Origin of the sequence: Brevibacillus brevis (assembly GCF_001039275.2) — a bacterium.
Classification (GTDB): Bacteria; Bacillota; Bacilli; order Brevibacillales; family Brevibacillaceae; genus Brevibacillus; species Brevibacillus brevis_C.
In genome coordinates, this window is the sequence record NZ_CP030117.1 from 2054591 (window position 1) to 2162500 (window position 107910).

At 47.9% G+C, this 107910-nt stretch carries 107 protein-coding genes and 1 riboswitch (2 of these 108 only partly in view); of the genes, 91 read left to right on the forward strand and 16 right to left on the reverse strand.

Features of this window, described 5'->3' with window-relative positions; genetic code table 11:
* Both AB432_RS10420 and AB432_RS10425 read left to right on the forward strand, forming a co-directional pair.
* Nucleotides 1-97, forward strand: partial view of a virulence factor gene (locus tag AB432_RS10420; protein ID WP_048032224.1) — the end only. Its footprint begins 1034 nt before the window's first position; 97 of the gene's 1131 nt are visible here — the last part of the coding sequence; its start codon lies beyond the left edge, outside the window; the stop codon is at nucleotides 95-97.
* 281 nt (nucleotides 98-378) lie between these two features.
* Nucleotides 379-1674 (forward strand): phytoene desaturase family protein, encoded by a 1296-nt coding sequence (locus AB432_RS10425; protein WP_016742568.1) that lies wholly within the window; start codon nucleotides 379-381, stop codon nucleotides 1672-1674.
* A 107-nt stretch (nucleotides 1675-1781) separates the two neighbouring features.
* On the opposite strand, the gene AB432_RS10430 is transcribed toward AB432_RS10425, so the two are convergent.
* Nucleotides 1782-2594, reverse strand: a complete 813-nt coding sequence (locus AB432_RS10430; RefSeq protein WP_048032225.1) for a serine hydrolase — start codon at nucleotides 2592-2594, stop codon at nucleotides 1782-1784.
* A 111-nt stretch (nucleotides 2595-2705) separates the two neighbouring features.
* Between AB432_RS10430 and AB432_RS10435 the strand changes: the two genes are divergently transcribed.
* The 6 genes from AB432_RS10435 to AB432_RS31040 all read left to right on the forward strand — a co-directional run bounded on the left by AB432_RS10435 (nucleotide 2706) and on the right by AB432_RS31040 (nucleotide 7561).
* Nucleotides 2706-4331 carry a peptide ABC transporter substrate-binding protein gene (locus AB432_RS10435; RefSeq protein ID WP_048035755.1) on the forward strand — a complete coding sequence of 542 codons (1626 nt, stop codon included), beginning with the start codon at nucleotides 2706-2708 and terminating at the stop codon, nucleotides 4329-4331.
* Nucleotides 4332-4358: 27 nt separating this feature from the next.
* Nucleotides 4359-5096, forward strand: a complete 738-nt coding sequence (locus AB432_RS10440; protein WP_048032226.1) for a gamma-glutamyl-gamma-aminobutyrate hydrolase family protein — start codon at nucleotides 4359-4361, stop codon at nucleotides 5094-5096.
* Between the two features lie 191 nt (nucleotides 5097-5287).
* On the forward strand, nucleotides 5288-5776 hold the full coding sequence (locus tag AB432_RS10445) for a hypothetical protein (RefSeq protein WP_048032227.1): 489 nt from the start codon (nucleotides 5288-5290) through the stop codon (nucleotides 5774-5776).
* A gap of 17 nt (nucleotides 5777-5793) precedes the next feature.
* Nucleotides 5794-6234 carry a peroxiredoxin gene (locus AB432_RS10450; RefSeq protein WP_048032228.1) on the forward strand — a complete coding sequence of 147 codons (441 nt, stop codon included), beginning with the start codon at nucleotides 5794-5796 and terminating at the stop codon, nucleotides 6232-6234.
* A gap of 73 nt (nucleotides 6235-6307) precedes the next feature.
* Nucleotides 6308-7360, forward strand: a complete 1053-nt coding sequence (locus tag AB432_RS10455) for a DNA polymerase IV (RefSeq protein WP_048032229.1) — start codon at nucleotides 6308-6310, stop codon at nucleotides 7358-7360.
* Nucleotides 7361-7372: 12 nt separating this feature from the next.
* Nucleotides 7373-7561: a hypothetical protein gene (locus tag AB432_RS31040; protein ID WP_048032230.1), complete on the forward strand. Its 189-nt coding sequence runs from the start codon at nucleotides 7373-7375 to the stop codon at nucleotides 7559-7561.
* 50 nt (nucleotides 7562-7611) lie between these two features.
* Here the strand turns inward: AB432_RS31040 and AB432_RS10465 are convergent, their stop codons facing one another.
* From AB432_RS10465 to AB432_RS10475, 3 genes are all read right to left on the reverse strand, one after another.
* Complete coding sequence (locus AB432_RS10465; RefSeq protein ID WP_048032231.1) at nucleotides 7612-8058, reverse strand: GNAT family N-acetyltransferase; 447 nt, start codon at nucleotides 8056-8058, stop codon at nucleotides 7612-7614.
* The gene (locus AB432_RS10470; protein ID WP_048032232.1) at nucleotides 8055-9272 is read right to left on the reverse strand and encodes an MFS transporter; all 1218 of its coding nucleotides are present in this window, start codon (nucleotides 9270-9272) and stop codon (nucleotides 8055-8057) included. The genes AB432_RS10465 and AB432_RS10470 overlap by 4 nt, the downstream gene beginning before the upstream one ends.
* 106 nt (nucleotides 9273-9378) lie before the next feature.
* Nucleotides 9379-9927 carry a TetR/AcrR family transcriptional regulator gene (locus AB432_RS10475; RefSeq protein ID WP_173628766.1) on the reverse strand — a complete coding sequence of 183 codons (549 nt, stop codon included), beginning with the start codon at nucleotides 9925-9927 and terminating at the stop codon, nucleotides 9379-9381.
* A gap of 214 nt (nucleotides 9928-10141) precedes the next feature.
* Between AB432_RS10475 and AB432_RS10480 the strand changes: the two genes are divergently transcribed.
* The 9 genes from AB432_RS10480 (at nucleotide 10142) to leuS (ending at nucleotide 18090) form a co-directional block, all read left to right on the forward strand.
* On the forward strand, nucleotides 10142-10666 hold the full coding sequence (locus AB432_RS10480) for a YqeG family HAD IIIA-type phosphatase (protein ID WP_012685700.1): 525 nt from the start codon (nucleotides 10142-10144) through the stop codon (nucleotides 10664-10666).
* Entirely contained in the window at nucleotides 10663-11784 is a 1122-nt protein-coding gene (yqeH, locus tag AB432_RS10485) for a ribosome biogenesis GTPase YqeH (protein ID WP_048032234.1), read from the forward strand. Before AB432_RS10480 ends, yqeH begins: the two co-directional genes overlap by 4 nt.
* 74 nt (nucleotides 11785-11858) lie before the next feature.
* Nucleotides 11859-12710, forward strand: coding sequence for a shikimate dehydrogenase (locus tag AB432_RS10490; protein WP_048032235.1), 852 nt, complete (start codon nucleotides 11859-11861; stop codon nucleotides 12708-12710).
* A gap of 29 nt (nucleotides 12711-12739) precedes the next feature.
* Nucleotides 12740-13030 (forward strand): ribosome assembly RNA-binding protein YhbY, encoded by a 291-nt coding sequence (gene yhbY / locus AB432_RS10495; protein ID WP_007727776.1) that lies wholly within the window; start codon nucleotides 12740-12742, stop codon nucleotides 13028-13030.
* A gap of 14 nt (nucleotides 13031-13044) precedes the next feature.
* A complete protein-coding gene (locus AB432_RS10500; protein WP_048032236.1) occupies nucleotides 13045-13638 on the forward strand; it encodes a nicotinate-nucleotide adenylyltransferase in 594 nt (197 codons plus the stop codon).
* On the forward strand, nucleotides 13622-14212 hold the full coding sequence (gene yqeK, locus AB432_RS10505) for a bis(5'-nucleosyl)-tetraphosphatase (symmetrical) YqeK (RefSeq protein WP_048032237.1): 591 nt from the start codon (nucleotides 13622-13624) through the stop codon (nucleotides 14210-14212). Before AB432_RS10500 ends, yqeK begins: the two co-directional genes overlap by 17 nt.
* On the forward strand, nucleotides 14212-14568 hold the full coding sequence (rsfS, locus tag AB432_RS10510; protein ID WP_047072622.1) for a ribosome silencing factor: 357 nt from the start codon (nucleotides 14212-14214) through the stop codon (nucleotides 14566-14568). The genes yqeK and rsfS overlap by 1 nt, the downstream gene beginning before the upstream one ends.
* Nucleotides 14569-14574: 6 nt before the next feature.
* The gene (locus AB432_RS10515; RefSeq protein ID WP_048032238.1) at nucleotides 14575-15324 is read left to right on the forward strand and encodes a class I SAM-dependent DNA methyltransferase; all 750 of its coding nucleotides are present in this window, start codon (nucleotides 14575-14577) and stop codon (nucleotides 15322-15324) included.
* Between the two features lie 348 nt (nucleotides 15325-15672).
* Complete coding sequence (leuS, locus tag AB432_RS10520; protein WP_048032239.1) at nucleotides 15673-18090, forward strand: leucine--tRNA ligase; 2418 nt, start codon at nucleotides 15673-15675, stop codon at nucleotides 18088-18090.
* A 92-nt stretch (nucleotides 18091-18182) separates the two neighbouring features.
* Here the strand turns inward: leuS and comER are convergent, their stop codons facing one another.
* The 3 genes from comER to asnB all read right to left on the reverse strand — a co-directional run bounded on the left by comER (nucleotide 18183) and on the right by asnB (nucleotide 21845).
* Nucleotides 18183-19016, reverse strand: coding sequence for a late competence protein ComER (gene comER / locus AB432_RS10525; protein WP_048032240.1), 834 nt, complete (start codon nucleotides 19014-19016; stop codon nucleotides 18183-18185).
* A gap of 74 nt (nucleotides 19017-19090) precedes the next feature.
* Complete coding sequence (locus AB432_RS31400; RefSeq protein ID WP_048032241.1) at nucleotides 19091-19801, reverse strand: helix-hairpin-helix domain-containing protein; 711 nt, start codon at nucleotides 19799-19801, stop codon at nucleotides 19091-19093.
* Between the two features lie 118 nt (nucleotides 19802-19919).
* Nucleotides 19920-21845, reverse strand: coding sequence for an asparagine synthase (glutamine-hydrolyzing) (gene asnB, locus AB432_RS10535; RefSeq protein WP_048032242.1), 1926 nt, complete (start codon nucleotides 21843-21845; stop codon nucleotides 19920-19922).
* Nucleotides 21846-22049: 204 nt separating this feature from the next.
* On the opposite strand from asnB, the gene AB432_RS10540 reads away from it, so the two are divergent.
* The 4 genes from AB432_RS10540 to holA all read left to right on the forward strand — a co-directional run bounded on the left by AB432_RS10540 (nucleotide 22050) and on the right by holA (nucleotide 27193).
* Nucleotides 22050-24452, forward strand: a complete 2403-nt coding sequence (locus AB432_RS10540) for a DNA internalization-related competence protein ComEC/Rec2 (protein ID WP_048032243.1) — start codon at nucleotides 22050-22052, stop codon at nucleotides 24450-24452.
* Nucleotides 24453-24505: 53 nt separating this feature from the next.
* Complete coding sequence (locus AB432_RS10545; protein ID WP_012685711.1) at nucleotides 24506-25051, forward strand: RNA polymerase sigma factor; 546 nt, start codon at nucleotides 24506-24508, stop codon at nucleotides 25049-25051.
* A complete protein-coding gene (locus AB432_RS10550) occupies nucleotides 25051-25914 on the forward strand; it encodes an anti-sigma factor family protein (RefSeq protein WP_048032244.1) in 864 nt (287 codons plus the stop codon). The genes AB432_RS10545 and AB432_RS10550 overlap by 1 nt, the downstream gene beginning before the upstream one ends.
* A gap of 241 nt (nucleotides 25915-26155) precedes the next feature.
* Nucleotides 26156-27193 (forward strand): DNA polymerase III subunit delta, encoded by a 1038-nt coding sequence (holA, locus tag AB432_RS10555; protein ID WP_048032245.1) that lies wholly within the window; start codon nucleotides 26156-26158, stop codon nucleotides 27191-27193.
* Nucleotides 27194-27256: 63 nt separating this feature from the next.
* On the opposite strand, the gene rpsT is transcribed toward holA, so the two are convergent.
* The gene (gene rpsT / locus AB432_RS10560; RefSeq protein WP_012685714.1) at nucleotides 27257-27532 is read right to left on the reverse strand and encodes a 30S ribosomal protein S20; all 276 of its coding nucleotides are present in this window, start codon (nucleotides 27530-27532) and stop codon (nucleotides 27257-27259) included.
* A 177-nt stretch (nucleotides 27533-27709) separates the two neighbouring features.
* On the opposite strand from rpsT, the gene gpr reads away from it, so the two are divergent.
* From gpr to AB432_RS10600, 8 genes are all read left to right on the forward strand, one after another.
* A complete protein-coding gene (gene gpr / locus AB432_RS10565; RefSeq protein WP_048032246.1) occupies nucleotides 27710-28810 on the forward strand; it encodes a GPR endopeptidase in 1101 nt (366 codons plus the stop codon).
* A 140-nt stretch (nucleotides 28811-28950) separates the two neighbouring features.
* Nucleotides 28951-30129 carry a stage II sporulation protein P gene (spoIIP, locus tag AB432_RS10570; RefSeq protein WP_048032247.1) on the forward strand — a complete coding sequence of 393 codons (1179 nt, stop codon included), beginning with the start codon at nucleotides 28951-28953 and terminating at the stop codon, nucleotides 30127-30129.
* A 5-nt stretch (nucleotides 30130-30134) separates the two neighbouring features.
* Entirely contained in the window at nucleotides 30135-30443 is a 309-nt protein-coding gene (locus AB432_RS10575) for a YqxA family protein (protein WP_007727739.1), read from the forward strand.
* A gap of 313 nt (nucleotides 30444-30756) precedes the next feature.
* A complete protein-coding gene (locus tag AB432_RS10580) occupies nucleotides 30757-31725 on the forward strand; it encodes an ABC transporter ATP-binding protein (RefSeq protein WP_017247685.1) in 969 nt (322 codons plus the stop codon).
* 18 nt (nucleotides 31726-31743) lie between these two features.
* Entirely contained in the window at nucleotides 31744-32715 is a 972-nt protein-coding gene (locus AB432_RS10585; RefSeq protein ID WP_048032248.1) for an ABC transporter ATP-binding protein, read from the forward strand.
* 112 nt (nucleotides 32716-32827) lie between these two features.
* Entirely contained in the window at nucleotides 32828-34483 is a 1656-nt protein-coding gene (locus AB432_RS10590; protein WP_048032249.1) for an ABC transporter substrate-binding protein, read from the forward strand.
* Nucleotides 34484-34576: 93 nt separating this feature from the next.
* Nucleotides 34577-35587, forward strand: coding sequence for an ABC transporter permease (locus AB432_RS10595; protein WP_082195900.1), 1011 nt, complete (start codon nucleotides 34577-34579; stop codon nucleotides 35585-35587).
* Between the two features lie 16 nt (nucleotides 35588-35603).
* A complete protein-coding gene (locus AB432_RS10600) occupies nucleotides 35604-36509 on the forward strand; it encodes an ABC transporter permease (protein ID WP_048032250.1) in 906 nt (301 codons plus the stop codon).
* A 61-nt stretch (nucleotides 36510-36570) separates the two neighbouring features.
* Here the strand turns inward: AB432_RS10600 and AB432_RS10605 are convergent, their stop codons facing one another.
* Complete coding sequence (locus AB432_RS10605) at nucleotides 36571-37341, reverse strand: alpha/beta fold hydrolase (protein ID WP_048035757.1); 771 nt, start codon at nucleotides 37339-37341, stop codon at nucleotides 36571-36573.
* Nucleotides 37342-37465: 124 nt separating this feature from the next.
* Here AB432_RS10605 and AB432_RS10610 point away from each other — a divergent pair, with 124 nt between their 5' ends.
* From AB432_RS10610 to AB432_RS10650, 9 genes are all read left to right on the forward strand, one after another.
* The gene (locus tag AB432_RS10610; protein WP_235617733.1) at nucleotides 37466-38560 is read left to right on the forward strand and encodes a M24 family metallopeptidase; all 1095 of its coding nucleotides are present in this window, start codon (nucleotides 37466-37468) and stop codon (nucleotides 38558-38560) included.
* 13 nt (nucleotides 38561-38573) lie between these two features.
* Nucleotides 38574-38774, forward strand: a riboswitch (cobalamin riboswitch).
* A gap of 169 nt (nucleotides 38775-38943) precedes the next feature.
* Complete coding sequence (locus AB432_RS10615; RefSeq protein WP_048032252.1) at nucleotides 38944-39963, forward strand: ABC transporter substrate-binding protein; 1020 nt, start codon at nucleotides 38944-38946, stop codon at nucleotides 39961-39963.
* Nucleotides 39964-40032: 69 nt separating this feature from the next.
* Nucleotides 40033-41046: a FecCD family ABC transporter permease gene (locus tag AB432_RS10620; RefSeq protein ID WP_048032253.1), complete on the forward strand. Its 1014-nt coding sequence runs from the start codon at nucleotides 40033-40035 to the stop codon at nucleotides 41044-41046.
* The gene (locus AB432_RS10625) at nucleotides 41043-41858 is read left to right on the forward strand and encodes an ABC transporter ATP-binding protein (protein ID WP_048032254.1); all 816 of its coding nucleotides are present in this window, start codon (nucleotides 41043-41045) and stop codon (nucleotides 41856-41858) included. The genes AB432_RS10620 and AB432_RS10625 overlap by 4 nt, the downstream gene beginning before the upstream one ends.
* 227 nt (nucleotides 41859-42085) lie before the next feature.
* Nucleotides 42086-43129: a dipeptidase gene (locus AB432_RS10630; protein WP_048032255.1), complete on the forward strand. Its 1044-nt coding sequence runs from the start codon at nucleotides 42086-42088 to the stop codon at nucleotides 43127-43129.
* 23 nt (nucleotides 43130-43152) lie between these two features.
* Nucleotides 43153-45309, forward strand: coding sequence for a CocE/NonD family hydrolase (locus AB432_RS10635; RefSeq protein WP_048032256.1), 2157 nt, complete (start codon nucleotides 43153-43155; stop codon nucleotides 45307-45309).
* 24 nt (nucleotides 45310-45333) lie between these two features.
* Complete coding sequence (locus tag AB432_RS10640) at nucleotides 45334-46347, forward strand: methyltransferase domain-containing protein (RefSeq protein ID WP_048032257.1); 1014 nt, start codon at nucleotides 45334-45336, stop codon at nucleotides 46345-46347.
* Nucleotides 46348-46459: 112 nt separating this feature from the next.
* Nucleotides 46460-47008, forward strand: a complete 549-nt coding sequence (locus tag AB432_RS10645) for a sigma-70 family RNA polymerase sigma factor (RefSeq protein WP_048032258.1) — start codon at nucleotides 46460-46462, stop codon at nucleotides 47006-47008.
* Nucleotides 46978-47982: a hypothetical protein gene (locus AB432_RS10650; RefSeq protein ID WP_048032259.1), complete on the forward strand. Its 1005-nt coding sequence runs from the start codon at nucleotides 46978-46980 to the stop codon at nucleotides 47980-47982. The genes AB432_RS10645 and AB432_RS10650 overlap by 31 nt, the downstream gene beginning before the upstream one ends.
* Nucleotides 47983-48036: 54 nt before the next feature.
* Here AB432_RS10650 and AB432_RS10655 read toward each other — a convergent pair whose 3' ends face one another.
* Both AB432_RS10655 and AB432_RS10660 read right to left on the reverse strand, forming a co-directional pair.
* Nucleotides 48037-48915 carry a GNAT family N-acetyltransferase gene (locus AB432_RS10655; protein WP_048032260.1) on the reverse strand — a complete coding sequence of 293 codons (879 nt, stop codon included), beginning with the start codon at nucleotides 48913-48915 and terminating at the stop codon, nucleotides 48037-48039.
* Nucleotides 48893-49381 (reverse strand): HIT family protein, encoded by a 489-nt coding sequence (locus AB432_RS10660; RefSeq protein ID WP_082195901.1) that lies wholly within the window; start codon nucleotides 49379-49381, stop codon nucleotides 48893-48895. The genes AB432_RS10655 and AB432_RS10660 overlap by 23 nt, the downstream gene beginning before the upstream one ends.
* A 191-nt stretch (nucleotides 49382-49572) precedes the next feature.
* Here AB432_RS10660 and lepA point away from each other — a divergent pair, with 191 nt between their 5' ends.
* From lepA to AB432_RS10725, 13 genes are all read left to right on the forward strand, one after another.
* A complete protein-coding gene (gene lepA / locus AB432_RS10665) occupies nucleotides 49573-51390 on the forward strand; it encodes a translation elongation factor 4 (protein WP_048032261.1) in 1818 nt (605 codons plus the stop codon).
* Between the two features lie 238 nt (nucleotides 51391-51628).
* Nucleotides 51629-52771 (forward strand): radical SAM family heme chaperone HemW, encoded by a 1143-nt coding sequence (hemW, locus tag AB432_RS10670; protein ID WP_048032262.1) that lies wholly within the window; start codon nucleotides 51629-51631, stop codon nucleotides 52769-52771.
* A gap of 152 nt (nucleotides 52772-52923) precedes the next feature.
* On the forward strand, nucleotides 52924-53949 hold the full coding sequence (gene hrcA / locus AB432_RS10675) for a heat-inducible transcriptional repressor HrcA (protein WP_048032263.1): 1026 nt from the start codon (nucleotides 52924-52926) through the stop codon (nucleotides 53947-53949).
* Nucleotides 53950-54007: 58 nt separating this feature from the next.
* The gene (gene grpE / locus AB432_RS10680; protein ID WP_082195902.1) at nucleotides 54008-54547 is read left to right on the forward strand and encodes a nucleotide exchange factor GrpE; all 540 of its coding nucleotides are present in this window, start codon (nucleotides 54008-54010) and stop codon (nucleotides 54545-54547) included.
* A gap of 51 nt (nucleotides 54548-54598) precedes the next feature.
* Nucleotides 54599-56425, forward strand: coding sequence for a molecular chaperone DnaK (gene dnaK / locus AB432_RS10685; RefSeq protein WP_048032265.1), 1827 nt, complete (start codon nucleotides 54599-54601; stop codon nucleotides 56423-56425).
* A 150-nt stretch (nucleotides 56426-56575) separates the two neighbouring features.
* Nucleotides 56576-57703 (forward strand): molecular chaperone DnaJ, encoded by a 1128-nt coding sequence (dnaJ, locus tag AB432_RS10690; protein ID WP_048032266.1) that lies wholly within the window; start codon nucleotides 56576-56578, stop codon nucleotides 57701-57703.
* Between the two features lie 99 nt (nucleotides 57704-57802).
* Nucleotides 57803-58744, forward strand: a complete 942-nt coding sequence (gene prmA / locus AB432_RS10695; protein ID WP_047072560.1) for a 50S ribosomal protein L11 methyltransferase — start codon at nucleotides 57803-57805, stop codon at nucleotides 58742-58744.
* Between the two features lie 18 nt (nucleotides 58745-58762).
* Nucleotides 58763-59521: a 16S rRNA (uracil(1498)-N(3))-methyltransferase gene (locus AB432_RS10700; protein ID WP_048032267.1), complete on the forward strand. Its 759-nt coding sequence runs from the start codon at nucleotides 58763-58765 to the stop codon at nucleotides 59519-59521.
* Between the two features lie 101 nt (nucleotides 59522-59622).
* The gene (gene mtaB, locus AB432_RS10705; RefSeq protein ID WP_048032268.1) at nucleotides 59623-60981 is read left to right on the forward strand and encodes a tRNA (N(6)-L-threonylcarbamoyladenosine(37)-C(2))-methylthiotransferase MtaB; all 1359 of its coding nucleotides are present in this window, start codon (nucleotides 59623-59625) and stop codon (nucleotides 60979-60981) included.
* Complete coding sequence (locus tag AB432_RS10710; RefSeq protein ID WP_048032269.1) at nucleotides 60978-61406, forward strand: NUDIX hydrolase; 429 nt, start codon at nucleotides 60978-60980, stop codon at nucleotides 61404-61406. Before mtaB ends, AB432_RS10710 begins: the two co-directional genes overlap by 4 nt.
* Nucleotides 61407-61410: 4 nt before the next feature.
* A complete protein-coding gene (gene deoC, locus AB432_RS10715; RefSeq protein WP_048032270.1) occupies nucleotides 61411-62076 on the forward strand; it encodes a deoxyribose-phosphate aldolase in 666 nt (221 codons plus the stop codon).
* A 101-nt stretch (nucleotides 62077-62177) separates the two neighbouring features.
* Complete coding sequence (locus AB432_RS10720) at nucleotides 62178-62573, forward strand: CidA/LrgA family protein (RefSeq protein WP_048032271.1); 396 nt, start codon at nucleotides 62178-62180, stop codon at nucleotides 62571-62573.
* Complete coding sequence (locus AB432_RS10725; protein ID WP_048032272.1) at nucleotides 62566-63231, forward strand: LrgB family protein; 666 nt, start codon at nucleotides 62566-62568, stop codon at nucleotides 63229-63231. The genes AB432_RS10720 and AB432_RS10725 overlap by 8 nt, the downstream gene beginning before the upstream one ends.
* On the opposite strand, the gene AB432_RS10730 is transcribed toward AB432_RS10725, so the two are convergent.
* Complete coding sequence (locus AB432_RS10730; protein WP_048032273.1) at nucleotides 63197-64180, reverse strand: Na/Pi cotransporter family protein; 984 nt, start codon at nucleotides 64178-64180, stop codon at nucleotides 63197-63199. The two genes, AB432_RS10725 and AB432_RS10730, sit on opposite strands and share 35 nt — an antisense overlap.
* An 89-nt stretch (nucleotides 64181-64269) precedes the next feature.
* Between AB432_RS10730 and AB432_RS10735 the strand changes: the two genes are divergently transcribed.
* Nucleotides 64270-65565 carry a class I SAM-dependent rRNA methyltransferase gene (locus tag AB432_RS10735; protein WP_048032274.1) on the forward strand — a complete coding sequence of 432 codons (1296 nt, stop codon included), beginning with the start codon at nucleotides 64270-64272 and terminating at the stop codon, nucleotides 65563-65565.
* Between the two features lie 63 nt (nucleotides 65566-65628).
* Here the strand turns inward: AB432_RS10735 and AB432_RS10740 are convergent, their stop codons facing one another.
* Together AB432_RS10740 and AB432_RS10745 are read right to left on the reverse strand one after the other, a co-directional pair.
* Nucleotides 65629-65817 carry a DUF4177 domain-containing protein gene (locus AB432_RS10740; RefSeq protein ID WP_048032275.1) on the reverse strand — a complete coding sequence of 63 codons (189 nt, stop codon included), beginning with the start codon at nucleotides 65815-65817 and terminating at the stop codon, nucleotides 65629-65631.
* 99 nt (nucleotides 65818-65916) lie between these two features.
* Nucleotides 65917-66408, reverse strand: a complete 492-nt coding sequence (locus tag AB432_RS10745; RefSeq protein ID WP_048032276.1) for a hypothetical protein — start codon at nucleotides 66406-66408, stop codon at nucleotides 65917-65919.
* 234 nt (nucleotides 66409-66642) lie between these two features.
* Here AB432_RS10745 and AB432_RS10750 point away from each other — a divergent pair, with 234 nt between their 5' ends.
* The 9 genes from AB432_RS10750 to AB432_RS10790 all read left to right on the forward strand — a co-directional run bounded on the left by AB432_RS10750 (nucleotide 66643) and on the right by AB432_RS10790 (nucleotide 76926).
* Nucleotides 66643-67770 (forward strand): D-alanine--D-alanine ligase, encoded by a 1128-nt coding sequence (locus AB432_RS10750; RefSeq protein WP_048035760.1) that lies wholly within the window; start codon nucleotides 66643-66645, stop codon nucleotides 67768-67770.
* A gap of 216 nt (nucleotides 67771-67986) precedes the next feature.
* On the forward strand, nucleotides 67987-69792 hold the full coding sequence (locus tag AB432_RS10755; RefSeq protein WP_048032277.1) for an IucA/IucC family protein: 1806 nt from the start codon (nucleotides 67987-67989) through the stop codon (nucleotides 69790-69792).
* 40 nt (nucleotides 69793-69832) lie between these two features.
* The gene (locus AB432_RS10760; RefSeq protein WP_048032278.1) at nucleotides 69833-71701 is read left to right on the forward strand and encodes an IucA/IucC family protein; all 1869 of its coding nucleotides are present in this window, start codon (nucleotides 69833-69835) and stop codon (nucleotides 71699-71701) included.
* 1 nt (nucleotide 71702) lies between these two features.
* Entirely contained in the window at nucleotides 71703-72947 is a 1245-nt protein-coding gene (locus AB432_RS10765) for an AMP-binding protein (protein ID WP_048032279.1), read from the forward strand.
* Nucleotides 72944-73210 carry a petrobactin biosynthesis protein AsbD gene (gene asbD / locus AB432_RS10770; RefSeq protein WP_048032280.1) on the forward strand — a complete coding sequence of 89 codons (267 nt, stop codon included), beginning with the start codon at nucleotides 72944-72946 and terminating at the stop codon, nucleotides 73208-73210. Before AB432_RS10765 ends, asbD begins: the two co-directional genes overlap by 4 nt.
* 32 nt (nucleotides 73211-73242) lie before the next feature.
* Entirely contained in the window at nucleotides 73243-74226 is a 984-nt protein-coding gene (locus tag AB432_RS10775; RefSeq protein ID WP_048032281.1) for a DUF6005 family protein, read from the forward strand.
* A gap of 6 nt (nucleotides 74227-74232) precedes the next feature.
* Complete coding sequence (locus tag AB432_RS10780; protein ID WP_048032282.1) at nucleotides 74233-75069, forward strand: sugar phosphate isomerase/epimerase family protein; 837 nt, start codon at nucleotides 74233-74235, stop codon at nucleotides 75067-75069.
* A 113-nt stretch (nucleotides 75070-75182) separates the two neighbouring features.
* Complete coding sequence (locus AB432_RS10785; RefSeq protein WP_048032283.1) at nucleotides 75183-76313, forward strand: TolB-like translocation protein; 1131 nt, start codon at nucleotides 75183-75185, stop codon at nucleotides 76311-76313.
* A 40-nt stretch (nucleotides 76314-76353) separates the two neighbouring features.
* Nucleotides 76354-76926 carry a histidine phosphatase family protein gene (locus AB432_RS10790; protein WP_048032284.1) on the forward strand — a complete coding sequence of 191 codons (573 nt, stop codon included), beginning with the start codon at nucleotides 76354-76356 and terminating at the stop codon, nucleotides 76924-76926.
* Between the two features lie 50 nt (nucleotides 76927-76976).
* On the opposite strand, the gene AB432_RS10795 is transcribed toward AB432_RS10790, so the two are convergent.
* The gene (locus tag AB432_RS10795) at nucleotides 76977-78359 is read right to left on the reverse strand and encodes a UDP-N-acetylmuramoyl-tripeptide--D-alanyl-D-alanine ligase (RefSeq protein ID WP_048032285.1); all 1383 of its coding nucleotides are present in this window, start codon (nucleotides 78357-78359) and stop codon (nucleotides 76977-76979) included.
* Between the two features lie 153 nt (nucleotides 78360-78512).
* On the opposite strand from AB432_RS10795, the gene AB432_RS10800 reads away from it, so the two are divergent.
* The 25 genes from AB432_RS10800 (at nucleotide 78513) to AB432_RS10915 (ending at nucleotide 99806) form a co-directional block, all read left to right on the forward strand.
* Nucleotides 78513-78836, forward strand: coding sequence for a histidine triad nucleotide-binding protein (locus AB432_RS10800; RefSeq protein ID WP_048032286.1), 324 nt, complete (start codon nucleotides 78513-78515; stop codon nucleotides 78834-78836).
* A 113-nt stretch (nucleotides 78837-78949) separates the two neighbouring features.
* On the forward strand, nucleotides 78950-79123 hold the full coding sequence (gene rpsU, locus AB432_RS10805) for a 30S ribosomal protein S21 (RefSeq protein ID WP_007727630.1): 174 nt from the start codon (nucleotides 78950-78952) through the stop codon (nucleotides 79121-79123).
* 17 nt (nucleotides 79124-79140) lie between these two features.
* The gene (locus tag AB432_RS10810; RefSeq protein WP_007727628.1) at nucleotides 79141-79587 is read left to right on the forward strand and encodes a GatB/YqeY domain-containing protein; all 447 of its coding nucleotides are present in this window, start codon (nucleotides 79141-79143) and stop codon (nucleotides 79585-79587) included.
* Nucleotides 79588-79752: 165 nt separating this feature from the next.
* Entirely contained in the window at nucleotides 79753-81096 is a 1344-nt protein-coding gene (locus tag AB432_RS10815; protein WP_048032287.1) for an NfeD family protein, read from the forward strand.
* Between the two features lie 7 nt (nucleotides 81097-81103).
* A complete protein-coding gene (gene floA, locus AB432_RS10820) occupies nucleotides 81104-82108 on the forward strand; it encodes a flotillin-like protein FloA (RefSeq protein ID WP_048032288.1) in 1005 nt (334 codons plus the stop codon).
* Nucleotides 82109-82119: 11 nt separating this feature from the next.
* Nucleotides 82120-82623 carry a hypothetical protein gene (locus tag AB432_RS10825; protein WP_048032289.1) on the forward strand — a complete coding sequence of 168 codons (504 nt, stop codon included), beginning with the start codon at nucleotides 82120-82122 and terminating at the stop codon, nucleotides 82621-82623.
* Between the two features lie 165 nt (nucleotides 82624-82788).
* Nucleotides 82789-82986, forward strand: a complete 198-nt coding sequence (locus AB432_RS10830) for a hypothetical protein (protein WP_048032290.1) — start codon at nucleotides 82789-82791, stop codon at nucleotides 82984-82986.
* Between the two features lie 205 nt (nucleotides 82987-83191).
* Nucleotides 83192-83488: a sporulation protein YqfC gene (yqfC, locus tag AB432_RS10835; RefSeq protein WP_048032291.1), complete on the forward strand. Its 297-nt coding sequence runs from the start codon at nucleotides 83192-83194 to the stop codon at nucleotides 83486-83488.
* Nucleotides 83489-83516: 28 nt separating this feature from the next.
* Nucleotides 83517-84701, forward strand: coding sequence for a sporulation protein YqfD (gene yqfD, locus AB432_RS10840; RefSeq protein WP_048032292.1), 1185 nt, complete (start codon nucleotides 83517-83519; stop codon nucleotides 84699-84701).
* A 55-nt stretch (nucleotides 84702-84756) separates the two neighbouring features.
* A complete protein-coding gene (locus AB432_RS10845) occupies nucleotides 84757-85728 on the forward strand; it encodes a PhoH family protein (protein WP_048032293.1) in 972 nt (323 codons plus the stop codon).
* Between the two features lie 3 nt (nucleotides 85729-85731).
* Entirely contained in the window at nucleotides 85732-86241 is a 510-nt protein-coding gene (ybeY, locus tag AB432_RS10850) for an rRNA maturation RNase YbeY (protein WP_370444408.1), read from the forward strand.
* A gap of 9 nt (nucleotides 86242-86250) precedes the next feature.
* Nucleotides 86251-86622, forward strand: a complete 372-nt coding sequence (locus tag AB432_RS10855; RefSeq protein ID WP_048032295.1) for a diacylglycerol kinase family protein — start codon at nucleotides 86251-86253, stop codon at nucleotides 86620-86622.
* Between the two features lie 157 nt (nucleotides 86623-86779).
* Nucleotides 86780-87178, forward strand: a complete 399-nt coding sequence (locus AB432_RS10860) for a cytidine deaminase (protein ID WP_048032296.1) — start codon at nucleotides 86780-86782, stop codon at nucleotides 87176-87178.
* Nucleotides 87171-88088 carry a GTPase Era gene (era, locus tag AB432_RS10865; RefSeq protein ID WP_047072508.1) on the forward strand — a complete coding sequence of 306 codons (918 nt, stop codon included), beginning with the start codon at nucleotides 87171-87173 and terminating at the stop codon, nucleotides 88086-88088. The genes AB432_RS10860 and era overlap by 8 nt, the downstream gene beginning before the upstream one ends.
* Before the next feature lie 104 nt (nucleotides 88089-88192).
* On the forward strand, nucleotides 88193-88348 hold the full coding sequence (locus AB432_RS10870; protein ID WP_007727602.1) for a YqzL family protein: 156 nt from the start codon (nucleotides 88193-88195) through the stop codon (nucleotides 88346-88348).
* Nucleotides 88339-89112, forward strand: a complete 774-nt coding sequence (recO, locus tag AB432_RS10875) for a DNA repair protein RecO (protein ID WP_048032297.1) — start codon at nucleotides 88339-88341, stop codon at nucleotides 89110-89112. The genes AB432_RS10870 and recO overlap by 10 nt, the downstream gene beginning before the upstream one ends.
* Before the next feature lie 312 nt (nucleotides 89113-89424).
* Nucleotides 89425-90357 (forward strand): glycine--tRNA ligase subunit alpha, encoded by a 933-nt coding sequence (glyQ, locus tag AB432_RS10880; protein WP_082195904.1) that lies wholly within the window; start codon nucleotides 89425-89427, stop codon nucleotides 90355-90357.
* Nucleotides 90350-92419, forward strand: coding sequence for a glycine--tRNA ligase subunit beta (gene glyS, locus AB432_RS10885; RefSeq protein WP_048032298.1), 2070 nt, complete (start codon nucleotides 90350-90352; stop codon nucleotides 92417-92419). The genes glyQ and glyS overlap by 8 nt, the downstream gene beginning before the upstream one ends.
* Before the next feature lie 122 nt (nucleotides 92420-92541).
* Nucleotides 92542-93186: a transcriptional regulator CcpN gene (locus tag AB432_RS10890; protein ID WP_012685777.1), complete on the forward strand. Its 645-nt coding sequence runs from the start codon at nucleotides 92542-92544 to the stop codon at nucleotides 93184-93186.
* Between the two features lie 11 nt (nucleotides 93187-93197).
* Nucleotides 93198-94034 carry a pyruvate, water dikinase regulatory protein gene (locus AB432_RS10895; RefSeq protein WP_007727584.1) on the forward strand — a complete coding sequence of 279 codons (837 nt, stop codon included), beginning with the start codon at nucleotides 93198-93200 and terminating at the stop codon, nucleotides 94032-94034.
* Nucleotides 94035-94238: 204 nt separating this feature from the next.
* Nucleotides 94239-96113, forward strand: coding sequence for a DNA primase (gene dnaG, locus AB432_RS10900; RefSeq protein WP_048032299.1), 1875 nt, complete (start codon nucleotides 94239-94241; stop codon nucleotides 96111-96113).
* 34 nt (nucleotides 96114-96147) lie between these two features.
* Nucleotides 96148-97278 carry an RNA polymerase sigma factor RpoD gene (gene rpoD, locus AB432_RS10905; RefSeq protein WP_012685780.1) on the forward strand — a complete coding sequence of 377 codons (1131 nt, stop codon included), beginning with the start codon at nucleotides 96148-96150 and terminating at the stop codon, nucleotides 97276-97278.
* Nucleotides 97279-97371: 93 nt separating this feature from the next.
* Nucleotides 97372-98286, forward strand: a complete 915-nt coding sequence (locus tag AB432_RS10910) for a hypothetical protein (protein WP_048032300.1) — start codon at nucleotides 97372-97374, stop codon at nucleotides 98284-98286.
* A 76-nt stretch (nucleotides 98287-98362) separates the two neighbouring features.
* Nucleotides 98363-98527, forward strand: a complete 165-nt coding sequence (locus tag AB432_RS30705; protein ID WP_173628796.1) for a hypothetical protein — start codon at nucleotides 98363-98365, stop codon at nucleotides 98525-98527.
* Nucleotides 98528-98666: 139 nt separating this feature from the next.
* Nucleotides 98667-99806, forward strand: coding sequence for an acyl-CoA dehydrogenase (locus tag AB432_RS10915; protein WP_048032301.1), 1140 nt, complete (start codon nucleotides 98667-98669; stop codon nucleotides 99804-99806).
* Between the two features lie 79 nt (nucleotides 99807-99885).
* Here the strand turns inward: AB432_RS10915 and AB432_RS10920 are convergent, their stop codons facing one another.
* Nucleotides 99886-101172 carry a S8 family peptidase gene (locus AB432_RS10920; RefSeq protein ID WP_048032302.1) on the reverse strand — a complete coding sequence of 429 codons (1287 nt, stop codon included), beginning with the start codon at nucleotides 101170-101172 and terminating at the stop codon, nucleotides 99886-99888.
* Between the two features lie 381 nt (nucleotides 101173-101553).
* Between AB432_RS10920 and AB432_RS10925 the strand changes: the two genes are divergently transcribed.
* The 5 genes from AB432_RS10925 to AB432_RS10945 all read left to right on the forward strand — a co-directional run.
* Nucleotides 101554-102288, forward strand: a complete 735-nt coding sequence (locus AB432_RS10925) for a tRNA (adenine(22)-N(1))-methyltransferase (protein ID WP_048032303.1) — start codon at nucleotides 101554-101556, stop codon at nucleotides 102286-102288.
* Nucleotides 102264-103379, forward strand: coding sequence for a Nif3-like dinuclear metal center hexameric protein (locus AB432_RS10930; RefSeq protein ID WP_048032304.1), 1116 nt, complete (start codon nucleotides 102264-102266; stop codon nucleotides 103377-103379). Before AB432_RS10925 ends, AB432_RS10930 begins: the two co-directional genes overlap by 25 nt.
* A 56-nt stretch (nucleotides 103380-103435) precedes the next feature.
* Nucleotides 103436-105436 (forward strand): S-layer homology domain-containing protein, encoded by a 2001-nt coding sequence (locus AB432_RS10935; RefSeq protein WP_048032305.1) that lies wholly within the window; start codon nucleotides 103436-103438, stop codon nucleotides 105434-105436.
* Nucleotides 105433-106929, forward strand: a complete 1497-nt coding sequence (locus AB432_RS10940) for a S41 family peptidase (protein ID WP_048032306.1) — start codon at nucleotides 105433-105435, stop codon at nucleotides 106927-106929. The genes AB432_RS10935 and AB432_RS10940 overlap by 4 nt, the downstream gene beginning before the upstream one ends.
* 125 nt (nucleotides 106930-107054) lie before the next feature.
* Nucleotides 107055-107910 carry the 5' portion of an alkaline phosphatase family protein gene (locus AB432_RS10945; RefSeq protein WP_048032307.1) on the forward strand. Its footprint extends 629 nt past the window's final position, so only the first 856 of its 1485 coding nucleotides appear in the window; the start codon lies at nucleotides 107055-107057; the stop codon falls past the right edge of the window.

Below are 107910 nucleotides of genomic sequence, written 5' to 3' on the forward strand. Positions count from 1 at the left end.
GGTCAGCTTGCAGGTTCAGATGGCCGTGCAGCGCATTGAAAGCGGCGAGGCGGCTAGTGGTACCGTTTGGCAGCAAATGACTCGCCGAAACGAATAGTTCACTGCTTCCAGTTGCGCAAGAGCCCTCTATCAAGCAGATTACTGCGATAGAGGGCTTTTTTTGACGTGTTTTCGTTGGCTGGATATACAGTGAATAGCGGGGCATACTGCTTCAAGAAGAGCGGTCAACAAGTTGGTTCATTAGGTAAATATTGGTATAAGTCAGTATAAAAATAGACACAGTTCAATAATAGTTGACTTCCACCTTATCCATCCCTTAGACTAGGATAGGGTTTAGCTTATGTATTCAACATCGCTAGTGCGTAGGGGAGATTGTGTATGACAACCAATCACTATGACGTTGTTATTGTAGGTGGGGGACTAGCTGGTCTTTCCAGTGCCGCCTACCTGTCGTCGAAAGGCAAAAAAGTTGCAGTTTTGGAACGCGGTCAATTGGGTGGACGTGCCGTTACACTGAAGATCAAAGGGTTTAACTTCAACTTCGGTGCCCACGCCATTTATGCTCGCGACAGCTCCGTTTTGAGAACGTTTGAAAAAGAATTGGGTCTGAACATCGATTGGCAGGATTTCAATCCGACAAAAGCCAAGTACGATATTGGTAGCGATCTGACTGCAGTTCCAGCGAATGTACAAGGACTTTTCCAAACGAAGCTCTTAAAAGGTATGGACAAAGTATTGTTCACGTTTGAGATTTTGAAAACGATGCTAAAAATGGAGAAAGGCCATCCACATATGTCGATTCAAAAGTGGATGGAGAAAAAGCAAGTCAACGAAGAAGTGCGAGAAATGATGTTGACGCTTGCCTCTTCCAACTTCTTCACACGTGAGCCTGAAAAGATTCCTTCTGACGTTTTCTTTTCTTACTACAGCCGTTTGTTTACAACGAATAAACCGGTAGCGTATATCGGTGGCGGCTGGCAAGCATTGATCAATGAATTCGTGCGTGTGATTGAAGCAAACCAGGGTACGATTCTGATCAAAACCAAAGTAGAAAAGTTCCAAGTAGAGAATGATCGTGTGGTTGGAGTGGTGACACCGGAGGGCGAATTTACGGCGGATGAATTTATTTGCTGTATTCCGCCGAAGGAGATGGCGAAGGTCTTTGCGGAGACGCGCCTGGAACATGCGGTTGCACAGCATGCTGAATACGAGCCAACGGTTGTTATGGTGTATGACATTGGCTTGAAAGAGCGAATTGACGTACCGTTCTCCTACATCTACGAAAAAGCAAACAATATTTTCATTACCGATATTTCGTATTATGACCGTACTTGTGTACCTGAAGGCGGGCAGTTGTTGCAGGCGACTGCTTACATGCGTCAGGATGAAGTAGGGAACAAGGAAGCGGCAGAAATCCGCAAACAAGAGATTGAAAACCTGTATGACAAGCATTTCCCAGGCTGGCGTGAGCAACTGGTTGTGCCGCGCGTTTCTGCTCGTGCAGTCGTACAGGAGATCAAGTGGACCATGAATCAGAAGCCAATGCCGATTTTCATGCCGGATTACCGCAACCTGTTCTTCGCGGGTGACTGGTGTGAAGGCCAAGGCCAACTGTCTGAGCTGTCTTTCTCTAGCGCGATGAACGTTGCCAAGCTGATTTTGGAAAAAGAATAATTCGATGACGAGCGGGTGTTCCTTGACGAAAGGAATGCCTGCTTGTTTTTTCTCATTCAACGTTTTAAAGAAAAAAGCCCGCCAATGGAGATGGCAGGCCACATGGATTACGCTTTCTGACAATATACGTGATAAACGAGATGACCGATTTGCGCCATGACTTCGGCAGCATCCTTTTGCTCGAGTCCCTTGTTTAAAATGGACAAGGTAACAGCATGAGAACCGATGTAGAGGATGCCGACATCATGCGTGATTTTGGTCACAGAGCCAGTCTTGTTGGCGAATTCCCATTTCGGAATCATCCCGATCACATCACCGTCCGGGTCAGGCAAGAGGAAGGGGATGCGGTCACGGTGCTGCTGAGTCTTCAAGATGGCGACCATTTTCAAACAACTGTCGTAGGAGATCACTTTTCCTGTTGCCAAATATCGGAGGTGGCTTCCCATGTCTTTTGCCGTCACCTCATTGTAACCTTCCAATTCGGCTGGGACGACCATGAGCTTGTTGTAGAAGTGACTGTTTGTCATTTCTGTTTTTTGCATCGCGTTGCGAATGCTCTCTGTTCCGACGAGATCAATCATCATGTTCGTCGCCGTATTGTCACTTTGGATGATCATCAGGGTAACCAGGTCACGAATCGTAAATTCAGTGCCGGGAGTCATATGCTGAAGAACACCTGCACCGCCAACGAGATCCTCTTTACGCAGCTTGATCTTGTCCTCTAAGGCAAACTTGCCTGCGTACGCCTCTGCAAAAACAGCTGTCATGATCGGGACTTTGATCACACTGGCTGCGTAGAAGCGTTGATCTTCGTTGATGGATAATGTTTCACCGGTACGCAAATCTTCGAAAAAGATTCCCCATTCCCCGCAAGCGTCCTTGATCAGGCTGGATATTTGGGCAAAAAGACTGGATAACATGTAGACCCATCTCCTTTTGTTTCGATGTAGACAAAATTTTCTCAAGATAATATTATTTAGTCATGCTCCTAACAATCAAGAAGAATTATTCCTAAGATGGGGGTTTTGCTGTTGCATAAGTGGAAGAAATTATCATTTTGTGCTGTTCTGTTAACCAGTTTAGCATTCGCAGGTTGTGGAACACCACAAGCAAGCACCACGGGGGAGACGACAGGTGCAAAGCAGGAGCAGAGTAGCGCCCCCCAAACGATGCAGGTCAACCTGAATTCTGGTGAGCCAAGCACGATCGACCCTGGACTGGCAGAAGATATCCCTTCGATGTCTGTTGCCCGTGCAGCATTTGATGGCCTCCTGCGCTTGAATGAAAAAGGCGAGCTGAAAGAGGCGGTCGCAGAGAAATACGAGGTTTCCGCTGATGGTCTCACGTACACCTTCCATCTGCGGGAGTCCAAATGGACCAATGGAGATCCGGTTACCGCTCATGACTTCGAGTATGCATGGAAACGGGTTCTCGACCCGAAAACCGCTTCCGGTTACGCGTACCAGATGTACTATTTGAAAAATGGGCAAGCCTTTAACGCCAACAAGGCAAAAGCCGAAGATGTCGGCGTGAAGGCAACAGACGACAAGACACTGGTTGTTACGCTGGAAAACCCGGCACCGTTTTTCCCGGAATTGGTTGCATCTGTCACCTATTTCCCGGTCAATAAAAAAGCGGTTGAGGGAAACAAAGAATGGGCTTCGAAGCCAGAGACGTACATTACAAACGGGCCATTTAGCTTGAAAAATTGGGAGCACAAATCAAAGATCGAATTCGAAAAGAGCGATTCTTACTGGGATAAGGACGCTGTCAAATTATCCAAGCTGACCTTAAACATGATCGAGGATGCCAATACGGAGCTATCGATGTTTGAGAAAGGTGATCTGGATTGGGCAGGCTCACCACTGGGCGATTTGCCACTGGATGCGCTGGATGCTCTGAAGGAATCCGGAAAGATGCAAGCTCAAGCGACAGCGGGTACGTACTGGTACATTTTCAATACGACGCAAAAGCCGTTTGACAACAAAAAGATTCGTCAGGCATTTGCTACGGCAGTCAATCGTCAGGAAATCTCCGATAATGTCGTACCATACAAGAGCACGCCAGCGACGGGAATTCTCCCGCCAACCATGGCACTCACACCAGAGGGCTATATCAAAGACGGCGATGTAGAGACCGCGAAGAAGCTCTTGGCAGAAGGCATGAAAGAAGCGGGGATCAAAGAGTTGCCACCGATCACGATTGCATACAATACGTCAGAGGTCAATTCGCGTATTGCGACAGTCATTCAGGATCAATGGCGCAAAGCATTTGGCATCGAAGTCAAACTGGTAAACAAAGAGAACAAGGTTCACCGTGAGGACATGAAGCAAGGAAACTTCACCATCGGTCGTGGTAGCTGGATTGGCGATTTCAACGATCCGATCAACTTCCTGGAAGTCTTCAAGGGGGGACTGAATACATCCAAATGGGAAAACAAGGAGTTCCTCGATTTGCTCGCACAGTCTGCCAAAGAAGGGGATGTAGCGAAGCGCAAGGAAATCCTCAAGAAAGCTGAACAAATCGTCATGGATGAAATGCCTGCGTTGCCAATCTACTATTTCACCTACGCATGGGTGAAGCAGGATAGCGTAAAAGATGTGGTAGTAGATGCACTCGGGTTCATCGACTTCAAGTACGCTTCCAATCAAAAGTAATCATGAGTCTATAAGGGAGTGACTGGTGTGCGTCCGATCATTGGTGTGGCATGTACGAAAATGTATTTTCCGAAGAACGATCTCGACCAGTTTTTCTATGTAGGTTCAGGCTATGTGAACGGAATTGCGCGCAGTGGCGGTACTCCACTGATCTTGCCACTGCTGACGATTCAGGATGCTCCGTTTCGTGAGATGATCGAGTCGCTGGACGGCTTGATACTGTCCGGTGGTGAAGATCCTGCGCCGCATTTGTACGGCGAAGATCCGCTACAAGGGCTGGGCGATATCAATTACGAAAGAGACATCACGGAGCTTGAGATTATCAAGATTGCGCTGGAGCTGAAAAAGCCAATACTGGGCATTTGCCGCGGGATGCAAATATTGAATGTGGCGTGTGGCGGCACCCTCATTCAAGATATCCCAAGCCAAGTACCAGGAGCGTTACAGCATGCGCAGAAGGGTTCACGGCAATACGGGGCACACAAGATTACGCTGCAACCTGGCTTTGTAGCGGATGCTCTTGGAAAGACAGAGGTGCTCGTGAACACTTCTCACCACCAAGCAGTCAAAGACATAGCACCGGGCTTCAAAGTCACAGGATGCGCGGCTGACGGTGTGATTGAGGCGATAGAAAGCCTCGACGGGCTACATGTAGGCGTACAGTGGCATCCAGAGCGGATGTGGGCACACGACGACGACATGTTGAAGATTGCCGAGGCATTTGTTGCCCGGATAAAGCAGTTGAAGCTGCAAGCGACTAACTAGAATAGAAATGTGAGAAACCGTTCTGGGATTGCCTAGAGCGGTTTTTTGCATGCAGGAAGACTCTGCGATGGTAGAGCCTCGCGTATCGCAGCGGATATAAGGGGGGGTCAGTGTTAGCGTGGTGAAACAAGGATAAATGACAGGCAGAATCGAACTTCACGTAAGAGAATGGATTTTCGTGAGGTGAGTTTTTGAAGAAAATAATTGTTGTTATTTTGCTTTTTCTACTCGTTTTTCCAAGGTTCCTCTTCGCAGAGTATTTTGCTGAACGCGAAATCAAAATGATAACCGCAAACTATTATCAAGCGCTTATCGACGAAGACTATGAAAAAGCATTCCACACCCTTTTTCTTTATGATGTTGCGGAGGGTAAGCATCCAACTGATGGCACGACGTTAAGTGACCAGGAAGCGAAAGAATTATACATGAAAAAGATCGCTTTCTTAAAAGCTCATCATTACAAACTTAACGATTATGAGATCAAAAAGATTAGATACGAAGATGGGCATACCGCCTTTCTTGAAATGCAGCTTGAAGTTGAGCATGATGGACAAAAATTTCAATATGCTGAAACTGTACATGTATGGGGAGAAAAGGTATGGATTATGGGAGAGGAGGACGATCCGTTCAGAACATATCGGGATGGGAAAATGAAATTTCCGCTAGCCCCAGTAAACTAAGCATAGAGGTGAGAGAAATGTTAAAGGTCGGAGACTCGGCTCCCGTCTTTACGGCGGAGAGCACAAAAGGGACCATTGATCTTAAGGATCACATCGGCAAAGAAAATATCGTCCTCATTTTCTATCCGGGAGATGATACCCCGATTTGCACGAAGCAGCTATGTGCGGTTCAGGATCACTACACCAAAATCGAACAAGCAAACACAGTCGTATTTGGCGTCAATCCCGGTGGTATGGTCAAGAAGCGCTCGTTTGCTGATAAGTTCCGTTATGAATTTCCACTAATCGTGGATGAAGACGAATCGATTCGAAAAGCATATGATGTCGGCAAGGTTCTTGGACTGTTTTTCCAGCAACGCATCGTGTACATGATAGGCAAAAACGGAAATATCATCTACGCCAAAAAAGGGAATCCACCAGTATCAGAGCTGCTACAGGTACTGGAAAGCCAAGTCTAGGACGTTCTCGCTTGCGTCAATGGAACAAAACAGGGATAATAGAAATGAGAATGTATGTTTGGTGGGTATCCCTATGAAAAAAATTCTTCACTTGGATATTGACGCATTTTTTGCGAGTGTAGAGCAGTTAGATCGCCCCGAATTGCGGGGGAAGCCGGTCATTGTCGGGGGAACTGGCAATCGTGGTGTCGTATCTACCTGTAGCTACGAGGCTCGAAAATATGGTGTTCGCTCTGCAATGCCTGTCGCCATGGCGAGGAAAAAATGTCCGCAAGGCTTTTATTTGCCTGTACGCTATAGCCGTTATATCGAAAAATCTGCTGAGGTCAGACAGATATTTACTTCTTATACAGAGAGTTATCAAACAGTGGGTCTAGACGAGGCTTATTTAGACGTGTCCCATTATGAGAATGCGGTACCCATCGCCCGCGATATTAAGAGGCGAATCAAACGGGAGACCGGACTTACTTGCAGCATCGGGCTTTCCTACAATATGTCGTTGGCTAAGATTGCCAGTGATTTGAAAAAGCCGGATGCTTTTGTAATCATCCGACCTGAGCAAGCTTTGGATGTGCTGCGGTCGTTGCCAATTGGCACCTTGCATGGAGTTGGCAAAAAGTCGCAAGAGTTGCTCGCGAAAAAGGGGATTGAGACGGTAGAGGATTTTTGGAGGCTTTCACTCGATGAAGCCACTACATTATTTGGGAAGTTTGGTCGTTCCCTCTATTACCGGGCGAGAGGAGAAGACAATCGCGAAATCGAGATGGATCGCGCGCCGAAATCATTGAGCCGTGAAACGACACTGCCCTTTGATTTGTTTGACAGGGATGCGATTGCTCCGATTGCCACCTCCCTCTTGCGTGAGGTCGAAGAGGACATCCGCGAAGAAGGAGTCGAGCCCCAGACGATAACGCTCAAAATCAAGTATGCGGACTTTACCCAGCGGACCAAGCAACACAAGGCTGTGACTGGAGCCAACTGGCAGGAGCTGTTGGACGATTTGCTCGACGCCTTTGACTATACAGCGGGCGTTCGATTGGTGGGCGTAGGCTTTTCGAATTTTGCCGAGCAGCAAGGGGAGAGATACGAACAGCTCTCGATGTTTTCGTGGAAGCTGGGGAAGTAAGGGGGGAGAACGGTGGAGACAGAGAATGCCTTTCATTGCTGTGCGACCTGTATTCATTTTCGCGTGGAGAAAGGTACGGGAGGAGTCAGCTATCGATGTTCTCGTTTAACTTATGAGACGCGTCCGGACTATCGCTTCCAATGCTGGACTCCGACAGAGAAGGTCAAGCGACTGATGGAAGCACGTAAAAGTCAACGATAGCGACAAAAAGAGGCACCCCCTTCGTCAGTACCGACTAGGAGGTGCCTGTTCTATTCATTTGTCAGGTCGAGGACCATCACTTCCTCCGGTCCATCCATTTCGCCATTTGAGGTAAAGCCGAAAGACTCATACAGCTTGCGAGCGAACTCGTTTTCGGGATGAATGCTCAAGTAAATGCGCGTACAACTGTAGCGTCTGTACATTTCTTCAACGAGCATGTGCAGAAACTTTTTGGCGTACCCCTTACCCTGATGGTGACCATCAAGCATAAAGCGATCCAGCCAAATTCGGCCATTCTCTATTTCTATTCCGTGCATGGCATAACCGACAGCGATGTCCTTGTCATACAGACCGCATGATATCCATTCCGGTTCAAAACCCGATTGGGCGATGGAAAAAGCGTTGCTCTCGATGAAGGCCTGTTGACCTTCCGTTACAGTCAAGCAGGCAATGTGGCGCCAATTTTCTTTCGTAATTTCACGAATAGACAAACTCACAATTTCATCTCGCTTTCATTCGTGTAAAGACGGGCGGATTTGCTTGCTTTTAATTGGACAAAAAGTAAAATGCCAAAGCCAAGGATGGACGCTGCCACGATTAGGAGGGCAGAGGACACAGGTAGTAAATCCGTCAAAATTCCCCCTGCGAGCGGGCCTGCAACCATTCCGATTCCGTGAAACATATTAAAGAGAGAGTACGCCGTGCCGTATGCGCCGCTTCCTCCTTGGTCAATGATGGCCCCCAACGTACTCAAGGTTGGCGATAAGGTAAAACCAATACTAGCCCCAACCAAGGCCATTGCGAGCATTGCCTGCCAGAGGGAGTCCGCCCACGCCAAAAGTGGCAGAAACACAGCCAGCGTAATAATTCCGCCAAACATGAGCTTATACGGATTCATGCGGCTGGAAAGGGAGCCGGCAACTGGCGCGATCAGTCCGTATGCGAGTGTCATGACCCCAAACAAAAGACCAATCGTTGTCGGTGTCATGCTGAGTTTCTCTGTAAAAAATACGGGCAACGTCGGTTCCAGCAAACAAAGGGAAATCTCAGCCAGCAATACGATTCCAGCGATAAAGATGACTTGTGGATTCCGGATGAATCCACCGACATGAAGCTTTTCACTGACAGTTCTCGTCGTGTCTTCCTTCAAGAACAAGTAGACCAGCACAATGTTGATCACGGTAAAGGCTGCTGCTGCCAGGAAAGGCATACGATGGTCACTGATTTCAAACAACCATCCGCCAATCGGCGCTCCAAGCAATGTACCGGTCGAAATCGCCGTCAATGCAATTCCCATAACAGCTCCGCGCATTTTGGATGGGAACAAATCCGCCAAGAGGGCAAGGGCAGTTGGCCATGTAGCCGCAGCAGCAATACCTTGAACAAAACGAGCGGTAATCAGCAAAGCCATTGTCTCAGCGAAAGCAAACAATAACGTGGACGCGGCGAGACCGAGCAAGCCGATCAAAAGCATGGTCCGTCTGCCGATCCGATCGGATATCGGCCCGAAAATAGGGGTGGCAATGAGCATCGCGACGGCATAGCTGCTAAACAGTACGCCCATCATGGTGGAGGAGGGCGCAAGCATTTCCGTAAAATAAGGAACAATCGGAATCAACAAGCTGTATAGCAGCATGTCGATGAAAAGGATCAGAATGACAAACAAGAGTCCTATTCGTTGTTGTTTGGTCATTTGTGTAAAAATGGACATGATGGAACACCTCTTTACTATAAAAACTATTTTTGTTTTATCGGTTTTCTTGCAAATAGCGATATCGTGGTCTTTCCAAAGTTAGTGGAATGACCACGAGTCAATGTTACCTTTTATCCGCTGGTACCAGTCCGAACAAGAGGACATCTACGATGGCGGAAAGCGCCTCTGAGACTGTAATCTGGTTTTTCGTGTAAAAGCGCAGATCAAGTGTGGAATTAAGGGCATCGACAATCACCTTCAACATGAGTGTAACGTTCATATTGACGATTTGTCCTTCTCGAATCCCCTGTTCGATGAGTACGCGAAGTGTCTGCCAATCCTCGGATAAAGAAGCCTCGACCTGGGCATATTGCTCAGGATAATATCGCTTCATCTGTTCGAGGATGCGCAAATCATAAAATTCATAGTGTGTCGGTAAAACCATCATGACGCCTTTGATTTTATCGATAAGAGAGAGACTGTCGTCTGCGAGAATTTGCTGTGTTTTTTCATCGCCCTCTTCAAAGGACTGCTGAATGATTGTTTCCAGAATTTCTACCTTGGATGAGAAGTGCTCGTATAACGTGCGTTTGCTGATCCCGAGCCGCTTCGCCAAGTCATCCATGGAAAATTTCATGCCTTTATCGCGAATCTCTTCAATAAAACCTTTCATGATCCGGTTTTTAATTGCAATCGACCCCCAGCCAAAACAACGGAATAGAAAACTGTAAAAACAAAAATAGTTTTCTTTGTAACGCTATTTTACACAGGATGACAGAGCAATGCAAGTGGTGATCATGCTTTTTGTTTTGCAACTAAGTGGTCGATTATGGTATAGTAGGTGCCGAAATCGCGGTTGATTGCTTCACATCATTTGGAGGTGCCCCGTGTTTTTAGAGAAGCTGATGCCTAGTCAGTTCGTCGAATCAATCCATCACATTGACATAGATCAATTGAAACGAAATAACATCCGTGCGGTGATTACAGACTTGGATAATACCTTGGTGGAATGGGACAGGCCACATGCAACCGAGGAGGTCATCAACTGGCTTGCTCGCATGCATGAGGCAGGCATACAGGTCACTGTTGTCTCCAACAACAACAAGGAGCGTGTAGACCGCTTCTGTGCCCCCTTAAATCTCGGGTTTATTTATGCGGCCAAAAAGCCGACAAACCGTGCTTTTTTGCAGGCAGTGCGGCAGATGAATGTAACCATCGCTGAGACTGTTGTCATTGGCGATCAATTGTTTACCGATGTGCTGGGAGGAAATCGATTAGGATTTCATACGATCCTGGTTGTTCCTGTAGCCCAGACGGATGGTTTTTGGACGCGCTTTAATCGTCAGATGGAGCGTGTGGCCCTTATTTGGATGGAGAGGAAAGGAATGGTTTCGTGGAGGAGAAAAGCATGACGGAACAAATGCATGGCTCTTGTGCTGGATGTGGGATTGCCATTCAGACAGCAGATGCAAAAAAGCCTGGCTATGCACCTGAATCCGCGCTTGGCAGAAAGGTAGTCATTTGCCAGCGCTGTTATCGCATCAAGCATTATAATGAAGTAGCTCCCGTAGGAATGGGCGATGACGATTTCCTCAAGATTTTGGATGGCATCGGTTCTACGGAGTCTCTTGTCGTAATGGTAGTCGATATTTTTGACTTCCAAGGCTCTTGGCTCAAGGGTTTGCCACGTTTTGTCGGGAAAAATCCGATTTTGCTCGTGGGTAACAAGGTCGATCTGCTGCCGAGAAACATCAACCTGAACCGCGTGCGCAACTGGATGCAGCACGAAGCAAAAGAACGCGGACTGCGCCCAGAGGATGTCGTACTCATCAGCGCGCAAAAAGGACTTCATATCGATGAACTGTTGAATCGCATTGGAGAGCTGCGCAAAGGTCGAGATGTTTACATTGTCGGTGTGACCAACGTAGGAAAGTCGACCATGATCAACCGCATCTTGCATGACTACGGTGCGGCTGAGCTTGAGATTACGACTTCGCCATTCCCTGGTACGACACTGGACAAAATCGAGATTCCGCTCGAGGATGGCCGCTCCATTTTTGATACGCCGGGAATCATTAATCGCGATCAGATTGGACATATGGTATCCCCGACTGATCTGAGAAAGATTACCCCAACCAGCCGGATCAACTCCAAGGTGTATCAGCTCGATGATGGACAATCACTCTTTTTGGGTGGTTTAGCCCGTATCGACTTCGTACGCGGAGAGAGACAGCCGTTCATCATCTATGCCGACAACGACCTGTACATCCACCGGACGAAGCTGGAGAAAGCAGACGAGGTGATGCAAAAGCACCATGGAACCCTGCTGGTACCCCCAACAGGGGAGGAAGCTGCGAAAGCTCTTCCACCATTTGTGAAGCACACCTTTAAAATCAACAAGTCCACCACGACGACTGACATCGTGATTTCCGGTTTGGGCTGGGTCAGCATCCAAGGAAAACACGAAGCGAGTGTTGTCGTGCATGCACCTAAAGGCGTTAGTGTTGGGATGCGCAAAGGGCTGATCTAGCTTAAGCAAGAAAAGTCGAGTTAGCCTTGCCCTTGCCATATGCTATAGAGAGACGTCCGGGGAGGAAAAGCTCCATGATTACAAGCAAAACACAACTGGTTGGCCTGTTTGGACATCCAGTTTCCCACTCGCAATCACCGATGATGCACAATACAGCTTTTTCAGAGACCGGGTTGGGGTTTGCCTATGCTGCGTTCGATGTTGAACCGGAAAATCTGGAAGATGCCGTCGCAGGTATTCGCGCCTTAGGCTTGAAAGGGATTAACGTCACGATCCCCCACAAAGTCGCTATCATGCCGATGCTGGATGAAATCGATCCGCTTGCCAAACGAATCGGGGCTGTCAATACCGTCGTTTCTCGTGATGGACGCTTGATTGGCTACAACACAGATGGCATGGGCTATGTTCGTTCGCTTGTGGAAGAGACGGGAATCGTTCTTGAAAAGCAAGTGGTCACCATGGTAGGGGCTGGAGGCGCTGCTCGTGCAGTGGCGTTTACCTTGGCTGAACAAGGAGTCAAGGAAATTCGCATCATCAATCGTTCCCGGGAAAGAGCCGCAGTATTGGCTGAGCATGTCGGGACGATTGTACCTACGAAAATCGTAGAACAGGGCGAAGGGGCAGATGCTATCACAGATTCTTCGCTGTTGATTAATACGACATCGATCGGAATGCTGCCAAACGTACAGGAGACACCTGTGCCAGCAGAGTGGCTTCATTCTGATTTAACCGTTAGCGATCTGATTTATAACCCGCTCGAAACGCGTCTGCTCAAAGAAGCGCGTGCCATTGGTGCTACTGTTCATTCCGGAATCGGCATGTTCGTGAATCAAGGTGCACTGGCTTTCGAGCTGTGGACGGGCGAACGAGCACCAACTGGGGTTATGCGTGAGGTCGTCTTGCAACAATTAAAGAAAACAACCTGATAGGCAGGATGTAAAAGGAGGCATTGCCGATGTTGACCGGCAAGCAAAAGCGCTTTTTGCGCGCAGAAGCACATCATCTCACCCCCATTTTCCAAGTAGGAAAAGGCGGCGTAAACGAAAACATGATTACGCAGATCAAAGAAGCGTTGGAAGTACGTGAATTGATCAAGGTAGCGATTTTGCAAAACAATAATGACGATAAACATCAAGTGGCAGAAGATCTGGCAGCAGGTGCTGGAGCAGAGCTTGTGCAGTTGATTGGCCATACGGTTGTCTTGTACAAAGAGTCCCGGGAGAACAAGACGATCAAGCTGCCATAATTGACCTGCATGCGATGAGACAGCCAATCAAGCAAGTAGGGATCATGGGAGGAACGTTTGACCCGATTCATTGCGGGCACTTGCTGGCGGCTGAACAAGCCAGAGAGCAAGCGGGTCTGGATGAAGTCTGGTTTATGCCTACACATGTTCCACCGCATAAAAAGAGAGAGAGTCTGACGCTGGCGCAACATCGCTTGCAAATGGTTCAGCTCGCCGTGTCTGATCACGAGGTGTTTCGTGCAACAGATGTGGAGTTCGCAAGAGAAGGTCCATCGTACACCTATGATACGATGGTTCAGCTCATCAGGCAGTTCCCGGATTGCCGGTTTTCCTTTATCATGGGAGGAGATATGGTAAAAATCTTGCCCAAATGGTACCAGTACCAAGAGCTGATTCATATGGTACGCTTTATAGGTCTAGCGAGGCCGGGAACCGAACTGGACCTGAAATCGAGCGAGGACGTCACATTTGTGGAGATGCCTGTTTGGGACATTTCCTCCACGATGATTCGCGAGAAGGCAGCTGCCAGGAAAAGCATCCGTTATCTTGTACCTGATGCCGTGGAGCGCTATATAAAGGAGAACCGAATCTATGAGACTTTTGGATAATCGGGAAGAGCTTCTCGTTCGCGTACGGCAACAAATGCATGAAAAACGCTACAATCACACGCTCGGGGTGGCTGCGTCGGCTCGCGAGCTGGCAGAGAGGTTCGGGGCTGATCCTGACAAAGCCGAGCTTGCTGGACTGTTGCACGATTACTGTAAGTGCTGGCCTGTGGAAAAAATGTTCGAGATTCTCGTTCGTCACGATATGCCTACAGAACTTTTGGAAGGGGAAAAAGAGCTGTGGCACGCCTTTGCAGCAGCCATTGTGATCCAGACTGACCTTGATGTAACGGATGCAGATATTTTACAAGCTGTTCGCTACCATACAACGGGTCGGGCTGGCATGTCCCTGTTAGAAAAAGTCGTCTGTGTGGCAGACTATATAGAACCAAACCGGGTTTACCCTGGTGTCGATTTTATTCGCGCCAAAGCCATGCATGATTTGGATGCCGCCCTGGCACTCGCCTTGGGAGGTACAATTCAATTTTTGATAGAGAAGCAAAAGACGGTTTTTCCGCTGACATTGACGGCATATAACGATTTGGTTTCCCGCAAAGGGAGAGAAGGAGGGTTTTAATGGTTAAAACAGTAGAAGATTTGGCCCAGTTGGTTGTGAAGGCGGCAGAGGACAAGAAAGCAGAGAACTTGAAGGTGCTCGATATTAAAAAGCTGTCCGTGATCGCAGACTATTTCATGATTTGCCACGGAAACAACGAGCGTCAAGTACAGGCAATTGTTCGCGAAATCCGTGACCAAGCCCACAAAAACGGCTTTGACGTCCGCGGTATCGAGGGAGCGGATGAAGGTCGCTGGGTACTGGTTGATCTGGGCGATATCGTCATTCACGTTTTCCATCGCGAAGATCGCGAGTTTTACAACCTGGAGCGCCTGTGGAAGGACGCAGAGGAAGTTTCCTTCAGCGCGCAAGGGTAAGGACAGATGGCATACGCACATATGGCCGCTGTATATGACAGGCTGATGGCGGATACTCCTTATGACCTGTGGCTCGATTGGGTTGAGCGTCAATGGACAAAGGGAGAGAAGCCTGTGCGGGTCATTGATCTTGGCTGTGGGACTGGTACGATTGCGATCCCACTCGCCAAGCGGGGATACCGTGTTACTGGAGTGGATCTCTCAACAGAAATGCTTGCAATCGCCTATGACAAAATGAGGCAGGAACAAGTAGAAGTAGTGTGGGTGGAGCAGGATATGCGGGAGCTGTCCTTGCCCGAAGCCGATGCGGTCATCTCTTTGTGTGATTCCTTGAGCTATCTTACAGAGGAAGCGGATGTGCAGGAAACGTTCAAGCGCGTTTTCGCTCATCTCGCCCCTGGTGGGAGTTTTCTGTTTGATGTGCACAGTCCGTACAAGATGCTGCACATCTTCGGAGACGAGACGTTCACACATGTAGAAGATGAAGTTTCGTACATTTGGCAATGTTTTTGCGACCCGCTGCGACTGGAGGTAGAGCATCAGCTAACGTTTTTCATTCGTCAGCCAAACGGATTGTACGAGCGGATGGAAGAAGAGCATTGGCAACGGGCTTACCAGCCTGTCCAACTGATGCGCTGGCTGACAGATGCTGGCTTCACAGACATTGTCATCACCGCTGATTACTCGGATATGCCGCCACAAGAAGCGAGTGAGCGCCTATTTTTTTCAGCCCGCAAGCCGAAAAGTTTGACATGATTGGTTCGGATTGACTATAATGGCGTTATAACTACAGATTTCGACGCGTTTAAGAGGAATAGTAGGAATAGGATTCGAGCATTCACAGAGAGTTGACGGATGGTGCAAGTCAACCCGGATCTATCTGAACTCACCTCCCAGCACTTGCCCCCAAGGTCATTTAAGCAATGACTGTGTAAGGGTGAGCGGCTAATCCCCGATACGGATGAAACAAGTGGGTGAATGCTTGTCATTTGCCAATCTGGGTGGTACCGCGGGAATGTAAACAACCTCTCGTCCCTTTCGCAATAGCGATCTGGGATGTGAGGTTTTTTGTTTTCACCTATTTTAAGATGGGAGTGCTTTACCATGGTATTCAGTCATCAAAATGTCGAAAAGAAGTGGCAGCAATATTGGGAGCAGAACAAGACCTTCAAAACCTCCGAGGATGAAGGTAAGAAAAAGTTTTATGCACTCGACATGTTCCCGTATCCATCTGGAGCTGGCCTACACGTAGGACATCCGGAAGGTTATACGGCTACTGATATATTATCCCGCATGAAGCGGATGCAAGGTTACAACGTTCTCCACCCAATGGGTTGGGATGCGTTTGGTTTGCCAGCGGAGCAATACGCGCTCGATACAGGAAACGATCCGGCAGAATTCACCGAGCACAATATCAACACCTTCCGCCGCCAAATTAAGTCACTCGGATTTTCCTACGATTGGGATCGTGAAATCAATACGACCGATCAGAATTACTACAAGTGGACACAATGGATTTTTACGAAGCTGTATGAGCACGGTTTGGCTTACATTGACGAGGTAGCTGTAAACTGGTGCCCTGCTTTGGGAACAGTTTTGGCGAACGAAGAAGTTATTGACGGAAAAAGTGAGCGCGGCGGACACCCAGTAGAACGCCGCCCAATGAAGCAATGGGTCTTGAAAATTACTGCGTATGCGGAAAGACTGATCGCTGACCTGGATGAACTGGATTGGCCAGAGAGCATCAAGGAAATGCAACGCAATTGGATCGGTCGTTCTGAAGGGGCAGAAGTAACCTTTGGTATCGAAGGTCATGACGAATCCTTTACCGTCTTTACGACTCGTCCAGACACGCTCTACGGAGCAACTTATGCTGTGCTGGCTCCTGAGCACAAGCTGGTTGAGCAAATTACTGTACCAGCTCAAAAAGAAGCAGTGGAAGCATACCTGGATCAAGCAAAGCGCAAGAGCGATCTGGAGCGTACCGATCTGGCGAAAGAAAAGACAGGAGTATTTACCGGAGCGTATGCAATCAACCCGGTTAACGGCGAGCGTCTGCCAATCTGGATTGCGGATTACGTGCTGATCAGCTACGGAACAGGCTCCATTATGGCGGTTCCAGCTCACGATGAACGCGACTATGAGTTCGCGAAAACATTCGATCTGCCAATCAAGCAAGTAATCGCTGGCGGAGATATCTCCAAAGAAGCGTATGCAGGCGACGGAGAGCACATCAACTCCGGCATGCTCGATGGTTTGAACAAAGAAGAGGCTATCAGCAAAATGATCGAGTGGCTGGAAGCGGAAGGCAAAGGAAATCGCAAAGTAACGTACCGTCTGCGCGACTGGCTGTTTAGCCGTCAACGCTACTGGGGTGAACCAATTCCGATTCTCCATCTGGAAGACGGCACGATGAAAGTCGTTCCAGAATCCGAACTGCCAATCGTATTGCCGAAAACAAAAGAAATCAAACCATCCGGTACAGGTGAATCGCCATTGGCAAACATCGCGGAGTGGGTAAACACTATCGATCCGGAAACAGGTATGAAAGCACGTCGTGAGACCAACACGATGCCACAATGGGCGGGTAGCTGCTGGTACTTCCTGCGCTTCATCGATCCACACAATGACAAGGCATTGGCTGATCCAGACAAACTGAAAGAATGGCTGCCTATCGACATTTACATTGGTGGTGCAGAGCATGCGGTGCTGCACTTGCTCTACTCTCGTTTCTGGCACAAGTTCCTGTACGATATCGGTGTCGTACCAACCAAGGAACCATTCCAAAAGCTGTTTAACCAAGGAATGATTCTGGGTGAAAACAACGAGAAAATGAGTAAGTCCAAAGGCAACGTCGTAAACCCAGACGATATCATCAACAGTCATGGTGCCGATACACTGCGTATGTACGAAATGTTTATGGGACCACTGGATGCTTCGATCGCTTGGTCGACAAAAGGCTTGGATGGCGCACGCCGCTTCCTGGATCGCGTATATCGTCTGTTTGTGGGCGACAACGGTGAGCTGAACGAAAAAATCGTGGATACCTCCAACGTGGCTGGCATGGAGCGCGTGTACCACCAAACGGTGAAAAAAGTAACAGAAGACTATGAGGGCCTGCGTTTCAATACAGGTATCTCTCAGTTGATGGTATTCGTAAACGAAGCGTACAAAGCAGAAGTTCTGCCGAAGAAATTCATGGAGGACTTTGTAAAAATGCTGTCTCCAATCGCTCCGCACTTGGGTGAAGAGCTGTGGGAAAAACTGGGTCACAGAGAGAGCCTGGCATATGCAGCATGGCCAACGTATGACGAAGCGAAGCTGGTTGAAGACGAGGTAGAAATCGTCCTGCAAATTAACGGCAAAAACAAAGAAAAGCTGCTCATCGCTTCTGATTCGACGAAAGAACAGATGGAAGAGATGGCGAAGAACAACGAGATGATTAAAGAGCTGATCGAAGGAAAAACGATCGTCAAAGTCATCGCTGTTCCAGGTAAACTGGTGAATATTGTCATTCGTTAAGAAAAGACGGCAAGAAATGAGAAGAGGAGTGGAGCCTGTGAGTGACAGGTATCCACTCCTTTTTTCGTAAGTCAACGCATCTTCGTCTTGCGCTAATGCGGCTGATTGCTCAAATTTCGTGCAACCAGTTCCTGGTCCTCGGCAAACTTTGCTTGTGTGCGACGAAATACTTGGGCGAAAAGACCGGGAATACCGTCTTGCAAAGGAATCAGACCTTCCCCGGTAATTCCTCCGGGCACGCAGACTCTCTTTTGCAGAGTAGGGAGGGTGAATGCTTCTTCGCGTAAAAGATCTGCCATTCCAATTAACATTTGCGTGGTCATGTAAGTAGCAGCTTCTGTGGAAATGCTTGTTTCTTCAACAGCTTCTTGAATCATTTGCTGCAAAATATAGCTGATAAATGCTGGCCCACAACTGACAATGTCAGAAGTAATTCGTAAAAAAGGCTCCGAAATCTCAACAGGGGAGCTAATGTGCGCAAACAGACTTCGTATAAATTGACGTTGTTCCTCTTGGATTCGTGATCCGAATTCACATAAGCTGACACCACTCATTACGGCATTTGTTATAGAAGGAACGACTCTTGCAACCGCACAAGGAACGTGAGACTCCAAATCCGCAAGCTTGATCGGACTGGTGATCGTAATCAACAGGTGGTCTGGCGTTAAGGCAGGAGTAATTTGTTCCAGCATCACGCTATATTCCAGCGGCTTGACGCACAGCACGATCGTTGTAGCTTCTTTGACCAAATCGGCATTGCTGTGCGCGACAATGAGCCCGGGATGTTTTTCTGCCAGTTGCTGCGCCTTCGAAAGGGTTCTGTTGCTAATAATGACATGACCAGGGGTCAGCGCCTTGGCTGACAGCAATGATTCAATCAAGATACTGCCCATGCTGCCCGTACCAATGAACCCGATTCTATTCATGGGCATACCTCCCTCCAATATTCTTTTCTCATTCTATGTAGGAGTGCCTATGATCATGACCGGATGCTGAACACTCATGGTACCACCAGTCGATCCTTTATCCGTGCAAACATCTTCTCGCCAATTCCCTCAATCTGTTTCAAGTCATCCGCAGAACGAAATGGCCCTTGTTTTGACCGATAATCTATGATTGCCTTGGCACGAGCTTCACCAATCCCGGGAAGGCTCATGAGCTCTTCGACAGTTGCCGTGTTGAGATTAATGGCTGTGGAGGCACCAGTGGTGGATACGCTAGCAGCAGAAGCAGATTGTACGAGGCCAATGGTTGCGGTGACTGGCGGGGCTGCCCCTTTAGCCGGGATGACAAGAGCAGCTCCATCTGTGAGCGGCGCTGCCAAATTGATCTGGACAAGGTCAGCATCAGGCAGTGCTCCGCCTGCTTTTTCGAGGGCATTTGCGACACGCGCACCTGGTTCGAATTGATATAAACCGGGATTTTTCACTTGCCCTTTCACATCGACATAAAGAGGAGCGGGGAGTGGTTCCTTTTCTTTATCCTTTTCCGGTGTCGCTTTTACAGGCTTGGCAGGTTGAGTAGCTGCTGAATCATCTGTCCCTTCTTTTGTTTCAACATTCGATGCAGCATATGCAGGAGAATGCAACGGTAGTTCGTCAGTCTTATACGATTGGTCACGTTGATATAACCAATAGCTACAACCGACAAACAGAAGAGCCGCAGTCAGCAAGATGTAACGACGATAACGCTCCCACCATTCCAGCACCATAACAAAAAACCCTCCGTCCTTTACATAGCAAAACGTTCATAGAGTGAACTTGTTCTCTATAAACGATGCTACGAAAAGTAAGAGAGGGTCTGCAAATCTATTTATTACGTTTTCGCTGTTAGCCGATATGCTGCAACGAATTTTTTTTGCGGCGAAGGTCTACATTCGGGCTGACATAAGGCTCAAAATTGTGCTTTTGCTCAATGAAGATTTGATGCCACAGCATGAAGACCAGGATCGTCCAGATTTTGCGACTGTAATCCGCATTGCCTTCGCGGTGTTCATCGAGCATGTACAGCACATAGGCCTTATTGATCAAATTATCCACCTTGGATTCGAAAATGATCTCTTTTGCCCATTTGTAAAATTCGTTTTTGAGCCAATGACGAGTCGGAACAGGGAAGCCCAGCTTCTTTCTCGTTTGGATCTCAGGTGGTAAGAAGTCTTTCATTGCTTCACGAAGCACGTGCTTGGTCGTGCCGTTGGCAATTTTGTACTTCGTTGGAATGGTAGCGGCGAATTCAAATACCTTCAGATCAATGAAAGGCACTCGCAACTCCAAAGAATTGGCCATCGTCATCTTGTCAGCCTTCATTAAAATGTTACCTCTGAGCCAAGTGTGAATGTCCAAGTATTGCATCTTGGTCACATCGTCATATTCGGAAGCGCGTTTGTAAATCTCTTCTGTAATGGTGAAAGGAGATACATACGATTCCGAACGAGTTATATCTTCCATGACGACACGCTTTTTCATCTCTTCACTGAAAATCAGTGCGTTTCCGAAGAAGCGTTGCTCAACCGTTTTCGATCCGCGGATGAGGAAGTTTTTCCCTTTTACCTGATCGGGGAGGCGTTCAGCCATGTATCCGATGGATTGGCGCATCCAGCCAGGCATCCCGGAAAACATTTTGAGAGAATGAGGCTCTCTGTAAATATTGTATCCGCCAAAAAATTCATCTGCACCTTCACCGGACAATACGACGGTTACATGCTCACTCGCCATCTGTGCTACAAAATAGAGCAGGATGGCAGATGGGTCTGCTACCGGTTCGTCCTGATGCCAGATCAGTCGCGGCAATTCATCCATGTACTGCTTGGCGTTTATTACGCGCTCGAAATGCTCTGATCCCAAATACGCGGCGGTTCGCTTCGCATAATCGAGCTCGCTGTAACCAGGAATATCCGAGCCGACAGAAAAAGATTTGACTGGCTCGAATGTACGCAGCATCCCAACGATACTGCTAGAATCAACGCCACTGGACAAGAAGGCTCCACGTGAAACTTCACTAATCCGGTGTTTGTCGACAGATTCGAGCATGACACTGCGTGTACCCTCAACAAAATAAGAGAACGGCTTGCTTTCATCGGGCTTGAATTCTACATCCCAGTACCTTTCGAGCTTGATCTGGTCGTTTTCAACCACGAACGAGTGTGCAGGCGGTATACGGTAAATACCAGCAAACATCGTTTCAGGATCAGGTACATATTGGAACGTCAAATAGTGATAAAAAGCGGTTGGATTCACTTCACGCTTGAATCCTGGCAGCTCCAGCAAGCTTTTAATCTCGCTGGCAACCCCGATCGAATCATTCGTCTCGACATAGTAGAGAGGCTTGATTCCAAAATGGTCGCGTGCCCCAAACAGACGTTTTTTACGGGAGTCGTAGATCGTAAAGCCAAACATCCCGCGCAAATGCTTAGGTGCATCTGTTCCTACCTCTTCATAAAGGTGTAGGATGGTTTCAATATCAGAATCGGTATGGAAAACGTGACCGATGTCCTTTAACCATTGCTGTAACTCTTTGTAATTGTAGATTTCACCGTTACCAATAATCCAGATGTCACGTGTTTCGTTAAACAGCGGTTGATGCCCGCCTTCCACGTCAATGATGCTTAAACGACGAAAGCCCAGGGCGATGTTGTCTTCAAGGTGAAAACCATCGTCATCTGGACCACGGTGCAGGATGACACCCGTCATTGCACTAATCGCTTCTTGTTGAACAGGCTTTTGCCGCTTGTTATAGAGTGATACGATTCCGCACATAAGAAATGACTCTTCCTCTCACTGGATTGCTCCTGCTAACTCTATCATGTATCGACAATCAGCGCAATCTCTTATGAGTGCCAGTAATTGACCTCGAAAACGCTGATTCTACAAGGGAATTAGCCTTTCTTCTTCTCTATTTTTGTCCCCATTCGGTTAGATATACTCCCTAAGGAGACCATGAATCGTTCGACAAAACGGTTCATGAAAGAACAAGATGGGGGGATTGCAGTGTCAGTTTGGATAGCAAGCTTAGTGATGATGATCGGCCTCATTTCCTCCGCCTATTTGCATCCTGCTTGGCTACTGTTGGCTGCAGGCGTATCATGGGCACTCGTTGCTTGTATCCCGTTACCGTATCGCAAATATGTTGCATGCTACTCACTGATTACTATTCTAGCAGGTCTCTTTTTTTATGGGTACGAGAATCTCCACACCTCAGAAGTGAAACCATTGGCACAAAAGGAGCAGAGGATTTGGATAGAAGGTGTCATTGATTCACCTGTGAAACGGGACGGGGATGTAGCGCGATTTTTTGTCACGATCACATCCTGGGGTGAAAATCAGTCTGATCAGAACGAGCATCAGTCTCTCGAAAAAATTGCGCTTCGTGTTAAGCTTGGTTCTTTCCAAGAAGCATCACAAATAGAGCAGTGGAGACGTGGTAGTGTGATCGTGGCTCCGATCCAACTATCCTTACCAGCTTCTGCGCGCAATCCTCATGCCTTCGACTACGCCAGCTATTTGTATTGGCAAGGTGTCCATGTCACAGGGGAAACAAACTATCAAGCGGTTGATATGACACCTGTTTTTTCTGTGACGGCGAGCTTTCAAGAATGGCAGGACTCAGGTGCCAAGCGAATTGAAGCATTATTTACAGATCCAGAAATAGCGGGTTACATGAAGTCGCTGCTGCTTGGTCTTGGACAAGAGGTGAATCCTGAGCTTGCGTCCATGTATTCGAATTTGGGCTTAAGTCATATCCTCGCGATTTCTGGTTTGCATGTGACAATGGTTAGCTCCATGTTTATGTGGTGTTTGGAACGGATTGGAATCAGACGCAGACTGGCGTTTGTCGTAACGATTTTGTTCTTGATCGGGTATGTGCTTCTGGTGGGAGCCAGCGCGTCCGCGATCCGATCTGGGCTGATGGGGAGTGTAGGTCTTCTCTGTCAAGTATTTGGAAAGAGGCTGGACGGCAAGGACGTCTGGGCAGGTGCACTGATTCTGATGCTGGTGGTGAATCCATATCAGCTATGGCATGTCGGTTTTCAGCTTTCCTTTGCGGTGACACTTGGTCTGATTATTTTTGTGCCATACAGCTTGCAAGTGTTTGTTCGGGTACCCGTCTGGATTCGTACACTTGTGGCGGTTACTTTGTCAGCTCAGCTCGTTTCTTTTCTGTTTCTCATCTACCATTTTCATTTGTTTTCACCTGTGTCTTGGCTGGTCAATTTGGTAGTGACGCCGATTCTCTCGGCTATAGCACTACCGTTCGGGTATATTGCGGTTGTCCTCGATTTCGTCCACCCGTTTTTGGCCGTGATCCCTGTTTGGGTATCGACGGCTATGCTGAAATGGATTCATCTCCCGCTGTTTGCCATTGAAAAAATGAGGCTCCCCTTCACATATTGGCCGCATCCTTCGTGGTGGTGGCTTGTTTTGTATACCTGCTTTTTAGGTGTTCTGCCCATTTTATGGAAGCTTGGCTATCATCGAAAGCGTGATATAATGCTTACTTTCGTTATATTTCTCTTGTTCATTGTAGCGGCTAGACAGCCGTTTTCAGGAGTCGAAGAAGTGCGAATTACCTTCCTTGATGTCGGACAAGGGGATTCCATCGTTGTCGAAATTGGTGATCAGAAGGTATACTTAATGGATGCAGGTGGGACAATGCAGTTCCCTGCTGCTGAACCATGGATGGAAAAGCGTGATCCATTTGAGGTGGGGAAAGACGTCGTTCTGCCGTTTCTGATGTCCAGAGGAATTGAGAAAATCGATCGTGTTATCATGACGCATGGCGATCTGGATCACATCGGGGGATTAAAATCGCTGATTTCTCATTTTTCTTTTGGAGAGGTATTGGTGAATGGAACAGCACCTTCCAAATTGGAGGGCGAGATTGTCCAGCTTTTTCGACAAGAAGGAGTTCCGATACTAACCGGGCTCCCGGGTCAATCATGGTCAGATGGGCCGGGAATCGAGTGGAAGTGGCTGCACCCGGGTGAATCGACCTTCTCAGGAAATGATGCTTCCGTAGTACTCCAGCTAACGGCTTTCAACAAGACTGTATTGTTTACGGGTGACATTGAAAAGGATGGGGAAGGTCAGCTTGTTCAAAACGGTTTGACATCTGTGGATGTTTTGAAAGTAGCCCATCATGGGAGCAATACCTCGAGCAACGAAGAGCTCCTTGCAGTTACAGCACCAAAAGTTGCTGTAATCTCTGCCGGGGTGAAAAATCGGTACGGGCATCCATCGTCCGAAGTACTGCATCGCTTAAAAAAATCGGGTTCCGTCGTGTACAGGACTGATGTTCATGGAGCGATTACGCTGGTGATTACACCTGCGGGATTATATTGGCAGGCCCAAATATTGGATACATAATCTGTTTGCAACTTTTTCAATGAGCGAACCGTCTGTAGGGGGGAGAAGAGAATATGCATGAAGCAGAGTTGATCAGGATGGCGCAATCCGGGGATCATGACGCGCTAGTCGAACTGCTTCGATCTATTGAGACCTCCGTTTACCGAAGCGCTTATTACATTCTAGGGAACGAACAAGACGCGCTTGATGCCTCCCAGGAAGTCCTCATTCGAATTTATCGAAAGTTGGATACCTATCAGGAAAAAGCAAAGTTCTCTACCTGGGTACAACGCATTGTCAGCAACGTCTGTATGGATAAATTTCGCGCGAAGAAGGAAACGGTCTCAATTGACGAGCACGAGTTGATCATTCCTGATCGTAACAACGTAGAAGAAGAAATCCTTCTCACCGGGCTGTCGAATGACATCCAGGAAGCCATCGGAAGATTGCCAAAGCAATACCGGATGGTTGTAGTACTCCGCTATCTAGAGGATTTGTCCTATCAAGAAATAGCGGAGGCACTAGATTTGCCGCTTAACACGGTAAAGTCGTATTTATTTCGGGCTAGGCAACAGTTACAGGAGCTGTTGTACGACTACCAGAAAGGGGGGATCGGTTGATGACCAACGAAGAGATTTTTGAACTCATGCAGCGGGATCTGGATGGAGATCTGTTGGAGTCAGAGCAGCAACTGCTCCAGCGTTTGATCCAGAAAGATGCTGATCTGCAGCTTATGTACAACCGTTTGAAAGATGTGTCACAACAATTAGAACATCTGCCCCCTGTCGTACCTCCGTTCAGCATCGTAGATTCTATCCTGCCCAAGCTGGAGTCAGCCGCTGCAAAGCCTGCTGCGGTGAAATCTACGGTGAACGAGGAAATCCTGCCCACTCTGGAAGTTAAGCGCGAGTCGTCTTCACTGCCGGAATCAAAAAAGTGGAAGCGGATGAAAGTGTGGATGGCTAGTCTTGGCAGTACGGCCGTCGCTGCAAGCTTATTGGTTGGCATGCTGTTTTCGGGCGGTGATGGCAAGAAGCATGAAGTCGATTCGTTCCAGAACGGAACGGATATGACACCAGCGGTCGTGGAACCACCCAAAGTCCTTGGGCCAGATGCACCTACTCCTCCAAGCAATAATCCAATACCATCGAATTCTAAAGAGGAAGAGGACAAGACAAAAAAGTCTACTGGATCGGCTACACAGACGAAGAGTAAAAAACCACCGGCAAAGAACGTTCAAAAGCAAACACCGCCACCGAAGAAAACGAATACGACGCCACCACAAAAGAAGCCAGTACCTCCAACGCCAGTATATACAGATGATAAGCCACCGGTATGGCCGATCGGACTGGAAGAGAATCCGGACAGAGAAGACAAAGAACCTGCTAATGACGATAAGGACGACGGCGGGGACAAGCAAGAGGAGAAAGACAAGGGAAAAAATAAAGATAAGAAAAAAGATAAAGATAATGACAACGACTAACTTTTTTCCGCGTATGGACTGGCACCGCTTGCGGGGATTTTGCGTATAGTACATTATCAAGCACCCCCTGCTTACCGTTTGGGGAGGAGGAATCCCGGGGCTTTTCCCTAAACGTTTACATAGAGGTGCCAACGGATGAAAAAACCGCTACCGATTCACTGGTGGCGGTTTTTTTTCGCTTTGCTCTGTTCAACATGTGCTATAATAACGCAGGTAAGAAGAAGGAAAGGGGAGAAAAGGTATGCCACTCCTATCGGCTATTCGCGAAATACGGCAAAAACAATTCTCGCCGATCTACGTTTTATATGGTCCGGAGTCTTTTCTGGCCGAAGATTTTTTGGCGTTGGCTCGTAAAGAAATGGTTGATCCAGAATTTATGGATTTGAATATGAGTGTGTATGATTGTACCGAAACAGGATTGAGTGAAATTCTGCAAGATGCGGAAACCTTGCCGTTTATGGGTGAGCATCGATTGGTGATTGCCAGACAAGCCTACTTTTTAACAGGAAGCAAGCCTTCGACTAAGGTAGAAAGCGACCCGGATGCTCTGCTCGATTATTTGCAAAATCCGCCCCCCTACACCACACTTATTTTACATACAGAAGCCGACAAGCTCGATGAACGAAAAAAGCTGGTCAAAACGCTGCAGCAAAAGGCGAAAGTGATCCCTTTTCCGTTGTTAAAAGACGGAGATTTATATGGCTGGGTAGAGCGGCAAGCAGGTAAATACGAGGCGAAAATCGATCGTCAGCAAGCCATGAAGCTTGTGGAGCGAGTGGGAGCCGAGTTGCGCCTTCTGAACAAGGAAATCGAAAAGATGGCCCTGTTTGTCGGGGTGGGTGAAAGCATCACGGATGACGTCATTGAGCTGCTTGGAGCGCGTACGCTAGAGCAGGATGTATTCGCGTTGATTGAACAGGTCGCTTCGGGGAGATTGGACAAGGCACTCAGGATGATGTATGACTGCATGAAAACAGGAGAGGAGCCGATCAAGCTGCTGGCTCTCTTGGCGAGGCAGTTCCGCATGCTGTTGCATGTCAAGCAATTGGCTCCGCGCGGTTATTCGCAGCAACAGATGGCAGGCATGATTAAAATGCATCCCTACGCGGTGAAAAAAGCAATGGAGCAAGCGCGTCATTTTTCTGAGGAGTCGTTGAAAAAACTGCTGGGCATTTTGGCGGAAGAAGATTTTCGGATGAAGTCAGGGCAAGTGGACAAGCGTCTCGCCCTCGAATTATTCATTGCACGTGCACATGACGAACGAACAAAACGGTCGTGACGTTTTTTTACAGTAAAAAACCCCTAGAACACGATGTTCACGGGGTTTTTTGTGCTTGGTCTCTTACGCTACAGGAGCGCTCAGAACGTTAAGCTTTTTCATCAAACGAGACTTTTGACGGTTTGCTGCGTTTTTATGAATGAGACCTTTCGAAGCGGCCTTGTCCAGCTTTTTCACAGCCACCAGAAGAGTAGATTTCGCCAATGCTACATCGGAAGCAGCGACAGCTTTCTCAAAGTTCTTGATGGAAGTACGCAGATCAGACTTTTGAGAAGCACGGTGTGCGCGACGCTTTTCGATTGTTTTGGTGCGTTTAATCGCGGATTTAATGTTTGGCATGTGTGTCACCTCCTTAATACGACCATAGACATACAGTCATACAACAAAGTAATTCTAGCATGGGGCGAACCCATTTGCAAGAAAGGATTCGGAATAAAAATGAAGGATTCAAGCAAGCTAGTAGCAGGAACAAAATGGTCAGTACTTTTTTCACTTCGGATCAAAGGAGCTGATAACATGGCACATAACATTGATTTATCTGGTTATTCCATTCGTACGGATTTGGCCTTGGAGGCTCATGAGCTTGCCCAGCAGCAAAACCAGAGTGATATTGGGGGCGTTTGGCTGCAAGCTGACGACAGCGAGCCCAATGTGAAAGTAACGAGATTACATGTGGAAACAGAGGAAGCGGGGAAGGAAATCGGCAAGCTCCCGGGGCATTACCTCACGATTGAAGTGCCAAAGCTGCGGGATAATGATACATCGATTGAGGAGCAGGTAGCCAAACGATTTTCCGTCGAATTTGCGATGTTTCTCAAACAACTGGGAATCACAGAGGACAAAAAGGCTCTCGTCGTTGGTCTCGGCAACTGGAATGTGACCCCGGATGCGCTTGGACCGATGGTTGTAGAAAATTTGTTGATTACACGCCATCTGTATACTCTAGCGCCTGAAACCGTCGGGGAAGGGTATCGGGAAGTCAGTGCGCTATCACCGGGTGTCCTTGGGATTACGGGGATAGAAACAAGTGAGATCATTTTTGGTGTCGTAGAAAAAAGCAAACCCGATTTTGTCATCTGTATTGATGCTCTTGCGTCACGCGCTCTGCATCGGGTCAACACGACGATTCAAATATCGGATACAGGGATTCATCCCGGATCAGGGGTCGGAAACAAGCGGAAAGCGATTGATCAGGCGACACTTGGTGTGCCTGTGATTGCTATAGGAGTGCCTACGGTCGTTTTTGCCTCCACGATTGTAAATGATGCGATTACGTACTTGCTAGGGCATTTTGGACAATCGATGGTGGAGAGCAAGCGGGCGTTTAACAAACTGGCATTGAGTACGCTGCCGGAGCGTAAGGAACCGTATACGGAAGAGGATTTGCCTGACTTGGAATCCCGCAAGACATTCATGGGATTGGTAGGTTCACTGCCAGAAGAAGAGAAACGGCAATTGATTCATGAGGTCCTCCGACCGCTGGGACAGGATCTGGTTGTCACTCCAAAAGAAATTGATGATTTTATTGAAGGCGTGGCGAATGTGATCGCAACAGGTCTGAATCGCGCCTTGCACAGTGCCGTAAATGAAGACAATAGCGGATCATATACCCACTAAGTCACGAAAAGCTAGAGTGAGAGAGAAAAGCTAGAAAAGGGTTCTATCGTCTCTATGAGCCTCATAAGCTAAAGCATAGACAAGCGCGAGGGGAAGTTCTCCCTACGTGCAACCATGCTACAGCTAGAGGAGTGAGACAGATGGCGACCCTCATTCAACGCCAATTCGTTGTTCTTTCCTTTATAACTGCCTTCCTGTTTGTCATGACAGGAGTGCTTTCGCTCGGCGGGAACCGAATCGCAATTTCTTCCTCCGCCATTCAACAGGCCGCTTCTCATATTTCCAGTCTGGCGATTTTGGGGTGGATGGGGCAGGAGATTCCTGTTTTGTCCGAAACGGTGCAAGCACAGGCTGATGATCGCACGAATAGCGTAACGGGTTTTCTCTTTCGCTTGGCAACCAATATACAGCCGGGAGACTTGCGTAGCTTGCTAGGCAGGGAGCTCCCTGGGATGGTAACGACAGAGGATGCCAGGTTTGTCGTACAGGGAAAAGGAGCTTCTCTCGCAGATTTTTATTTGGAATATCCCGCCCATCCGAGACAGGTAGCGGATCAATCGCAAGTAGTTCCGATCGTAGAGCCAAAGCCGGAGGATACCACGAAGTCAGGCGAAACAAAGCCAGCTCCTGTCCCCAATTCAATCACGGACGGCAAAAAAATCGTTTACGTCTACAACTCGCACAATCGGGAATCGTGGTTTAGTGAGACGAAGCCGGTGGGAACCTCCGTCGATCATCCTACGAGAAATATATCGTTAATCAGCAAGCATTTATCAGAAGCGTTGAATGACAGAGGAATTGGTTCGGATGTGAGCACCGACGACATCTATCAGCAGCTGTTGAACAAAAAAATGCATTACTCCTTCTCCTACGCGGAATCTTTGCAAGTAGTCAAATCCGCAACGGAGAAAAACAAGGAACTGTACTACTTTTTCGATCTGCATCGAGACACGGCGCCACGAGAGCGCACGACGGTCACGATCAAAGGAAAAACGTATGGAAGAGTATTGTTCGTCATCGGAAAAAGAAACAAAAGCTACGAAAAAAATGAGGCGTTTGCAACAGAGCTTCATGAGTTGATGGAAAAAATGTACCCAGAGCTTTCACGTGGCGTGATGGAAAAAGGCGCAAAAACGGATCATGGCGAGTATAATCAGTCCCTCTCCCCGGGAAGTCTGTTAATAGAAATAGGTGGTACGGAAAACAGCGTGCAGGAAAGCAAGAATACGGCAGAAGCATTGGCTGATGTTTTCGCAGCCTATTATCAGCAAGCTGAAAAAGTAGGCAAAACAGTTTCTGACGAGCCTGCAAAGAGGTGACGGGCATGAACGTGACGATGAAGCTGACTGGACTGTTAATCATCTTGCTGGTCGGGGTAGTTCTGGGATTGCAAACGGCTGAGCGTGGAATATCCAAGGTGAGTGGAGTGCCTGAGGGGCAGGCTCAAACCTTTTCCATCAAAAAAGTGGATCAAGGGCAAGTGGAGATCGCGGTTATGGGCAAGCAAGTTCAAACTGCCAACCCGAAGGAAATGGTCAACTACGTCAGTCGGATTGGTTTGACTTTAGGTGGAAGCATTAAAAGTGGGGCGCAGAGTTTTGTCGATTGGGTTGGGAGTTTTTTTGAACCGTGAAAATGGTTTATGCGCAAAAAGAAGGGGTGCAGAAAGCCCCAGTGACAAAAGACCCGTACAGGCGGGTCTTTTGCATGTGACCACAGTTGCTTCATTCGATCTGCTCAAACAGTGCAAGTGAGGCTACATCAACAATGAAAGGGCTATCATAAAATTCTTGTAGATAATTTTCAAACGAGAGTGAAATATTCTTTTTAATCAGTAAAGAGATAATAGTTTGAATTTATTGTGTTGCGAAAAAATTGAATAAATGTCATAATGTCTACTGAAAGGTCTATTTTGGAAGTATATATCGGTGAGAGAGGTGAGCCACGTGTCACATCCTGTCCTACAAATCGAAAACCTGCAAACGCACTTTTTCACGGACCGCGGCCAAATCCCTGCCGTTGATGGCGTGACGATCACGGTACAAAAAGGAGAAGTAGTCGGTATCGTAGGCGAATCCGGCTGTGGAAAGAGCGTTACCTCCCTTTCCGTTATGAAGCTAGTACCCAATCCCCCAGGGAGAATCGTGGGAGGTTCGATTAAATTCAAGGGGGAGGACCTCGTATCTGTCGACGAAAAGCGTATGAGAGACATCCGCGGGAATGAAATTGCGATGATCTTTCAGGAGCCGATGACGTCATTAAATCCGGTGTTTACGATTGGAGACCAGATAGGAGAATCAGTCCGATTACATACGAAGGCGAGCAAAAAGGACGCAAGAGCACGTGCCATTGAGATGTTGAAAAAAGTCGGAATTCCTCGAGCGGAAGCCATCGTTGATGAATACCCGCACCAGCTTTCCGGGGGCATGCGACAGCGCGTCATGATTGCGATGGCAATGGCTTGTAATCCGGAGCTTTTGATTGCAGACGAGCCTACTACAGCGCTCGACGTGACGATTCAAGCGCAGATTTTGGACCTGATGCGTCAACTAAACCGGGAAGCAGACACAGCCATTCTCCTCATTACCCACGATCTTGGGGTCGTTGCGGAAATGTGTCACCGCGTCGTGGTGATGTACGCAGGAAACGTGATTGAACAAGGCGATGTTCGTACGATCTTAAAAAATCCAAAGCATCCTTATACGATCGGCTTGTTGAATTCGTTGCCCAAGCTCGAAGGATCACAGGAGCGTCTCTATTCGATTCCAGGCAACGTCCCGATTCCGGGTTCGCTTACTGTCGGATGCCGCTTTGCACCTAGATGCGATAAAGTATCAGACCGATGCCGCAGTGAGATGCCAGAATTAAAAGTGGTAGGGGACAATCACCTTTCCCGCTGCTGGCTGACCGAATAACCCGAGAGGAGCATGCAGGTGGCTGAAGATCTTCTGATCGTAAAAAATTTGAAAAAATACTACCCAATCACAGGCGGTGTTCTTGGAGGGGAAGTAGGCGTAGTAAAGGCGGTAGATGATGTTTCGTTTACCGTTAAAAGTGGAGAAACTTTGGGGCTGGTAGGTGAGAGCGGCTGTGGAAAGTCCACGACGGGACGTTCCTTGCTGCGACTGATTGAACCGACCTCCGGTGAAATCAACTTTGACGGTACAGATGTCATGTCGCTTTCCACAGATGCGATGAGAAAGATGCGACGTGACATGCAAATTGTCTTTCAGGACCCGTTTGCTTCACTTAACCCTAGACATAATATTGAAAAAATTTTGGAAGAGCCTTTGATTGTACATGGTTTGGGTTCTTCGGCAGAGCGAAAAAAGCGTGTGCAGGAAATGCTGGAGATCGTTGGTCTGAGCAGCTATCACGCGAGCCGCTATCCGCATCAATTTAGCGGAGGACAGAGGCAGCGGATCGGCATTGCGAGAGCGCTGATGCTCAAGCCCAAACTGATCGTTGCGGATGAGCCTGTGTCTGCACTGGACGTATCCATTCAGTCGCAGGTGCTCAATCTCATGCAGGATTTGCAACGCGAATTCGGCCTTACATACTTGTTCATTGCCCACGATTTGAGTGTCGTGCGTCATATCAGTGATCGGGTAGGCGTGATGTACCTTGGCCGAATTGTCGAGCTGACGACAAGTAGCCAATTGTATTCCAATCCGCTCCATCCGTACACGAAAGCGCTATTGTCGGCGGTACCTTCACCAGACCCTGATGCGGTACGTGAAAGAGTTATCCTCCAGGGAGATGTGCCGAGCCCTGCAAAACCTCCAAGTGGCTGTACATTCCATACGAGGTGTCCCCATGTAACAGAGGAGTGTCGTACTGTGCGTCCAGAATTTGCGGACACAGGCGACGGTCACTTTGTTGCTTGTCACTTATACAAGTCCTAATCGACAAAAGGGAGTCTTGTAAAGGGGGGATGCAAAGCAGGAGGTATTGTATCGACCGACCATCTACCAAAAAGGAACATGCGACCATTATTAGAAAAAGGGGGATGTTTTCATGAAGAAGAGAGTTCTCTCCGCAACCATGACCAGCCTAGTAGCGCTGGCCATGCTGATTGCTGGATGCTCTAGCACGTCAACAACACAAGCGCCGGCAGAACAACCAAAGACAGAAACTCCGGCACCTGCTACTGAGCCTGCAAAAACTGGACCGAAGCAATTAATCGTTGGTCGCGGTGCAGACACAAAAGGGCTTGACCCAATCACGCAAACAGATGGTGAGACATTTAAGGTAACAGAGAACATTATGGATACATTGATTGGCTTCGCGGATGGCTCAACAGAGCTCGCTCCATCGCTGGCTGAGAAATGGGAAGTAACTCCTGATGGTCTCGTTTATACGCTGAAACTGAGATCAGGCGTAAAGTTTCACGATGGAACGGATTTCAATGCAGAGGCGGTCAAATACAACTTTGAGCGCTGGAGCGACAAGAGCCATCCACAACATTCACCAGAGGGCTTCGAGTATTACATCAGCCAATTCGGTGGATACAAGGGTGACGCGAATCACGTCATCAAATCCGTGGAAGCAGTCGATCCAACCACTGTAAAATTCACCTTGACTCGCCCATTGGCTCCATTCCTTGCCAACCTGGCAATGTCTCCTTTCGCGATTGGTTCGCCTGAGGCATTGAAAAAAGATGTTAAGAAATTCAATGAGCATCCAATCGGTACAGGGCCTTTCAAATTCGTAGAGTGGAAGCGTAATGACACGATCACGCTCGAGAAAAACCCTGATTACTGGAGCCCAGGATATCCGAAGCTGGATAAATTGGTGTTCAAGGTTATTCCGGAAAACACGGCACGTCTGACTGCTTTGGCTTCTGGTGAGATCGACTTGATGGATGGTCTGAACACAGATGATATCCCGGCAGTAAAAGACAACAAAGACCTGCAACTCTTCCTGCGCCCTACTAATAACATTGGATACATCGGCTTTAACGTAGAGAAGAAGCCACTCGACAATCCAAAAGTTCGTGAAGCCATTGCTTATGCAATTAACAAACCTGAAATCGTAACAGCCTTCTTCGATGGAGTTGGAGAACCAGCAGTCAATCCAATGCCAAAAACCATGTGGGGACATAACAACGATATTAAAGATCGTGAGTTTAACCTCGATAAAGCAAAACAATTGCTGGCGGAAGCAGGACATCCAAACGGCTTTAAAATCAAGTTCTGGGCAATGCCAGTTCCACGTCCGTACATGCCAGAAGGTGTGAAGATTGCAGAAGCAATCCAGCAAGACCTGAAGAAAATCGGGGTTGATGCTGAGATCGTGACGATGGAATGGGCAACGTATTTGGAAAAGACTCGTTTGGGTGAGCAAGAAATGTTTATGCTTGGTTGGACAGGTGACAATGGCGACCCTGACAACTTCCTGGCCGTCTTGCTCGACAAAAACAGCATTGGTAGCAACAACTATACACGCTGGGCAAACGACGAAGCTTCTCAATTGATGATGAAGGCTCAGTCCACTCCAGACCAAGCAGAGCGCGAAAAACTGTACAAACAAGTACAAGAGATCATCTTCAAAGATGTGCCAATGGTTCCGCTGGCACACTCTACACCAGCATTGGCAGGAAAAGCGAATATCGTAGACTACAACCCGCATCCAAAAGGATCTGAAAGTTTGGAAAAGGTAGATTTCAAGTAAGCTGATTCATAGTAATTGGGTAAGAGGAGTGCATACCTCTTCTTACCCTTCTTTCATTCATTTGGCGATAATTTTATGCAGGAAGGCGAGGAGATGGCATTGCTAGCTTACAGCATTCGAAGAATTTTAATGCTCATTCCTGTCTTAGTGGGCATGTCAATCATCGTTTTTTCCATTATTCGTGCCATCCCTGGTGATCCGGCTTTGACGATTTTGGGAGAAAAGGCAACACCACAAGCGATTGCAGACATACGAGAGGCATTGGGTTTGAATAATCCGTGGTACATACAGTATTTCGATTATATGAAAGATATTTTGAGCGGCAATCTTGGGGAATCATTGCAAACGAATGCGCCGATTTCAGATGAAATCTTGCCTTATTTGGCGGCGACGACTGAACTTACGATTGTGAGTATGCTTATTGCTGTGTTTATCGGTGTAAATGCAGGGATTCTTTCTGCGTGGAAGCAAAACTCCTGGTTTGACTACTGTGCGATGTTGATCGCCTTGGTTGGTGTATCCATGCCAATTTTTTGGTTAGGTTTGATGGAGCAGTGGGTGTTTGCCCAAGAACTGAAATGGCTGCCATCAGTTGGTCGCGACGATTCGCGTAATCCCGTAGAGGCCATTACGCACTTTTATATACTGGATACGATGATCGCTGGTCAGTGGGATCAGCTTTGGGAAGTCATCAAGCATTTGATCCTGCCAGGAATTGCGTTAGGTACGATTCCGATGGCGATCATTGCACGCATCACTCGTTCAAGCATGCTGGAAGTCATGCGTGCCGACTATGTCAGAACCGCTCGTGCAAAAGGGCTGACGCAGTTTTGGGTCGTGTACAAGCATGCGCTGAAAAATGCGATGATCCCTGTCTTGACGGTAATTGGATTGCAAACAGGGTTGCTGTTGGGTGGAGCTGTTTTGACAGAAACGATCTTCGGATGGCCAGGTGTCGGTCGTTATATTGTAACCGCCATTGGAAACCGTGACTATCCGGTTATCCAATCCGGTATCCTTGTGATCGCGACGATTTTCGTCCTGATCAACCTCTTGGTCGACCTTCTGTACGCCTATATCGATCCACGCATCAAATATCGCTAAGGAGGGACGAAGAGACATGGCACAACCACAATTACAACCACAAGATCAGGTAGTACCTTTAAAAGTGAAGCAAGAAGAAGTAGTCTCTCCTTGGAAGGATGCATGGAGGACGCTACGAAAAAACAAGCTGGCGCTGGTGGGCTTCGGGATTATTTTGTTTTTCATTGTTGTGGCGGTATTAGCTCCATGGATTGCGCCGTATCCGTACGACGAAGGTAAGCTAGTAATGAAAAACAAACCACCTTCCGAAGAGCATTGGTTTGGAACAGATTACAATGGTCGTGATGTGTTTAGTCGCGTTATTTATGGGGCACAAATCTCCTTGTGGGTAGGGACGTTCTCTGTCATTGGCTCCGTTCTCGCAGGGACCTTGCTCGGTCTTGTGGCAGGATATTATGGCAGATGGATTGATACAATCATTTCGCGTCTCTTTGATATTATGCTTGCGTTTCCAAGTATTCTTTTGGCAATCGCTGTCGTTGCCATCTTGGGGCCTTCTTTGCAAAATGCCTTGATTGCGATTGCGATTATTAACATTCCGACATTTGGACGCTTGGTGCGCGCCCGCGTATTGAGTTTGAAGGAAGAAGAATTCGTCATGGCCGCACGGGCAATCGGGATGAAAAATTCCCGGATTATCATGCAGCATATTTTGCCGAACAGCCTCGCACCAATCATTGTGACAGGGACGATGGGGATCGCCACAGCGATAATCGAAGCAGCAGCACTTGGCTTTCTTGGACTGGGAGCACAAGCGCCAGAACCGGAATGGGGAAAAATGCTCGCTGATTCACGTCAGTACATTCAGAAAGCACCATGGACTGTTATTTTTCCAGGGCTCTCTATCATGCTGACAGTTCTCGGCTTTAACTTAATTGGGGACGGTTTGCGCGATGCACTCGACCCGCGGATGAAGAGCTAGTTAAATTGTAAAAAGACAGAAGGAGCTGGAGTTGCCCGTCCTTCTGTCTTTTTCTTTATCCTTAACCTTTTTCCATGAAGGTGCGGCACAACTGATTGAAAACAGGAGCAGCTTTCGTGATGACTTGATGCTTCACGTTAGGGATCATCTCGAGTTTTATTTTTGGCAATTTCATGGTAAGCATTTGCGCATAATGGTGCATCCGTTGATCTTGTTTGCCATAGGCAAGTAAAATCGGTAGCTGGATGTTGCCCAGACGCTCCGTACACTGATAACGATGTCCCGCAGCGTAAAGGTACTTTAAGCTGTTGGGATCTGTTTTGGAGGCGTGGGCCGTCCATTTCTCCCGCATTTCTGGGTCATCGACATGGGAGGAAGCAATTGAACGGGCAAGAAGAGGAACGCCGTGAAGCATCGACAACGCCTGTGCCACCCAAAATCGTCCATGCAAATACAGGTCATTCACTTCGGAAAAACCACTCGCGAGAATTCCGCCTTGTACATGATCAGGATAGCGAAGACAGTATTCAAGGGCGATAGAAGCACCTTGGGAGTACCCCAAAATAAAGGGACGTTCAATGCCGAGTGACCCGACAAGTTTATGGAGCCGTTCTGTCAGCTCCCCAATGGAAAAGGGCTTCTCCATCGGTGAACTGTCGCCATGGCCGGGCAGATCAGGGACAATGAGCTGATATGTATCTGCGAGTGTTTGCTGATAAACAAAATTGATGGAGCCGATGCATGGTGCATGAATACACAATAGCGGCTGGCCTTTCCCTGATATGTGAAAAGCAAACTGCTTGCCATCCTGATGGACGAGTATTTGTTCCATTTTCGTTTTCACCCCACCCTTAGGTTGTCCGATACGAAGTAGATTTTTCAATTGAAGTCTTCTTTTTTTGATGGGGAAGTGGTATTCTCGCAATAGAATAATTGGTGAAAGCAGGGTGAAGAAGTTGTTTCAAGAGCGCATTTCGAAGCTCCACACGTTTTTGACAGAGCAAGAGCTGAACGCGGTGTTGATTACCTCTCCCAAGCACGTCTACTATTTGACCGGATTTTTTACAGACCCGCATGAACGTTTTATGGGTCTCGTTATTCCTGCGGAGGGAAAACCTTCTTTAATTGTACCTGCTCTTGATCGTGAGGCAGCGGCAGAGGCTTCGTTCGTTCAAGATATCCATACACATACGGATATCCAAAACCCGTATGAAATCCTCAAGCAAGTGTTGCCAGCGAACTTGACGAAGCTGGGTATTGAGAAAAGTCATATGACTGTCGAGCGCTATGAAGCACTTGGACAGGTTGTTCTGGCGTCGAGCTATGTAGATGTAGAAGAGCCACTGCGTGAGATGCGTTTGATCAAATCCGCGGATGAAGTGGATCGTCTGAAGCACGCGGTTCAGTTGGTCGAGGATTCCTTGCGGGAGACCCTGAAAAAAGTCAAGACAGGCATGACCGAGACAGAAATCGTAGCTGAGCTGGAATTCCAGATGAAGCGCTTGGGTGCCGAAGGTCCATCCTTTACGTCCATGGTATTGGCAGGGGAGAAGTCGGCACTGCCACACGGGAAACCAGGAACGCGCCAAGTGCAAGAAGGCGACTTGCTTTTATTTGATATTGGAGTAGCGGCGAACGGATATGTATCCGATATTACCCGTACCTTTGCTGTAGGCGAGATCAGTGCCCAGCTTCAAGAAATTTACGAGACAGTATTGGCTGCCAACGAAGCGGCAATTGCTGAGATTCGTCCGGGTGTGACCTTTGCGCATTTGGACAAAACCGCGCGCGATGTCATCACCGCAAAAGGTTACGGAGAATACTTCATGCACCGTCTGGGGCATGGACTTGGGATGGATGTACATGAATATCCGTCTGTTCACAGCCAGAACCAAGAAGTACTTCGTCCAGGGATGGTCTTTACGATCGAGCCGGGCATCTATCTGCCAGGTGTAGGCGGCGTGCGGATTGAAGACGATGTATTAGTTACGGAGACGGGTGTTGAAATTCTCACGCAGTTCCCGAAAAAACTGACTTCTATCAATGAATGAATAAATCGTAACAATTGAATACGTATCGAATGGTGCTAGATGGTATATGCCGTCAGCTTAAAAGGGAAGTCCGGTGAGAAACCGGCGCGGTCCCGCCACTGTAACGAGGAGCGCCCAGCGAATAGCCACTGTTTTTTGCGAGACAAAAAATGGGAAGGTAGCTGGGGGTGTTGATTCGTAAGCCAGGAGACCTGCCATGCGAGCATATACAATCGACCCACGAGGATGGGGCAGATGTGGAAGCAGTCTATGAACGGGCGCCTTTGCGCCTGCTTATCGCTATATCTACGTTTGTCATGCACCTCCCGATTGAAATGGGGGGTGCTTTTTTTGTGGAGGATTTGGTTCAACCCATCATATATATACAGAAAAGGGGATGACAGATGTTTAAGGCATACAAAACACATGCAGTAATGAAAGGACTAGCTTTCGGTATCATGACAGCTGCCATGCTTTTGGTTTCGGCATGCGGCTCCTCTACGACAACACAGGCTCCAGCCAAAACAGAACAAACGGCTACTCCAGCAGCAGAGGGCAAGCCAGTAACACTAACCAATAATGGCATCGAAATGACCTATCCAACAGCACCTGAGCGTGCCGTGACATTGAACCAACACGTCACCGAAATCATGCTGGCACTGGGCCTGGCTGATAAAATGGTCGGAACCGCTTACCTAGACGATGAAATCCTTCCAGAGCTCAAAGCAGATTACGACAAGATTCCGGTACTGTCTGATAAGTATCCAACGAAAGAAGTGCTGCTGGCAGCCAACCCAGACTTCGTGTACGCTGGATGGAAAAGCGGATTCGGCGAAAAGGGCGTAGGATCTATGCAGGACTTGGAAAAGGTCGGCATCAAATCGTATCTGCAAGCATCATCTAGCATGCCTGGCCCGACTATCGACGATGTGTTTGCAGACATTACGAATATTGGACGCATTTTCCGTGTGGAAGACAAAGCCAATGATTTGATCAATAAAATGAAGAGTGAAATGGACCAAACGCTTAGTAAAATTGGCAAGGTGGACGAGCCACTTAACGTGTTCGTGTACGACAACGGGGAAGATAAACCATTCACAGCAGCCAACAACTACATGACGTCCTTAATCAAGACTGCTGGCGGTAAGAACATTTTTGATGACATTCAAAAGGGTTGGGCAGAGGTCAGTTGGGAACAAGTAGTGAGTCGCAATCCAGACGTGATTATTATCGTTGACTACGGTGATAGAACCGTCGAGCAAAAACGTAATTTCCTTTTGAACAAAAAAGAACTGGCGGATATCCCGGCAATTAAAAATCAACGACTAATGGTATTACCATTGTCTGCGGCTTCTGAAGGCGTTCGAGCACCGATTGCGCTAAAAATTTTGGCGGAAGGACTCTACCCAGATAAATTTAAATAGAGTACGACCCTTTTAAGGGAGGGAATAGCACTGCAACAGATCAAGTTACCTTATATCATCATTACTCTACTGGTCGGACTCTTCCTCTCCATTACGTTTGCAGTTACCTTGGGTTCAGTGGAGATTAAGCCGACAACGGTATGGAAAATCTCCTTATCAAAAATTCCGATGTTGAACCAATGGATTGAGGTGGATTGGTCCAAAGGGGAGCAAACGATTATTTGGGATATACGCTTTCCACGTGTTCTCTTGGGGGCGATCGTCGGCGCAGGTCTGTCTGTCGTGGGAGTAGCCATCCAGTCGTTGGTTCGCAACTCCCTGGCTGACCCGTATGTATTAGGCGTATCTTCAGGTGCTTCGGTTGGCGCTACCTCGGTGATTATATTCGGAGCATTCAGCATGTACGGGCAGTATGCACTATCCTTTGGCGCTTTTACAGGCTCCCTTGTGTCAATCATTCTCATTTTTACGCTATCCCGTATTGGAGGACAAAACTCGACGGTACGCCTGCTCATGGCTGGAATTGCGATATCTGCGATCTTGTCGGCCATTACCAGCCTCCTTGTTTTTTCAGCGCCGAATGAGCATGGAATTGGGACAGTCCTGTTTTGGTTAAGTGGTAGTCTGGCTGGGGGGAAATGGGAGTACCTGACGATCCCGACATTGATTGTCGTCATCTGCCTCATCGTCTTAATGGCCCAATACCGCTCGCTCAATGCGATGCTAATGGGCGAGGAGTCAGCAGGGACATTGGGGGTTAATACGGTGCAATTCCGCAAGCTTCTCCTGGTGATCACGGCACTACTCACGGGGGTGATTGTGTCCATTGCGGGATCAATCGGTTTTGTCGGATTAATGATGCCCCACATCGTCCGTGTGATGGTCGGATCAGATCACAGACGTGTCCTGCCTGTCAGCGCATTGTTTGGCGCGATATTTCTAATTTGGGTCGATGTAGTCGCCAGACTTGCATTTGCACCGGAAGAACTGCCGATTGGTATTTTGACAGCGCTGTGTGGAGGTCCATTCTTTATCTGGTTGATGTTGCGGAGTTCTTATTCCTTTGGAGGTAGCGGACGATGAATTTGTTGGTTGAGAATATATCGGTCGAACTGGAGAAAAAGGGAATCCTTCGCCATGTTAGTCTGGAGGTGCGGTCCGGAGAGTTTGTGGGGCTGATCGGGCCGAATGGCAGCGGAAAATCCACGTTGCTAAAAAGCATTTATCGCGTATTGAAGCCACGTTCGGGATGGATCTCGCTTGATGGCGACGACGTATACAAGTTAACCTCACGTCAAAACGCTCAGCGAATGGCGGCAGTACGGCAGGAGTCCTCTGTTGAATTCGATTTTTCGGTAACCGAAATCGTGAATATGGGACGTGCTCCGCATAAGCGGCTATTTCAGTCTGATAACGCAGAGGACGTTCGGATTTGTGAAGATGCACTACAGAGGGTAGGGATGCATACATACGCTGATCGCAGCTTTTTCAGTTTATCAGGTGGGGAGAAGCAGCGGGTGCTGATTGCTAGAGCTTTGGTGCAGCAAGCCCAGTTCCTTGTCCTCGATGAACCGACGAATCATCTGGATGTTCGATACCAGTTGCAGGTGATGGATCTGGTCAAAACGCTGGGGATTACAGTCTTGTCTTCGTTGCATGATCTCAATATCGCTGCGATGTACTGTGATCGTCTGTACGTGATCTGTGAGGGGGAAATCGTTACATCAGGGACGCCAGAGGAAGTCTTGACACCCAAGCTGATCCTGGATGTTTTCGGAGTAGAGACAGAAGTGACGACGCACCCCATTACAGGCAAAAAGCATGTGTATTTCTACTCGGAAGCGATCCGTGTGAAGCCATCTGTCCAGAAGGTCGTGAGTGGAGTCAACGGATAGGGGTGGCGGAGAGAGGATGCCTGGTCGGCGTCCTTTTTTGTTAAGCGGACGGCATAAGAAGCCTGGGACAGGATGTGACGAGCGAGCGGGGCTACGAGGCTGACCAGTTGGATAAAAAGGATCTCTTATTGATCAAAGGAGCTGTGCAATACGTCGCGAATTTGTTGGATATATTCGATTTCTATCTCGATACGAAGAATCATTAATCATGATGGGAGATGACCCGAATGGCGGAAGTAACGAAAGAACAGGCGCGCAAATTTCATGACGGTGTTCACGTTCTGGATGGGCATTTTGATCTGCTGATGGATGTGGAGATTCAGCGTGGATACGGTCGAACCAAAATGATCGAGACGGAGTATTTGCCACGGTTCCAGCAGGGGGGCGTGCATTCCATCGTGGCAGCGGTGTTTGTAGAGGATGCTTTTGTACCGGAGATGAGTCTGCGCAAGGCGCTCAACCAGATCAGCGCTATGCATGCAGAGGCGGCAGAGTCACCCGAGCACATCGTCATCGCCAAAAATTTAGATGATTTGCAACAGGCAAGAGCGGAACAAAAAGTATCGTTCATTCTGTCGTTGGAAGGGGCAGAGCCGCTGCATAACGATTTGAGTCTCTTGCGTGTCTTTTATGAGCTCGGCGTACGGATGATGGGGCTGGTTTGGAGTCGGCGCAACTTCGTTGGGGACGGCAGCTTTTTTGCACCGGTGCGCGAAGGGAAAAAAGGAGGCATCACCGATTTCGGTGTGCGTCTCATCGAGGAAGCGGAAAAGCTGGGCATCGTTATCGATGTGAGCCATTTGAATGACGAAGGGTTCTGGGATGTGATGGAAATCGCTGAAAAGCCCGTGATTGCTTCTCATTCCAACAGCCGAACAGTCGTGCCAACGATGCGGAACTTGACAGATGAGCAGATCAAAGCGATTGCGGAAAAGGACGGACTGGTCGGGTTGAATGCGTGTAGCATGTTCACAGCGGCGAGCAGCGCTGACGCAACTATTGAGAGACTGATTGATCATGTTGACTATATGAAGAAGCTTGTCGGAGCAAGGCACATTGGTATGGGCCTAGATCTGTGCGATGATTTGACGAAATATTTGCCCTTGGACAAGATTACCAAAACCAAAGAGATGCCATTTGATGTAGTAAAAGGTCATGCGTCACTTCCGGAAATGACGCGTGAGCTGATGAAGCGTGGGTACACAGATGCAGAAATCGAAGGAATCTTGGGTGGTAATTTCCTCAGAGTGTATCAGGAAGTGTGGAAGTAGATCAGATACAGGAGGCATGACGGATGGTACAGACTGGGTACAAACAAGTCTCTTTTGGCTATTATCAATCTGGCCTCAAGGTAGCTGATATACGCTTTGTGGATGGGGAAGTTTGGCATCGGGGCACAGGTTGGGATACGGGTGGAGCGGCTGACGGTCTATTTGTACAACTGACTGAAGGGGAAGCAGCCTACGAGTTGCCTCTCCTCACCTTGGCACAAAAGCTACCGGAATGGGAACAAATCGACTGGGAGAGTGAACAAGTCGTGTTTCCGGAAAGCGGAGGGCATTACCAACGCCATCTATCCATCGAAGGAACAGGTCCCGCAGGGAAAAAGCAAGCGTGGATCTGGGCCGTGCGCGAAGCAGCGCAGCCAATTGACTTGATCATTTGTGAGAACGAAGTCATCGCTTTCGTGCTGACTGGTCGTGGAGACAGTGTCGTATTGGCAAAAACAGGGTGGGAGAATTTGACTCCACTTACAATGTGGCAGGACCCGTTGCTGTCCGAAGTTACCTATGGTGTACATCATTTGGGTAGGCATGATGTAGAGATGAGGGATGGCATTCGTTTGGCTACCGAGGTTTGGCTGCCCGCGGGCTTGGCGGAAAGACAGCGAGTTCCAACGATTTTCATGCGCACTCCCTATGGACGGTTGGATGGCATTTTTCGCCGTTTACCCTTTGTGGCTCGCGGATATGCACTGGTTGTTCAGGATACGCGGGGACGAGAAGATTCCGAGGGAGAGTGGATTCCACTCGTTCACGAGCGCAATGATGGAGACGACAGTCTAAACTGGATTGCAAGCCAGGAGTGGTCAGACGGCAACATCGGGATGCTCGGAGGCTCGTATGTGGGGTATGTGCAATGGGCAGCGGCCGCGAGCGGCAATCCGCATCTGAAGGCGATTTTTAGCTATGTGACAGTAGGAACGCCTTACGTGGACATCCCGCGCAAAGGGGGAACGATTCTCGGTGGTCTGTCTTGGATTTTCATGATGGCAGAGAAGCGGCGAAATGTCGCGGCGCTTTCCCGGGATGACTGGAGTGAGGTCATCAAGGTACGCCCGATCAAAGAAATCCCGCAAAAAGTGCTAGGGAAAGAAATCCCGTTTTGGACAAAATGGATGGAGCATCCGGACGGAGACGAGTTCTGGGCTATGTCAGACTGGAAACGGCATGCGGATCAGGTCAAGGTGCCTGCTCTCCTCGTATCAGGCTGGTATGACGACAACGGGATGGGGACGAGTGAATCGTGGGAGGTCATCTCTCGAAATGTGCCAGAGCATGCCAGACTCATCTTGGGGCCGTGGTATCACAAGGCGAATACGACGCGAGAAATCCATCATGTACCCTTTGGAAACAACGCCATCCGCTACGATCTGGATGTGACACAGCTCCGCTGGTTTGACCGCTATTTAAAAGGAGTGGAAAATGGCGTCGATCAAGAGCCTCGTGTCGAGTACTACATGGTGGGAGAAAACAAATGGAAGACTTCGCAGACTTGGCCACCAGCGGAGGTGACGCTGACGAATCTGTATCTGAATAGTGGGGGAAACGCCAATACGAGTGGCGGAGATGGAACACTGACCCTTTCTATCTCAGGTGAACAGCCGGTCGATACATACAGCTATGATCCACTAGACGCAGCTCCGTATCTGCTGGATTTGTCCGAGAATGAAAACAGCGTTCCGGAAAACTATCGTGATGTGGAAGAACGGGCAGATGTCCTTGTCTACACATCAGAGCCATTGGAAGAGGAAGTTGTCATCGCGGGAGAAATCTCGGCCGTTATCTATGCAGCCAGCTCAGCGCGGGATACAGATTGGTTGGTTCGGCTGTGTGATGTAGATGAGGAAGGCAATTCGATTCGTCTATCGGACGGGATTATATGCGCACGCTACCGGCACTCATTCGAAGAGCCCGAGCTCCTTGTCCCTGGACAAATTGAATGCTATGAGATTCGCATGACCAAGATCGCCAATGTCTTCCGAAAAGGTCACCGCATTCGTGTCTCAGTTACTTCTGGCGCGGAGAACTTCTCGTTCCCCAATCCGAATACAGGCAACGATCTGGCAACGGAAACCGAGACAGTCATTGCCTCGCAACGTGTCTACCATGACAGCCAGTATCCGAGTCATATCAAGCTCCCTCTCTTGCAGTCTGGGGGAAGTAAGTAATCTTCAGGAGGTATCTAAAGCATAATGACTATTTACAGTTGCAAAAAATGCAAGTTCCGTTACGATGAGTGGCTGGGTGATACGAAAAATGGCGTCCCGCCTGGGGTGCCTTTTCCTCATTTAGCAGGTTCTGTGTGTACCGAATGCGGGATGGACGAGGAAGGTCGGCACTTGCCGCTTCCTGAAACGAAGTACACAAACGTAGAAGCTACGTATTACGATCAGTTTGCAGGGAAGGCCAGCATCGCTTTTTATCGAAACTGGTTGCTGGGAGAAGCGGAGCAATCACCAGTCTCCGTGCTGGAGCTGGGTGTCGGAACCGGGAGAATTGCCATTGAGCTGGCACGGAATGACTTGTCCGTCTGCGGGATCGATTGGAGCCCGGATATGCTGGAGATGGCCTCCAAAAAGAAACGGCGCATGTTGAAAGGAAAAGAAGAACGGCTGGAGCTGCTAGAACAAAATATGTGGGAGTTGGAGCTTGATCGGCAATTTACGCATGTGCTTCTTCCAGAAGGCATTTTTCAGCAGGCCACCTGTAGGGCCAAGCAACGTCAATTGCTTTCGGTCATCCGTGATTACATAACAGAGAACGGAACAGTGGCCATTGATTTACTCTTGCCGCCAGTAAAAAATCAATGGACAACGATGCAACGCAAATTCGTTTTCCCGGACCGTATGGTGTATCAAAAGGTAGAGGGTGAAACCTCGCTCTTGGACCAAAAGTTCCGCTACACGCTTACTTATGAAACTTTTCTGGATCAGATCGAGCAGCCGAGGTATCGCGTAGAGCGCGAGATGGCGCTGCTTTTGCCTACAGAGCTTGAGCTGTTACTGGAAGGATTGGGCTTTCATGTCACCTATAGCAAAGAGAATGTATTCCACAAGCAAGACTGCGAACCGAGCCAAGCGGACACGGGCTATGATATGGATCGTTGGCAGCATGGTGGGTATCCATTCGCTGAACCTGTCGGGACACCGGGTGGAGCCACTCGCTGGACGATTTTGGCGAAAAAAATTTCTTCCACCACCTTGTAACAAAACGTCTGCTGCTGCATCTAACCAGTAAGAAAACCTCGATCGAGGTCTTTTCATGGAGGAGCGACCGCGTTTTTGCGGAAAATTTTCATACGTGAAGGAGGTCGCGCCCTTGGAAAAATTGCAGCCAACGACAGATGCTGCGTTTGAACAAATCATGAGGGAGTATGGGACCCGCGTGCTTCGACTCGTCACTTTTCTGGTTAAAGATCGCAGCTTGGCAGAGGATATTACACAGGATGTATTCGTCAAGGTGTATCGGCATCTTCCCCGATTTCGGCAGGAGAGCAGTGTGCACACGTGGTTGTATAGAATCGCGGTAAATGAGTGCAAAGGTTATTTGCGTTCTTGGTCGTTTCGTCATATCCTTCCCCGCTCGTGGATTAGACAGGATGGGGAGCTTTCTACAGAAAGTCTTGTGCTCGATCAAGCCGAAAGGGACCAGCTCGTAGCAGAAGTGTTGCAGCTTCCTCCACTCTATCGTCAAGTGATTGCCCTTCATTACTATGCGGATTTATCCATCGGAGAGGTGGCGGATGTGCTTGGGGTAACGGAAGGAACAGTCAGAACCCGGTTGCATAGGGCCAGACAGCAGCTTCGGCAGAGAATGGGAGAGGGGAGGGACTGGGAATGGACGAAAACCGATGGCTCACGGACTTAAAGGAACGGGCAGATCAGACCATTTTTCGTGATGTACAGTTCACTGCATCGATGGAAGAGCGAGTGAGACAGAGGGTGAGGCCCGGGACAGGGTGGATGACTGGCTGGAGGAAGCTAGCCTTGCCGGGCGTTTTGCTGGCGATGAGCTTGCTATTGTGGTTCGGGCTTCCCATTCAGGAGGAGAGACAATCTGCACAGCATGAGGTGAGACCTTCCCAACAAGAGACACAAGTACCCGCCTTGTTACCAGGTGGACAAATCGTCGAAGCGGATTTGTGGAAGCTGTCGCCTTCTTTGACATCCACTTACGACAATCAATCCTTTTCTTATTTGGGAGAAAAGCCTGTCCGCATCATGACGGATCGGGACGGTTTCTACGAAGGGCAGACGCAGCGGGTGATATGGCTGTTGAATGGGGACTACGCAGAGGAAGTAGAGATCGCTGCTTACAACACCGATGGGACCCGTCTATCGTTGGGCAGCTACGAGGTTATGGACCCGTTATACGATGCAGATGGACATTTTCCCTCAGGGATCGTGTTACCAGAACCGGGAAAATGGAAGCTGGAAGTAAGAACGGGAGGCAAACATCTCGGACAAGTTTTTGTCGAGGTGAAAAAAGGGATAGCACCCGCAAACCGTCAACTGGTCGGGCCTATCATTCAGCAGTATTTGGAGACAGAAAGTGATAAGCTGGGGTGGCTGGGAAAACATCGCGAGACAAGCGTTGAGCTCCTCGGTGTGGAAGCGCCAGATGCTGCGAAACGAACCGTATACGCTTGGGTGAAAATAACGGGTAGCAACTCTTCCGCCATCAGTGCACCCATGGTCTTTCAAATCGCCTACAATGGAAATGATTATCGGGTAACGGACTTCCAAATGCCCGAGGACGGCAGCAACTACCAGAGCAGTCTGCAAAAACTGTTTCCACCTAAAGTGCTGGAGCAAGTTCACGATCGATCAAACACAAAGTAAGAATGACAAAACGGACCTTTGCGTAAAAGAAGGTCCGTTTTTCGCTTTTTATGTCTATCCGTATATTTGAGCACCTATCGCCAAGTATGTCCCATTACGGCGGGGCAGGCTATCGCCATTCGCAACCATCACTGGGGGATGAGAAACCTGTGTGAACCCGGTTTGCTTCAAGTAATTATGAAACGCTGCTTGCTCATCGGGTACGTCTATCCGCACACGTCCGGTATGATGTTGTGTCAGCTTGTACAGGAGGTGTTCAGCCATGATGGCATTTTCTGCGACGATCGGTCCCGCGATTAGGTTGACTGGGCCTTGAACGGCGAAGCCATACCCGATGATATTGCCGGAGCGATTTTTGGCTACGAGACAAGTAGTAGCTTGTATCATGCGTGTCTCGAGAAAATGAGTGCGCCTGCTACCCAGTGCTGCTTTGTCCAATGCAACCACGCCCGAAAAATCGTTCAACGCCATTGGTACAATTTCAAACTCGTCAGGGGCTTCGTTTTGCGGAGGTGCTTCAGGCAAAAAGCGTTCAGCGATAAATTTTTGAATACGATCCACTGTCTGGAATCCGAGATTTTTGTACAATGGCTCGCCTTCTGGAGTCGCAATGAGCATGATCGTTGTATCGGTAGAAACAGACGCCATGCACGCCTTCATGAGCTGTCGGCCAAATCCTTTGCCTTGTGACGAGGGATGGACGATCACCATACCGATGCTCGCAAGCTTGTCATCGTAGGGGATGATAGCTGCACATGAAAGGAGGTTGCCACTCGTGTCTTTGTGACCGAATACGGTTCCGATAGACAGAATTGTGCGAATTTCAGCTTCGTCGTAATCCCAGCTTACGGAATCAGATAAGGCAATAAGTCCGGGAATATCCGATATCGTTAAGGAATGCAAGCAAGAGTCAACACTGTTCACTTTGATCATTCTCCGTTTCTTTCTTTGTGTTCACGGCAGTATCGTCGAAGAGATTGTGTAATGCTTCCGCCACTTTTGTACGTGTAGCGGCCAAATGGCTCGCAGCTCCATGCTCGTGAAGCGGATCACTCCACGCGAAACCATCATAATGGAATCGAGGGATGACGTGCATATGAAAATGAGTCAGCTCGTTGAAAGCACCGCCGTTTTGACAAATAGTAATGCCATCGGGCTTGTACAACTTGTTAAGGGCATGGGACAGAGATGAGACTGCCTCGCATACCTTTTGCATCGTGCGTTCATCCAAGTCTGTCCAATCTACAAAATGCTCCTTCGGGAGAATGAGCATGTGACCTTCCGAAAAAGGATCGATATCCAAGAGGCACGCGACCCATTCGTTTTCATAGACGATATGCGCTACTTCGATTCCATGGGCCAACCGACAGCCCAAACAATCGGCTTGCTGTGTATCCATGCCTAGCCACCTCCGCGCTAGTTATCACTTTAGCACAGGAAAAGTTTGGATACGAGAAAAAGGAGGCAAATGCCTGATTCTCTTTGGTTGCTCTTTATATCATCGGTTTGTTATAATTACTGTTAGTGTATTTTTTGTGAGGCGCAATCTGAACGTTTGAATGGATTCGCGTGGGAGGGAACGAACAACACATGGATCGTCGTGAAAGACAAAAAAGGATACGAAATTTTTCCATCATCGCCCACATTGACCATGGAAAGTCGACGCTGGCAGACCGCATTTTGGAGCTGACCGGTGCTTTGACTGCACGTGAGATGGAAGCCCAGTTTCTTGACACGATGGAGCTGGAAAAAGAGCGCGGGATTACGATTAAGCTCAATGCCGTGCGTTTGAACTATAAAGCAGATGACGGTGAGGAATACATTCTCCACCTGATTGACACCCCTGGACACGTCGACTTTACGTATGAAGTATCCCGCAGTTTGGCTGCCTGTGAAGGGGCTATCCTCGTCGTGGATGCGGCACAAGGGATCGAGGCCCAGACTTTGGCTAACGTGTATTTGGCGTTGGACAGCAACCTGGAGATCATTCCAGTTGTTAACAAGATCGACCTGCCAAGTGCAGAGCCTGAGCGTGTGAAGCAAGAGGTTGAGGACGTGATCGGTCTGGATGCCAGCGATGCGGTTCTGACTTCTGCCAAGGCGGGTATCGGGATTAAAGAAGTACTGGAAGCCGTTGTGCAAAAAGTACCTGCTCCAGAGGGAGACCCGGATGCACCTCTCCAAGCTTTGATTTTCGACTCCTATTTTGATGCGTATCGTGGCGTTATTGCCTCCATCCGTGTCATCAACGGAACCTTGAAAAAAGGTATGAAGATCAAGATGATGGCGACTGGCAAGTCATTTGAGGTAACCGAAATCGGTACATCGACACCACGTCAAACGCAAGTAGAAGAATTGACGGTTGGAGATGTAGGCTACGTAGCTGCTTCCATTAAAACAGTGGGAGACACCAGTGTGGGGGATACCATTACAGATGCGAATCGCCCTGCACCTGAACCGCTACCTGGTTACCGCAAGATCAACCCGATGGTCTTCTGCGGTTTGTACCCAATCGAAACGAACGAGTACAACGATCTGCGTGATGCATTGGAAAAGCTCCAGCTAAACGATGCTTCCCTGCAGTTTGAACCGGAGACTTCCCAAGCACTTGGCTTTGGTTTCCGTTGTGGTTTCTTGGGACTCCTGCACATGGAGATCATCCAGGAGCGGATCGAACGGGAATTCAACATTAACTTGATTACGACCGCGCCGAGCGTTATTTACCGCATTACCAAAACGAACGGGGAAGTATTCGAAATCGACAACCCGTCTAAAATGCCGGAAGCGCAAAAGATCGAAATGGTCGAGGAGCCTTACGTTACGGCGACAGTTATGGTGCCGAAAGAATACGTCGGTGACGTTATGCAGTTGTGCCAAGGGAAACGCGGTGAGTTTCTCGACATGCAGTATATGGGTGAGAACCGTGTGCAGCTGAAGTACGACATGCCTTTGTCGGAAATCGTTTACGATTTCTTTGACCTGCTGAAGTCGGGTACAAAAGGCTATGCATCCTTTGACTACGAGCTAGGTGGGTACAAAGCTTCCAAACTGGTGAAAATGGATATTCTCCTCAACAGCGAAGTGGTGGATGCTCTGTCGTTTATCGTACACAAAGACACGGCTTATCCTCGTGGAAAAGTCATCTGCGAAAAGCTGAAGGAACTGATTCCTCGTCAGCAATTCGAGGTGCCGATTCAGGCGACCATTGGACACAAGGTTGTCGCTCGTGAAACGATCAGTGCGTTGCGTAAAAACGTTCTTGCTAAATGTTACGGCGGGGACATCTCGCGTAAGCGCAAACTGCTCGAAAAGCAAAAAGAAGGAAAGAAGCGCATGAAGTCTGTCGGTTCCGTAGAGGTACCACAAGAGGCGTTTATGGCTGTATTGCGCATGGATGATAAGAAGTAGGCCTGACCTTGTGTCAGGTCTTTTCCATTAAAAGCGGTGGTCAAAAAGTCGGCTTTTGATCACGAAGTCATTTATGAAAGTTGATTCGGTATCGAAACTGGCGTTCACCTTCGAAGTCCGGTGCTCATGTAGGTCCCCTACACTCCGCTCCTCCTTCATCAGGTTCTCGCCACTTTCTCCGTGCTGAAAAGCCGACTTTTTGACTTTTCATTTTATCAATTTTAGGAGGGAAAGGGACATGATGCCACAATCGGTTTACATTCACATTCCCTTTTGTACGAATAAATGTTACTACTGTGACTTCAACTCATTTGTGACGAACAATCCGCAGCTCATTTGGGATTACTTAGACGCATTGAAAAGTGAAATGGAAATCACCTTCAGCCAGCAGCCGATTGAGCAGGTGAAAACGATTTTTGTCGGCGGAGGGACGCCTACGTTTCTCGATCATGCCCAAATGCGCGCGTTTTTGGAGCTGGTACAAAAACAGTTGGGCAAGTACTGGGCGGATGATATCGAGTTCTCGATGGAAGCGAATCCGGGAACGACAGATGTGGAAAAGCTGCGGATTATGCGTGAGTTGGGTGTCAATCGCCTGAGCTTTGGTGTGCAGTCCTTTGACGACGCGCTTTTAAAACGACTGGGACGAATCCATGACCAAGAAGCTGTGTACCGCAGTATCGATAATGCGAAAAAAGTAGGCTTCGACAACTTCAGCATCGACCTGATGTTTGGGTTGCCGGACCAGACACTAGACATTTTCCGCCAGACGTTGGACAAGGCGTTTGGGTTAGGGACCACCCATTTCTCCGCGTACAGTCTCAAGGTGGAGGAGAACACGCTGTTCCACACGCTCTACCAGAAGGATCAGTTGCCACTGCCATCTGAAGAGACAGAGCTTGAGATGTACATGGTCTTAATAGAAGAGATGGAGCGTCACGGGTACAAGCAGTATGAAATTAGCAATTTTGCAAAACCGGGCTTCGAGAGCAAACATAATAAAACCTATTGGCTCAATCGTGAATACTATGGGTTGGGTGCGGGGGCCCACGGCTATGTGTGCGGCCACCGACACGTAAATGCTGGTCCGCTTGCGATTTACATGCAGAAGTGCAAGGAAGGGCTGCCGCGTGTAGAACAATTCGAGGTACCACGCGAGGATGCCATGGAGGAACAGATGATTTTGGGGCTGAGGTTGAGAGAAGGAGTTGACCTATCGGCGTTTGCATCCCGTTTTGGCGCAACTGTTCATGATGTGTTTGGGACAATAATAGAAGAAGAGGTAGCCAAAGGAATGCTGCAAGAACAGGACGGGTTTTTGAAGCTGACGAAACAGGGGCTTCCGCTCGGAAATGAGGTATTTGCACGCTTTCTTCGTTAAGTCAAAGCGAAACTCGCGAAAAATGAGATTTTTTGTCTCTTGAACTAGCTCAAGTTCGTTGACAAATCCTTCTACTATTGATACCTTAGTATATAGATTTAGCACTCGATAAGCATGAGTGCTAACAATCCAACAGGAGGCGAGCGACATCCATGTTATCAGACCGTCAACAAATGATTTTAAACGCGATTGTCGATAATTACATTCATTCTGCCGAACCTGTTGGCTCCCGAACCATTTCCAAACGGGACGACATCGGATTCTCTTCGGCAACGATACGCAACGAGATGTCTGACTTGGAAGATTTGGGGTACTTAGAACAGCCCCACACTTCGGCGGGACGCGTTCCTTCTACAAAAGGATACCGCTTCTACGTCGATAACCTGATTCAGCCTCATCTTTTGGAGGAAGCTGAGTTGGGTAAACTAAAACAGTTGTTTGCCGAACGTATTCTCCACGCAGAACAAGTGGTAGAGTACACTGCCCAAATTCTCTCTCAGCTGACAAACTACACGGCGATTGTCTTGGGTCCAGAGATATTTGAGCATCGGTTAAAACATATTCAAATCGTTCCTCTCAATGCTGAACAGGCTGTCGCGATTGTGGTGACGCATACCGGACGAGTGGAGAACAAGCTGATCGATCTTCCAGAAGGCATTGGTGCCGGGGAAATCGAGAGACTCGTCAATCTGTTGAATGCAAAGCTGTCCGACGTGCCACTATGGCAGCTTCGACAACGTCTTTATCAAGAGATTTCCGGTGAAATGCAGCGTCATACGGAGCAGTATGAAGAAATTCTTCAGCTCCTCAACAACTCGCTGACACAAGAAGAAGAACGAGTATACTTACGCGGTGCGACCAAGATCATGAACCAGCCGGAATTCCGGGACGTGGATAAAGTCAAGGATATTCTTGAGCTATTAGAGCAGCACGATCAGTTGATGAATGTGATTGGCATGCAGGGTGATGGTCTCACGGTACGCATCGGACAGGAAAACCAGCTAGACGCGATTAAGCAATGCAGTATTATTACCACTTCTTATTCGCTTGGAGGCAAGCCTGTAGGAATGGTAGGGATACTTGGGCCGACACGAATGGAATACGGCAAGGTCATTACTGTGCTCAACCATTTGGCGGAAGGCCTATCGCGCATGCTGACTTCGCAGTTTGAGAAATAAATGGAGTGAATGGCTAAACAGTCTTTTGACTGGGAAAAGCCGCCAGGAGGTAGTGACGTTGAGCGAGGAAAAAGTAACGCAAGACCCGACTCTCGAGGAAGAAGTAGCAAAGGATGCAGACCAAACAGAAACATCCGAGATGAACTGGGAGCAAGAGGCTGCTCACTGGAAGGCTCAGGCTGAGGATCACCAAAACCGCATGCTGCGTGCCATGGCTGATATGGATAACCTTCGCCGCCGTGTTCGCAAAGAGCAGGAAGATCTGGCTAAATACGCTTCTCTTAAAATCGTGGAAGAGCTTCTGCCAGTTCTCGATAACTTCGAGCGAGCACTTGCCGCTGACAAGGAATCCATGACAGTAGACTCCCTTTTGGAGGGTGTAAACATGGTATATCGTCAGATGGTCCAAGTTTTCGATAAAGAAGGCTTGGCTGCAATCGAGGCAAAAGGAAACCCATTTGACCCTCACATCCACCAAGCGGTTATGCAAACACAAAACCCTGAGTTTGAATCAGGTGTTGTGGTAGCCGAGCTGCAAAAAGGATATATGTTCAAAGACCGCGTCGTTCGTCCGGCGATGGTTCAAGTGAACGAGTAATATCAAAAAACGAAAATTCACTAGACGTAAAGTGTTAGGAGGACATTTTGTATGAGTCGCGTAATCGGAATTGACTTGGGAACAACCAACTCTTGTGTAGCAGTAATGGAAGGCGGCGAGCCAGTCGTTATTGCCAATGCGGAAGGTAACCGCACCACACCATCCGTGGTAGCATTCAAAAACGGCGAGCGCATCGTTGGGGAAGCAGCAAAACGCCAAGCGATCACCAATCCAGACAATACCGTAATCTCCATCAAGCGCCACATGGGTAGCACCCATAAAGAAACGCTGGAAGGCAACCAGTACACACCTGAGCAAATCTCTGCTATGATCCTGCAAAAGCTGAAAGCAGACGCGGAAAGCTACCTCGGTCAATCTGTGACGCAGGCAGTGATTACGGTTCCAGCTTACTTCAATGACAGCCAACGCCAAGCAACAAAAGATGCTGGTAAAATTGCTGGCTTGGAAGTACTGCGTATCGTGAACGAACCAACCGCAGCTGCACTTGCATACGGTATGGAGAAAACAGAAGATCAAACGGTTCTCGTATTCGACTTGGGTGGCGGTACCTTTGACGTATCCATTCTCGAATTGTCCGATGGCTTCTTCGAAGTAAAAGCGACTTCCGGTGACAACAAACTGGGCGGAGACGACTTCGACGATGTTGTTATGAACTACCTGGTGAGCGAATTCAAAAAAGAGCATGGCATCGACCTGTCCAAGGATCGTATGGCTCAACAACGTTTGAAAGACGCTGCGGAAAAAGCAAAGAAAGACCTCTCCGGCGTATTGACTACAACCATTTCCCTGCCGTTCATTACAGCAGATGCAACAGGTCCAAAGCACTTGGAGATGAACCTGACTCGTGCGAAGTTCGAAGAGCTGTCTGCTGAACTGGTTGAGCGTACAATGGGCCCAACTCGTCAAGCGCTGAAAGACGCTGGTCTGACTCCAAGCGAACTGGATCGCGTTATCCTGGTTGGTGGCTCTACTCGTATCCCAGCGGTACAAGAAGCGATCAAGAAATTTACAGGAAAAGAACCACATAAAGGTGTGAACCCAGACGAAGTAGTAGCACTGGGAGCGGCTGTTCAAGCGGGCGTACTGACTGGTGACGTGAAAGACGTCGTTCTTCTCGACGTAACTCCACTGTCCCTCGGTATCGAAACATTGGGTGGCGTATTCACCAAGCTGATCGATCGTAACACGACGATCCCAACAAGCAAATCCCAAGTGTTCTCTACAGCTGCGGATAACCAAACATCTGTAGAAATTCACGTTCTCCAAGGGGAGCGTCAAATGGCGGGCGACAACAAATCGCTCGGACGCTTCAACTTGTCCGATATCCCGCCAGCGCCACGCGGTATCCCGCAAATCGAAGTATCCTTCGATATTGACGCGAACGGTATCGTAAACGTACGTGCAAAAGACCTGGGTACAGGTAAAGAGCAACGTATCACGATCACTTCTAACTCCGGTCTGTCCGACGATGATATCGATCGCATGGTAAAAGATGCTGAATTGAATGCAGAAGCGGACAAACAACGCAAAGAGCAAGTAGAAGTTCGCAACGAAGCTGACCAACTCGTATTCACGACTGAGAAAACACTGAAAGAAGTAGAAGGCAAGATCGACCAAGCTGAAATCGATCGCGCTAACACTGCGAAAGATAAAGTGAAAGCGGCTCTGGAAGGCGGCAACTTCGAAGAGATCAAGACAGCGAAAGATGAACTGTCCGAGATCATCCAACAAATTTCCGTGAAGCTTTATGAGCAGGCTGCTCAAGCGCAAGCAGCACAAGGCGGCGCTGAAGGTCAAGAGCCGAAGAAAGACAATGTCGTTGATGCTGACTACGAAGTGGTAGACGATAAAAAGTAACACGCTGGAACTGTGAGGGGAGAGATATCTCCCCTCGCTTCCCACGATGTGACCCATGAAAGTCAAAGTCACGGAATGCTGACTTTGACTTTTTTTCAGGTCTGTCACATGCTATGATAACAGTTGACTGTCATGGGAGTGATGTAGGAGATGAAACGTGATTTATACGAGGTTCTGGGCGTAGCAAAGGACGCGGACGCTGATGAAATCAAAAAAGCGTATCGCAAGCTGGCACGCCAGTACCATCCCGATGTAAATAAAGAGGCTGACGCGGAAGAAAAGTTCAAAGAAGTAAAGGATGCGTACGACATCCTGTCCGAGCCACAAAAACGTGCGCAGTATGACCGTTTTGGTCACCAAGACCCAAATCAGGGCTTTGGTGGCGGAGGTTTTGATGGATCAGGCATGGGCGGCTTCGGAGATATTTTTGATATGTTCTTCGGTGGTGGCGGCAGACGTTCGAATCCAAATGCTCCACGCAAAGGATCGGACCTGCAATTTGGCCTAAGCATTGACTTTATCGACGCGATTTTTGGAAAAGAAACTGACGTGGAAATTCCAAAGGAAGCAGAATGCGATACGTGCCTTGGTTCTGGCGCGAAGCCTGGTTCCGGAGTAGATACATGTAAGACTTGTAGTGGTACAGGACAGCAAGAAGTGGTGGCGAACACGCCATTCGGCCGAATCGTCAATCGCCGTGTTTGCTCGACTTGCGAAGGCAAAGGGAAAGTCGTCAAAGAAAAATGTTCAACTTGCCGTGGCAGTGGACGTGTCAAGGTACGCCGCAAAATTCATCTCAACATCCCTGCGGGTGTGGACGATGGAGCACAATTGCGTGTAACAGGCGAGGGCGAACCGGGCGCAAACGGTGGACCTCCTGGAGATTTGTACGTCGTATTGCGTGTGAAGAGTCATGAGTTTTTTGAGCGTGAAGGAAATGATATTTACTGTGAGGTTCCGCTTACTTACGCCCAGGCAGCACTTGGAGATGAGATTGAAGTGCCGACTGTCGATGGTCGCGTGAAGTTGAAGATCCCGACAGGTACCCAAACAGAGACATTCTTCCGCTTGCGTGGTAAAGGTGTTCCGCATTTGCGTGGGAACGGCCGCGGTGATCAGCATGTGAAAGTGCGCGTCATTACACCGACCAAGCTGAGTGATAAACAAAAGGAATTGTTGCGTGAGCTCGCCGAACTGTCTGGAGAAAAGCCAGGACAGCATGGGGGAGAAGACGAAAGCTTTTTCGAAAAAATGAAACGGGCATTCCGCGGCGAGTAATCCGTCGCGGTTTTGTCCGCTTTTTGCCTAAAGTTTCATGTAGCGAAGTCGATTAAATGAAAAGCCCGATTGGGAGCTTATGTGGGGAGTGGTAGATTCGTGAAATGGTCAGAAATCAGTATCCATACTACAGCGGAGGCTACGGAGGCGGTGTCAAGCCTCTTGTATGAATTGGGTGCCAATGGTGTCGTAATTGAAGACCCGGAGGTGCTTTATCGTGAGTGGGATACCCCCTTTGGCGAAATCTACCAGCTTTCTCCTGATGATTTTCCGGCCGAGGGCGTATTCGTTAAAGCATACCTGCCGGTTGACAGCAGCGAGCTGCTTGACGTTGTAGAAGAGCTGAAAGAGCAATTGGCGCAGTTGATCGAGTACGGTCTGGATATCGGCAAGGCATCGATTGCCGTAAACGATGTCCACGAAGATGAATGGGCCCACGCCTGGAAAAAATATTACAAACCAGTCCATGTGTCTGATCGCATGACCATCAAGCCAGTATGGGAAGAGTATGAGCCGAAGCATCCAGATGAGATCATTATCGAGATGGACCCAGGTATGGCATTTGGTACAGGTACACATCCGACGACCATCCTTTGTCTGCGTGCACTTGAGAAGTATCTGGCAAAAGGTGATCAAGTGTATGATGTTGGGACAGGCACAGCTATTTTAAGTATTGCAGCTATCAAGCTCGGAGCAAAAGATGTGCTGGCGATGGACTTGGATGAAGTTGCTGTACGCTCCGCACAGGCCAATACCGAACTGAATGGCGTGCATGAGCATATCAACGTGAGACAAAACAACTTGCTCGACGGCATCGAGGAGCAGGTGGAAGTGGTCGTGGCGAACATTTTGGCAGAAGTCATCGTGCGTTTCACCGACGATGTATTCCGCGTGTTAAAGCCAGGTGGCACCTTTATCTCGTCAGGTATTATTGCTGCACGTGAAGCGGATGTAAAAGCGGCATTGGCGGCTTCGGGTCTTGAGGTCGTGGAAACCATTTTCATCGATGACTGGGTAGCAATTGTAGCAAAAAAACGATAGAATAGTGGGGTTGGCGAGATGCAACGATATTTTGTCGAGCCACATTCCTTTACTGAGAATGAGCTAACGATTGTCGGAGACGATGTACACCATATCGTAAATGTAATGCGTGCCAGGGAAGGCGAAGAAATCATCGTTTCTGATGGAGCGGGCAGGTCGGCACGGGCCAAGCTTGTCTATCTTTCTGCCAAGGAAGTACGGGCAGAAGTAATGGAAATGCTCCAAGAAGAACGAGAACTGCCGATCCGGGTCACAATTGGTCAAGGGCTTCCAAAAGGCGAGAAGCTGGAGTGGATTTTGCAAAAGGGGACGGAACTTGGGGCGTACTCTTTTTTCCCGTTTTCTTCTGAGCGAACCATTGTAAAGCTGGACGCAAAAAAAGAAGCGAAAAAACTGGAGCGTTGGCGCAAAATTGTCAAGGAGGCTGCTGAACAGTCTCATCGTGCTGTTTTGCCAGAGCTTTTATCTCCTGTTTCATTTCGGGAGATACTTCAGGCTGGCCAGTCGTATACGCATTGTGCCATTGCCTATGAAAAAGAAGGCAGTACCACGATTCATCAAGTGCTAGAAGAGATGACTGCGGGTAATTCCCTTCTCGTTCTCGTTGGACCGGAGGGAGGCTTCTCTCCTGAGGAAGTGGCTCAAGCAGAGAGCAAAGGGTTCCTGACAGTTTCCCTTGGCCCACGCATTTTGCGCACGGAAACGGCAAGCCAGTACGTTTTGGCCTGCGCTTCCTATCAGTTTGAACGAAAGGCTTCATCACTTCGCAAAGGATGAGCAGGAACGAAGCGGTCATGACCGTTTCGTTGACCGCAAGCGGTCGCATCCACTTTTATGAAAAACGTCGAGACGTTTTTCACGGAAAAGGAGGAATGGCAATGTCTACCGTTGCTTTTCATACATTGGGCTGCAAAGTAAACAGCTATGAAACAGAGGCCATCTGGCAATTGTTCAAGGCAGACGGCTACGAGAGAGTTGACTTTGAACAAGATGATGCAGATGTTTACGTCATTAATACTTGTACGGTTACGAACACGGGAGATAAGAAGAGCCGCCAAGTGATTCGTCGTGCGATTCGCCGTAATCCTGAGGCGATCGTAGCTGTAACTGGCTGCTATGCGCAAACCTCTCCAAGTGAGATTGCGCAAATTCCTGGTGTAGATATCGTAGTTGGTACACAAGGGCGCGAGAAGCTGATCGAGTACGTGGATCAAATTCGTGCAGAACGCACGCCGATCAACGCAGTAGGTAACATTATGAAAGCTCGCGAGTTCGAAGAGCTTGATGTTCCTAACTTTACGGATCGCACACGTGCTTCACTCAAGATTCAAGAGGGCTGCAACAACTTTTGTACGTTTTGTATTATTCCTTGGGCGCGCGGTCTGATGCGTTCCCGCAAACCGGAAAGCGTCGTTGAACAGGCTCAAAAGCTGGTGGAAGCGGGCTATCTGGAAATCGTTTTGACTGGGATTCATACGGGTGGATACGGCGAGGATTTGGAAGACTACAACTTGGCCAAGCTGTTGATTGACCTTCATCAAGTCGAAGGCCTCAAGCGAATCCGTATTAGTTCGATCGAAGCGAGCCAAATCACCGATGAAGTGATTGAGGTCATCAACAATTCCGATCGTGTCGTGCGCCATCTGCATGTACCGCTGCAAGCGGGAGATGACGAAGTGTTGAAACGCATGCGCCGCAAGTATACGACTGCTGAGTTTTACGAAAGAATGGTCAAAGTACGCGAAGCATTGCCAGGAGCAGCGATTACAACTGATGTCATCGTAGGCTTCCCGGGTGAGACCGAAGAGCAATTCTGGAACGGATACGAGTTTATGAAAAAAATCGGGTTTGCCGAGATGCACGTATTCCCGTACTCCATGCGTACAGGTACACCAGCAGCGCGTATGACGGATCAAATCCCTGAAGAGGAAAAGAACGAGCGCGTAGCGAAGCTTCTGGAGCTCAATCAGGAATTGACCTTGGCATACTCCAAGAAATTCGTAGGGGATGTACTGGAAGTCATTCCGGAGCGTCCGTTTAAGGAAGCACCAGATAGCGGTCTTCTGATGGGCTATTCGGACAACTATCTGAACGTCGTCTTCCCTGGCGATGAGAGCATGATCGGCAAGATTTGCAAGGTCAGACTGGATGAACCAGGCTCGGAATACTGCAAAGGGACTTTTGTTCGCGTAGTGGAAACAGGGGCGCTTCCTTACCTGAAGGAGCGAGCTATATGAGGGAGATATCGGCAGGAGGCGTTGTATACCAGAAGCAAGACACAGAGTACATGCTCCTATTGATTGAAGACCGCTATGGCAAAGTAACACTCGCAAAAGGGAAGCAGGAGATGGGCGAGACCATCGAAGAAACGGCTCTGCGCGAGGTTTTAGAAGAAACAGGCGTAGCAGGACGCTTGGGTTCCAAGCTTGATATGATCACCTACGTGTATACGCATCCGGTAACGGGTGAATCCATCGACAAAGAAGTCCATTATTATTTGGTGGAAGCCTATAACACAGAGATCACCGTGCAGCTAGAAGAAATCAATGATGTTCATTGGCATTCTGCAAAGGAAGCATGGGATTTGCAACTGCAACGAGGATACCGAAACAATGACAGCATTTTTCGCCTTGCATTCGAACATTTAGGGATAGAGGTGTAGTTCTATGAACATGAACAAATATATTGACCACACGCTGTTGAAGCCTGATGCTACTCAAGAGATGATTGACAAGCTGTGTGCTGAAGCAAGAGAGCACGACTTCATGTCTGTTTGCGTAAACCCTTATTGGGTAAAACGCTCTGCTGAACTCTTGGCAGGCTCCGATGTGAAAGTGTGCACAGTTATCGGATTCCCTCTGGGAGCGAGCACCATCGAGTCCAAAGCAGCCGAAACCCGCGATGCGATTGCAAACGGAGCAACTGAGGTAGATATGGTACTGAACGTAGGTGCCTTGAAATCTGGCGACCTGGAAACTGTCAAAAAAGACATCGCTGCTGTGAAGCAAGCTGCTGGCGATATTCTCTTGAAAGTGATTCTGGAAACTTGCCTCTTGACCGAAGAAGAAAAAGTAGTTGCATGCAAGCTCTCCGTAGAAGCTGGTGCTGATTACGTAAAAACCTCCACAGGATTTTCAACAGGTGGAGCAACGGTTGAAGATATCGCGCTAATGCGTAAAACCGTAGGACCAAATGTAGGCGTAAAAGCGTCTGGTGGCGTTCGTGACGGCGAAACAGCGGTTGCGATGATCGAAGCAGGCGCGAGCCGTATCGGTACAAGCTCCGGTGTTTCCATTGTAACTGGAGCAAAAACAACAGGCAGCGGATACTAATACGAAAGAAAAGCCTGGCCGAGGTAAGGCCGGGCTTTTTCCGTCCTACATGCTGATGTTCCTATAGAGAGAGGATAGGGAGCGGGGAGGAGATTAGCAAAATGAAATTTGTTAAAGGAATCGTCATCCTGTTGGCTTTTTATGGGGTAGGCGTAGCTGCGAGCAAATGGCTGCATATTCCCCTGCCCGGGAACCTGGTGGGAATGCTGCTGTTAACACTGGGACTGTGTATGGGATGGATACGAATGGATTGGGTGGAACAAGCGGGTACTTTTCTGATCCGACATATGTTGCTCTTTTTCGTACCGATCATCGTCGGAGTTGCTTCCTATTTAAACGTATTCACGCAAAATCCATTGCCAATCATACTATCGATGGTTCTCGGTCCGTTGCTGGTCATGCTTGTGACTGGCGTGGTCGTGCAATGGTATTTGAAGTATCATAAACAAAAATCAGAATCGTCCTTGCAGCAAGAGGGGAGGACTCTGGATGCTTAGTCAATTTCTCGCCATTTTGGTATCCATAGCAGGGTACAAAGGCGCAACAATGATCAACGCTCGATTCCAACGATTGCAGCCTCTCTTGGTGGCTGTAATCTTGGTTTGGACCATGTGGTGGCTGTTTAGTGGTGATTGGGAGGCGTTTGCTGCCGGAGGATCGTGGATTTCCTTTTGGCTCGGCCCTGCAACGGTGGCACTCGCTATTCCACTGGCTAAACAGATCAAGGAGTTTGCTCATATCTGGCGCGGCGTTATGCTTGGTGTATGTGCAGGCTGCGCAGTTGCGATCTTCGTCGTTATGGCGGTTCATTGGTGTCTGGGTTCAGATGAGCTCGTATACAAAAGCATGCTCAGTAAATCTGTGACCACCCCGATTGCGTTGGAGCTGAGTCGGTCCATAGGTGGGGAACCTGCACTTGCAGCCTTTTTTACCGCGCTGACGGGGATGGTCGGTGTGATGATTGCCCGTCCTGTTCTCAAATGGGGAAAAATCACCGATGATTGGGCAATCGGGATCGCCATCGGTACGAGTGCACACGCCATTGGCACGGCTAGCCTGAACCGTGTTTCTCCTGTTCAAACGGCAGCGTCCAGTGTCGCAATGATCGTGGCAGGCGTCATTACTTCCATCTACTTGATACCATTTTCTTTCTGAAGGTGAGGTCAGTAGGACGACGCTTATCAGGGATTAGCCATTGAATAAACCGGGCTATCTGCGGGACGAATGGCAGCGCGACCAACGAGCAGACGAGATTGAAGATCGTCTGTGAATGAGCGATCTGCATAGCAGGACTATCCGTTAAAAATGCACTGACGAGGGCAAGCTGGGAAAGAAACGGTAAAAAAACAATCGCGCCAGCAACATTGAAGAGCGTATGGCACCATGCGACCTGTTTGGATGCCGTATTCGTGCCAATTGCAGCGATGACAGCGGTAAAGCAAGTTCCGACGTTCGCGCCCAATACGATGGCGAGTGCCGTTTCCATCGAAAGAATTTGATGACTGAGCAGACCCATCGTGATGACGGTCGTAGCGGAACCGCTATGAATGAGAGCGGTGAAAATGATCCCGGTTATCAAACCGATCCAGATGGAATGTCTGCTTTCCAGAAAAAGCGAACGAAACGTCTCAGACTGCTCCAAAGGCTTCGCCATTACTTTCAATGTATCGATACCGAGGAAGATCAGTCCGAAGCCAGCGACGACGAGACCGATGCAACGAATGTTTCGACGCGGCATCAGCCATAGAGCTACTCCGATGAGAAGCATGGGGATGGCAAAGGACTCGAGCTTGAGCGCAACCAGCTCCGTTGTCACGGTCGTGCCCAGATTGGTTCCCAAAATGATGCCGACGGTTTGCGTGAACTGGATGATGCCTGCGTTCGTCAGCCCAATCGTCAGGACAGTTACCGCACTGGAGCTTTGCAAGACAAAAGTAGCGAAGAGACCAATCCAGAAGCTATGGAGTGGGGTACGAGTAAAGCGCCCCATCCATTCTTCCATTTTTTTGCCGGCGAGGTTTTGAAAGCCGGAGCGCATGGCGTACATACCGAAAAGAAAAAACGTGAGCCCAAATGTAAAAGGGGCGAGGATGGAGACTATCACAAGATACGTTCCTCCCTGTCCATTTTTAGCAAGTTACTATAACGCTATGCCTGTACCAGGGCAAGCATGACAAGAGGAGGAATAGCTGCATGGCACGTGTACTATTGAATCAACATCGGAAAAAGCGGCTAGAAGTAGGACATCCGTGGATTTTTCAATCAGAGGTATTAGAAATTCAAGGGGATGTAGAACCAGGTGAAATCGTCGAGGTCACCAATCACAAAGGACATTTTTTGGCAAAGGGCTACATCAACCCAGCTTCACAAATGATCGTGCGCATTTTGAGTTACGACCAAAAGGAAGAGATCGACTACGACTTTTTCTTACGTAAAATCAAGCAGGCGGCAGAATTCCGGACGCGATTTGTCGACAACCCACGAGCTTGCCGCGGCATTTACGGGGAAGCCGACTTTTTGCCAGGACTCATCGTCGACCGCTACGAAGACACATTGGTTGTCCAAGTCCTCTCATTGGGGATGGAGAAGCGCATCGATTGGATTCGGGATGCATTGGTAGAGGTATTTGCACCGACCGGTATTTATTTGCGCAATGATGTACCTGTCCGTGAACTGGAAGGGCTGACACAGGGCAAAGAAGTCCTGTACGGAGAGTGTCCGCGTGAGGTATTGATCGAAGAAAACGGTTTGAAATACTATGTGGATATCGTAGAGGGGCAAAAGACCGGCTTCTTCTATGATCAACGGGAAAATCGTGCTTCCATTGCGCCATTGATGAAAGGCTGGGGCGAAAAGCACGGCATAACCCTGTCGAGCATGGAGGCAGAAGGCGAGACAAAGCAGGTGCCTGTGGACAAGCGTGGTAAAGTGGTCAAAAATCCGTTTTGGGATGGCGCCGAGGTATTGGAATGCTTTACACATACTGGTTCCTTTACCCTGAATGCTTGCAAGCACGGTGCGAAAAAAGTGACAGCCCTCGATATTTCCGATCACGCCATCGAAACAGCGAAGCGAAACATTACACTCAATGGCTTCTTGCATCGCGTTGATTTCGTGGTGGCTAATGCGTTTGATTACTTGCGTGAAAATGTAGAGGCAGGCAAGAGCTGGGATGTGGTCATTCTTGACCCGCCAGCGTTCGCGAAATCCCGTGGAGCAGTGAAGGGCGCTTGCCGCGGTTACAAAGACATTAACTTAAACGGAATGAAGCTCGTCCGTCCAGGTGGATTTCTCGTTACCGCGTCTTGCTCGTACCATATGTCACCTGAGCTGTTCCTGCAAACGATCCAAGAAGCAGCGATCGATGCGAAAAAGATATTGCGCCTGATTGAATGGCGAGGCGCGGGCAAGGATCATCCGCAAATCAGTGGGGCTGATGAGGCTCATTACTTGAAATTTGCCATCTTTGAAGTAAGAGATCGTCGATAGAGAAAAAGAAAAACAGCGTCCGCTTTCATACGGCGCTGTTTTTCTGTTCGGCTTCAGTCTCATTTAAGACTTTGGTTTTTCAAAAATCAATTCGAAGTATTTGGCCAAACCGTCGCCCCCGATGCTTGGAGCAAAGATTTGCACCAAACGCCAGCCTTCCTTGGCGTGCTCGTGGACAACGGTCTGATAATCTTCTTTTGGTTGGCGTCGAAAAGAGGACAGCTCAACTCGGACGAATTTGTATTCAAACATGTTCTTTCCCCCCGCTTGTATCGTCTCTCTTTTTATACGCGCGACGAGCGGAAAGAGTTGCAAAAGAATGTGAATCATTTCGAATAAAGAAATAAGTGCTCATGACAATTGCTTGTCATTTTTTACACGCCTGACGAGATCGAGAGCCTGCTTGAACCCGAGTTCCTTGCCTAAAAAGACTTGTCCTTCGGCGGGGGTAGAAGCACGGGCCTGGCTTAAGTTCTGAAGCTCGTGGGTCAAAAGATGCTCGACCAGATATAGCTGTACCTGACCAATTTCGCGTTCGCTTTTCCGATCACGCTCCTTGAATTTAGCCCGCTGCTGACTTTCCTCCACGTACTTGTCAATATCATCCTCCAAAAAATGTGACGCATTGCAGATGATATGGCGGTAGTCATCCGTCTTAGAGGGAATGGTACGGATGGTGTGACCGAGATGGGCAAGGAGAAATTTGTTCAAGACGATTGGGTCGCGGGTGTAGTTATTATGCAGCAGGGAATATTCCCCCAAGAAAGAACCGCTGTCCTTATCATAGCTGTGCAATAAAGTGTAAGAAGAGCAGTACGTGCAGTACAGTAAATAATCTCTCATGGAAATCCCTCCAAAAAATAGCTCCATGACAGGAATTTTATTTATATGGTATGAGAAAAAACGTGAGCAGGTGATACTTGCTTCTCTTGTTTTTGGCGTTTGGTTTGTGTATGCTAAATGACGGGCTCGGCCCGGTAAATAGAGCAGATGTTGGGCTTTTGCATAGCATAGGAGAGAGTAGAAACTGGGTAGACTCTCCGGGTTTCGTACGGAGGGGAAAGGAGCATGACACAGATGGGGAATCAAAAAATTCGACTGGGCATTATTTATGGAGGAAAATCCTCAGAGCATGAAGTTTCATTGCGTACGGCCATGTCCATTATGCAGGCCGTGGATGCAAATAAATATGAGGTAACACCTGTGTACGTTCAATTGGATGGCTCTTGGGTGACTGGAGAAACACTGGCAGGTCAATTGCCGGATAAGATCGAAGCGTTGCGCTTATCGGCAAAAACATCAGTTATTAACGAGGCAACAGAGACAGGGCAAGAGCTGGCAGTAACAAGCAAGCAAGGATCGTTGTTTGCCATGAATGAGCAAATGGATGTTGTTTTCCCTGTGGTTCACGGACCATTTGGCGAAGATGGGACGATTCAAGGATTGTTGGAATTGGCGAATATCCCGTACGTGGGAACCGGAGTAATGGCTTCCGCTGTCGGAATGGATAAATGGATGATGAAGACCGTCTTTGCACAGGCTGGACTTCCGCAAGTGAAATATGTAGGCTTGCTGCGTTCTCAATGGGAAAAAGGCCAGGACAATGTCATGGATCGGATCGAGCGTGAACTCGGCTACCCGTGTTTCGTCAAACCGGCGAATATGGGCTCCAGCGTAGGGATTAATAAAGCGAAAAATCGTGAGGAACTCAAGTACGCATTAGAGGTAGCTGCCAAATTCGACCGCCGATTAATTGTAGAAGAGTTCGTTCAAGTCCGTGAGTTGGAAATTGGTGTTTTGGGGAATGAAGAGCTGATGACTTCTGTCGTTGGGGAAGTCATTGCTGCTAAAGAATTTTACGATTACGAAGCCAAGTACAAGGGGGCGGGAACAGAGCTTTCCATTCCTGCCATCGTTCCCGAGCATGTATCCGAACAAATCGCGGAAATAGCCAAGCAGGCATTCCAAGCACTCGATGGCTCTGGCCTTTCCCGAGTAGACTTTTTCTGGGATGAGAAAAACGACAAACTCTATATCAACGAAGTGAATACGATGCCAGGCTTTACGCCGTTTAGCATGTATCCAATGCTCTTCCAAGCAGCGGGTGTGAGCTACAGCGAGCTGATCGATCGTCTGGTGCAACTCGCTATCGAGCGACATGCGGACAAAGGTCGCAACGTCGTAGATGCGGAAGAGTTGGATTAATCATGAGAAAAAAGATGCTGATGAATCGGCATCTTTTTTCTTTTTGTGTAGGATGATGGAACTAATTTCTGTCAGACTATCTCTCTTAACTGTACAAGCTAAATATTATCACTTGAAATGAGAATGATAATCGTTTACATTATAGATGGGACGTTTTACCAGTTATGTAAGTCACAATGCTTGAAAAAAATTGGATCAAGCAAGAGGAGAGGTAACATGTTCGTAGTCAAGCATATCGCAGAGCATGCAACGATGCAGAGCTTTCTCAATTGTTATCTCCGAGAAACAGGTAAGGGCGAGTGGATCAATCGGAAAGACGAGATTACGAAGCAGCTAACGAAAATCATACAGCCGAGTACAACTGGTACGTACCTTCATTGTGAACTCCCGCAGCAGGGGATTTCCCTCTATGTCGGTGTCAAATATCATTCGGTGACAGGCAGGCATTTGTTTCATTATCCAGCTTGCTACCGAAGTGGTGACTGTACTCGTTTCGTTCAGGCGGACTATTTGACATTAGCGGTTCTTTTGATTAAAGAACTAACGCTTCAGCATGGGGAAAATGCAGTTCCAGATGAATTAGTCTTGCGCATGATTCAAAGCTGCCAAAGCATTGAGAAATTTGTTCGGACTCGCCAAAGTAATGCGGAGATTTTATATGGAGTGGAACAAAGCTTCATCGAAGCAGAGCAGGCGCTTTTATTCGGTCATTTGTTCCATCCAACCCCGAAGAGTCAACAAGGAATTCCTGAGGCCAAGCAAGCGTTGTATGCACCGGAGTGTTGCGGGAAGTTTCAGCTTCACTTGTTTGCTGCCCATCCGTCGATTGTTCACGAAAAATCTGGGCTAAAAGAATCCACTACGCAATTACTGAAGGGTGAGTTTCCTTCGATATCTGATGTCGATCCATCATTTTCAATCGTCCCGATTCATCCGCTTCAAGCAGAATGGTTGCTAGAACAGGTAGCCATACAATCCTTGATCGAGAAAGGGTTGCTTCTTTATCTGGGTCCAGCAGGTGAGGAGTATATGGCAACATCCTCTCTTAGAACGGTTTATCATCCTGAAAAAAAATATATGCTCAAGCTGTCCGTCCCAATCAAAGTTACGAATTCTTTACGGATCAACAAGTTAAGTGAGATGGAGATTGGTTTAGAGGCGAAACAACTTTTTGAAACAGGGATTGGTGAAGTAAGTCGCAAGTATCCGGGCTTTGGCTTTATCTCTGATCCGGCTTACATCACGATCACGTTGGATCAGGCGGAAGAAACGGGATTTGAAGTAATCCTGCGTGATAATCCCTTTATGGGGAGTCATGCTCGTCAGGTCACGCAAATCGCTGCACTCGTACAAGATCCACTTCCTGGATACAAGAGTAGGTTGGCAACAATCATTCACCATCTGGCACAAAAAGAAGGGAAGGCACTGGAAGTAGTTAGTTTGGAATGGTTTAAGCGGTATGTAGATATTTCATTGAAGCCAATGGTATGGCTCTATCTAAAGTACGGAATCGGCTTGGAAGCCCATCAACAGAATAGTGTTGTCACTCTGAAAGACGGATACCCCGAGCAGTTCTTTTATCGTGATAATCAAGGCTACTATTTCTCAGAATCGATGCAAGAAGTATTAGAGACAGAATTACCTGGGATTGGCAAGGCGAGTAGAAACATTTACAAAGACCATCTTGTAGACGAGCGCATCACCTATTATATGATTTTTAACCATATGTTTGGACTCATTAACGGATTTGGAACGGAAGGATTAATTGATGAACAAATCTTATTGGCAGAGATGCATGAGGTTTTGACGGAGTTTTTACCTATGAATCGAGAGGCGTCGAAGTTTCTGGAGAATCTACTTACTCGCGAACAGCTTCCGTGTAAGGCGAATCTGCTCACGCGCTTCTATGATCTGGATGAATTAACCCAACCGGAAGAGAGATCATCTGTTTTTGTTTACATAGATAATCCTTTAGCAAAAGTAAAGCAGACCGAAAAGGCTGAGCTGCATGCTTTTGGATAGCTTACTAGCATCTAGCTTGAAGAGATTTGGAGGATAAGGTATGGAGTTGACAAAACAAGATTTCTCGATTGAAGAGGCACTTCACTCGACACAGTATGTGCAGGTGAGAAGAAGGGTGTTTCGACAATGTATCGAGTCTTTGTTATATGAGGGGATTTTGATTCCTGAGACCATCCAAGAGGGTGAAGAGACGATTTACATCCTACATGGGCTTGATGAGGGGGATCTGCCTGTTCGCTATCGCTGTCAAGGGCGGAGGAGTGCGAGTTTTGGGCTTGTTCGTTTAGGGAAGGACCCTGTTACTCGTGTTGTTTATGATCAAAGCGGAGTTGCACAGAAAGAATCCGAAGCGATATCTCTCACTCGTTTTTTAGTGGAAGTCTTCCGAATGAATACCGTAGATGAACAAAGACTGAAGCTATTTTCCAATGATTTGGAACAAACGTTGTTAAAGGATACATTGTCCCAATACTATCGGGTACAAAATGATATTCGGATGCAGGGCAAATCGTACGATGAGCTGGAAGGTGATCTGATGGACGGTCACCCTTACCATCCTAGCTATAAATCACGTGTTGGATTTACCTACGTAGATCATTTTGCCTATGGTCCTGAATTTAAGCAGGAAGTTCATTTTCTTTGGTTAGCGATACATAAGCAATATTCTCAAGTGTCCATTGATCAAGACAGAAATTTCGAAGACCTTCTTTTGGAAGAAATAGGCCAGGAACAAAAAGAAGTGTTTCAACAAATCATCATCAATCATGGATGCGCTCCTGATCAGTATGCCTTCGTGCCTGTCCATCCTTGGCAGTGGCGTAATCATATCGTGCCTGGATTCCTGGACGATATCCATCGCAAAGAGATCATTGTGCTAGGCGTAGGCTCTGATGGTCATCGTCCACAACAATCCATCCGCACCTTTGCTAACAAAAGTAATCCGCATAAACCGTATCTGAAACTCTCGATCAACGTAGTGAATACTTCAGCGCCACGTCATCTTACTCCCCATTCATTGGCAAGTGCCCCCATTGTTTCGAGGTGGCTCAAGGAGATTACGGATGCAGATTCGTATTTACGAGACGTGCAAAAGGTGATCATGCTTCAAGAGTTTGCGGCAGTGGCATACGATCCTCCCCCTGCTTCTGAACTGATGGAAATGGTTACATTCGGGGTAATTGGGTGCATGTGGAGAGAAAGTCTCATCCCGCATCTCGAAGCGGGAGAAGAGGCGGTTCCTTATAACGTATTAGCGGCTGTAGAGGTGGATGGGGTGCCATTCATTGATCGTTGGATTCGTGAACAAGGGCTAGAGAATTGGCTTGCACGATTATTGGAAAGCAGTGTATTGCCAGTCGTTCATATTCTTGTGAAACACGGAATTGCCATGGAAACCCACGCACAGAATATGATCTTGGTGCATCGGGAGGGTGTACCTTCTCGGGTCGCATTGAAGGATTTTCATGAAGATTTGATTTTTTGCCAACCGTTCTTGAGTGAGCCAGACAAATGCCCGAACTTTGCGGAAGTGCATGAATATTACGCAACGAAGCCCGATGATGTGATGTTTCACATGAATGAAACATCGACAGTCAGAGATTTGACTTTGGAGACTTTATTTCTGATCAATCTGGGCCAATTAGCACGGCTATTAGAGGAACACTACGGATATACCGAAGAGCAATTCTGGGAGATGGCCGTTAAGGTATTGGAGGGTCATCAGCAACGATTCCCGGAATTGGCGGAGCGATTTACGCGATTTGATCTGTTTGTTCCAAGCGTGCAGGTAGAGAAATTGACCAAGAAAAAGCTATATACAACAAGCGAGAACTATCATTTACATGAAGTTCCCAATCCTTTGTTCGAGGCAAGAAAAAGGCTTCATTCCATGGCTGTGGGAGGTTACTAGCATGTTCATTGTGAATCAAAATGAGATTTCTGTGCATGAGATGGAGAGACATAAGCAAGGATTCGAAAGCATGGATCATTTTCGACAGCCGGAAGGAAAGAGGTACGCCGTCTGTATAGCTGACCCACTTGACGTGATTAGTCTTGTTCAATATTTACGTGAGCATAATGCCTCCGTGCTGTTAATTCACGGAGAAACTCCGATGGAAACAGCCTATCAGATGGCAGTGAAAGCAAGATGTTATGGGCTTGTTTATCAGGAGACAAAGCACTTCTTGTCCATCACGGATAAACAACAGAGTGAGAAACCATCGCTCTACCAATATAGCTCAGGTACTACAGGCGACGCGAAGCTGATCGGGAGAAGCTGGGATGATATCCAAACAGAAATTCATGCCTACAACCAGTTGTTTCAGGGAGAGGAAGCATTAATCCCGATTGTGCTGGCATCGGTGACACATTCGTATGGATTGATATGTGGAGTTTTGGCAGCACTGGAGCGGGGAAGCAAGCCTTCGATTGTAACGCACAAAAATCCGAAGTTTGCTTTGCAAGTGATTCAAGGTACTCCCCGGCATATTGTGTATGGTCTGCCAGTCTTTTATCACATCCTATCAAGCTTTACACGAGAACAGGTACGCTTTCACCGGTTAATGACATCTGGAGCTCCGATGCCAGAAGGCTTGTTTCTAAAGCTGCAAGGCATGAGCGACACCTTGATGCAACAATATGGATGCTCCGAGGCGGGGTGCGTCAGTATGAGTAAACAAATGCGGTCGCATACAGATCTGGGTGTTCCCCTGTCCCATGTAACAATGACAGCAGGTGAAAAGGAAGAACAACCCGGTGAAATAAAGATTTGGAGCGGACAGAACGAAATAGCGACGCAGGATTTAGGTTTCTGGACAGAAGAAGGACATATTCAATTTGTATCCAGGATGGATGATGTGATTAACGTTTCTGGCTTAAAGGTATTTCCTTTGGAGGTCGAGGACGTCATTTTGAAAATGAGTGGGACGAAAGAAGTGGTTGTGTATCGTGGGCGTCATCCGGTCATGGGGGAAATTGTAAAGGCGCAGGTTATTACCGAGGGAGGAACTACTCCTGAACAAATCAGGGAATGGTGCCAAGATCGTTTGCCAGGCTATAAAGTCCCATTCGAAATCCAATGTGTGACGAGCATTCCTAAGACAGCCACAGGAAAAATCAGCCGTCGATTATTAGAAATGGAGACGATCAGCAAATGACACGAACAGAAAGAATCGAGCAAATCCATACGATCATGACCGAAAAATTAAAATTATCGCATATCCTCCCACTAAAGGAATCCATGCGATTGAATGAGGATCTACATATTGATTCGATTATGCTATTGCAACTGATTGTTTATATCGAGGAAGATTTGCATTTGGTAGTTCCTGCTCACGAGTTAGATCCACGAATCTTCCAAACGGTTGGATCACTCCTTACTTTTGTTGAACAGCTAGAACCGCAGCATGTATCGAATTAGCGTCTATACAAACACCGAGTGGGGGATACAGAATGGTTAAGGTCCATTGCATTATTTCATGCCTATGCGAAGTGATTAAGCGCCGCACAAAGATTGATTATCGTCCCTATTATTTTGGCATTTGGGATGCCGAGTACTCCATAACGGATCAAGGCGTGGTCACCTATTACATTGATAACCATGAGGAGATTATCAAGGGATATGAACGACTTTTCCGAGCGAAAGTAACAGAATGGTATGATCATTCCCAAGATAAAGCCTCCAATCTGGACATGTTCTTAGAGCTCATTGATAAGCGTACCGAGGATCAGTTTGTCCTTGTTCAGATAGACATGTCACTGGTTCCAGAGCGAGATAATAAATTTGCGTTGAAGCCATTCCCGCATTTTTTGATGATTTCCAAGACGGAGAATGAGGATGAGTGGTTTATGTTTGACCCGGATTTTCGTTGGGAGGGCAATGTGAAGAAGGAGACAGTGATCAAAGCCTTCTTGGAAAATCCGTTTGGTGGCGGCTTGATGGTGGATGCGAGTGAAATTAAAGAACCAACCTATGAAATGATCCACGACTATTTCTACGACGCACTCAAGCGTGATCATAATCCATTTACCCTTGAACTGAAGCAATTGATTACAGATATGGCAGAAGGACGCAATGGATACAACTTGGACATGTTGCTTGCGGCAGTGACTCAGGTGAAAGTGATTGCGATCCGTAAATACAGCTACGAGTATGCATTCCTATATCTGCAAGATTATTTGCAATACCATCGTGATGAGTTTTTGCGCATCGCCTATAAAGTGGAGGACATCTACCAAGGGTTTACGACAGCTCAGTACTTGTCAGTCAAAATGGCGATGACCAAGAATATGGCGTTGTTACCTCCGATTATCGAAGCGTTAGAAGAGATTGATCTGATTGAACTTGAAGTGAAAAAAGAGTTGGAGCGTCAGTTTGTTTTGTGGACCCAAATGGATAAAAGTCTCGTCACTGTAGACGAAAAAGGGTGGAGGTAAAGTCAAATGAAACTCTCATTGTGCACAATCACTTTTCGCCACCAGTTAATTTCGTTAGCACAAATTGTCCAGTTTGCTCATCGTCATCATTTTGATGGAATCGAGTTATGGGGAACCCACGCCCAACATCTGTACGATCATGATCGATTAGAGATGGAGGAGCAGGTAAAGTTGGTCAGGGATCAAGGCATGAGTATCTCCATGCTTAGTGATTATTTGGATATTGCTACTTCATCTGGTTTTCAGCGTACACTGGAAAAAGCAAAAAGACTCATTTCACTGGCGAAATGGCTACATGTAAAGCAAATCAGGACGTTTGCTGGGCAGAAGGCGAGTCAAGAAGTTGGGCCAGAAGAGCGGGCGCGCTATGTGCATCATCTGCAAATCTTATGTAAGATGTGTCAAGAGCACGGGATTCAGCTTTTGGTCGAAACACATCCAAACACGCTCACGGATTCTATGAGTTCTACACTTGCTTTGTTGCAGGAAGTCAATCATCCTGCACTAAAAGTTAATCTTGATTTTCTTCATGTCTGGGAATCAGGTGCTGATCCAATCGACGCGTACGAGCAATTGAGACCGTGGGTAGCTCATTATCATTTGAAAAATATTTCCTCACCGAATCATCTGCCCGTATTCGCTCCACATAATGTATATGCCCCTAACGGCGATCGTGAGGGAATGGTACTGCTCGGTGAAGGTGTTGTAGATTATGGGCCTATTTTAGAAAAGATTGCGGAAACGGATTATTTTGCATCTATTGAATGGTTTGGTCAGAGTCCACAGCGTGTATTAGCTGAAGAGGTAGAGTGGTTGCGGAAGGCAATGATGGTTCGTGCGTAAGTGAAAAAGGTCGGAGGCGCAGGGGTGCTTCCGCCCTTTTTTTCGTGTAAAAAGAAACCAAGTGCTTCTAGCGAGCGTCTACGTTATTGATAACTTATTCGGGAGGACCCTTGATGAAAAAGTTCTTATTGCTCTCATGCCTGCTGATTTCCTTGCTGGGCATCCTTGTACCTGGACAAATCAATGCCGCTGCTCCTGCGAAGGCAGACCCTCGTAAGCCAGAGCCGGTCGTCATCTATCAAGTAACGGTAGATGGAAAAGTGACAAAAACCGTTACGAACATGCCCTTGATCCACCGGGCGAGCATGTCGCCATCGGGCAGGTTTGTATACGGTGAGCGGATCGGATATGGGAAGACAGACCGAACCATACCGTACTTGTACGATATGCAAACAAAAAAGATGACGCAGCTATCCGGCTATGGCAAATGGTCACCGAAGCAGGACGCGCTCTACATTCGTGAAAATGGCGGTATTGTGAAGCTCAATCTGCCCGACGGCAAAAAAACGGTACTCGTTCCGGCAGCAGCTCAGTATCCTGTCCTTGATTTTTCCGTTTCACCGGATGAACAGTACATGGTGTTCACCCGGATGGACATGCTCTCTTCCAATTCCAAAGCAAGCGGTCACCTGATCTTGCAGCACCTGCCTACACTCAAAATGAAAAAGAATGACCAGTATGAATGGCCAAGTGGAACGGAAGAAGAAATGTATTACTGGGTGCCGACTTCAAAAAAGCTATTTTACAAAACGCAAACCGCAATCAAGGAGTTAGACTTACCGACTGGTCTGAAATACGATCACCAAATGACGGCATTCCCTTCTTACTCCAACGATATGAAGTACCGTTACATGCGAACCACTACAGAAGAATACATGCTGGATTTGCAGACAGGGAAAAAAGTCAATTTGAAGGATTCCGTGTTCACTGAGAGCTACTTGGACAAGATTGTTTGGTCGCCATCAGGAAGTCAGATGGCAGTAGAACAACACTCTCGTACTTCCAATTCTCAAGATTCCTATATGTACATTCAATCATGCAAGCAGGTCACGAAATGCGGTTATTCATTCGGCTCTCCTGACAAGGGAATGCCTGGCTATTATCACTTAAGTGACAATCATCGTATCATCGGCTGGGCAAAGGACGGGAAGTCGTACTATGTAGCTGATCTCGCATCGATCCACTATAGCGCTTTTCCGCCTGAAAAGTTGGGTCCTTCCAACAATGTTATTGAACTGCGATGATTGCTCAATCGAAATCCGTCAAAACGGAAGAGGTGCAAGGATGCTCACACATGTGTATATGATCCGCCACGCAGAATCTCCGTACATTCAGGATCAGGAGAAAACACGCGGGTTGTCTGAAAAGGGCTGGCAAGATGCGCAATGTGTAGCAGAAATCTTGCAAGGGGAACAAATTGACGTGTTTGTCTCCAGCCCTTATGCAAGAGCCATCCAGACAATTGAAACTACGGCGAAGCAAGCGAATCGGGAAATCAAGCTGGAACCGGATTTTCGCGAGCGCGAATTAGGGGCTTGGGTAGAGTGCTTTGAGCATTTTGTACAGGCTGTCGAGCATGTATTTGCAAATCGTGAGTTCGCTTTCGCAGGGGGAGAATCGAATGCGGTAGCGGGGGAAAGAGGACTCGCTGCCTTGCAGGAAGTTTTGGATCACCATCGAGGCAAAAAAGTCGCGATTGGCATCCATGGAAACATCATGACGATCATCATGAATCATTACGATCCATCGTACGATTTCTCCTTTTGGAAAAAGACCTCGATGCCCGATATTTATAAACTAAGCTTTGAGGAAGATCAATTGATTCAGGTAGAACGTCTTTGGAATGACAATCACTAAATAAAGAAGCCGTCTCCCGTATGATACGAGAGGCGGCTGTTCTTTTTCTATTATTCGTGATCTTCCAGATCAGTAATAAGCGTCCATAAGGACATACCTTTGGAGGCTTTGAACAAAAATGCATGCTTCTCATCCCGCAAAGGCAGTAGAGCAACCAGTGCCTCTGCTTTTGTGGCAAAATGCAGCTTGTTCCCCGTGTAAGCATCGTGGAGATGGCGTGTATCCTCACCGACTGTCACGAGCAGCTTGAATCTCTCAGCGATGTCTTGAATCGAGGCTCCTACGCCCGCGTGCATAGCCCCGCTATCTGGACCGAGCTCATACATGTCACCTAACACGATGACTCTTGCGCGCTCAGAGTACAGCTCAGCAAACGTCCGTACAGCAGCCTCCATGGAGACGGGGCTGGCATTATACGCATCACTGATATACACAGCACCGTGCTTGGAGTTCATTTGCTCAAACCGCATGGCGGAGAGCTGAACGGTGGACAAGGCGTGTGTGATTTGTTCAGTATCCATTCCCAGCCTCTTGGCAATCGCGACAGCAGGCAGTGCATTCAGGACACTGTGGCGGCCATGCAACGGCAGGAATGCCTCGAACTCCTCCCCGGAGGCAAAGCATACTTTGAAACGAGTCCCACCTTCAACCGTTTCGATTTGCTCCGCCCAAATATCCGCCTTCTCATTAACAGAGTAGTATAGGAGTTCACCTGGATACAGATGGGCTATCATCCGTAGATACTCCGAATCCTTGTTGAGCAGCACGAGTCCGTCAAGAGCGGTATGAGGAAGCAGCTCCGCCTTTGCGAGAGCAATTTTTTCACGCGTACCAAAATACTCAATATGGGATTCCCCGATAAAGGTAATCACGCTAATATCTGGCTGGACCAGCGATGCGAGCAGATCGATTTCCCCAGCGTGGTTCATCCCGAGCTCTAGTACAGCAGCATGATGTTGTTCTTCCATCTGCAATAACGACAAAGGTACACCGATGTGGTTGTTGAAGTTTTTATACGTCTTGTATACGGGCGAACGGCTCGCAAGTACGTGTGCCACTATGTCCTTTACGGTTGTTTTCCCGATACTTCCTGTAATGGCGATGCGAGGGAACGAAAAGCTTTTCCGATAAGCGGCAGCCAGCTTTTGAAAGCCACGCAGTGTATCATTGACGAGAATTAGCCCAAAATCATTTGGCAAGTTCGCAGGAATCTTCTCCTGATTCGAAACGAGTGCAGCTACAGCTCCTTGTTCAGCTGCTTGTAACAAAAAATCATGTCCATCCCGTGCGCCGCCTGTCAGCGCTACAAACAAAGATCCCGCAGTCAGCTCGCGGGTATCAAAGTGAACGGATGACAAGGCAAGCCCTGGGGAACCAGCGAGCAAAATCCCTTCTGCGTTGATTGCTGCCTGATCCAGTGCAATTGGTTTCATCTGCACGAACTCCTTTTTCTTGTTATCCTGTTTCAACCTCGAAGTCATGCTACCATGCGTCAGGTAGTGCCGCAAGACAAAAGTGAGGGAATGTGATAGGATCAATTCTTACATACATAACTATCCACATACAGAGGAAGAAAGGAGTCTCCCATGGAAAAAAGTATTTTTACCAAAATCATGGACGGTGAAATTCCTGCTCGTATCGAGTATGAGGATGAGCAAGTCATCGTCATCCACGATATTGCACCAAAAGCACGCGTTCACTTGTTGATTATCCCGCGTAAGCCAATTCCCACGCTTATGGATGTAAGTGCCGAGGACCTGCCGCTGATCGGGCATATCCACCATGTAGCACAACTCTTGGCGAAAAAGCTGGAACTGCCAGGTTTTCGCCTGATTAACAACTGTGGTAAAGAGGGTGGACAAGAGGTTTTCCACATCCATTATCACCTTTTGTCCGGTTTTTACGAATAAAATTGAACTAAAGGTTGACCTTCTTTAGTCATCTATCCTATAATGAAGTGTGACAGTCTGTTCGTACGTTCGACTCAGGCGTCCCACGGTTTTAGCGGAGGGAGGGAAGACAAATGGCAGAAATTCGAGTCAAGAAAAACGAGTCTTTGGATAGCGCACTTCGCCGCTTCAAGCGTGAAAGCGCAAAATCCGGGGTGATGGCGGAACTGCGTAAACGTCGCCACTTTGAGAAGCCTAGCATTAAGCGCAAGAAGAAATCCGAAGCAGCTCGCAAGCGCAAGTTTTAATTGACGGAGGGCTCATCATGAGTGTAATGGAGCGACTCGATCAAGATATGAAGCAAGCAATGAAGGACAGAGCTGCTCTAAAACTCTCTGTTATTCGCATGGTGAAAGCCGCATTAAAGAACGAAGAGATTAACAAGGGCAGACTTTTGTCTGAAGACGAAGTGCTGACCATCTTGACTCGTGAGTTAAAACAACGCCGTGAATCCCTCCACGAATTTGAGAAGGCAGGCCGCGTGGAACTTGCCTCTAAAACGCGCGAAGAGATCGACGTGCTCTCCGCTTACTTACCCGCTCAGCTTAGCGAAGACGAAATTCGTGATATCGTTCGGGAAGGTATCGCAGCTACCAATGCCTCCTCCAAAAAGGAGATGGGCAAAGTGATGGGTGCGATCATGCCGAAAGTGAAAGGCAGAGCAGACGGAAACCTCGTGCAAAAGATTGTATCTGAGGAACTACCATCGTAGACGAGAGTAACACCTCATATAGATACGAACAGAAAAACTCAACCTGTAAAGGTTGGGTTTTTCTTTTTTTCCAAATGTGAAATAAATATGAAACGATTGCCATCCTCTTTCGTATACCTTATTGCACATACGTTGAAGCTGATAGAAGGAAAGGAGGTACATGCAATGAGTGCAGCAAGGCTAGTAAAAAGCCGCATGCGATTGCTTTTTTCACTTCTTTGCCTGATTATGGGAATGACGATGCTTCTTGCTCCCGCATCCACAACAGCCCAGACCTATCAAAAAGCTGTCTGGATTCCAGTAGATAGCACGATCGAGCGAGGGTTGGAGAGCTTTTTGCACAGAGCATTTGCTGACGCACAGGAGCAGCAGGCAGACCTTGTTATTTTGCATATCAATACGCCAGGTGGAGAAGTGAACGCTGCCGACCAAATTGGACAGTTGATCCGTCAGGCTCCCATGCATGTGATAGCCTATATTGATAACCAGGCTTTTTCAGCGGGAACTTACATCGCCCTGAATGCAAATGAAATTATTATGACTCCAGGCAGTAGCATGGGGGCAGCAGCACCGATTGACTTGGCAGGGAATGCAGCAGATATCAAGTTCATTTCCGGTTGGAGCAATAAAATGATGGCGGCAGCGGAGTTGAACAATCGCAATCCTGACGTTGCTCGCGCGATGGTGGAAATCGATACAGAATTCCCCGGATTAAAGCCAAAAGGTACGGTGTTGTCTCTCGATGCCCAACAAGCGAAACGGTTAGGTTATGCGGATGATGTGGTGTCCAATAAGGAAGAGCTGCTCAAAAAGCTCGGTATTCAGCCGGATTCCCTTCAGGCGATTGAGCCAACAGGTGGAGAGCTAGTCGCTAGGTGGGTGACGAGTCCCATTGTGATGAGTCTTCTGCTCATCATTGGATTGGGCGGAATTGTAGTAGAACTGTTTGCCCCTGGTTTTGGTGTTGCAGGGACGATTTCACTCGTCGCGTTCAGTCTATATTTCTTTGGACATTATGTAGCGGGATTTGCCAACTGGTTGCACATCGGACTGTTTGTCTTCGGAATCTTACTGATGCTTCTGGAAATTTTTCTCCCGGGCGGCATTGTCGGTGCGATTGGTTTCGTGAGTATTGTGACAGGTCTCGTAATGGCAGCCTATGACACGCAGCAAGGGCTCGCATCGCTAGGCGTGGCCGCTCTGATTACGGCAATTGTAGCATTCATGCTAGTGAAGAAATACGGGGTCAAAGGTCTCTTCAACAAGTTTGTCCTGGGTGACACGCAGCGTAATGAAGAAGGCTACGTTGCTCCGCGCGATCAGCGTGAGCTGGAAGGAAAATCAGGCATCGCCCTAACACCATTGCGCCCGGCAGGGGTCGTCAAGGTGGAAGGAAAACGTGTGGATGCAGTATCGGTTGGTGGTTTCATTGAAGCGGGTACCGCCATCACCGTAGTGCAAGTAGAAGGCACGCGTATCGTCGTTGCCGAACTAGAACAAAAGGAGTGAGCACTTCATGTTTGAAGGCGGTTTGATTCCCCTTATTTTTATGGTGGCAGTAGCCATCGTCGTACTTTCTGTTTTCTTCTCGTTCGTACCAGTCATGCTCTGGATTTCTGCACTGGCTTCCGGTGTGAATATCGGGATTATTACTCTCGTCGCTATGCGCTTACGTCGCGTCGTACCATCCCGTATCGTGAATCCGTTGATTAAAGCGCGTAAAGCGGGCTTGCAACTGGATACAAACCAATTGGAGAGCCATTATCTCGCAGGCGGTAACGTTGACCGTGTAGTAGATGCGCTCGTAGCAGCACAACGTGCAGATATTCCACTTGGCTTTGAACGAGCAGCAGCCATTGATCTGGCTGGTCGTGATGTATTGGAAGCGGTACAAATGAGCGTTAACCCGAAAGTGATTGAAACACCTGTGGTAGCAGCAATGGCAAAGGACGGTATCGAGCTGCGCACTCGTGCAAAAGTAACGGTTCGTGCCAACATCGATCGATTGGTCGGTGGTGCTGGTGAAGAAACGATCATCGCCCGTGTAGGTGAGGGGATCGTATCGACCATTGGTTCGTCAAAAGGACATAAGGACGTATTGGAAAATCCGGATCTGATCTCTAAAACGGTATTGAATAAAGGTTTGGATGCCGGAACTGCTTTTGAAATTCTCTCGATTGATATTGCGGACGTGGATGTAGGGAAGAACATTGGGGCACAATTGCAAACCGACCAAGCGGAAGCAGATAAACGTATTGCCCAAGCGAAAGCGGAAGAGCGTCGTGCCATGGCGGTAGCCCAAGAGCAGGAAATGATTGCGCGCGTACAAGAGATGAAGGCAAAAGTAGTAGAAGCCGAAGCACAGGTACCACTCGCTTTGTCCGAAGCATTGAAAAGTGGCAAAATGGGCGTAATGGATTATTACAACATGCAAAACATTGCTGCTGATACACAAATGCGTCAATCCTTCGGGCATGCAGGTGACAAACAAGAGCCTGCTTTGCCAGACGAGAAAGAATAAGGGCGATTGCCATGGAAGATCTCATGGATCTCGTCGTAGATTTATTGGGTTTAGTCGAGTGGATCATCCCGCTCATCGGCAAGTTCTGGTTTGTTATCCTTGGTTACTTAGGATATAAAGCTCTTGGCAAAGCCGGAAAGAAGAAGATGTCTCAAGGCAAAAAAATGCCTCCGCTTACCCCGGCTACAACGTCGGATATCCCAATGGAAAATAAGGATTACGGCAGAGAGACGGTGCGAGCATCCTCCAAATACGAGCCACCTCAGCAAGAATCGATGGAAGGGATTGGAGTTGAGCAGGAATGGGCATTCTCCAGTACAGCTCGTGCTTCAACGGGTCCAACCATCACAGTGAAGCAATCGGAAACGATGAAGGTCGCTGATTCGGAACGAGTAGGAACACTCCCATCGAAACACGGCAATCCGCGTGATGGGATGAAATGGGCGCTCATTTTTGGAGAACCGCGCTCAAAAGCTCCGTATGCCCAGCAGGTTCGGCAAAGAAAAATTTTATAATAGTAGCCAGTCAAACAGGTGAACTTCGGTTCGCCTGTTTTTTATTGATAAGCAACGTCTTATGTCGAAATATATCGAATAACTTATCTTGTTTCTCGTATCCTTGTTGACTATCCTGAATGTAAAGAAAATTCTCCCAATAGAAGAAGGGGTAGAGGTCAAGCGATGAATCAACAAATTTTTGAACAAATGGGGCGGTTTCGTCAAAAAGTGATTCGGCTTGCCATCTTCGAAAACAAATCGATATATGAAACAGCGATCGCGTGCGGTTGTTCAGTTGAGAAAGTAAAGCGAGTCATGAAAAAATGGAAGGCGCTTACAAAAGAAAAAGAGCTGGTTTCTTCTGCAAAAGAAAGCAAATAATCAATGGAGTTTGTTGAAGTATTCCAAAGACGGAGCTCTCACCTGCTTGCTAATTAGCGAGCGCTGAGGGCTCTTTTTTTGTGACTGTTTTTGATGAATGCCTCTTTGTGCTCGCGCATACGCATAGATAAGAATGGTTTTGCACCTGCAAACAGATGAGCTCGTCATATTCGCCAATATATAGAACGAGAAGGGGGGCTAATCCATGAAGCGTTGGAGCCGCCGTCTGCGCCAGTTGGCCGGAGGGGTGTTGGATCTGCCGCAAGATGTAGTCCTGGAAGTCCCGCGTATCACGATGATCGGTCATTTGCAAATGTATATAGAGAATCATCGAGGAGTTTTGCATTTTAGCGAAAAAGAGCTTCGTCTGCTGTTGACGAACGGTCAAATGATTGTTTCAGGTGAACAGCTTGTCATCCGAGCGATTTTGCCTGAGGAGGTTTTGTTAGAAGGAAGAATCGGTGGCGTGAAATTTTTGGAGACGGGACCACAGAACTCGTAAACTTTTTTAGTGGGAGGGGGCGGCACGTATGCGGTATGGAATCAAGGAGTGGGTGGATGGACATGTAACCATTACCGTTCGGGGAAAACGATTTGAGCGGATGCTAAATATGGCCGTACGGGATGGGATTCGAATCTGGAATATTCGCAGAGTAGGAGAAGAGGTGACTCGCTGCGATATTTTGATTCGTGATTATTTTCGTTTACGACCGCTTTTAAAAGAGACAGGCTGTCGTAGTCACGTCGAAGCAAGAGACGGGCTGCCTTTCTGGCTCTTGCGGTTACGCAGACGATCTGGATTGGCAATTGGGGCAGCCCTTTTTTTCATCGGATTGTACATGCTCTCCTCTTTTGTTTGGAGTGTCGAAGTGAGTGGGACCAAAATGGTTGATCCGCGACGAGTGATTCAAGCCGCTGAACAAGTGGGGATTAAAGAAGGGGCATGGAAGGTCAAACTAAAAGAACCGTTGGTTTTGCAAAAAGAGCTGTTGAGTCTGCTGCCTGAAGCGTCTTGGGTTGGAATCGAGATTCAAGGAACCAAAGTCATGCTTCAAGTGGTTGAAAAAGAGGCGCCCGTAAAGCCGCTTGCAACAGGTCCACGGCATCTTGTAGCAAAAAAGAGGGCTGTCGTCCATAAAATTCTTCCGGAGGTTGGTCGCAGTCAGGTTGTGAGCAATCAATTGGTTGAAAAAGGCCAAGTGCTCATCTCGGGGATCATTGGCAATGACGCTCGTCAACAAGCAGTATCAGCGCGAGGCAAGGTGCAAGGGGAAGTGTGGTATATGAGTAACACATCGGTCCCGCTAAAACAAACGATGTATCGTTTGACGGGAGAAAAACTGGAGCATCAATACCTGCTTGTAGGCCCCTATGCGATCTATGTGTGGCCATTTGAAAAACAGTCCTTTGCACAAGCTGAAGTGGCAGAACAACGGTTTTTGCCCTCGTACGCGGGATATACCTCTCCACTTGGCTGGAAGACAGTAACGTACGTGCAAACAGCACCCGTTCAAACAGAAATGAGCGTGGAGGAAGCGACGGAACTGGCTAAAAAATTTGCCAGGGAGGATATCTTGAAAAAAGCTGGAAAAGATGCGTTCATTCAGGACGAAAAAGTTTTGCACGTCACAACAGAGAATGGTAAAGTTTACGTAAGCATTCATTTTTCCGTCATTGAAGATATTGCCATTGAACAGCCTTTCGTTGGGCAGTGAGGATGGCAAGCAAATGACGCATTGCTGATTACCGTTGCAAGGAGATGGAAGCCTGTTGCACGTACAAGATGAGGTAAGAATCCCGTTTTCAGACGCATCTGAGGCCTTGCTGTTGTTCGGACCACATGACGCGTACCTAACACTGATCGAGCAAAGAAGTTCCGCCAAAATCATGACCCGAGAAGGCGAACTGGTTATTAGCGGGGATAAGCCGGAAGTGGACAAACTGACAGAGTTGATTGAAATTCTGCTACAGTTGATTCGCAGAGGGATTGCCCTGTCCGAACGAGACATCTCTTATGCGATGTCGTTGATTGAACGGGGAGAAGGTGCCCAACTGCTCGATGTGTATGATGAAGAAGTCGCTCGTACCCAACGTGGCAAAGTAATCAGGGCAAAGACTCTGGGCCAGCGTCATTACTTGTCTGCGATCAAGAAGCATGACATTGTGTTTGGAATTGGACCAGCTGGGACCGGAAAAACGTATTTGGCTGTTGTCACAGCAGTAAATGCGTTGAAAAATGCGCGTGTCAAACGGATCGTTCTTACCAGACCGGCCGTAGAAGCGGGGGAGAGCCTTGGGTTTTTGCCAGGAGATTTGCAGGAAAAAGTAGACCCTTACCTGCGTCCGCTCTATGATGCCTTGTACGACATGCTGGGCAATGAACAAGTCGCCAAAATGATGGAACGTGGACTCATTGAGGTTGCACCTTTGGCGTACATGCGTGGTCGTACGCTCGAAGATTCCTTTGTCATTTTGGATGAAGCCCAGAACACAACTCCCGAGCAAATGAAAATGTTTTTGACCAGGCTTGGCTTTGGTTCCAAAATGGTCATTACGGGTGATGTGACCCAGGTGGATTTGCCAAAAGGCAAGAAATCCGGATTGCGCGAAGCACAGCGCATCTTAAGCCCGATTTCCGATGTAGCCTTTATTCATTTCCAAGAGGGAGATGTCGTTCGTCACAGTCTGGTACAAAAAATCATCGCTGCCTATGCCAAGGAAGAAGTAGAACACGGCTATTAATAAATGGCGTCACAAAAAGGAGATCGTTTACCTGTGTTATCTGTAGAAATCCTTCATGAAGAAATCGAACCGATCGATGAGAATTTGCAAAACCTGCTTGTCCGTTGCCTGGAAGCAGCGGCAAAGCTGGAAGACGTACAAGGAGAAGTAGTTGTCACGTTGGTGAACAACGAGCGCATCCACGAGTTGAATCGCGACTATCGAGGTGTTGATCGGCCTACGGATGTTCTGTCCTTTGCGATGAACGAGCCGGGCGAAGGGGAAATGGAAATCTTCATCGATGAGGATGAGGCCAGCGAGTTTCCGAATATGCTTGGAGATATCATCATCTCGGTGCCAAAAGCACATGAGCAGGCCGAAGACTATGGCCATTCATTCGAACGCGAACTCGGATTTCTCACGGTTCATGGTTTTCTTCACCTTCTGGGCTATGATCATGGGACGCCAGAAGAAGAGAAGGAAATGTTTTCACGTCAAGAAAAGGTGCTGGAAGAAATCGGCTTGACGAGGTAGGAGATTACGTTGAAGGAATGGCGACGATTGACTCGCAGCTTCACCTACGCTCTGCAAGGAATTTCCTATACCGTACGGACACAGCGAAACATGCAAATCCACGTAGCCGCAGCCATTGTGGTGCTGGCGGCAGCGTGGTGGCTGCAGATACCCCGCAGCGATGTTTTGCTGGTCCTTTTTTCTATCGGTCTGGTCTTCTCCCTTGAGCTGGTAAACACCGCGATTGAAGCAGTCGTTGATTTAGCTTCCCCAGAATGGCACGTCAAGGCGAAGATTGCCAAAGATGTGGGAGCAGGAGCTGTACTTGTGGCGGCGATTCTGTCCCTTATCATTGGAGTTCTCGTATTTGGACAGCCACTGTTGCAAAAAGTATGGGGATAGTTTTTACTAGTAGAGAAGAAGAAGGTTTTTCATAAGCCAAAATGAGGTACCGGACGGGTCATTGTAGTTGACCTTTCAGTCTGGTTTCTTCGTGTCTCATTGGACACATTCTGTTGTGAAATGATGTTAAAGATCAACCATATGAGGAATGATGAGAATGGATAAACAATCATTATTAGCACAAGCAATCGAAGCCAGAAAGCTCGCTTATGTACCATACTCCAAGTTTCAGGTAGGAGCAGCTCTTTTAGCTGAGAGTGGCAAGGTTTATTTGGGAGGCAATATTGAAAATGCAGCGTACTCGCTGTGCAACTGCGCAGAGCGTACGGCTCTTTTTAAAGCGTACTCAGAAGGCGACCGGACTTACAAGGCATTAGCCGTCGCTGCCGATACACCGCAAGCTGTATCACCATGTGGAGCTTGCCGACAAGTCATGGCAGAGCTGTGCCCGCCGGACATGCCTGTATTTTTGACGAATCTCAAAGGCGACATTTGGGAAACGACAGTATCTGCCCTGCTTCCAGGCGCATTCACCAAGGAGGATTTACGTGGATAATCGCAAGACCAAGCAATCGTTTAAATCGGGCTTTGTTTCTATTGTGGGACGGCCAAATGTTGGAAAATCAACATTGTTGAATCATATTGTGGGACATAAAATCGCTATCATGTCAAACAAGCCGCAAACGACACGCAACAAAATTACAGCGGTGCATACGACAGAAGAGGGTCAAATTATTTTCTTGGATACACCGGGGATTCACAAGCCTCAATCCAAACTTGGAAACTACATGGTTTCGGTTGCCGAAAATACATTGAATGAAGTAGATCTCGTTTTGTTTGTTGTCGATGCAACTGAAAAACGCGGAGCCGGGGACGACTACATCATCGAGCGGTTGAAGCAGGTCAAAACGCCAGTATTTTTGGTCATCAACAAAATTGACAAGGTGCACCCGGAAGCACTGCTGCCGATTATTGACGATTACCGCAAATTGTATGATTTCAAGCAAATTGTTCCAATCTCTGCACTGGAAGGTAACAATACAGGGTCATTGCAGCAGGCTATTTTGGGCGAAATGGAAGAAGGCCCGATGTATTACCCTGCCGATCAGGTGACAGACCATCCGGAACGCTTTGTAGCAGCCGAGTTGATTCGGGAAAAAGTTCTGCATTTGACGAGAGAAGAAGTACCGCACTCCATTGCTGTCGTAATTGAAGAGATGAAGCGAGGCGAAAATGGTAAAACGCTTTACATTTACGCCGCCATTTACGTAGAGCGGGATTCCCAGCGCGGTATTTTGATTGGGCAAAAGGGTCAGATGCTCAAAGAAATCGGTCAACGTGCGCGCAAGGATATCGAGCGGTTGATGGGGGACCAAGTATTTTTGGAGCTCTGGATCAAAGTGAAAAAGGATTGGCGCAACCAAGAGCGGATGCTGCGTAACTTCGGTTTCTACGACGAGCAATAATATTCCCAGCGCGATGTGTTAATTTTTCCAAGGCATAGAATAACGGGCAAAGGTGATTCTAAGAAGGAAGTGGATAGACCCGATATAGGAAAGGATGATGCTCCATGCTTCGTGACTTTTCTTGGAGAGTTTTCGCTTCAACCGGTGATATCCATGCTTACCTTCTCTACCGTGATCACCATCAAACGGATGTTTCCAGCGAGGAAGCCTCGTTTGATCTCGCCCAGGAAGAATTGGGTGACACGCAGGCATGCTTGTAAAGTGGGAAGGGATTGTCATTCGCAGTGTGGACTATGGTGAGTCCAGTAAAGTGGTGACATTGTTTACCCGGGAGAACGGCAAATTAGGCGTGATGGCCCGAGGTGCCAAAAAGACCAAAAGCCGTCTTGCCGCCGTCTCCCAGTTGTTTTCGCATAGTTATTATCTATGCAAGGCAGGACCCGGGACAGGAATGCCCGATCTCTCTCAGGGAGATATGCTGGATTCGTTCCGGGATATGCGGCAAAGCCTGACTGCTACGGCTTATGCCGCATACATAGCAGAACTGTTGGATCGATTGACGCAGGAAAAGGAGCCCAATCCCTACTTGTTTCAGCTACTCCTTCATACGTTCCGCCATTTGGATGAAGGACGAGATGCCGAGATCCTGTGTCGGATTTTTGAGACCAAGATGCTCATTGTAGCGGGGATCTCCCCGCAGCTTACAGCGTGTGTAAACTGTGGCGAACAGCGCGAGCCCTATGCGATCAGTGTGGGACAGGGCGGGCTGTTGTGCCCAGTTTGCTTGCCTTCCGATTCGTATGCGATGGCAGTTACACCCTCGACCTGGAAGCTGTTACGGCTGTTCCAGGTATTTGATTTGGAGCGGCTTGGTGACATTGAAGTAAAACCGGCTACACGCAACCAGCTCAAGCATGTGCTGCGTAGCTTCATGGACGAGTATTTGGATCTCAGGCTGAAAAGTCGAGCATTTCTGGAACAACTGGAGCGTATGGAAAGAATGACCCAAACAGATCAGGACTAATTGACATACGAATTTGTTTTCGTTATGATAAGAACCAAACTTGTATACCGAATGTTGCCGTGAAGGAAAAGAGTAGTCGGCCACTGGCTGTGAATAGCGAATCGGGGATAGTGGAAGCCCGGTCGCCATGCTGATGAAGGGCGTTCTGGAGCAATTTAATTGTAAGGTGGGCGAAGAAGTCATTCGCCAAGTAGGGTGGAACCGCGAGAATCCTCTCGTCCCTACACTGTCGCATCAGGCAGTGTAGAGGCGGGAGGTTTTTTTAGTTTCGACTTAAAGCCAAGTTCTAAAAAGTTTAGAGGAGGAAAAAGCATGAAAATGACATTTCAAGACATCATTTTGACGCTGCAAAACTTTTGGGCAAAGCAAAACTGTCTCATTGTCCAGCCGTATGACGTTGAAAAAGGGGCAGGTACGCTAAATCCAATGACCTTCCTTCGTTCCATTGGACCTGAGCCGTGGAATGTGGCATATGTAGAGCCTTCCCGTCGCCCGGCTGACGGACGCTATGGGGAAAACCCGAACCGTTTGTATCAGCATCACCAGTTCCAAGTAATCATGAAGCCATCACCGGACAACATTCAGGAGCTGTACCTGGAGAGCTTGCGCGAACTCGGAATTGAGCCACTTGAGCATGACATCCGATTTGTAGAGGACAACTGGGAACACCCGGGTCTCGGCGCATGGGGCTTAGGCTGGGAAGTTTGGCTGGACGGAATGGAAATCACACAGTTCACGTACTTCCAGCAAGTGGGCGGTCTGGAATGTAAACCAGTGGCAGTCGAGCTGACTTACGGACTGGAGCGTTTGGCTTCCTATATTCAAGAGAAAGAAAATGTGTTTGATCTGGAATGGTGCAACGGATATACGTACGGTGATGTATTCCTGCAACCAGAATACGAGCATTCCAAATACACATTTGAGCTGTCTGATGTCGACATGCTGTTCTCTCTCTACAATACGTATGAGGCAGAAGCAAAAAGACTGATGGCACAGAGACTGGTTTACCCGGCATACGACTACGTTCTGAAATGCTCCCACACCTTCAATTTGCTTGATGCGCGTGGAGCCATCAGTGTGACGGAGCGTACAGGCTACATCGCTCGTGTACGTAATCTGTCTCGTGAAGTAGCACAAACCTACTACAAAGAGCGTGAGCGCCTCGGTTTCCCGCTTTTGCAAAAAGGCAATGCAGACGCTGCGGATCAAGTGAATCAGGTGAAGGGAGAGGATACAAATGAGTAAGCGCGATCTACTCGTAGAGGTTGGTTTGGAAGAAATGCCTGCTCGTTTTGTCGCACAGGCAGCGGCACAATTCAAGGAAAAAGTAGAAAAGTGGCTGACTGCTGAGCGCGTGCCGTTTGATCAAATTACGGCATTGGAGACACCTCGTCGTTTTGCCCTGTTGATCAATGGATTGGCAGAAAAGCAGCCTGACCGCAATGATGAAGCGAAGGGTCCTGCACGCAAAATCGCACAAGATGAAGCGGGCAATTGGTCCAAGGCAGCACTCGGTTTTGCACGAAGCAACAATGTTGAGCCAGACCAACTGTATTATAAAGAAGTAAACGGGATCGAGTATGTTCATGCTCGTAAATCCGAAGCGGGAAAACCGACTACCGAGCTTTTGCCGCAACTGGCTGAAGTGATTACCAGCATGAGCTTCCCGAAAAACATGCGCTGGGGCGCACGCGATTTGAAATACGTTCGTCCGATTCGTTGGCTGGTTGCTTTGTTCGGCGATGAATTGATCGATCTGGAGATTGCAGGTGTAAAAAGCGGACGCGTTTCTCGTGGACACCGCTTCTTGGGAACAGAGGTTACGTTGAATCACCCGAGCGAATACGTGAGCAAGCTGGCTGAGCAGTATGTCATGGTGAATCCGGACGAGCGCAGAGCAGCCATTGTAGAACAGATTCATCGCTTGGAGAAGGAAAATGGCTGGACGATTCCAATGGACGAAGGACTTCTGGATGAGGTAGTCCATCTCGTAGAATATCCTACGGCTCTTTACGGAACGTTCGAACAAGAATTCCTTTCCATTCCACGTGAGGTTTTGGTGACCTCCATGCGTGAGCACCAGCGTTATTTCCCTGTTGAAAACGCTCAGGGTCAATTGCTGAATCATTTTGTGACAGTGCGTAACGGTGACAGCCGCGCTCTGGAAAACGTAGCGAAAGGGAATGAAAAAGTTCTTCGCGCACGTCTGTCTGATGCTCGTTTCTTCTACGTGGAAGACCAAAAGCTGTCCATTGAAAGCTGTCTGAAACGTTTGGAGACAATTGTTTACCATGAAGAGCTGGGAACAATCGGTGATAAAGTTCGCCGTGTACGCAAAACTGCTGCGCAAATGGCAAGCAAGCTGGGTGTGAGCGCGGAAGAGACGAAACAAGTAGACCGCATTGCAGAAATCGCAAAATTTGACCTCGTTACCAACATGGTAGGTGAATTCCCTGAACTGCAAGGGATTATGGGTGAAGATTACGCGCGTAAAGCGGGTGAGACTGACCTCGTAGCAAGTGGCGTATTCGAGCATTACCTCCCGCGTTTTGCAGGGGACAAAATGCCAGCTTCCGCCCAAGGCGCTATCGTCAGTCTGGCTGACAAGATGGACACGATCGTAGGCTGCTTCTCGATCGGGATTGTGCCTACTGGCTCACAGGACCCGTATGGTCTGCGCCGTATGGCAGCGGGGATCGTTACGATTTTGGTGGAGCGCGACTGGCAAATTTCTCTTGCCGATCTGTGGAATGCCGCGATGGAAGGCTATGTAGCGCAAGGCGTAAACAAGCGAGCAGCAGAAGACGTGAAAAAGGACCTCGTAGACTTCTTCGCACTCCGTCTGAAAAACGTCTTGCAGGATCATGGCGTGCGCTACGATGTCATTGACGCCGTTCTTGCTGCCGACCTGACACTGGTTCCAGAAGTGCTGGCAAAAGCAAAAGCATTGATGGGAGCGGTACAAACAGAAGAATTCAAGCTGATTGTGGAGCAGTTTAACCGGGTGAACAATCTGGCACAAAAAGCGGAAGCAGACCAAGTCAGCGAAGCTCTGTTCGCAGAAGATGTAGAACGTGCCTTGTATCAGGCATTCCAAGCTGTTCAGAAGGATGTAGAGGGTCTGAAGGATCAAGAGAAGGTGCTCGCAACCTTGTCAACCTTGCGCCAGCCGATCAACGCATTCTTTGATAAGGTAATGGTTATGGCCGAAGATCAGGCTGTTCGTGCAAATCGTCTGGGACTTCTCTTGCAACTTTCTCGTGTACTTTATCGCTATGCAGATTTTTCCAAAGTTGTATTCGCGTAAACAAAATATAACCGGTGCCTTCGTCTGAAAATCAGGCGGGGGCACCTTTTTTCCGCGTGAAAGAAGGAATATCCCGTCGAATAGAGTAATACTAGGAAGAGGTAAAGACAGAACCGGGGTGATTGGTCATCGAGCTTACCAAACGACAAGAGCACATCTTACAGATAGTGAAGGATGACGGACCGATAACAGGAGAGCATATCGCGGAGCGACTGAATTTGACTCGCGCGACGCTTCGCCCTGATTTATCCATCCTCACAATGTCAGGATATTTAGAAGCCAGACCTCGGGTCGGGTATTTTTATGCCGGCAGACCCGCAAGCTCAGTCATAAGTGAACGGCTTCACAAGCTTCTCGTCAATGACTACAAGGCTGTACCGATTGTGGTTTCCGAATCCGCCTCGGCTTACGACGCCATCGTTACCCTCTTTTTGGAGGATGTTGGCACATTATTCGTCGTCAATCAAAAAGGATATTTGGCTGGCGTGATTTCACGAAAAGACCTCCTGCGGGCTTCTTTAGGCAATAAGACGCTGGAGGATGTGCCGGTCAGCATTATCATGTCTAGGATGCCGAATATCATTACATGCGCACCTGATGAGACCTTGTACGCAGCCGCTAAAAAGCTGATTGATTTTCAGATTGATTCGCTGCCTGTCGTAAGGCCTAGCGAGGAAGATCCGAAGCAAATGGAGCTGTTGGGGCGCGTCACCAAGACGACGATCGCGAAAGCATTTGTAGAATTGGGTAGCGAACCGAAAGTGTAGGAGGAGAAGCGATGCAAGGTAAACAGCAAGGACAGCTCATCTATGTAGTCTCAGACTCCATCGGCGAAACGGCCGAACTTGTCGTTCGCGCAGGAGCTAGTCAGTTTGATCGTTTTTTGTTTGATGTACAAAAGTATCCGTATATAGAAGACAAGGAATCGATTGACGAAATCATTGCATCGGCAAAAGAATCGCGGGCAATGATCGTGTTCACTCTGGTCATTCCGGAGCTGAATGCGTATATTACACAACAAGCTGCTCTTCACGGAATTCCGGCTCTCGATGTTATGGGGCCGTTGATGAATACATTGCAGGGCATGTTGAAAGAGCCACCAACAGGAAAACCGGGTTTGGTACGCCGTCTGGATGAAGAGTATTTCCGCAAAGTAGACGCCATCGAGTTTGCCGTCAAATACGACGATGGACGCGACCCACGTGGCCTGTTGCGTGCAGATGTGGTTTTGATTGGCGTTTCGCGGACTTCCAAGACGCCACTTTCCATGTATTTGGCTAACAAGCGACTTAAGGTTGCCAATGTTCCGCTTGTCCCTGAGGTAGAGCCGCCAGAAGAATTGTTCCAACTGCCAATAGAAAGGTGTATTGGGCTTACCATCAATCCGGAGCAACTGAACGGCATTCGAACAGAGCGTCTGAAGGCACTGGGATTGACAGCACAAGCAAATTACGCCAATCTCGAACGGATTGCCGAAGAACTGGCTTATTCCAAGCGCATTATTGAGCGCCTCGGATGTACCGTAATTGATGTTTCCAACAAGGCAGTGGAAGAAACGGCAAACATCATTTTGGAGATGATTCGAAAAAACAATCTCCGTAATGAAAGGAAATAGGCCGAAAGAAGGATTTTGGCGTTTTTTGTAGAAAATCAATTAGCCGAGGTACTTATCATAGCGTGAGTTTCTCAGCGTTTATTGCACTTAGAAATGTGGAAAAGTAGAAAAGAAGAAAAGAAGTTTGATGTAAAGAAGGAAATTGACGAATTTTGACGAACTAAATATTCTCACGTGCGATTCTCCTTATAAAGGTGGAAAGACATGACTGGTCCCACTTCAGATGAATTTGTAAATCAAGTGCGTGCCGCTGTCGACATCGTAGACGTTGTAGGAGAGTACGTTCAACTGAGAAAAAGCGGTCGTGCCTTTCTCGGTCTATGTCCGTTTCACTCTGAAAAGAGCCCTTCCTTCAACGTAAATGCAGAGCGACAGTTTTTTCATTGCTTTGGCTGTGGAGCAGGTGGGGATATCTTTTCCTTTTTAATGAAACTGGAGCAATTGACTTTTCCAGAGGCACTGCACAAATTGGCGGAGCGTGCCGGGATATCTGTGCCCCAGCCGCAGCAGGTAGAGGAATCACCTGAAAAACGGATGAAACATGCGATGCAGGAAGCGCATACGTTCGTTTCACGCCTCTACCACTACGTGCTTACGAAAACTCCTTATGGCGCAGAAGCGATGAAGTATCTCGCAAAGCGCGGAATGTCTGAGGCGACAATCGCCGAATACCAAATCGGATTCGCCCCGGATTCATGGGATTTCGTGACGCAGCAGTTAACAAAGCGGGGATTTTCACAGGAATTGATGGTAGAGGCAGGGCTTTTGGCCAGGAGCGATGCAGGAAAAATCTTTGATCGCTTTCGAGGTCGTATCATGTTTCCGATCCAGGATTCCCAAGGTAACGTCATCGGATTTGGTGGGCGGTTACTGCAAGGATCGAAGCCCAATTCCAACCAAAAGTCTCAACCCAAGTATCTGAATAGCCCGGAAAGCCTTTTGTTCAACAAAAGCGCTACGCTGTTTAATCTTCATCGTGCGCGCCCCATTATTAGAAAGAAAAAAGAGGCGCTGTTGTTTGAAGGATATGTCGATGTTATATCGGCATGGCAGGCGGGTTTTATGCAAGGTATTGCCACTTTGGGAACAGCCTTGACGGAGCAGCAGGCCAGAATTCTTCGTCGCAATACAGAGTCAGTTGTACTCTGTTATGACGGAGATGCTGCAGGACAAGAAGCAACGAGCAAAGCGATTCACGTTTTGCAGCAAGCCGGTTTGATCGTTCGAGTAGCTCCACTTCCACAAGGAGTGGACCCGGATGATTACATCCGCCAGCATGGGGCTGAAGCATTTTCCCAGCAGGTATTGTTACAGGCGATGCCAATTACGGCTTTCCGTCTGAAACATTTACGCAGTCAGTTCGTAATAAAAGATGAGACGGACAAAGCTCGCTTAATCGCGAAGGCGGTCGAAATCATCAACGAACTCAACAGCCCGGTGGAACGGGACATGTATCAACGGCAATTGGCAGAAGAATACTCCCTTACTCTCGGTGATCTCAAATGGGAGTCCAAACGTGCTTACAATCAGCAAAAAAGTGAGCGCCAAAGGGATAAAGTGACGCCAGCATGGAATAATAGTATAAATAATGGCAAAGTTACGCTCGCGAAAACACTGCCACCCGCTTATCACACGGCTGAGCGCATGCTGCTTTACTACATGATGCGGAACGAAGAAATAGCCGCCCGCGTCCAACATGAATGCAGCGCCCACTTTCAAGTGGATGAACACGATGCGCTGGCTGCCTACCTGTACGCCTACTATGCAGAGGGAAACCCGGAAGACCCTGGAAAGTTTATACATTATGTGCAAGACGATTTGTTAAAGCAATTAGCCTCGGGATTGGCCATGATGGAGTGCAACAACGACGTATCTGAATTAGAGATCGGTGACTACATCAAACAAGTGAATAACTACCCGAAGCGTGCCGAGTTGGAACGATTGCGCGATGAGCAGCGGAGCTTACACCTCCAAGCGGCCGCAGCGGACAGCGAGGATGCGCGCAAACAACTTGAACTTCAAGCAGCCGTTACAGGGATGAAGATTCTTGAATTGGAAAATGCTTTAAAAGAAGGGTAGCTTCAGATCATTCCCGGGGAAGGAGGGAAAGTAGATGAACAAGCAAAATATTACTTCCGACATGGAAGCAACGTCCATCGAACAAGTGAAGGAACAACTGGTCGAATTAGGTAAGAAACGCGGCGCACTGTCGTATAAGGAGATTACTGCTCGTCTGGCAGGTTTTGAGCAGGATTCTGATCAAATGGATGAGTTTTTTGAATATCTTGGTGATCAAGGCATTGAGATTAACAACAATGAGAATGAAGATGACGACGATGAAGTCGATCAAATGATCATCAAGGACGAGGACAACGAAGAATTTGATTTTGACGATCTCTCCGTTCCGCCTGGAATCAAGATCAATGACCCTGTACGGATGTATCTGAAGGAAATTGGTCGAGTTCCTCTGCTCTCCGCAGAAGAGGAGATTAAACTGGCACAGCGAATTGAACAAGGTGATGAGGAAGCCAAAAGACGTCTGGCTGAGGCGAACTTGCGATTGGTTGTATCGATTGCGAAGCGTTATGTAGGACGCGGCATGCTATTTCTCGACTTGATTCAAGAAGGGAACATGGGTCTGATTAAAGCGGTGGAAAAGTTTGACTATCGCAAAGGCTACAAGTTCAGTACGTATGCGACCTGGTGGATTCGCCAAGCGATTACCCGTGCTATTGCAGACCAGGCTAGAACGATCCGGATTCCGGTTCATATGGTGGAAACGATCAATAAATTGATCCGCGTTTCCCGCCAGCTTCTGCAAGAGCTAGGTCGTGAACCTATGCCAGAAGAAATCGCTGAAAAAATGGATCTCACTCCGGAAAAAGTTCGGGAAATCATGAAGATTGCTCAAGAACCAGTATCCCTGGAGACTCCAATTGGGGAAGAAGACGACTCCCACTTAGGTGATTTCATTGAGGATCAGGATGCATTGGAGCCATCTGATGCAGCTGCCTATGAACTTTTGAAAGAACAGTTGGAAGACGTTTTGGATACATTAACAGACCGGGAAGAAAATGTACTGCGTCTGCGTTTTGGATTAGATGACGGTCGTACACGGACGTTAGAAGAAGTAGGGAAAGTGTTTGGCGTAACCCGTGAACGGATTCGTCAGATCGAAGCAAAAGCGCTTCGCAAATTGCGTCATCCGAGTAGAAGTAAACGCTTAAAAGATTTCTTGGAATAACCGATATAAGAAGTATGTGGCCTACGTTAGCCGACGTAGGCTTTTCTTATTCATGAAAGTAAACACTTTTTGTCGTAGTTAGGAGGGGCCGCGTTGGACGACCAGCGCAAGCGCACGATTATCGCCGAAATTGAAAACTGGCGGCGCAACCATTTACTGCCTGAACATTACTGCATCTTCTTGTTAAATCTGTATACAGAAGGGGATCGGCCAAATACACCGGCGTCCGCAGGCGGGAATGAGCGAATGGGAACGGCACCGGGTGTGCTGTCAGGAAAAGTCAATTCAACATCGTCTGTCACAAATACATATGCACCTAGAACTGTCTCTCCAGTGACGGGGAAAATGGTAGTGGCATGGCTCCTTGGTGCCTTTGTCATTGCTGGTTTGATCTTACTTGCTTTTCATTTTAACCGTTTTCAAACCCCAATGCAAATTACCATCTTTGCCTGTTTCGCTCTCGTTTTCTATATTCTGGGACTCGTATATCGAAGGTCGGCCCCGCCATTAACGCATTTATTCCTGGCTTTGTCTTTTCTGATCTTGATTGCGGGCGGCGTTTATTGTATCCAAAAATTGGAAGGTAGTATGCCGTTTATCCTGTTCTATTTAGGCTTCGTTTGCATGTTACTGTGCATCAGCGCCATTGTTTTCGGATATGCTTATTTGCTCTATGCAGGGTTACTGGGTTTGGCTATCTTGTATGGCATTACGACCGTGCATCGGGTAGGGATGGATTATACGTGGTGGACATCGGAGTTGTACTGGGTACCGCTTGCGTGCTTGCTCACAGGTATGGGCTTCTTGATGAATAAGGCCAATGCAAAATGGGCGGGAGTATTTGCTGTATGTGGACTTGCCTTTTTCTTTGGTGCAGAGATACAGGCGCTGTATATTCCAGCAGCGAAGCGGGACATGATTCAATTGCTGCTGTTCATTAAGGTGTTCATCGCGTCAACTTTGTTTTTCTTCACGCGAGGATATTGGTATGCGTGGTTGCGACTGTAGCACGCTGCGTGACTTCTCGTTTTCCTCCCCCTGCTTATCTGTTACAATTTCAGAAGAGAGCAAACGGGGTGAATAGATGAACAACAAGTGGAAAGTATTAATCGGTATTTTGCTGGCGGCTTTTTTTCTGGGTGGAGAAACAGTAGCCAAGTTTATGGGTGTAAATACATACAGTCTCGGATTCATAGCAGCCTCTGTATCTTTTTTGGGAGCGATTTTATTAGGAGCACGCCGATCATAGGCGTGTTTTTTTTGAGAATTTACCACATGAATTTCAAATCGTGGTGTATAATGGTAAGAGTATTCTGAACAAACGCTCAGTCAAAATTGTGTGTTTCTTGATGGTTCTTTACTAAAGCGTTTTCAAGGGGGCAGCGATTATGAACTTCGATTTGACTTCAGAACAACAAATGTTGAAAAAAATGATGCGCGAATTTGCTGATGAGGTAGTGGCACCAGGAGCAGATGAACGCGATCAAACTAAACAATTTCCTGTCGAAATATTCAAGCAGATGAGCGAGCTGAACTTGATGGGTCTTCCTTTCTCTGAGAAATACGGGGGGGCGGGAGCCGATTCTACGAGTTTTGCGATCGTTGTAGAAGAGCTTAGTCGTGCATGCGGATCTACAGGAATCACGTATTCGGCGCATATTTCATTAGGTGGCGCTCCACTTGCTTTGTTCGGAACGGAAGAGCAGAAGCTGAACTATTTAAGCAAAATCTGTTCGGGCGAAAGCTTTGGTGCGTTTGGCTTGACGGAACCGAATGCAGGGTCTGACGCAGGTGGTACGAGGACGAATGCGGTCTTGGCTGACGGGGAGTGGACGATTAACGGCTCCAAATGCTTCATTACCAATGCCTCCTATGCTTCTTTTCTCGCCTTGACAGCTGTGACTGACAAAGAGCAGGGCTCACGTGGTATTACAGCTTTTATCGTTCCGACAGATGCCCCTGGTTTTCAAGTGCTGGCGAACTATGAAAAGCTAGGCTTACACAGCTCCAATACGACCGAGCTCGTTCTTGAAAATGTCCGGGTGCCAGAGGAAAACGTCCTTGGGAAGAGGGGCGAAGGCTTCAAGCAGTTCCTCATTACACTTGATGGTGGGCGAATCGGGATCGGGGCTATGGCAGTAGGAATTGCACAGGCTGCCTACGACAAGGCGCTGCAATACTCCAAGCAGCGTACTGCTTTTGGTAACTCCTTGAGTCATTTTCAAGCGATTCAGCACAAGCTTGCGGATATGGCGATGCAAATTGAGCTGGCGAGAACGATGGTGTATAAAGCAGCGTGGTTGAAGGATCATGGTCGCAAATTTACGAAAGAAGCAGCAATGGCAAAATTGTATGCTTCGGAGATTGCCATGTCTGCTACTCATCAGGCCATTCAGATTCACGGTGGCTATGGTTATATGCGGGAGTATCAGGTGGAGCGATTTTTCCGCGATGCCCGGCTGCTGGAGATCGGCGAGGGGACTTCAGAGATTTTACGTAATGTTATCGCAAGAGAAATCGGTTGCTAGCCTTTTCGTGTTTGATAATGAAAGAGCATGACTGCCAGCGAAAACTGACAGCCATGGCTCTTTTTTTGTTTTTTACTTTTTATTGATCGCCTGGTTGTACAGTTGGGAATCCAAATCCGCTAGCAATATCGTCTCCTACAGCAGAGTTTGAGCCACCTTTGATGTCATTTACTTTCGCACGTTTTTGCAATTCTACGCGAACATCTTGATAGCTCCAAGATGGATTGGATGCCCAGATTTTTGCAGCCAAGCCAGAAATGTGCGGTGTTGCCATGGAGGTTCCGCTAATGGAATTATAGCCTCCGTTATTCCATGTAGACTGAATAGCGCGTCCTGGTGCTGATACTTCCACATCGCGCTCTTGAATCACGTAGTCTCCCGCTTGCCCGCTCTTGCCACGAGAAGAGAAGTCAGCCACACGGTAGGTTCCGTTTTGTTGAACATTCTCTAACGCTGCTACGGCAACGGTATTCACTAATGCTCCAGGGTAGCCAATGCTATTCACGGTCGGTCCAGAGTTACCAGCCGCAGCGACGACTAATACACCTTTTTGGTTTGCATAAGTGATGGCATTTGCCATAAGGGTACTCTTACCGCTAGAGCCAAGGGACATAGAGATGATCGTTTTCACGCCTAATTGAGCGGACTGGTCAGCAGCGTAACGAATGGCATAGGCAATGTCATCCTCATAGCCCGAGCCTGAATCATCCAATACTTTATATGCCCATAGCTTCGCTTCTGGTGCTACACCATAAATACCAGCGCCACCGCCGCCGTCAGCGAGTACAGTTCCAGCGACGTGTGTTCCATGACCATGCGCATCATTGCAAGCACCAGTAACAACAGGAGAAGCTTGCGTGAAATCGTTGCACTGCTCTGCGTTAGCAGTTAGGTCCGGGTGCTGTGTATACACGCCAGTATCCAGGACTGCAACACGAACATCTGCACCGCCAGTCGCAGCGGAGAGGGACTGGTTCTTATAGATTGCTTTAATTCCCCACGGAACGACTGCCGCAGGAGAGAATTCTGGCTCGCTTACCTGATCTTCTTCTATATACTCAGCGATCTTAAATTTTTTCAACACGGTAATTTTTACGTTGGGATCGCTTTTCAGTTGGTTAAGTTGATCGCTATCTACATCGAGGGTAAAGCCCTCTCCTCCAAAATCATGGCGTACTTCCAAAGGTCCAGCAAAATAACCGGTTCTTACATCTGAATCTGACTGAATTAATACCCGCGCAGTACCTAATCCACTGAATTCATTGGTTGAATCATTACTGGCTGCCCCCACACCAGTGAAGACACTCATCACTAGCGCCGAAGAAAGTAATCCCATTGCCCACCACTTGCCGGTTCTTTTTTTCAAACTATTCTCCTCCTTAAAGATATTTAGTTTGTGTAGTTCATGATGTGCATGGCGTTAATATACATATCTGTAAAAAATTTGTAAATATTTATTTATTAAAATAAAGTTCACAATTTCCTAAAAATTAAGTTAAATTACATAAAATACCATAAAACATGATTATATTTAAAAAAATTGCTTGTAATTCCGAACACTTCATCCGAGGTATGGCCACCTGTAAGCCTCCCTACTGCTATCCAAGGGTCCCCGTTAGTACCTGGTCCCTGTTGGGTACAAGAGCGAGGATTTTGTCGTTCTTTGCTGATCATCTGTTAGGGAATTAGCATTTCGCAATTGCTGCCAAATAGGGTAGAATAGAGGCAACGGAAGGTGAATATACAGATGACATCAGTATCAATATCCAAGCGGCTACAAACGATTGCCCGCTATTGTCCAGAAGGAGCCCGCGTCGCCGACATCGGGTCGGATCATGCGTTGTTGGCTTCTTATTTGCTTGTAAAAGGAATTGCCTCTTTCGTGATCGCAGGCGAGTTGAATGAAGGGCCTTTTCAAGCGGCACAAAAACAAATACATACATTGCAGGTTAAAGATCGCGCTTCGGTGCGTAAAGGAAACGGGCTCGCGGTAGTACAGCCTGGCGAAGCAGATGTGATCTGCATTGCTGGGATGGGAGGCCAATTGATCGGTTCCATTTTGGAAGCAGGAAAAGACAAACTGGAAGGTGTGCAACGCCTGATTCTGCAACCAAACGTAGGGGAAGAAGCGGTTCGCCTGTGGATGATAGAAAATGGTTGGCAGTTAATCGCGGAGTCCATTTTGCAGGAGGACGGCGTGATTTATGAGATTCTCGTCGCAGAACGAGGCAATCCTATCTTGCCTTATGAGGGCAAAGATCGTACACAGCATGAGCTCCTGCGCATTGGTCCATTTCTTTGGGAAGAAAAATCAGAGGTTTTACGAGAGAAGTGGCTGCATGAGCAAGAAAAATGGCAAAAGGTCATCGTTCAATTAAAGCGTTCGGACAAGCCGGAAGCAGCAGAACGAATCAAAGAAATCGAAGCAGAAGTAAAATGGATCGATGAGGTGATCGCATGCTTGCGCACGGACAAACAGTAATCCAATATGTAGAACGTCTGGCACCTAAATCTTTGGCGATGGAAGGCGACAAGATTGGCCTTCATGTAGGAACCTTGCAAAAAAAGGTGAAAAAAGTGATGATCGCACTAGACGTGCTGGAATCTGTGGTGGATGAAGCAATTGCAGAGGGTGTAGACCTAATTGTGGCTCACCATGCCGTCATTTATCGACCACTTAAACACCTCCGGACGGATCTCGCCGCAGGACGCGTGTTCGAAAAGCTGATCAAGCACGACATTGCGGTATACACGGCCCATACCAATTTGGATGTTGCGTATGGGGGAATGAACGATTGGCTCGCAGAAGCGGTTGGACTCACTGACGTAAATGTACTAGATGTACTTTCACGAGAGGCTTGGAAGAAGCTCATCGTATTCGTACCCGCTACCCATAAGGAAGCAGTGTTTTCCGCACTTGCTGAAGCGGGTGCAGGGCATGTAGGCAACTATAGCCACTGTTCTTTTCAGACAGAAGGCACTGGAACCTTTTTACCTGGGGAAGGAACGAATCCCCATATCGGTTCGACAGGTCAACTGGAAAAAGCAGAGGAAGTTCGCATCGAGATGATCGTTCCCGCGTCCAAGCAATCGGCTGTGGTCAAAGCAATGCTTGCTGCCCATCCCTACGAGGAAGTCGCCTATGACATCATTCCCTTGGAGCAGTCCGGAACCCCATACGGGATTGGGCGAATCGGTACTCTGCCTGCACCACTGTCGCTGCGTGAATTTGCTTTACTCGTCAAGGAACGGTTTTCCCTCCATGGCCTGCGCGTAGTTGGTGACTTGGATGCGACAGTCAAGAAAGTAGCGGTAGTAGGTGGCGACGGTAGCTCTTTTGTTTCCAAAGCAATTTTTAAGGGCGCGGATGTTTATTTAACCGGAGACATTGGTTATCACACTGCACATGATGCACAAGCAGAAGGCTTGTCGATTGTAGATGCTGGTCACAATATCGAAAAAATCATGAAGGAAAAACTGGCGACCATCTTGCTTGAACAATTGCAGGCAAATGGTTACGAAACAGAGGTTATTCCTTCGCGTGTGCACACAGATCCGTTCCAGTTTGTATAAGACGTAGCAGGATCAACCTTATGTTTCCTGCCAGATGAAGTGTAGGAGGATTTTATGTGCAAAAACTAATCCGGACGATTTCTTGTGGATTACTGACGTTAAGCTTACTCACCCCCGGCGTCGCATCAGCGGCTGGGGGCTTATTGCCATACAATGACATCAGCAAGCACTGGGCGAGAAACGCAATCATTCAAGGTGTGCAGCTCGGTTTGTTTGAGGCTGGTCCAAATGTTTCGAAGTTTTACCCAAATCGTGACATGACGCGTGCGGAATTTCTTGTCATGATCGATCGTCTTTACTACGGTGGACAGTACCATATCTATCCGCTTACTTTCTTATCCGAGCATTCGGAGTGGGCGCGAGCAGAAGGTTTTCAGGAACCGTATTTGCCGTATAAAGATGTCGATCGCCTGACGTGGATGTACAAACCAACCCTGCGCATTTCCACGATCTTGGATAGACTGTACGGTCCAAATGCAATTCAGTACATATTTCCTGGTGAGATGATGAAGCCGAATCAGCCGATCACCAACGAAGAGGCTGCCAAGATTTTGCAAATGTTCACGATGTCTCCAGATAGTAAAAATGCTTGGGAAGAAGTGCGTTCCTGGGGATGGCTAGAGGGAGAAAAAACGGATCGGGTCAAGCGGGGAGATGCTGCTGTCGCAGCTGATCGCATGGTTAATTATTTCCTTCAGGATGGAATCATGCCTCTGTTGGATTACGATGGGAAAAAGTTCCCAATGGTGCCGGATATCGAAGAGGTATTGCCGTTATTCGCAACCTATACAGATCCCAAAACAACAGAAGAACAGATTTATGTAGATGCGGCTGCCGCTATTCGCAGTAGAAATGATAGTGAGGAGACATTTGAACAGCTACGCAAGCTGGCCGATTCCTCTTTCCCGAATCAAGTCGGTGTTCACTATTTATTAAGCTGGAATCCTGAAACACCGATTGAAACCAATCTGGAGCAAGCTTTTCTTGCTATCGACGCCTACTTCGAAGACAAAATCATTCTCCCTGATACACTCGGGCTATTGAGTGCCAATGTGTATGATATTGCCTTGCAGCTAGGGAACAAGGATCAAAGCCAATACAAAAAAGTACTCGACCGACTCAGTGCTTATGAGCAAAAAGTGAAGCAAGATTCCAAAGAATGGGAAACGCTCGCCTTGTATGTCGGGGCACTGGAAATCAGGAGTGGTCAGGTAGAGCTGGCGTTGGAACGTTACCAGCGATTTGCCGACAGGAGCCCGGAGGCATTGTTGAATACTTCCTACTATTATTTGCAGGAAGGGCGTATCCAGGAAGCAGAAGAAGTTCTTGCTGCGATGAAACCGAAAGCGTCAAACAGCAGAATGAATCAGTTGCACAAAATGTTGCGCCAAGAGTTAGCGTCTTTAAAAGAACAGCCAGCTATTATTTCTGATTTGGGATACTCTTTGCGCCAGTTGGACAATGCCGACACCTACCAAGTGAAGGGTGAAGCGGTGTTGAGTGGATTGACGTTCTCATACACGCAGGATATTAACAAGGAGAAACAAATAAGCAGAATTTCCGGCTTTTATCAATCTCCGCAAAAACTAATATCAGACAAGTTGCTCTCCTATACAGACGGGAAAACAAATACGCAATACTCGTATGATACGGATCGGCATACATGGGACAAGAATAGAACGGACAACGTTGACTTTTTGCATGAGTGGGTTGGTGCTGTCAAGGTAGCCGATCGTGCCAAGGAGCTTCATGCTCGCTACTACAAGCAATCATACGGAGAGTACGATGTCATTACGGAGTGGATTCCGGGGTCTATGTTAGTAGAGAAATCCAAGAAGGTTACGCTTGGACAAGGAAAAGTGAAAGACGTTCCGTTGTTCATAAACAAGTATTATATTGATAGGGTTAGCGACCAAATCGTTAAACATACGTGGCGTTATGAAGAGATTTATGAGGGCGACGAATATGTAGCCTATTCGGGTACCGACAATTACGACTTTACAAGCAATGTTGCATTCTCGATACCTGATGATGTTCGAAAAGGGGTGGCACCATGAAGCGAATTAGTCAATGGGCAGTAGCAACTGTCCTGCTACTAACAACTGTTCTTCCTGTGCAAGCGGCAGAGTATCCTTACGAAGAAACAGAAGAAGTGTTCCAGCACGTCATGGAGAGCCACTTGAGCAAACCGGCAGCCAACCAATTGGTAAAAGGGGCTCTAGAGGTGGTCAGTGAGCAGGCTAATCAGAAAAAACAGCTTCAGTTCAAAGTTTCTGAAGAAGATGATACTTGGGACGAGTTGGAATTGAGGCTTGCAGAATGGCAGAAGAAAGGCGGGTTTGATACGCCGACGATGAACACGTGGGCGATTGAAGGAATGCTCTCCACACTCAATGACCCGCACAGCGTATTTTTTACTCAAGATGAATTGCGTTTGTTCCAATCTGACGTTGAGAATCAATTTGTTGGATTTGGCTTTCGTCTGCGGCGGCAAAATGATCATATTATCATCCGTGAAATCGTTCCGAATTCTCCAGCAGCAGCATCTTCGTTGCAACGAGGCGATCAATTGATCAAAGTAAATGAGACCTCGCTGGTTGGAAAGACTTTTGAAGAAGCGTATGCTTATTTGAAGGGCAACGAAGGGACCGAAGCCGTTCTTACTGTGTATCGTCCATCCGACAAACGGGAGCACCAGGTAAAGCTGAAGCGTGCCTCCATGACCTTGCCGGAAGCGGAAGGACAGATGTTTACGAAAGGCGCGGTTGGTTATATCAGTCTTGAAACTTTCGGATCAGAAGGAGCCATCCAGGTAAGGGATAAGCTTGCAGAGCTTTCCCGCGTGCAAAAACCGTTGTCCGGATTGGTGTTAGACCTGCGTGATAATGGCGGGGGATACTTGTCCACAGCACGGGACATCGCGAGCCTCTTTATGGAAGAAGGCTTGCTTATGTACACCACGAATCGTAATGGGGTAGAGGTAGAGACGTGGGTACGAAATGGGCAGGATATCGGCATTCCAGTGCGAATTTTGGTAAACGGTGGAACAGCTTCTGCATCTGAGCTGTTGTCAGGTGCGCTGCGTGATCATGGCATCGCCAAACTTGTGGGTACCAAAACATTTGGAAAAGGGAGCGCCCAACAAGTTATTCCATTGTCGGACGGTGACGCACTGAAGCTTACACTGAATGAATATTTTACTCCTAAGCATACTGTGGTGAACCACGTAGGGCTTCAACCAGATATGGTTGTGGAGGATTATGGAGCACAAGTAGTAGAAGCTCTCCATTCATTGAACGTCACTACGTGGGAACTGAGTGATGCAGAAGGTGATACAGTCATCAATGGAATTCCTTTCCCGACGGTAGATCCTCTCTTTAAACAAACACCTCAAGGGCTGCAAATCCGAGCTGCTGTACTTTCGCATCTACTGGGTGATCCGTCCATTGGTGAAAAAGATTATGTGGAATTTGCTCCGTATTTGAAGAAGTACCCTGCACTAAAACTGCAAACGAATAATGGTATCAACACCCTCACATTTACTTCGTGAGCATGGTCCCCTGTTGCTTTAGGCGAACAGGGGCTTTTTCTTTTTCATGGCGTATACTCGGTAATGGAAAATCGAACACTATCAAGTGCGACTATGACTACTACGACAAGAAGGGTGGCAGCCGGATGAAAAAGGTCATACTTTTCCTGATCGACTCCATGATGCCTGATGTTCTGGAGCGATGCATTGCTGCCAATCAAGCACCGGCACTTCGGTTTTTCATGGAGCATAGCCAGTACATACCAGATTGTGTGACCGTTTTCCCTACGATGACGGCTTCGATAGATTGCTCCCTCATTACGGGTGTTTACCCCGATCAGCACAAAGTACCGGGGTTAGTTTGGTATGATGCAGAGCAGAAAAAGATGGTGAATTATATTAATGGAGCCAATTCCGTCCGAAAAATAGGGGTTTCGAGTTGTGCAGAAAATGTCCTATTTGATTTGAATGAACGTCATCTTAGCAAGGATGTCAAAACCATTCATGAGGTACTGGAAGAAAATAATCTCGTCTCGGGTTCCATCAACGTTATCGCCCATCGGGGACATAAGCAGCATAAGGTGAAAATGCCGACCTTACTTGATACAATCACATCTTTTTCCCTGCGAGAGCATGTGAGTGGTCCAACGATCATGAGTATGGGGACGCTGGTGCGCCCGGCGTTATTTCGTACCGTCCCGTGGGATTTCTCCCAATCTGCTTTGGAAGGCTATGGAATTAATGATGCGTATGCAATCGATGTTATGATTGAGGTCATTCGCAGCGGTCAGCAGCCACATTTTACTTTGGTCTATCTGCCAGAGAATGATCATAAACTCCACAATTCCCCGGAGGATGCCGTACAGCACTTGGCAGATGTGGACAAGCAATTGGCCCGTTTGTTGGATAGCTTCGCGTCATGGGAACAAATGCTGGAGAGAAACGTATGTATTTTGATTAGTGATCATGGACAAACCGTCATTGGAGAAAGTGAAGACCACA

What these genes read in the sequence shown, in the direction of transcription:
- yhbY (WP_007727776.1), top strand. Translation starts at nt 12,740, where the DNA reads ATGTTGACCGGCAAGCAAAAGCGCTTTTTGCGCGCAGAAGCACATCAT.
- rpsU (WP_007727630.1), top strand. Translation starts at nt 78,950, where the DNA reads ATGGCAGAAATTCGAGTCAAGAAAAACGAGTCTTTGGATAGCGCACTT.
- AB432_RS10755 (WP_048032277.1), top strand. Translation starts at nt 67,987, where the DNA reads ATGTTCGTAGTCAAGCATATCGCAGAGCATGCAACGATGCAGAGCTTT.
- yqfD (WP_048032292.1), top strand. Translation starts at nt 83,517, where the DNA reads ATGCGGTATGGAATCAAGGAGTGGGTGGATGGACATGTAACCATTACC.
- rpsT (WP_012685714.1), bottom strand. Translation starts at nt 27,532, where the DNA reads ATGCCAAACATTAAATCCGCGATTAAACGCACCAAAACAATCGAAAAG.
- AB432_RS10780 (WP_048032282.1), top strand. Translation starts at nt 74,233, where the DNA reads ATGAAACTCTCATTGTGCACAATCACTTTTCGCCACCAGTTAATTTCG.
- AB432_RS10860 (WP_048032296.1), top strand. Translation starts at nt 86,780, where the DNA reads ATGGATAAACAATCATTATTAGCACAAGCAATCGAAGCCAGAAAGCTC.
- dnaJ (WP_048032266.1), top strand. Translation starts at nt 56,576, where the DNA reads ATGAAACGTGATTTATACGAGGTTCTGGGCGTAGCAAAGGACGCGGAC.
- AB432_RS10870 (WP_007727602.1), top strand. Translation starts at nt 88,193, where the DNA reads ATGCTTCGTGACTTTTCTTGGAGAGTTTTCGCTTCAACCGGTGATATC.
- AB432_RS10775 (WP_048032281.1), top strand. Translation starts at nt 73,243, where the DNA reads ATGGTTAAGGTCCATTGCATTATTTCATGCCTATGCGAAGTGATTAAG.
- AB432_RS10720 (WP_048032271.1), top strand. Translation starts at nt 62,178, where the DNA reads ATGAAATTTGTTAAAGGAATCGTCATCCTGTTGGCTTTTTATGGGGTA.
- recO (WP_048032297.1), top strand. Translation starts at nt 88,339, where the DNA reads ATGCTTGTAAAGTGGGAAGGGATTGTCATTCGCAGTGTGGACTATGGT.
- AB432_RS10475 (WP_173628766.1), bottom strand. Translation starts at nt 9,927, where the DNA reads ATGAAAGGTTTTATTGAAGAGATTCGCGATAAAGGCATGAAATTTTCC.
- AB432_RS10745 (WP_048032276.1), bottom strand. Translation starts at nt 66,408, where the DNA reads ATGAGAGATTATTTACTGTACTGCACGTACTGCTCTTCTTACACTTTA.
- gpr (WP_048032246.1), top strand. Translation starts at nt 27,710, where the DNA reads ATGGCACATAACATTGATTTATCTGGTTATTCCATTCGTACGGATTTG.
- mtaB (WP_048032268.1), top strand. Translation starts at nt 59,623, where the DNA reads ATGTCTACCGTTGCTTTTCATACATTGGGCTGCAAAGTAAACAGCTAT.
- AB432_RS10895 (WP_007727584.1), top strand. Translation starts at nt 93,198, where the DNA reads ATGCAAGGTAAACAGCAAGGACAGCTCATCTATGTAGTCTCAGACTCC.
- AB432_RS10550 (WP_048032244.1), top strand. Translation starts at nt 25,051, where the DNA reads ATGACCAACGAAGAGATTTTTGAACTCATGCAGCGGGATCTGGATGGA.
- AB432_RS10615 (WP_048032252.1), top strand. Translation starts at nt 38,944, where the DNA reads ATGTTTAAGGCATACAAAACACATGCAGTAATGAAAGGACTAGCTTTC.
- AB432_RS31400 (WP_048032241.1), bottom strand. Translation starts at nt 19,801, where the DNA reads ATGGTGCTGGAATGGTGGGAGCGTTATCGTCGTTACATCTTGCTGACT.
- AB432_RS10515 (WP_048032238.1), top strand. Translation starts at nt 14,575, where the DNA reads ATGGCATACGCACATATGGCCGCTGTATATGACAGGCTGATGGCGGAT.
- AB432_RS10595 (WP_082195900.1), top strand. Translation starts at nt 34,577, where the DNA reads ATGGCATTGCTAGCTTACAGCATTCGAAGAATTTTAATGCTCATTCCT.
- AB432_RS10575 (WP_007727739.1), top strand. Translation starts at nt 30,135, where the DNA reads ATGAACGTGACGATGAAGCTGACTGGACTGTTAATCATCTTGCTGGTC.
- AB432_RS10425 (WP_016742568.1), top strand. Translation starts at nt 379, where the DNA reads ATGACAACCAATCACTATGACGTTGTTATTGTAGGTGGGGGACTAGCT.
- AB432_RS10785 (WP_048032283.1), top strand. Translation starts at nt 75,183, where the DNA reads ATGAAAAAGTTCTTATTGCTCTCATGCCTGCTGATTTCCTTGCTGGGC.
- AB432_RS10725 (WP_048032272.1), top strand. Translation starts at nt 62,566, where the DNA reads ATGCTTAGTCAATTTCTCGCCATTTTGGTATCCATAGCAGGGTACAAA.
- dnaG (WP_048032299.1), top strand. Translation starts at nt 94,239, where the DNA reads ATGACTGGTCCCACTTCAGATGAATTTGTAAATCAAGTGCGTGCCGCT.
- AB432_RS10765 (WP_048032279.1), top strand. Translation starts at nt 71,703, where the DNA reads ATGTTCATTGTGAATCAAAATGAGATTTCTGTGCATGAGATGGAGAGA.
- AB432_RS10455 (WP_048032229.1), top strand. Translation starts at nt 6,308, where the DNA reads ATGAAAAAAATTCTTCACTTGGATATTGACGCATTTTTTGCGAGTGTA.
- AB432_RS10590 (WP_048032249.1), top strand. Translation starts at nt 32,828, where the DNA reads ATGAAGAAGAGAGTTCTCTCCGCAACCATGACCAGCCTAGTAGCGCTG.
- AB432_RS10810 (WP_007727628.1), top strand. Translation starts at nt 79,141, where the DNA reads ATGAGTGTAATGGAGCGACTCGATCAAGATATGAAGCAAGCAATGAAG.
- yqeH (WP_048032234.1), top strand. Translation starts at nt 10,663, where the DNA reads ATGACGGAACAAATGCATGGCTCTTGTGCTGGATGTGGGATTGCCATT.
- AB432_RS10650 (WP_048032259.1), top strand. Translation starts at nt 46,978, where the DNA reads ATGGACGAAAACCGATGGCTCACGGACTTAAAGGAACGGGCAGATCAG.
- AB432_RS10660 (WP_082195901.1), bottom strand. Translation starts at nt 49,381, where the DNA reads ATGGATACACAGCAAGCCGATTGTTTGGGCTGTCGGTTGGCCCATGGA.
- AB432_RS10830 (WP_048032290.1), top strand. Translation starts at nt 82,789, where the DNA reads ATGAATCAACAAATTTTTGAACAAATGGGGCGGTTTCGTCAAAAAGTG.
- AB432_RS10625 (WP_048032254.1), top strand. Translation starts at nt 41,043, where the DNA reads ATGAATTTGTTGGTTGAGAATATATCGGTCGAACTGGAGAAAAAGGGA.
- AB432_RS10800 (WP_048032286.1), top strand. Translation starts at nt 78,513, where the DNA reads ATGGAAAAAAGTATTTTTACCAAAATCATGGACGGTGAAATTCCTGCT.
- spoIIP (WP_048032247.1), top strand. Translation starts at nt 28,951, where the DNA reads ATGGCGACCCTCATTCAACGCCAATTCGTTGTTCTTTCCTTTATAACT.
- AB432_RS10640 (WP_048032257.1), top strand. Translation starts at nt 45,334, where the DNA reads ATGACTATTTACAGTTGCAAAAAATGCAAGTTCCGTTACGATGAGTGG.
- AB432_RS10655 (WP_048032260.1), bottom strand. Translation starts at nt 48,915, where the DNA reads ATGATCAAAGTGAACAGTGTTGACTCTTGCTTGCATTCCTTAACGATA.
- comER (WP_048032240.1), bottom strand. Translation starts at nt 19,016, where the DNA reads ATGAATAGAATCGGGTTCATTGGTACGGGCAGCATGGGCAGTATCTTG.
- ybeY (WP_370444408.1), top strand. Translation starts at nt 85,732, where the DNA reads ATGGCGTCACAAAAAGGAGATCGTTTACCTGTGTTATCTGTAGAAATC.
- AB432_RS10790 (WP_048032284.1), top strand. Translation starts at nt 76,354, where the DNA reads ATGCTCACACATGTGTATATGATCCGCCACGCAGAATCTCCGTACATT.
- glyQ (WP_082195904.1), top strand. Translation starts at nt 89,425, where the DNA reads ATGAAAATGACATTTCAAGACATCATTTTGACGCTGCAAAACTTTTGG.
- AB432_RS10500 (WP_048032236.1), top strand. Translation starts at nt 13,045, where the DNA reads ATGAGACAGCCAATCAAGCAAGTAGGGATCATGGGAGGAACGTTTGAC.
- holA (WP_048032245.1), top strand. Translation starts at nt 26,156, where the DNA reads ATGCCACTCCTATCGGCTATTCGCGAAATACGGCAAAAACAATTCTCG.
- AB432_RS10710 (WP_048032269.1), top strand. Translation starts at nt 60,978, where the DNA reads ATGAGGGAGATATCGGCAGGAGGCGTTGTATACCAGAAGCAAGACACA.
- dnaK (WP_048032265.1), top strand. Translation starts at nt 54,599, where the DNA reads ATGAGTCGCGTAATCGGAATTGACTTGGGAACAACCAACTCTTGTGTA.
- glyS (WP_048032298.1), top strand. Translation starts at nt 90,350, where the DNA reads ATGAGTAAGCGCGATCTACTCGTAGAGGTTGGTTTGGAAGAAATGCCT.
- AB432_RS10700 (WP_048032267.1), top strand. Translation starts at nt 58,763, where the DNA reads ATGCAACGATATTTTGTCGAGCCACATTCCTTTACTGAGAATGAGCTA.
- floA (WP_048032288.1), top strand. Translation starts at nt 81,104, where the DNA reads ATGTTTGAAGGCGGTTTGATTCCCCTTATTTTTATGGTGGCAGTAGCC.
- rpoD (WP_012685780.1), top strand. Translation starts at nt 96,148, where the DNA reads ATGAACAAGCAAAATATTACTTCCGACATGGAAGCAACGTCCATCGAA.
- AB432_RS30705 (WP_173628796.1), top strand. Translation starts at nt 98,363, where the DNA reads ATGAACAACAAGTGGAAAGTATTAATCGGTATTTTGCTGGCGGCTTTT.
- asbD (WP_048032280.1), top strand. Translation starts at nt 72,944, where the DNA reads ATGACACGAACAGAAAGAATCGAGCAAATCCATACGATCATGACCGAA.
- AB432_RS10825 (WP_048032289.1), top strand. Translation starts at nt 82,120, where the DNA reads ATGGAAGATCTCATGGATCTCGTCGTAGATTTATTGGGTTTAGTCGAG.
- AB432_RS10750 (WP_048035760.1), top strand. Translation starts at nt 66,643, where the DNA reads ATGGGGAATCAAAAAATTCGACTGGGCATTATTTATGGAGGAAAATCC.
- AB432_RS10930 (WP_048032304.1), top strand. Translation starts at nt 102,264, where the DNA reads ATGCTTGCGCACGGACAAACAGTAATCCAATATGTAGAACGTCTGGCA.
- AB432_RS10605 (WP_048035757.1), bottom strand. Translation starts at nt 37,341, where the DNA reads ATGGAACAAATACTCGTCCATCAGGATGGCAAGCAGTTTGCTTTTCAC.
- AB432_RS10940 (WP_048032306.1), top strand. Translation starts at nt 105,433, where the DNA reads ATGAAGCGAATTAGTCAATGGGCAGTAGCAACTGTCCTGCTACTAACA.
- yqfC (WP_048032291.1), top strand. Translation starts at nt 83,192, where the DNA reads ATGAAGCGTTGGAGCCGCCGTCTGCGCCAGTTGGCCGGAGGGGTGTTG.
- AB432_RS10630 (WP_048032255.1), top strand. Translation starts at nt 42,086, where the DNA reads ATGGCGGAAGTAACGAAAGAACAGGCGCGCAAATTTCATGACGGTGTT.
- AB432_RS10600 (WP_048032250.1), top strand. Translation starts at nt 35,604, where the DNA reads ATGGCACAACCACAATTACAACCACAAGATCAGGTAGTACCTTTAAAA.
- AB432_RS10915 (WP_048032301.1), top strand. Translation starts at nt 98,667, where the DNA reads ATGAACTTCGATTTGACTTCAGAACAACAAATGTTGAAAAAAATGATG.
- hemW (WP_048032262.1), top strand. Translation starts at nt 51,629, where the DNA reads ATGATGCCACAATCGGTTTACATTCACATTCCCTTTTGTACGAATAAA.
- AB432_RS10735 (WP_048032274.1), top strand. Translation starts at nt 64,270, where the DNA reads ATGGCACGTGTACTATTGAATCAACATCGGAAAAAGCGGCTAGAAGTA.
- AB432_RS10760 (WP_048032278.1), top strand. Translation starts at nt 69,833, where the DNA reads ATGGAGTTGACAAAACAAGATTTCTCGATTGAAGAGGCACTTCACTCG.
- lepA (WP_048032261.1), top strand. Translation starts at nt 49,573, where the DNA reads ATGGATCGTCGTGAAAGACAAAAAAGGATACGAAATTTTTCCATCATC.
- rsfS (WP_047072622.1), top strand. Translation starts at nt 14,212, where the DNA reads ATGGTTAAAACAGTAGAAGATTTGGCCCAGTTGGTTGTGAAGGCGGCA.
- leuS (WP_048032239.1), top strand. Translation starts at nt 15,673, where the DNA reads ATGGTATTCAGTCATCAAAATGTCGAAAAGAAGTGGCAGCAATATTGG.
- AB432_RS10490 (WP_048032235.1), top strand. Translation starts at nt 11,859, where the DNA reads ATGATTACAAGCAAAACACAACTGGTTGGCCTGTTTGGACATCCAGTT.
- AB432_RS10740 (WP_048032275.1), bottom strand. Translation starts at nt 65,817, where the DNA reads ATGTTTGAATACAAATTCGTCCGAGTTGAGCTGTCCTCTTTTCGACGC.
- hrcA (WP_048032263.1), top strand. Translation starts at nt 52,924, where the DNA reads ATGTTATCAGACCGTCAACAAATGATTTTAAACGCGATTGTCGATAAT.
- AB432_RS10795 (WP_048032285.1), bottom strand. Translation starts at nt 78,359, where the DNA reads ATGAAACCAATTGCACTGGATCAGGCAGCAATCAACGCAGAAGGGATT.
- asnB (WP_048032242.1), bottom strand. Translation starts at nt 21,845, where the DNA reads ATGTGCGGAATCGTATCACTCTATAACAAGCGGCAAAAGCCTGTTCAA.
- AB432_RS10925 (WP_048032303.1), top strand. Translation starts at nt 101,554, where the DNA reads ATGACATCAGTATCAATATCCAAGCGGCTACAAACGATTGCCCGCTAT.
- AB432_RS10545 (WP_012685711.1), top strand. Translation starts at nt 24,506, where the DNA reads ATGCATGAAGCAGAGTTGATCAGGATGGCGCAATCCGGGGATCATGAC.
- AB432_RS10540 (WP_048032243.1), top strand. Translation starts at nt 22,050, where the DNA reads ATGAAAGAACAAGATGGGGGGATTGCAGTGTCAGTTTGGATAGCAAGC.
- deoC (WP_048032270.1), top strand. Translation starts at nt 61,411, where the DNA reads ATGAACATGAACAAATATATTGACCACACGCTGTTGAAGCCTGATGCT.
- AB432_RS10470 (WP_048032232.1), bottom strand. Translation starts at nt 9,272, where the DNA reads ATGTCCATTTTTACACAAATGACCAAACAACAACGAATAGGACTCTTG.
- AB432_RS10815 (WP_048032287.1), top strand. Translation starts at nt 79,753, where the DNA reads ATGAGTGCAGCAAGGCTAGTAAAAAGCCGCATGCGATTGCTTTTTTCA.
- AB432_RS10430 (WP_048032225.1), bottom strand. Translation starts at nt 2,594, where the DNA reads ATGTTATCCAGTCTTTTTGCCCAAATATCCAGCCTGATCAAGGACGCT.
- yqeK (WP_048032237.1), top strand. Translation starts at nt 13,622, where the DNA reads ATGAGACTTTTGGATAATCGGGAAGAGCTTCTCGTTCGCGTACGGCAA.
- AB432_RS10635 (WP_048032256.1), top strand. Translation starts at nt 43,153, where the DNA reads ATGGTACAGACTGGGTACAAACAAGTCTCTTTTGGCTATTATCAATCT.
- AB432_RS10450 (WP_048032228.1), top strand. Translation starts at nt 5,794, where the DNA reads ATGTTAAAGGTCGGAGACTCGGCTCCCGTCTTTACGGCGGAGAGCACA.